Origin of the sequence: Phaeobacter gallaeciensis (assembly GCF_001678945.1) — a bacterium.
Taxonomy (GTDB): domain Bacteria; phylum Pseudomonadota; class Alphaproteobacteria; order Rhodobacterales; family Rhodobacteraceae; genus Phycobacter; species Phycobacter gallaeciensis_A.
The window spans coordinates 113,181-227,923 of the sequence record NZ_CP015124.1; the positions used below are offsets into that span (position 1 = coordinate 113,181).

The 114,743-nt window shown below is 60.2% G+C and carries 104 protein-coding genes and 3 tRNA genes (2 of these 107 cut by a window edge); 46 read left to right on the forward strand and 61 right to left on the reverse strand.

Annotation, left to right across the window (positions count from 1 at the left end; translation table 11 throughout):
* The 3 genes from JL2886_RS00530 to hflX form a co-directional block, all read left to right on the forward strand.
* Positions 1-86 carry the end of a TrkH family potassium uptake protein gene (locus JL2886_RS00530; RefSeq protein WP_065270228.1) on the forward strand. It extends 1,450 nt beyond the left edge of the window, so 86 of the gene's 1,536 nt are visible here — the last part of the coding sequence; its start codon lies off the left edge, out of view; the stop codon is at positions 84-86.
* Positions 87-218: 132 nt separating this feature from the next.
* Positions 219-458, forward strand: coding sequence for an RNA chaperone Hfq (gene hfq / locus JL2886_RS00535; RefSeq protein WP_008204623.1), 240 nt, complete (start codon positions 219-221; stop codon positions 456-458).
* Positions 458-1,729 carry a GTPase HflX gene (hflX, locus tag JL2886_RS00540; protein ID WP_065270229.1) on the forward strand — a complete coding sequence of 424 codons (1,272 nt, stop codon included), beginning with the start codon at positions 458-460 and terminating at the stop codon, positions 1,727-1,729. The genes hfq and hflX overlap by 1 nt, the downstream gene beginning before the upstream one ends.
* A 39-nt stretch (positions 1,730-1,768) precedes the next feature.
* On the opposite strand, the gene JL2886_RS00545 is transcribed toward hflX, so the two are convergent.
* Entirely contained in the window at positions 1,769-2,965 is a 1,197-nt protein-coding gene (locus JL2886_RS00545) for a cation:proton antiporter (RefSeq protein ID WP_065270230.1), read from the reverse strand.
* Positions 2,966-2,980: 15 nt separating this feature from the next.
* Positions 2,981-5,455: a penicillin acylase family protein gene (locus JL2886_RS00550; protein ID WP_065270231.1), complete on the reverse strand. Its 2,475-nt coding sequence runs from the start codon at positions 5,453-5,455 to the stop codon at positions 2,981-2,983.
* Between the two features lie 83 nt (positions 5,456-5,538).
* On the opposite strand from JL2886_RS00550, the gene JL2886_RS00555 reads away from it, so the two are divergent.
* Positions 5,539-6,441 carry an NAD(P)-dependent oxidoreductase gene (locus tag JL2886_RS00555; protein ID WP_274832266.1) on the forward strand — a complete coding sequence of 301 codons (903 nt, stop codon included), beginning with the start codon at positions 5,539-5,541 and terminating at the stop codon, positions 6,439-6,441.
* 99 nt (positions 6,442-6,540) lie between these two features.
* Here JL2886_RS00555 and JL2886_RS00560 read toward each other — a convergent pair whose 3' ends face one another.
* Both JL2886_RS00560 and hemB read right to left on the reverse strand, forming a co-directional pair.
* Positions 6,541-7,116: a YSC84-related protein gene (locus JL2886_RS00560; protein WP_065270233.1), complete on the reverse strand. Its 576-nt coding sequence runs from the start codon at positions 7,114-7,116 to the stop codon at positions 6,541-6,543.
* A 186-nt stretch (positions 7,117-7,302) separates the two neighbouring features.
* Complete coding sequence (gene hemB / locus JL2886_RS00565; protein ID WP_065270234.1) at positions 7,303-8,301, reverse strand: porphobilinogen synthase; 999 nt, start codon at positions 8,299-8,301, stop codon at positions 7,303-7,305.
* Positions 8,302-8,470: 169 nt separating this feature from the next.
* Between hemB and JL2886_RS00570 the strand changes: the two genes are divergently transcribed.
* The gene (locus JL2886_RS00570) at positions 8,471-8,995 is read left to right on the forward strand and encodes a component of SufBCD complex (protein WP_065270235.1); all 525 of its coding nucleotides are present in this window, start codon (positions 8,471-8,473) and stop codon (positions 8,993-8,995) included.
* A gap of 54 nt (positions 8,996-9,049) precedes the next feature.
* The gene (gene mfd, locus JL2886_RS00575; RefSeq protein WP_065270236.1) at positions 9,050-12,511 is read left to right on the forward strand and encodes a transcription-repair coupling factor; all 3,462 of its coding nucleotides are present in this window, start codon (positions 9,050-9,052) and stop codon (positions 12,509-12,511) included.
* Between the two features lie 27 nt (positions 12,512-12,538).
* On the opposite strand, the gene JL2886_RS00580 is transcribed toward mfd, so the two are convergent.
* The 5 genes from JL2886_RS00580 to JL2886_RS00600 all read right to left on the reverse strand — a co-directional run bounded on the left by JL2886_RS00580 (position 12,539) and on the right by JL2886_RS00600 (position 18,270).
* Entirely contained in the window at positions 12,539-14,209 is a 1,671-nt protein-coding gene (locus tag JL2886_RS00580) for a hypothetical protein (protein WP_065270237.1), read from the reverse strand.
* Between the two features lie 124 nt (positions 14,210-14,333).
* Entirely contained in the window at positions 14,334-15,557 is a 1,224-nt protein-coding gene (locus JL2886_RS00585) for an MFS transporter (RefSeq protein WP_065270238.1), read from the reverse strand.
* Positions 15,558-15,712: 155 nt separating this feature from the next.
* Positions 15,713-16,090 (reverse strand): potassium channel family protein, encoded by a 378-nt coding sequence (locus JL2886_RS00590; RefSeq protein ID WP_065270239.1) that lies wholly within the window; start codon positions 16,088-16,090, stop codon positions 15,713-15,715.
* The gene (locus tag JL2886_RS00595; RefSeq protein WP_065270240.1) at positions 16,090-16,758 is read right to left on the reverse strand and encodes a DsbA family oxidoreductase; all 669 of its coding nucleotides are present in this window, start codon (positions 16,756-16,758) and stop codon (positions 16,090-16,092) included. Before JL2886_RS00595 ends, JL2886_RS00590 begins: the two co-directional genes overlap by 1 nt.
* A gap of 3 nt (positions 16,759-16,761) precedes the next feature.
* The gene (locus JL2886_RS00600) at positions 16,762-18,270 is read right to left on the reverse strand and encodes a class I adenylate-forming enzyme family protein (protein ID WP_065270241.1); all 1,509 of its coding nucleotides are present in this window, start codon (positions 18,268-18,270) and stop codon (positions 16,762-16,764) included.
* 64 nt (positions 18,271-18,334) lie between these two features.
* Between JL2886_RS00600 and JL2886_RS00605 the strand changes: the two genes are divergently transcribed.
* Entirely contained in the window at positions 18,335-18,958 is a 624-nt protein-coding gene (locus JL2886_RS00605) for a helix-turn-helix domain-containing protein (RefSeq protein WP_065270242.1), read from the forward strand.
* A gap of 178 nt (positions 18,959-19,136) precedes the next feature.
* Here the strand turns inward: JL2886_RS00605 and JL2886_RS00610 are convergent, their stop codons facing one another.
* Positions 19,137-19,367, reverse strand: a complete 231-nt coding sequence (locus JL2886_RS00610) for a hypothetical protein (protein WP_065270243.1) — start codon at positions 19,365-19,367, stop codon at positions 19,137-19,139.
* A gap of 142 nt (positions 19,368-19,509) precedes the next feature.
* Entirely contained in the window at positions 19,510-21,327 is a 1,818-nt protein-coding gene (locus JL2886_RS00615; RefSeq protein WP_065270244.1) for an extracellular solute-binding protein, read from the reverse strand.
* 360 nt (positions 21,328-21,687) lie between these two features.
* Between JL2886_RS00615 and JL2886_RS00620 the strand changes: the two genes are divergently transcribed.
* Positions 21,688-22,461 (forward strand): 3-hydroxybutyrate dehydrogenase, encoded by a 774-nt coding sequence (locus JL2886_RS00620; protein ID WP_065270245.1) that lies wholly within the window; start codon positions 21,688-21,690, stop codon positions 22,459-22,461.
* A 90-nt stretch (positions 22,462-22,551) separates the two neighbouring features.
* Here JL2886_RS00620 and JL2886_RS00625 read toward each other — a convergent pair whose 3' ends face one another.
* From JL2886_RS00625 to JL2886_RS00640, 4 genes are all read right to left on the reverse strand, one after another.
* Positions 22,552-23,244 (reverse strand): DUF502 domain-containing protein, encoded by a 693-nt coding sequence (locus JL2886_RS00625; protein WP_065270246.1) that lies wholly within the window; start codon positions 23,242-23,244, stop codon positions 22,552-22,554.
* Positions 23,245-23,325: 81 nt separating this feature from the next.
* Positions 23,326-24,240, reverse strand: coding sequence for a pseudouridine-5'-phosphate glycosidase (locus tag JL2886_RS00630; RefSeq protein ID WP_065270247.1), 915 nt, complete (start codon positions 24,238-24,240; stop codon positions 23,326-23,328).
* Positions 24,237-25,163 (reverse strand): PfkB family carbohydrate kinase, encoded by a 927-nt coding sequence (locus JL2886_RS00635; RefSeq protein ID WP_065270248.1) that lies wholly within the window; start codon positions 25,161-25,163, stop codon positions 24,237-24,239. Before JL2886_RS00635 ends, JL2886_RS00630 begins: the two co-directional genes overlap by 4 nt.
* Positions 25,164-25,211: 48 nt before the next feature.
* Positions 25,212-26,012, reverse strand: a complete 801-nt coding sequence (locus JL2886_RS00640; protein ID WP_065270249.1) for a DUF4198 domain-containing protein — start codon at positions 26,010-26,012, stop codon at positions 25,212-25,214.
* Here JL2886_RS00640 and JL2886_RS00645 point away from each other — a divergent pair.
* Complete coding sequence (locus JL2886_RS00645; RefSeq protein ID WP_065270250.1) at positions 26,011-27,153, forward strand: HupE/UreJ family protein; 1,143 nt, start codon at positions 26,011-26,013, stop codon at positions 27,151-27,153. The genes JL2886_RS00640 and JL2886_RS00645 overlap by 2 nt on opposite strands.
* A gap of 66 nt (positions 27,154-27,219) precedes the next feature.
* Here JL2886_RS00645 and JL2886_RS00650 read toward each other — a convergent pair whose 3' ends face one another.
* On the reverse strand, positions 27,220-27,852 hold the full coding sequence (locus JL2886_RS00650; RefSeq protein ID WP_065270251.1) for a thiamine phosphate synthase: 633 nt from the start codon (positions 27,850-27,852) through the stop codon (positions 27,220-27,222).
* A 166-nt stretch (positions 27,853-28,018) separates the two neighbouring features.
* On the opposite strand from JL2886_RS00650, the gene JL2886_RS00655 reads away from it, so the two are divergent.
* From JL2886_RS00655 to JL2886_RS00665, 3 genes are all read left to right on the forward strand, one after another.
* Complete coding sequence (locus JL2886_RS00655; protein ID WP_065273454.1) at positions 28,019-28,771, forward strand: RNA methyltransferase; 753 nt, start codon at positions 28,019-28,021, stop codon at positions 28,769-28,771.
* Positions 28,772-28,836: 65 nt separating this feature from the next.
* Positions 28,837-29,985 (forward strand): heme A synthase, encoded by a 1,149-nt coding sequence (ctaA, locus tag JL2886_RS00660; protein ID WP_065270252.1) that lies wholly within the window; start codon positions 28,837-28,839, stop codon positions 29,983-29,985.
* A 4-nt stretch (positions 29,986-29,989) separates the two neighbouring features.
* Entirely contained in the window at positions 29,990-31,459 is a 1,470-nt protein-coding gene (locus JL2886_RS00665; RefSeq protein WP_065270253.1) for a carboxypeptidase M32, read from the forward strand.
* Positions 31,460-31,528: 69 nt separating this feature from the next.
* Here JL2886_RS00665 and JL2886_RS00670 read toward each other — a convergent pair whose 3' ends face one another.
* Positions 31,529-31,879 (reverse strand): DUF6614 family protein, encoded by a 351-nt coding sequence (locus JL2886_RS00670; protein WP_065270254.1) that lies wholly within the window; start codon positions 31,877-31,879, stop codon positions 31,529-31,531.
* Positions 31,880-32,005: 126 nt separating this feature from the next.
* A complete protein-coding gene (gyrA, locus tag JL2886_RS00675) occupies positions 32,006-34,759 on the reverse strand; it encodes a DNA gyrase subunit A (RefSeq protein WP_197492330.1) in 2,754 nt (917 codons plus the stop codon).
* Between the two features lie 196 nt (positions 34,760-34,955).
* Between gyrA and JL2886_RS00680 the strand changes: the two genes are divergently transcribed.
* Positions 34,956-35,225, forward strand: coding sequence for an usg protein (locus JL2886_RS00680; RefSeq protein ID WP_065270255.1), 270 nt, complete (start codon positions 34,956-34,958; stop codon positions 35,223-35,225).
* Positions 35,226-35,253: 28 nt separating this feature from the next.
* Here JL2886_RS00680 and JL2886_RS00685 read toward each other — a convergent pair whose 3' ends face one another.
* Positions 35,254-36,207, reverse strand: coding sequence for a radical SAM protein (locus JL2886_RS00685; protein WP_065270256.1), 954 nt, complete (start codon positions 36,205-36,207; stop codon positions 35,254-35,256).
* Between the two features lie 145 nt (positions 36,208-36,352).
* Between JL2886_RS00685 and zwf the strand changes: the two genes are divergently transcribed.
* Positions 36,353-37,828: a glucose-6-phosphate dehydrogenase gene (zwf, locus tag JL2886_RS00690; RefSeq protein WP_065270257.1), complete on the forward strand. Its 1,476-nt coding sequence runs from the start codon at positions 36,353-36,355 to the stop codon at positions 37,826-37,828.
* Positions 37,825-38,496 carry a 6-phosphogluconolactonase gene (gene pgl / locus JL2886_RS00695; protein WP_065270258.1) on the forward strand — a complete coding sequence of 224 codons (672 nt, stop codon included), beginning with the start codon at positions 37,825-37,827 and terminating at the stop codon, positions 38,494-38,496. Before zwf ends, pgl begins: the two co-directional genes overlap by 4 nt.
* A 9-nt stretch (positions 38,497-38,505) precedes the next feature.
* On the opposite strand, the gene JL2886_RS00700 is transcribed toward pgl, so the two are convergent.
* Together JL2886_RS00700 and JL2886_RS00705 are read right to left on the reverse strand one after the other, a co-directional pair.
* Positions 38,506-38,985, reverse strand: coding sequence for an acyl-CoA thioesterase (locus JL2886_RS00700; RefSeq protein ID WP_065270259.1), 480 nt, complete (start codon positions 38,983-38,985; stop codon positions 38,506-38,508).
* Positions 38,986-39,116: 131 nt separating this feature from the next.
* Positions 39,117-39,190: transfer RNA gene (locus JL2886_RS00705), tRNA-Gly, on the reverse strand.
* A 193-nt stretch (positions 39,191-39,383) separates the two neighbouring features.
* Between JL2886_RS00705 and JL2886_RS00710 the strand changes: the two genes are divergently transcribed.
* Positions 39,384-39,460 (forward strand) — tRNA-Arg (locus JL2886_RS00710).
* A gap of 217 nt (positions 39,461-39,677) precedes the next feature.
* Here JL2886_RS00710 and JL2886_RS00715 read toward each other — a convergent pair.
* Positions 39,678-40,247 carry a YcbK family protein gene (locus JL2886_RS00715; protein ID WP_065270260.1) on the reverse strand — a complete coding sequence of 190 codons (570 nt, stop codon included), beginning with the start codon at positions 40,245-40,247 and terminating at the stop codon, positions 39,678-39,680.
* 362 nt (positions 40,248-40,609) lie between these two features.
* On the opposite strand from JL2886_RS00715, the gene JL2886_RS00720 reads away from it, so the two are divergent.
* From JL2886_RS00720 to JL2886_RS00735, 4 genes are read left to right on the forward strand one after another with little or no spacing between them, the layout of a single operon-like run.
* Positions 40,610-42,235 carry a L,D-transpeptidase family protein gene (locus tag JL2886_RS00720; RefSeq protein ID WP_065270261.1) on the forward strand — a complete coding sequence of 542 codons (1,626 nt, stop codon included), beginning with the start codon at positions 40,610-40,612 and terminating at the stop codon, positions 42,233-42,235.
* Positions 42,236-42,277: 42 nt separating this feature from the next.
* Complete coding sequence (gene lpxD / locus JL2886_RS00725) at positions 42,278-43,351, forward strand: UDP-3-O-(3-hydroxymyristoyl)glucosamine N-acyltransferase (RefSeq protein WP_065270262.1); 1,074 nt, start codon at positions 42,278-42,280, stop codon at positions 43,349-43,351.
* 48 nt (positions 43,352-43,399) lie between these two features.
* Positions 43,400-43,657, forward strand: coding sequence for an acyl carrier protein (locus JL2886_RS00730; RefSeq protein WP_065270263.1), 258 nt, complete (start codon positions 43,400-43,402; stop codon positions 43,655-43,657).
* A 29-nt stretch (positions 43,658-43,686) separates the two neighbouring features.
* The gene (locus tag JL2886_RS00735; protein WP_065270264.1) at positions 43,687-44,895 is read left to right on the forward strand and encodes a beta-ketoacyl-[acyl-carrier-protein] synthase family protein; all 1,209 of its coding nucleotides are present in this window, start codon (positions 43,687-43,689) and stop codon (positions 44,893-44,895) included.
* A gap of 104 nt (positions 44,896-44,999) precedes the next feature.
* Here JL2886_RS00735 and JL2886_RS00740 read toward each other — a convergent pair whose 3' ends face one another.
* On the reverse strand, positions 45,000-45,614 hold the full coding sequence (locus JL2886_RS00740; RefSeq protein WP_065270265.1) for an invasion associated locus B family protein: 615 nt from the start codon (positions 45,612-45,614) through the stop codon (positions 45,000-45,002).
* A gap of 544 nt (positions 45,615-46,158) precedes the next feature.
* On the opposite strand from JL2886_RS00740, the gene JL2886_RS00745 reads away from it, so the two are divergent.
* On the forward strand, positions 46,159-47,706 hold the full coding sequence (locus JL2886_RS00745) for a helicase HerA-like domain-containing protein (protein WP_065270266.1): 1,548 nt from the start codon (positions 46,159-46,161) through the stop codon (positions 47,704-47,706).
* 81 nt (positions 47,707-47,787) lie between these two features.
* Here JL2886_RS00745 and JL2886_RS00750 read toward each other — a convergent pair whose 3' ends face one another.
* From JL2886_RS00750 to JL2886_RS00775, 6 genes are all read right to left on the reverse strand, one after another.
* Positions 47,788-49,113: a branched-chain amino acid ABC transporter permease gene (locus tag JL2886_RS00750; RefSeq protein WP_065270267.1), complete on the reverse strand. Its 1,326-nt coding sequence runs from the start codon at positions 49,111-49,113 to the stop codon at positions 47,788-47,790.
* Positions 49,110-50,120, reverse strand: coding sequence for a branched-chain amino acid ABC transporter permease (locus JL2886_RS00755; protein ID WP_065270268.1), 1,011 nt, complete (start codon positions 50,118-50,120; stop codon positions 49,110-49,112). The genes JL2886_RS00750 and JL2886_RS00755 overlap by 4 nt, the downstream gene beginning before the upstream one ends.
* A gap of 3 nt (positions 50,121-50,123) precedes the next feature.
* Positions 50,124-50,957, reverse strand: coding sequence for an ABC transporter ATP-binding protein (locus tag JL2886_RS00760; RefSeq protein WP_082995958.1), 834 nt, complete (start codon positions 50,955-50,957; stop codon positions 50,124-50,126).
* On the reverse strand, positions 50,954-51,742 hold the full coding sequence (locus tag JL2886_RS00765) for an ABC transporter ATP-binding protein (RefSeq protein ID WP_065270269.1): 789 nt from the start codon (positions 51,740-51,742) through the stop codon (positions 50,954-50,956). The genes JL2886_RS00760 and JL2886_RS00765 overlap by 4 nt, the downstream gene beginning before the upstream one ends.
* Positions 51,743-51,843: 101 nt before the next feature.
* Complete coding sequence (locus JL2886_RS00770) at positions 51,844-53,037, reverse strand: ABC transporter substrate-binding protein (protein WP_065270270.1); 1,194 nt, start codon at positions 53,035-53,037, stop codon at positions 51,844-51,846.
* A 290-nt stretch (positions 53,038-53,327) separates the two neighbouring features.
* Complete coding sequence (locus JL2886_RS00775) at positions 53,328-54,335, reverse strand: GlxA family transcriptional regulator (RefSeq protein WP_065270271.1); 1,008 nt, start codon at positions 54,333-54,335, stop codon at positions 53,328-53,330.
* Between the two features lie 184 nt (positions 54,336-54,519).
* Here JL2886_RS00775 and JL2886_RS00780 point away from each other — a divergent pair, with 184 nt between their 5' ends.
* Positions 54,520-55,902, forward strand: a complete 1,383-nt coding sequence (locus JL2886_RS00780; RefSeq protein ID WP_065270272.1) for a class II 3-deoxy-7-phosphoheptulonate synthase — start codon at positions 54,520-54,522, stop codon at positions 55,900-55,902.
* Between the two features lie 222 nt (positions 55,903-56,124).
* Here JL2886_RS00780 and JL2886_RS00785 read toward each other — a convergent pair whose 3' ends face one another.
* A complete protein-coding gene (locus tag JL2886_RS00785; protein ID WP_065270273.1) occupies positions 56,125-56,952 on the reverse strand; it encodes a PAS domain-containing protein in 828 nt (275 codons plus the stop codon).
* Between the two features lie 266 nt (positions 56,953-57,218).
* Here JL2886_RS00785 and JL2886_RS00790 point away from each other — a divergent pair, with 266 nt between their 5' ends.
* The 11 genes from JL2886_RS00790 to phoB all read left to right on the forward strand — a co-directional run bounded on the left by JL2886_RS00790 (position 57,219) and on the right by phoB (position 68,079).
* On the forward strand, positions 57,219-58,115 hold the full coding sequence (locus tag JL2886_RS00790) for a YicC/YloC family endoribonuclease (RefSeq protein ID WP_065270274.1): 897 nt from the start codon (positions 57,219-57,221) through the stop codon (positions 58,113-58,115).
* 31 nt (positions 58,116-58,146) lie between these two features.
* Positions 58,147-58,788 carry a guanylate kinase gene (gmk, locus tag JL2886_RS00795; RefSeq protein ID WP_065270275.1) on the forward strand — a complete coding sequence of 214 codons (642 nt, stop codon included), beginning with the start codon at positions 58,147-58,149 and terminating at the stop codon, positions 58,786-58,788.
* Positions 58,785-59,309, forward strand: a complete 525-nt coding sequence (locus tag JL2886_RS00800) for a gamma carbonic anhydrase family protein (RefSeq protein WP_065270276.1) — start codon at positions 58,785-58,787, stop codon at positions 59,307-59,309. The genes gmk and JL2886_RS00800 overlap by 4 nt, the downstream gene beginning before the upstream one ends.
* Positions 59,310-60,494 carry a trans-sulfuration enzyme family protein gene (locus JL2886_RS00805; protein ID WP_065270277.1) on the forward strand — a complete coding sequence of 395 codons (1,185 nt, stop codon included), beginning with the start codon at positions 59,310-59,312 and terminating at the stop codon, positions 60,492-60,494.
* Between the two features lie 62 nt (positions 60,495-60,556).
* Positions 60,557-61,597, forward strand: a complete 1,041-nt coding sequence (locus tag JL2886_RS00810; protein ID WP_065270278.1) for an ATP-binding protein — start codon at positions 60,557-60,559, stop codon at positions 61,595-61,597.
* Between the two features lie 247 nt (positions 61,598-61,844).
* On the forward strand, positions 61,845-62,900 hold the full coding sequence (locus JL2886_RS00815; RefSeq protein WP_065273457.1) for a substrate-binding domain-containing protein: 1,056 nt from the start codon (positions 61,845-61,847) through the stop codon (positions 62,898-62,900).
* Between the two features lie 103 nt (positions 62,901-63,003).
* A complete protein-coding gene (gene pstC / locus JL2886_RS00820; RefSeq protein WP_065270279.1) occupies positions 63,004-64,482 on the forward strand; it encodes a phosphate ABC transporter permease subunit PstC in 1,479 nt (492 codons plus the stop codon).
* Positions 64,482-65,846 carry a phosphate ABC transporter permease PstA gene (gene pstA / locus JL2886_RS00825; protein ID WP_065270280.1) on the forward strand — a complete coding sequence of 455 codons (1,365 nt, stop codon included), beginning with the start codon at positions 64,482-64,484 and terminating at the stop codon, positions 65,844-65,846. Before pstC ends, pstA begins: the two co-directional genes overlap by 1 nt.
* A gap of 11 nt (positions 65,847-65,857) precedes the next feature.
* Positions 65,858-66,652, forward strand: coding sequence for a phosphate ABC transporter ATP-binding protein PstB (gene pstB / locus JL2886_RS00830; protein WP_065270281.1), 795 nt, complete (start codon positions 65,858-65,860; stop codon positions 66,650-66,652).
* Positions 66,653-66,675: 23 nt separating this feature from the next.
* Positions 66,676-67,386 carry a phosphate signaling complex protein PhoU gene (phoU, locus tag JL2886_RS00835; RefSeq protein WP_065270282.1) on the forward strand — a complete coding sequence of 237 codons (711 nt, stop codon included), beginning with the start codon at positions 66,676-66,678 and terminating at the stop codon, positions 67,384-67,386.
* A 3-nt stretch (positions 67,387-67,389) separates the two neighbouring features.
* On the forward strand, positions 67,390-68,079 hold the full coding sequence (gene phoB / locus JL2886_RS00840) for a phosphate regulon transcriptional regulator PhoB (RefSeq protein WP_065270283.1): 690 nt from the start codon (positions 67,390-67,392) through the stop codon (positions 68,077-68,079).
* Positions 68,080-68,207: 128 nt separating this feature from the next.
* On the opposite strand, the gene JL2886_RS00845 is transcribed toward phoB, so the two are convergent.
* Positions 68,208-69,119, reverse strand: a complete 912-nt coding sequence (locus JL2886_RS00845; RefSeq protein WP_065270284.1) for a LysR family transcriptional regulator — start codon at positions 69,117-69,119, stop codon at positions 68,208-68,210.
* A 105-nt stretch (positions 69,120-69,224) separates the two neighbouring features.
* On the opposite strand from JL2886_RS00845, the gene JL2886_RS00850 reads away from it, so the two are divergent.
* Together JL2886_RS00850 and JL2886_RS00855 are read left to right on the forward strand one after the other, a co-directional pair.
* A complete protein-coding gene (locus tag JL2886_RS00850; RefSeq protein WP_065270285.1) occupies positions 69,225-70,445 on the forward strand; it encodes an acyl-CoA dehydrogenase in 1,221 nt (406 codons plus the stop codon).
* 766 nt (positions 70,446-71,211) lie between these two features.
* Positions 71,212-72,972, forward strand: a complete 1,761-nt coding sequence (locus tag JL2886_RS00855; protein WP_065270286.1) for a SulP family inorganic anion transporter — start codon at positions 71,212-71,214, stop codon at positions 72,970-72,972.
* Positions 72,973-73,064: 92 nt separating this feature from the next.
* Here JL2886_RS00855 and JL2886_RS00860 read toward each other — a convergent pair whose 3' ends face one another.
* The gene (locus JL2886_RS00860; protein WP_065270287.1) at positions 73,065-74,057 is read right to left on the reverse strand and encodes an IS30 family transposase; all 993 of its coding nucleotides are present in this window, start codon (positions 74,055-74,057) and stop codon (positions 73,065-73,067) included.
* 196 nt (positions 74,058-74,253) lie between these two features.
* Between JL2886_RS00860 and JL2886_RS00865 the strand changes: the two genes are divergently transcribed.
* Complete coding sequence (locus JL2886_RS00865) at positions 74,254-75,021, forward strand: SDR family oxidoreductase (RefSeq protein ID WP_065270288.1); 768 nt, start codon at positions 74,254-74,256, stop codon at positions 75,019-75,021.
* Positions 75,022-75,036: 15 nt separating this feature from the next.
* On the opposite strand, the gene JL2886_RS00870 is transcribed toward JL2886_RS00865, so the two are convergent.
* The 10 genes from JL2886_RS00870 to JL2886_RS00915 all read right to left on the reverse strand — a co-directional run bounded on the left by JL2886_RS00870 (position 75,037) and on the right by JL2886_RS00915 (position 86,003).
* Entirely contained in the window at positions 75,037-75,900 is an 864-nt protein-coding gene (locus tag JL2886_RS00870) for an acyl-CoA thioesterase (RefSeq protein WP_065270289.1), read from the reverse strand.
* 14 nt (positions 75,901-75,914) lie between these two features.
* Complete coding sequence (locus JL2886_RS00875; protein ID WP_065273458.1) at positions 75,915-77,876, reverse strand: acetoacetate--CoA ligase; 1,962 nt, start codon at positions 77,874-77,876, stop codon at positions 75,915-75,917.
* 8 nt (positions 77,877-77,884) lie between these two features.
* Positions 77,885-79,096, reverse strand: coding sequence for a serine hydrolase domain-containing protein (locus JL2886_RS00880; protein WP_420480633.1), 1,212 nt, complete (start codon positions 79,094-79,096; stop codon positions 77,885-77,887).
* Positions 79,097-79,135: 39 nt separating this feature from the next.
* Complete coding sequence (locus JL2886_RS00885; protein WP_065270290.1) at positions 79,136-79,906, reverse strand: enoyl-CoA hydratase/isomerase family protein; 771 nt, start codon at positions 79,904-79,906, stop codon at positions 79,136-79,138.
* A 233-nt stretch (positions 79,907-80,139) separates the two neighbouring features.
* On the reverse strand, positions 80,140-81,174 hold the full coding sequence (locus tag JL2886_RS00890) for a phosphotransferase family protein (protein WP_065270291.1): 1,035 nt from the start codon (positions 81,172-81,174) through the stop codon (positions 80,140-80,142).
* 11 nt (positions 81,175-81,185) lie between these two features.
* Complete coding sequence (locus tag JL2886_RS00895) at positions 81,186-81,836, reverse strand: histidine phosphatase family protein (RefSeq protein ID WP_065270292.1); 651 nt, start codon at positions 81,834-81,836, stop codon at positions 81,186-81,188.
* A 3-nt stretch (positions 81,837-81,839) separates the two neighbouring features.
* On the reverse strand, positions 81,840-82,850 hold the full coding sequence (locus JL2886_RS00900) for an NAD(P)H-dependent flavin oxidoreductase (protein ID WP_065270293.1): 1,011 nt from the start codon (positions 82,848-82,850) through the stop codon (positions 81,840-81,842).
* Positions 82,851-82,880: 30 nt separating this feature from the next.
* Entirely contained in the window at positions 82,881-83,696 is an 816-nt protein-coding gene (locus tag JL2886_RS00905) for an SDR family oxidoreductase (RefSeq protein ID WP_065270294.1), read from the reverse strand.
* A gap of 10 nt (positions 83,697-83,706) precedes the next feature.
* Complete coding sequence (locus tag JL2886_RS00910) at positions 83,707-84,822, reverse strand: acyl-CoA dehydrogenase family protein (protein WP_197492331.1); 1,116 nt, start codon at positions 84,820-84,822, stop codon at positions 83,707-83,709.
* Positions 84,823-84,827: 5 nt separating this feature from the next.
* Positions 84,828-86,003, reverse strand: coding sequence for an acyl-CoA dehydrogenase family protein (locus JL2886_RS00915; RefSeq protein ID WP_065270295.1), 1,176 nt, complete (start codon positions 86,001-86,003; stop codon positions 84,828-84,830).
* A gap of 140 nt (positions 86,004-86,143) precedes the next feature.
* Between JL2886_RS00915 and JL2886_RS00920 the strand changes: the two genes are divergently transcribed.
* From JL2886_RS00920 to JL2886_RS00930, 3 genes are all read left to right on the forward strand, one after another.
* The gene (locus JL2886_RS00920; RefSeq protein ID WP_065270296.1) at positions 86,144-87,139 is read left to right on the forward strand and encodes an NADPH:quinone oxidoreductase family protein; all 996 of its coding nucleotides are present in this window, start codon (positions 86,144-86,146) and stop codon (positions 87,137-87,139) included.
* A 167-nt stretch (positions 87,140-87,306) separates the two neighbouring features.
* Entirely contained in the window at positions 87,307-87,759 is a 453-nt protein-coding gene (gene aroQ, locus JL2886_RS00925) for a type II 3-dehydroquinate dehydratase (protein ID WP_065270297.1), read from the forward strand.
* A complete protein-coding gene (locus tag JL2886_RS00930; protein ID WP_065270298.1) occupies positions 87,756-88,511 on the forward strand; it encodes an autoinducer binding domain-containing protein in 756 nt (251 codons plus the stop codon). The genes aroQ and JL2886_RS00930 overlap by 4 nt, the downstream gene beginning before the upstream one ends.
* Before the next feature lie 446 nt (positions 88,512-88,957).
* On the opposite strand, the gene tsf is transcribed toward JL2886_RS00930, so the two are convergent.
* The 5 genes from tsf to JL2886_RS00955 all read right to left on the reverse strand — a co-directional run bounded on the left by tsf (position 88,958) and on the right by JL2886_RS00955 (position 92,728).
* Positions 88,958-89,833 carry a translation elongation factor Ts gene (gene tsf, locus JL2886_RS00935; RefSeq protein ID WP_065270299.1) on the reverse strand — a complete coding sequence of 292 codons (876 nt, stop codon included), beginning with the start codon at positions 89,831-89,833 and terminating at the stop codon, positions 88,958-88,960.
* A gap of 78 nt (positions 89,834-89,911) precedes the next feature.
* Positions 89,912-90,679 (reverse strand): 30S ribosomal protein S2, encoded by a 768-nt coding sequence (rpsB, locus tag JL2886_RS00940; RefSeq protein ID WP_065270300.1) that lies wholly within the window; start codon positions 90,677-90,679, stop codon positions 89,912-89,914.
* Positions 90,680-90,835: 156 nt separating this feature from the next.
* The gene (locus tag JL2886_RS00945) at positions 90,836-91,675 is read right to left on the reverse strand and encodes a lysophospholipid acyltransferase family protein (protein ID WP_065270301.1); all 840 of its coding nucleotides are present in this window, start codon (positions 91,673-91,675) and stop codon (positions 90,836-90,838) included.
* Positions 91,676-91,682: 7 nt separating this feature from the next.
* Entirely contained in the window at positions 91,683-92,441 is a 759-nt protein-coding gene (locus JL2886_RS00950) for a GNAT family N-acetyltransferase (RefSeq protein WP_065270302.1), read from the reverse strand.
* A gap of 104 nt (positions 92,442-92,545) precedes the next feature.
* The gene (locus tag JL2886_RS00955) at positions 92,546-92,728 is read right to left on the reverse strand and encodes a DUF3553 domain-containing protein (protein WP_065270303.1); all 183 of its coding nucleotides are present in this window, start codon (positions 92,726-92,728) and stop codon (positions 92,546-92,548) included.
* Between the two features lie 29 nt (positions 92,729-92,757).
* Here JL2886_RS00955 and JL2886_RS00960 point away from each other — a divergent pair, with 29 nt between their 5' ends.
* Positions 92,758-93,354: a histidine phosphotransferase family protein gene (locus JL2886_RS00960; RefSeq protein ID WP_065270304.1), complete on the forward strand. Its 597-nt coding sequence runs from the start codon at positions 92,758-92,760 to the stop codon at positions 93,352-93,354.
* A gap of 65 nt (positions 93,355-93,419) precedes the next feature.
* Here JL2886_RS00960 and JL2886_RS00965 read toward each other — a convergent pair whose 3' ends face one another.
* From JL2886_RS00965 to JL2886_RS00995, 7 genes are all read right to left on the reverse strand, one after another.
* Positions 93,420-94,685, reverse strand: a complete 1,266-nt coding sequence (locus JL2886_RS00965; protein WP_065270305.1) for a glutamate-5-semialdehyde dehydrogenase — start codon at positions 94,683-94,685, stop codon at positions 93,420-93,422.
* A gap of 73 nt (positions 94,686-94,758) precedes the next feature.
* Positions 94,759-95,865, reverse strand: coding sequence for a glutamate 5-kinase (gene proB, locus JL2886_RS00970; protein ID WP_065270306.1), 1,107 nt, complete (start codon positions 95,863-95,865; stop codon positions 94,759-94,761).
* A complete protein-coding gene (gene obgE / locus JL2886_RS00975; protein ID WP_065270307.1) occupies positions 95,853-96,887 on the reverse strand; it encodes a GTPase ObgE in 1,035 nt (344 codons plus the stop codon). Before obgE ends, proB begins: the two co-directional genes overlap by 13 nt.
* Positions 96,888-97,009: 122 nt before the next feature.
* A complete protein-coding gene (locus JL2886_RS00980; protein WP_065270308.1) occupies positions 97,010-97,546 on the reverse strand; it encodes a GNAT family N-acetyltransferase in 537 nt (178 codons plus the stop codon).
* A 256-nt stretch (positions 97,547-97,802) separates the two neighbouring features.
* Positions 97,803-98,072: a 50S ribosomal protein L27 gene (gene rpmA / locus JL2886_RS00985; RefSeq protein WP_065270309.1), complete on the reverse strand. Its 270-nt coding sequence runs from the start codon at positions 98,070-98,072 to the stop codon at positions 97,803-97,805.
* 11 nt (positions 98,073-98,083) lie between these two features.
* Positions 98,084-98,680: a 50S ribosomal protein L21 gene (locus tag JL2886_RS00990; RefSeq protein WP_065270310.1), complete on the reverse strand. Its 597-nt coding sequence runs from the start codon at positions 98,678-98,680 to the stop codon at positions 98,084-98,086.
* A gap of 263 nt (positions 98,681-98,943) precedes the next feature.
* On the reverse strand, positions 98,944-99,795 hold the full coding sequence (locus JL2886_RS00995; RefSeq protein WP_065270311.1) for a DUF2059 domain-containing protein: 852 nt from the start codon (positions 99,793-99,795) through the stop codon (positions 98,944-98,946).
* A gap of 120 nt (positions 99,796-99,915) precedes the next feature.
* Here JL2886_RS00995 and JL2886_RS01000 point away from each other — a divergent pair.
* From JL2886_RS01000 to JL2886_RS01025, 6 genes are all read left to right on the forward strand, one after another.
* A tRNA-Ser gene (locus JL2886_RS01000) sits at positions 99,916-100,005 on the forward strand.
* A gap of 325 nt (positions 100,006-100,330) precedes the next feature.
* Positions 100,331-102,607: a choice-of-anchor F family protein gene (locus tag JL2886_RS01005; protein ID WP_065270312.1), complete on the forward strand. Its 2,277-nt coding sequence runs from the start codon at positions 100,331-100,333 to the stop codon at positions 102,605-102,607.
* A gap of 614 nt (positions 102,608-103,221) precedes the next feature.
* Complete coding sequence (locus JL2886_RS01010; protein WP_065270313.1) at positions 103,222-104,781, forward strand: ABC transporter substrate-binding protein; 1,560 nt, start codon at positions 103,222-103,224, stop codon at positions 104,779-104,781.
* 50 nt (positions 104,782-104,831) lie between these two features.
* Complete coding sequence (locus tag JL2886_RS01015; RefSeq protein ID WP_065270314.1) at positions 104,832-105,800, forward strand: ABC transporter permease; 969 nt, start codon at positions 104,832-104,834, stop codon at positions 105,798-105,800.
* Entirely contained in the window at positions 105,800-106,735 is a 936-nt protein-coding gene (locus JL2886_RS01020; RefSeq protein ID WP_065270315.1) for an ABC transporter permease, read from the forward strand. The genes JL2886_RS01015 and JL2886_RS01020 overlap by 1 nt, the downstream gene beginning before the upstream one ends.
* Positions 106,732-108,444: a dipeptide ABC transporter ATP-binding protein gene (locus tag JL2886_RS01025; RefSeq protein WP_065270316.1), complete on the forward strand. Its 1,713-nt coding sequence runs from the start codon at positions 106,732-106,734 to the stop codon at positions 108,442-108,444. Before JL2886_RS01020 ends, JL2886_RS01025 begins: the two co-directional genes overlap by 4 nt.
* Before the next feature lie 47 nt (positions 108,445-108,491).
* Here JL2886_RS01025 and JL2886_RS01030 read toward each other — a convergent pair whose 3' ends face one another.
* The 7 genes from JL2886_RS01030 to sufB form a co-directional block, all read right to left on the reverse strand.
* Positions 108,492-109,712 carry a cysteine desulfurase gene (locus JL2886_RS01030; protein ID WP_065270317.1) on the reverse strand — a complete coding sequence of 407 codons (1,221 nt, stop codon included), beginning with the start codon at positions 109,710-109,712 and terminating at the stop codon, positions 108,492-108,494.
* Positions 109,705-110,289: a YIP1 family protein gene (locus JL2886_RS01035; protein WP_065270318.1), complete on the reverse strand. Its 585-nt coding sequence runs from the start codon at positions 110,287-110,289 to the stop codon at positions 109,705-109,707. Before JL2886_RS01035 ends, JL2886_RS01030 begins: the two co-directional genes overlap by 8 nt.
* Positions 110,286-110,771, reverse strand: coding sequence for a YIP1 family protein (locus JL2886_RS01040; protein WP_065270319.1), 486 nt, complete (start codon positions 110,769-110,771; stop codon positions 110,286-110,288). Before JL2886_RS01040 ends, JL2886_RS01035 begins: the two co-directional genes overlap by 4 nt.
* A complete protein-coding gene (locus JL2886_RS01045; protein WP_065270320.1) occupies positions 110,771-112,051 on the reverse strand; it encodes a SufB/SufD family protein in 1,281 nt (426 codons plus the stop codon). The genes JL2886_RS01040 and JL2886_RS01045 overlap by 1 nt, the downstream gene beginning before the upstream one ends.
* The gene (gene sufC, locus JL2886_RS01050; RefSeq protein ID WP_065270321.1) at positions 112,052-112,807 is read right to left on the reverse strand and encodes a Fe-S cluster assembly ATPase SufC; all 756 of its coding nucleotides are present in this window, start codon (positions 112,805-112,807) and stop codon (positions 112,052-112,054) included.
* A 14-nt stretch (positions 112,808-112,821) separates the two neighbouring features.
* Complete coding sequence (locus JL2886_RS01055) at positions 112,822-113,700, reverse strand: polysaccharide pyruvyl transferase family protein (protein ID WP_065270322.1); 879 nt, start codon at positions 113,698-113,700, stop codon at positions 112,822-112,824.
* A gap of 253 nt (positions 113,701-113,953) precedes the next feature.
* Positions 113,954-114,743, reverse strand: partial view of a Fe-S cluster assembly protein SufB gene (sufB, locus tag JL2886_RS01065; protein ID WP_065273461.1) — the 3' portion only. Its footprint extends 731 nt past the window's final position; only the last 790 of its 1,521 coding nucleotides appear in the window; the start codon falls outside the window, past its right edge; the stop codon is at positions 113,954-113,956.

Below are 114,743 nucleotides of genomic sequence, written 5' to 3' on the forward strand. Positions count from 1 at the left end.
TGGTGCTGTGCTTTGCGATGGTGCTCGGGCGGCTCGAAACTCTGGCGATCATCGCGCTTTTGTCGCCTAATCTCTGGCGCAGTTAAGAAAACCTCGTTACGCTGCTCTGGCATTTGATGTTTTTCGGGTGGAAACCCAATCGGTCTCCGTCCATAGTTGGTTGTAACGAGGCGCGTTGGTCCGCAGCGCGTAGCAAGAAAAAAGGCGAGATAATAATAATGGCTTCGGACAGACAGAATCTTCAGGATGCCTTCCTGAATCACGTTCGCAAAACCAAGGTTCCCGTTACAATTTTTCTGATCAACGGGGTCAAATTGCAGGGGGTTATTACCTGGTTTGATAATTTCTGTGTCCTGCTGCGCCGCGACGGACAGTCGCAGTTGGTCTACAAACACGCAATTTCCACGATCATGCCCGCACAGCCGATCAGCCTTTATGAAGGTGAAGACGCCTCTTGATGGAGCATGACCGGAAGCGCACCCGGGCCTGGGTGCTGCATCCCGAGATCAAGTCGGATCAACACCGGCGCGATCCCGAACCCGCCCTTGCAGAGGCTGTGGCGCTGGCTCAGGCGCTGCCTGATCTCGACGTTGTCGGATCGGATGTGGTGCGTTTGCCCAAGGCTCATGCGGGGATGTTGTTCGGCTCGGGTAAGATCGAAGAACTGGCGCAGAAGCTGAAATCCGAAGAGGTGGAACTGGTCCTCATTGACGGACCGGTGTCCCCCGTACAGCAGCGAAATCTGGAAAAGGCCTGGAAGGTCAAGATCCTCGACCGGACCGGGCTGATCCTCGAGATCTTCTCGGATCGGGCGCGCACCCGAGAAGGTGTGCTGCAGGTGGAGATGGCCGCGCTCAGCTATCAGCGGACCCGGCTGGTGCGGGCCTGGACCCACCTGGAACGGCAGCGGGGCGGATTGGGTTTCGTTGGCGGTCCCGGTGAAACCCAGATCGAGGCGGACCGTCGTGCAATTGACGATCAGCTGGTGCGCCTACGCCGCCAGCTCGACAAGGTGGTGAAAACCCGCACGCTGCATCGCGCCGCGCGGGCCAAGGTGCCTTATCCGATTGTCGCGCTTGTCGGCTATACCAACGCCGGTAAATCGACCCTGTTCAATCGTCTGACCGGGGCTGAGGTGATGGCGGAGGATATGCTGTTCGCCACTCTGGATCCGACCATGCGCCGGGTGCTGTTGCCTGATGGCCTGGAGGTGATCCTGTCGGACACGGTGGGCTTTATCTCGGATCTGCCGACCGAGTTGGTCGCGGCCTTCCGCGCGACGCTGGAAGAGGTGCTGGCCGCCGATGTGATCTTGCACGTGCGCGACATCAGCCACGATGAAACCGAGCATCAGGCCCGCGATGTGGCCGCGATCCTGACGTCGCTTGGGGTGGATGAAAACCGCACCCAGATCGAGGTCTGGAACAAGCTCGACAATCTCAGCGAGGAAGAAGCCGACGCCCGCCGCCAGCGCGCCGCCCGCGAGGAAGGGATCCACGCGATTTCAGCCCTGACCGGCGAAGGCATCGACGGGCTCTTGGCGGATATCGCGGAAAAACTGCAAGGCACAAAGCATCAAGAGGTGCTCAGCCTTGATTTTTCGCAAGGCAAGCAACGGGCCTGGCTGTTCGCGCAGGATGTTGTCGTCTCCGAAGAGCAGACCGAGAGCGGTTTTGATATCACCGTGCTTTGGACTGCGAAACAACGGGCGCAGTACGACGGGCTATGATCCGTCGTGCTGTACGTCCTTGAAACTCCGAAGTAGCTGCTAGTGAGAATCCGGCGGCGTTGCACCGCTACGCGGTCGTGATTGCAGCGTGAGCGTGGCTGCAGCGACGATTGGCCCGATCAGTTCAAACCCCACCGTGGTTCCAATCGCCAGCGCCATGATCGACGGAGCGAATTCGGGGAACCGCTCGGCCGCGACCAGCGCCATGCCGATTGCCACCCCGGCTTGCGGCAGCATCGCGGCGCCGTAATAGGGCCGTTCGGTCGCCGGGGCGTGGGCCAGCATACCGCCGATCCAACCCCCAAAGATGCGCCCCAACACCCGGAGAACCGAATAGCCAAGGCCCGCCATGCCCAGCGTCGCCAGCGCCTCGGGGTCCAGCGTTGCACCGGCGAGTACGAAAAAGATGATCATGAAAGGCCATTCGAAATTGTGGATCTCGTGAAAGGCCCGAGTGTGGTGGCGGGCTAGATTTACGATCACTGCGCCGGCTGTCATGCCTGCGATCAGATAAGACAGCTCCAGCATCAGCGACAGTCCGGCGGTCAGGAAGATCAGGCCGAGCGCCTCGATCCGCAGCGGCTCCCCATCTGACAGCCGTCCGGTCAGCAGCGCACCAGGAATGCCGATGGCGATCCCCAGTCCTATCGATCCGACAACCTCCTGCGTGGCGATGATCAGCGTATCAACACCGTCACCAATACCGCTGATGAGATCAATCATCAGCAATGCGAGGCTGAAGGCGAACAGCCCCCATGTATCATCAATGGCGACCAAGCCTTTGAGAGTCTGCGTAAATCCCGTGTCTTGTCCGGATTGATCGATGACGTCATAGGTGGCGGCGGGATCGGTGGCCGTGGCCAGTGCGCCCAGCAGGATGGCCAGCGTCAGCGGCAGGCCCATGGCCCAAAGCCCGGTTGTGACGGCGACCTGACTGACGATAACGATGGACAGTGACACGACGACAACCACGCGGCCATGCTGGCGCAGGTTGGACATGGACAAGGCGCTGCCCAAGAGAACCGCAACCGCACTGAGCGCCACCACAGCAATCACCGGGTACAGTTCGGTAATGCTGTCCGGCAGCAAACCAAACCCGGAGTGACCGATCAGCAAGCCGCAGCCCAGAAGCAGGGTTACACGGGGCAGGCGCAACCGTCGCCCGATCCGGTCGGCCGCCAACCCGGCAAAGAACAGAAGACCAAAGATGATCAAAGTGACGGCTTGATCTTCCATCCAGGGGCTCTCTGTCTAGTTCCGGGGCAGGATACGGGTCACCCCGACTGCCGCCGCGCGGGCAAGATCCTCGTCCAGAGACATCGGAATATATTCACCCCGGCGCCACAACTGGGCCATGTCGTCATAGTGGCGCGAGAGGAAGTGTCCAGACTGGCCGGTCGAGGTAATAAAGACCGAACTGTCCGGATCGGCGAAATCATAGACGCCGCGGAACCCGGCGGCGTGGACATTCTGAAACGGCATCGGGCCTTCGCCAGAGGTGCGCCCGCGCTGCAGGGTGTTGTCGCCGCCACTGGTGGACTGGCGGATGTTCACAAAGAACCGCAGCACCGGCACCTCGCCCAGAACCTCGTGATCGTGGGTGGCTTGGTGGGCATCGCCCCAACGCAGCGATTCCAGCGCGGTGCCATAGCGTTCCTCGATCCAGATCAGCGCATCGTCCAGCGCCAGCCGTGCCATGTCGGTACAGGTTTCCCGCGGCGCGCTTTGCCGGACATCGCACCAGGCGGCAGCACCATCGATGTCGCGGTAGACCCGTTCGATGAACAGCGGGTCCACGTGTTTGTACTCTTCCGTCAGCGGTCCCAGATCATCGGTGATCAGCCGCGCTTGCAGCGCCCGGAGCCAGGCCGCATAGATCAACGGCTCCGGCAGGTGCTCATTCATTTCGCCGTTCCATTCAGACAGCAGGGTCAGCGCGGTGTGACGCTGGCGTTCGCGGCTGCCTTCGGGGGCGGCCTCGCCCGTGAACCACAGGTCTGCCCCTATCAGCGGCAGCAGGGCCCGGGCAGAGTAGGATACCGTATCAAGCTGCGCCTCAATGAAGCTGTCGCGCGTATGCACTTCGCGGTTCTGCATCAAGCGGCGCCAGCGGTTGATCCGCTGGGTGTCGCCCCAGTCGAAGGAGACATGGTTGGGAAAGGGGCGGTCCAGCAGCTTGTTATTGGTATTGCCCAGGATCCCGCCACGGGGACTGATGAATTCCGGGTTGGCAGCATAGGGAGCGCGGCCTTTCCAAATGTTTTCCCGGCGCCAGCCCTGGCTTGGCAGGCGGCCCTTGCTTTGATGGCGTGCATCGCGCTGGGGAATGGCGCCGATGGTCTTGAGGGCAATCGTTTCCTTATCCGCCAGCGTCAGGTTCTGCGAAGGTGCAATATAATCTTCGGCGACACGGATCGCTTCCCGGGCCGAGGCGCTGCGCATCAAAGCGATGGCGGCGCTGACCGAGGTATCTTCGCCCGACAAAGCCGTCCAGCCAAGGCTGACCACGTGACCCGGCGGGGTGATGGTGGCCAGAGAGAACATGGACCCCGGAAGAACCGGCCCGTTTTCGGTCCAGCGCAGGGTCAGGGTGACTGGCGGCGCGTCCTTGATGTTGATGATGGACCGGCGGGTAACGAAAGGCGTGTAACCCGTTGGACTTAAATATTCTTCGGGATTTTCGGCATTGATCTTTTCGATGAAGAGATCCTGATCATCCATGTAGGAAGAGGTGATCCCCCAGCCCAAGTCGTTTGAGCGTCCGGTGAGCACGGCAGGCAGCCCTGGTATGGTTCCGCCAATCACGCCGCCGGTCGCCAACTCCATCCGCGCCAGATACCAGATCCCGGGCGCGCTGAGGCCCAGATGTGGATCATTGGCCAGTAGGGTGCCGCCCGTGGCGGATCGACTGGGATCGGCAGCCCAGGCATTGGACGCGCCGCCAAGGCCGCGCGGCGCGAGCGGAAACAGGCGACTTTCCGGTTCGGGCGAAGAGGCGGCGATGCGCGGTACATCTGGGAACAGGCTCGCATATTCCGGCAGCGCGGCCGTGCCGGATCCCGGCGCATCGGGCAGGATATCAAACAGGCGTTCCGGATCGGCGAGCGCCAGAGAGGTGCGTGCACGCAGGATTTCCTCGCGCATATGGCCTGACAGTTTCAGCGCCATCAGTTTCATGATCGCGATACTGTCGGCAGGCTGCCATGGGGCCAGCGGCATATTAAACAGGAACATCTCCGGCGCGCCGCGTCCCAGCGCCTCTTCGTTGATCTCCTGCAGGCGGGCATTCACACCAGCGGAATAGGCGGTCAACGCGGCCATGGCTTCGGGTGTCTGAACCGCGACCGATTGTTGTGCCAGCCGGTAAAGATCAAGCCGCCGCACGAAAGTATCGACCTCAATGGTGCGGGTACCAAAGATCTCGGACAGACGTCCCTGCGCGGTGCGCCGCATTACAGCCATCTGCCACAAGCGGTCCTGCGCATGGGCATAGCCGAGGCCGAAAAACACGTCCTCGTCACTGGCACCGATGCTGCTGAAGATATGCGGCACATTGGCGTTGTCGCGGACTATCTCGACCGGGGCCGTGGGGCCGGGCAGGGCAATCGTCTTGTCATAATCGGGCAGAGACTGGGAGGCGAAATAGTAGGCCAGGACAACCGCAGCGAGCGACAGCAGAATCAAGGTGGCGGTCAGTCGCATCAGCCAGCGGAACAGGAGTGCCATATAAAGGTTTTTCCCTTTGTTTTCTGTGTTCAGCGGCCTGGCACGATTGCACCCCGCGCCGCCAGTGCTAGGGTAGCGTCAACATATGCCAAGAAAGCACAGGGGAAAAGCACATGGCAAAAGCTGCATTTCTGGGGTTGGGAGTTATGGGCTATCCGATGGCCGGACACCTGCAATCGGCGGGTCACGAGGTGACGGTCTATAACCGCACCGCCGCCAAGGCCGAGGCCTGGGTCAAGGAGCACGGCGGTGCCAGCGCGCCAACTCCGCGCGAGGCGGCTGCGGGCGCGGAATTCGTGATGTCCTGCGTTGGCAACGATGATGACCTGCGCTCGGTCTGCCTGGGGCCGGATGGCGCGTTTGCCGGGATGGCCAAGGGCGGCGTTTTTGTCGATCACACCACGGTCTCTGCCAGCGTCACGCGGGAGCTTTTCGAGGCGGCTGCCGAGCTGGGCATTTCCTTTGTAGATGCGCCGATTTCTGGCGGTCAGGCGGGCGCCGAGAATGGGGTTCTATCGGTGATGTGCGGTGGTGAAGCGGAGGCCTATGCCCGCGCGGAGCCCATCATCGACGCCTATGCCCGTATCTGCCGCCGGATTGGCGACAGCGGCGCCGGCCAGATGACCAAGATGTGCAACCAGATCGCAATCGCCGGGTTGGTGCAGGGGCTCGCGGAATCGCTGCATTTTGCAGAAAAGGCGGGGCTGGATGGCCGCGCCGTGGTCGAGGTAATCAGCCAGGGGGCGGCAGGCAGCTGGCAGATGGCAAACCGTTATGAGACCATGCTGGACGATCATTTCGAACATGGCTTTGCGGTGGACTGGATGCGCAAGGATCTGGGGATCTGTCTGGATGCCGCAGACGAAACCGGAGCCAGCCTGCCGGTGACCGCGCTGGTCGATCAGTTCTACAAGGACGTGCAGAAGATGGGCGGCGGGCGCTGGGATACCTCGTCCCTGTTCAAACGCCTGAAGTCAGCAGGTTAAGAGGAGCCCGTAACTACTTGAAATAAAAGGCGCGCCCGGAATGTGGCGCGCCTTTTTTATCTGCGGCTTCAGCGGAGAAATCAGCTGAGCCGTGTCCGATCAGGGAATGATGCGGGTGTATTTGGTGCCTTCCAGGGTGGCGCCAACACGCAGACCGGCCTGCGCGAAAACGGCCGCCAGGATCGGAGAGGTCAGGGTATTGGTGTCCGCCGCGACAGAGTTGCCATCGTCTTTGATCACATATTCAAGATCAGCGCCGGCTGCCCAACCCGAAGAGCGTCGGAACCCGGCCAGGGCATCGTCCGTCATGAAGAACAGCACATGGGCGTATTGCTGGGCGCCGATCTGCAACCCGGCGTTGCCCTTGACCGTGGAATAGTAATCGACCGTTACGCCATTGATGCGCAGCGCGCCGCGCCCATAGGCGCCGCCAATCAGGAAACCAGCCTCGGTAACCAACGGCATCACCAGCATGCCGGTCGATTTCTCGGCCAGCGTGATGGTGTTGGGGTATCGGCTGTACATCTGGTTGAGGGTGGCATCGACGCGGGCGTCGATAGTGGCGGCATTGTTGTTGCCAACGCCATTGCCACAGGCCGCAACCGCTCCGGTCCCGGCAAGAATGCCAAGAGTGAAGCCGCGGCGCGTCAAGCGGGGGGAAATATGTCTGCTCATGTGAAGTGTTGCCTGTCACGTTGTGGATAAAGGCCGGTTGTTCGGCTCTGGGCAGGATCATAGGCGGAAAAAAGCCCGCTGTCATCTACGACAACAGCGCCGCAGCCCGCCTGAGCGGCTTCCCGCAGGGCGTTCGTGTGGGGCTGGCAGTGTCCGTCGCCGGAAGTGATCCCGGACAGCGGTGGATCAGCCGTTCAGGATCCGTGCGGTTTCAGGCGCGAAATAGGTCAGAATACCGTCACAGCCTGCGCGTTTGAACGCGAGAAGGCTTTCCAGCATGACCTGTTCGCCATTGATCCAGCCATTCTGGGCGGCAGCCTGGATCATCGCGTATTCGCCAGAAACCTGATAGGCGAAGGTGGGCGTGCCAAAGGTGGTTTTGACCCGGTGGCAGATGTCCAGGTAGGCAATGCCGGGTTTGACCATGACCATATCTGCGCCTTCCTGCAGGTCGCGTTCGACCAGCCGCAGCGCCTCGTCCGAGTTGCCGGGGTCCATCTGATAGGTCTTCTTGTCGCCTTTGAGTGCGCCAGAGGCACCGACCGCGTCGCGGAACGGGCCGTAAAAGCCAGAGGCGTATTTGGCCGAATAGGACAGGATCGATACGTTGCGGTGGCCGCCCTGTTCCAGGCCGCTGCGCATGGCGGCGATCCGACCGTCCATCATGTCCGACGGACCGATGATGTCCGCACCGGCCTCGGCTTGCGCGAGGGTCATCTTCACCAGTGCCTCGACAGTTTCATCGTTGAGGATCTCACCATCGACGACAAAACCATCGTGACCGTTGATGTTATAGGGATCGAGCGCCACGTCGGTCATCACTGCGATCTCCGGCGCGACCGCCTTGATCGCGCGGATAGCACGGTTGCACAGGTTGTCGGGGTTCCAGGCCTCAGCGCAGTCTTCGGTCTTGAGCGCCGGATCGGTATAGGGAAAGAGGCAGATCGCCGGAATGCCAAGGGCCTGCGCCTCGACTGCCGCTTCGGCGATCTTGTCGACCGAACGGCGCACCACGCCGGGCATGGAGACCACCGGCTCCACGATTCCTTCACCATCGCGCACGAAAACCGGCCAGATCAGATCATCCGTGGTCAGGGTGTTCTCGCGGACCAACCCGCGGATCGCAGGGCTAACACGGGTACGGCGCAGGCGGGCGGCGGGAAAGGGGGCGACGGTCGGCTTCATCGTGGTCTCTCATCTCTCTGTGGCACGCCTGTGGGTCGCATGGAACCGCGCCCTCATGCAAGTGGCACAATCGCCGCGCTTGTGCGGGCCGTGTCTGCGGGGCTTGTGCCGGGGGCTTTGGCGGTGGATATAAGGCGGCGAATGCGAACAGACGGAAGAGGGCACGGGATTGGATCTGTTTCAGACATTGACCGAAATGATCGACCTGCGGTCTTTTTCCAACCTGTGGTACTGGATCGCGCTGGCGGTGATGTGGTCCACGGCCAGCCATTGGATCCTTGGGGTGCCCTTTGACATGGTGCACCGGGCCCGCAAGAACGGCGGCCAGAGCGCCGAGGATCTGGAGGATCTGGTGCGGATCAACGTAAACCGCATGCTCTATGTGGTTCAAATGGCGGGACTTTGGATCCTTGCGATCGCTTGCTTCGTGCTGTCGTCCCTGGCGACCTTGGGCTTTGGTCTTGACGTGGAATTCGCGCAGGCGGTGTTCCTGCTGCTGTTCCCGATGGCAACGGTGGGTCTGGTCAATCTGGCGACGGCGCGGTCGATCCGCCTGAATGAGCCGCAGGGAGATGCGCTCTACCGCAGACTTGCCACCTGCCGCTTTGCGATCCAGATCATCGGCATGATCTCCATCTTCGTTACCGCGATGTGGGGCATGTACCAGAATCTGCGGCTGGGCGTCTTTGGCTGAGCATCACCAGGGACCCAGAGCTGAAGAAACACAATGAAGAGGGAGACGCGCAGCATGGCGCAGCCTGCGATAACCATGGGCGGCGCGCCGGAAGGGTTCGATGCCCGGCTGGTGCTGAAAGAGGTCGAGACGTCCGGCGGTCCGGTTCTTCATGTGGCCCGCGATGACAAGCGGATGGAGGCGATGCGCGCCGCGCTGGCCTTCTTTGCGCCGGACATGCCGGTCTTTGTCTTTCCCGGCTGGGATTGTCTGCCCTATGACCGCGTCTCGCCCAACGCCGATATCTCCGCCGCGCGGATGGCGACGCTGGCGGCGCTGGTCCACCAGATGCCATCGCAGTTCATCCTGCTGACCACGCTCAACGCTGCCAGCCAGCGGGTGCCCGCGCGTGAGGTCCTGCGCGAAGCAGCCTTCAGCGCCCGGGTCGACCACCGGATCGATGAAACCGCGCTGCGGCAGTTCCTCGTCCGTATGGGCTTCACGCAAAGCCCGACGGTGATGGAGCCGGGCGACTACGCGATCCGGGGCGGCATCATCGATATCTTCCCGCCGGGCGACACCGGGCCGGTGCGGCTGGATCTGTTCGGTGACGTGCTGGATGGAGCGCGCCGGTTTGATCCGGTGACCCAGCGGACCACCGAAAAACTTGACCTGATTGAGCTGGCGCCGGTCTCCGAAGTGATCCTGGACGAGGCCGCCGTGACCCGGTTCCGGCAGAACTACCGCATCGAATTCGGCGCTGCGGGCACTGACGATCCGCTGTACGAGGCGGTCAGCGCCGGCCGCAAGCATCAGGGTATCGAACATTGGCTGCCGTTCTTCCACGAGAAGCTGGAAACCCTGTTTGACTACCTGCCGCAGGCCTCGGTCACGCTGGACGATCAGGTCACCGCATCGCGGCTGGCGCGCTGGGACAGTATCGCGGACCAGTATGAAACCCGCAAACTGGCGATGGCACAAAAGGGACGGCTGGACACGGTTTACAAACCCACGCCGCCGGGGCTGCTCTATCTCGACGACAGCGCCTGGGAGGACGCAACCAGCGCCCATCGCACCATCCAACTGCACCCGCTGGCGCAGGCCTCTGGCCCCGGTGTGGTGGATGCAGGCGGGCGGATCGGGCGGGATTTCGCGCCCGAACGTCAGTTGGAAAACGTCAGTCTTTTTGGCGCCTTGGCCGCCCATATTCAAGAGCGGATGCAAAAAGGCCCGGTCGTGGTTGCCTCATACTCCGAAGGTGCGCGGGAACGTCTGACCGGGTTGATCGAAGACGAAGGTTTGGCCGAGGCGATCCCGGTCATGGACGGCACCCGGATCGGAAAATCCGGGCTGCATCTGGCGGTCTGGGCGCTGGAACACGGGTTCGAAGCGCCGGACATGACGGTGATCTCCGAGCAGGACGTGCTGGGCGACAGGCTGATCCGCTCGCCCAAGAAACGCCGCAAGGCCGAGAATTTCCTGACCGAGGCGCAATCGCTGTCGCCGGGGGATCTGGTGGTGCATGTCGACCACGGCATTGGTCGCTATCAGGGGATGGAGGTCATCACCGCCGCCGGTGCGGCCCACGAATGCCTGCTGCTGGAATATGCCGAAGAGGCCAAGCTGTACCTGCCGGTCGAGAATATCGAACTGCTGAGCAAATATGGCCATGATGAGGGGCTTCTTGACCGGCTGGGCGGCGGTGCTTGGCAGGCGAAGAAGGCCAAGCTGAAAGAGCGCATTCGGGAGATGGCCGACCGGCTGATCCGGATCGCGGCCGAACGGGCGCTGCGCAAGGCGCCGATCATGGATCCGCCGCCGCACGCTTGGGAGGAATTCTCGGCCCGTTTCCCCTATCAGGAAACCGACGATCAGCTGCGCGCCATCGAGGACGTGATGGCGGATATGACCTCGGGCCAGCCAATGGACCGGTTGATTTGCGGCGATGTCGGCTTTGGCAAGACCGAGGTCGCGATGCGCGCGGCCTTTGTCGCGGCGATGTCCGGCGTGCAGGTCGCGGTGATCGCGCCGACAACCCTGCTGGCGCGTCAGCACGCGGCCTCGTTCGCCGAACGGTTCCGGGGTTTCCCTTTGGAAGTCAGACAGTTGTCGCGCTTTGTTACGGCAAAGGATGCCGCCAAAACGCGCGAAGGGATGGCCAAGGGCACCGTTGATATCGTGATCGGCACCCACGCACTGTTGGCCAAGGGTATCAAGTTTCAAAACCTTGGCCTGCTGATCATCGACGAAGAGCAGCATTTCGGCGTCGGCCATAAGGAACGCCTGAAGCAGCTGCGCAGCGACATTCACGTGCTGACCCTGACCGCAACGCCGATCCCGCGGACCCTGCAGCTGAGCCTGACGGGCGTGCGGGATCTGTCGATCATCGGCACGCCGCCGGTGGACCGGCTGGCGATCCGCACCTATGTCAGCGAATTCGACGCTGTCACCATCCGCGAAGGGTTGCTGCGGGAACATTATCGCGGCGGACAAAGCTTTTACGTGGTACCGCGGATTTCAGACCTCGCCGAGGTCGAGGAATTCCTCAAGGAGCAACTGCCCGAGCTGACCTATGTGGTGGCGCATGGTCAGATGGCGGCCGGGGAACTGGATGACCGGATGAATGCCTTCTACGACGGCAAATTCGACATCCTTCTGGCGACAACCATCGTGGAATCGGGCCTCGACATTCCGACGGCAAACACCATGGTGGTGCACCGGGCCGATATGTTCGGTCTGGCGCAGCTTTATCAGATCCGGGGCCGGGTGGGCCGTTCGAAAACCCGTGCCTATGCTTACCTGACCACCAAGCCGCGCGTGCGCCTGACCGCGACGGCTGAAAAACGGCTCAAGGTGCTCGGTTCGCTCGACACTCTGGGCGCCGGATTTACCCTTGCCAGTCAGGATCTTGATATCCGCGGCGCTGGGAACCTGCTGGGCGAGGAACAATCGGGCCAGATGCGCGATGTGGGCTACGAGCTGTACCAATCCATGCTGGAAGAGGCGATTGCCAAGATCAAGGCCGGGGAGTTGGAGGGCCTTTCCGAGGGCGACGATCAGTGGGCGCCGCAGATCAATCTGGGCGTGCCGGTGCTGATCCCCGAGGACTACGTGCCCGACCTTGATGTGCGCCTTGGCCTCTATCGCCGCCTCTCGGGCCTCACGACCAAGGTCGAGCTGGAAGGGTTCGCGGCAGAACTGATCGACCGGTTCGGCAAACTGCCGAAAGAGGTCAACACCTTGATGCTGGTGGTGCGGATCAAGGCGATGTGCAAACGCGCGGGCATCGCCAAGCTGGACGCCGGTCCCAAGGGCGCAACCCTGCAGTTCCACAATGACAAATTCGCCTCCCCTCAGGGGCTGGTCGAATTCATCGAGGATCAGAAGGGCCTGGCCAAGGTCAAGGACAACAAGATCGTCGTGCGTCGCGACTGGAAGAAGGACAGCGACAAGATCAAGGGCGCCTTTGCCATCGCCCGCGACCTGGCCGAAAAGGTGGTCGCGGAGAAGAAAAAAGCCAAGGCAAAGCAGGGCTAGGCCTTCAGCGCGCAGGGATGGTGCGGGTCAGGCGCAACAGTCCTGCGGCGCCATCGCCACCTGCGCGCAGCCGCAGGAGGCCATGATCCCGTCCGAACGCGCCTGCGCCAGATCCAGCTTCTGGCGAATGTGGTCGATTTCCACGGTTTCCCCACGCGCCGCGAGGCAGTCGTGCAACCCTTTGAGGCTCCAGACGTTGTCGGGATGGATCGACGCCCGCGACAGGGTGCCATCCAGTCCCAGATCGGCGCGATAGACGGCCTCTGCCTCCGCCACATGGCCTTGCTCTAGCAGCAGCGCCCCCAGCGCGTGGCGGGTCGGCTGCATCCAGCCCCAGGGTTCATCATAGGGCAGGTTGTCATCCAGATCGACCGAGCAGCGCAGGTGGCCATAGGCGATATCAAAGTTGCCCTTGCGGTATTCAATCTCACCGCGCAGCATTTCCCGCGCGATTTCAAGAAGATCGACAACGCGGTTGTTGTGCATCAGACGGGTCTCCGGCACCCGGTCCTTGGCCACAAGGAACAGCGCTTCCTCGGCCTCAGCCTCAGCCACGCGGCCCGTCGCAGCATAGCCAAGGGCACGGGCATAATGGGTAGTGGCTGTCAGAGTACGGAACAACTCCTGGTCCTCTGGCAGTTCCAGCGCGATCGCCTCGTCCCAACGGCCGAACCGGATCAGGATATGAGGATGCATGGCCATGTAGCTTTCGAAGTAATCCGCCATTGGCGGGCTTTCGATCCGTAGCATTTCAATCGGCGTGGTGTCCCACAGCCCCTGATTTGCACGTAGGGCTGGCTCGATTTGTCCAAGGAAAAGAGCACCATAGATCACGAAGTGATAATCGTGCTGCCGATAGCCGGTGTAGATATTATAGGCGCCTTCGCGTTCGTAGTATTTTAGGTCTGCTTCGATCGCCTTCTGGTTCCAATAGACCACATCCTGATAATTGCCGCAGAGCACGTCGATATGGGTGGGCATATGCACCAGATGCCCGGCATCGGGCACCAGATCGCGCAGCACATCACCCGCCTTCAGCGCCTTTTCCGGGGTCGGCGACATTTCCATCAGGTGCACATAAAGATGCAGCAGGCCGGGATGGGTCATGGCTCCGGGCAGGCTATCAAAGGCGTCTTCCAGAACCTGTTGCGCTTCTTTCGTTGCCGCGCCTTCTGCCGGAAGGCCGGTTTTCAGATCCCACATCTTCCAGGGCGTGAGGTTCAAGAGGCTTTCGACATAGACGCAGCGCAGGTCCAGATTGTCCGGCACCTCGGCAAAGGCCGCGCGCATGCTGTTGGCAAAATCATGGTCCCATGCGTGCATGTCATCAACGGGTGTGCGCTGCGGATAGCGGGCGGTCAGGGCGTTGATCAGGGCGCACTCGGCCGGGGTGCAGCCCTTTGCGTGGGCCAGAGCGGACTGCGTCGCATCATAGGCGGTCGCCAGCGCTTCAGCCCGGGTGGCGGGGTCGTGCAGCTCCCACGGCATGTTATAGTTGGGGCCGGATGCATAGGCGAGGCCCCAATGCGCCATGGCGCAACCCGGATCCTCGGCCAGCGCGCGGCGAAAACAGGTGGCTGCCTCCTGATGGTTATAGCCATAGGTCCAGATCAGACCGCGATCAAACCACAGCTGCGCCTTGGCGCTGCCGGTGGTCACGGGACAGGAATAGGTCCCGAGATCATAATAGAAATCCATGAAAACACCCCTTCAAGCTTATGAAGAGGTTAGGGTTTTCAGGCTTGCCGGGCAAGCGGCGTGTCCCCGGCGCGACGCGGCAGCAGTGCAGTTGCGCAATCTGCTGGCAGGCGGTGGTGCGGGGTTAAACCGCAGGCAGGCGTGCTTCTACTCGCGCCATATGCAGCATGACGAGAAACCCGAGGAAAGCCATGATCAGAATGCCTGCGGTCAGCGGAAGCAGCGATCCGTCGAACAACAGCCCGACCGGTGCGGCGATGGCTGCGGCAACTACTGTGGAGATTGCCCCCATGACCGAGGCAGCCATACCCGCGATATGGCCCATCGGCTCCATCCCCATGGCGTTGAGATTGCCAAGGGTAACGCCGGCCATGAAGAACACGCTGGTCTGCCAGATCACAAACAGGCCAAAGGCAACGGAGTTGTCCAGCGGCATGCTTTCCAAGACCAGCATGGCCGATGCCAGACCGATCTGGGAGGCCAGCGCCCAGGTCACCATGCGGCGCATCCCCAGACGCACCACCAGTACAGCATTCAGGAGGCTGCCCGTCCCGGCCACCAGCGCAACGCCGAAGAACCAGTAAGGGAAGCTTTCGGCGCGGTCAAAGACCACGTCATAGGCCGGTTGAACCAGGGTGATCATGGTAAACAGCATGCCAAGGCACAGGCATTGGGCGATGATCGACAGGCGGACGGTGGGGTGGGTCACCATCTCCTTCAGTGCTGCAGCCATCAGCGCCGGGCGCACCGGGCGGCGGTCTTGCCGCTCCAGCGTTTCGGGCAGGCGCACGCCCATCCAAAGTGCGATGATGAGAGCAAAGGCCGCAAAGGCAGCAAAGATGCCGCGCCAGCTGGAAAAGGCAATGATGACGGAGCCCAGCATCGGCGCAACCGCCGGAACGAGGGTGAAGATCATCATGGCGATGGAGACAACCCGCGCCATCTCACGGCCCGAATAGAGATCCCGCACCACGGCCATGGCGACAACGCGCGGTCCGGCTGCGCCAAGCCCCATGGTGACCCGCGCCAAAAGCGCCAGTTCCAGGGATTGCGCGGCCCAGGCCGCAGCCGCCGAGATGATGTAGAGAATGACGCCGCCAAAAATGACGGGCTTGCGGCCAAAGGCGTCAGAGATCGGGCCAGTAAAGAAGGTGCCGATACCCATGCCCAGAACAAAAGAGGTGATGATCAGCTGCGCCCGATTTATGTTGTCGGGGCTGAGCGTTGCGCCAATTTCCGGCAGTGCCGGCAGCATGGCGTCGATGGAAAAGGCGATGGTAGCAAACATCATCGCGATCAAGGCGATAAATTCACCTTTCGACATCGGGTTTGAAACGGATTTTGACATAGATAACCTCATGCGGCGCTTCAGAAGGAACCGGAAATCGGATCCAATCCGGGCGCCGCTGAAAGGCCGCTACCATGATTTTAAAAAAGGCACCAGTAGATCGCCTGCACAGGACTCTGTGCATCAATGCGATGGTCAGAATTGCGGCAGGGTCGTCACTGTCGCGCAGGCGACGTGGGCGGATCGGGACACTCATCCTCGTTGGCCGCAGTGGTCGGATCTTCGCGGTGGTGGCGACCGAAATGGGCGATCAGCCACTCGCTGTGTTCTTCGCGTTTTTGGATCTGGTAGAGCGCGAACTCCCGGATCGCCAGGGCAAAGACCCCAAGGCCGCTGAAGATCAGGATGATCGTGCCAATCTTCCCGGCCGCCGTCACGGGAACAAAGTTCCCGTAACCCACGGTGGAAATGGTCACGACCGTAAAGAACAGGCTGTCCAGCCAGTTCCACCCCTCGGCGTAATGAAAAAACACTGTACTGAAAACGACGATACCGATGAGGGTGGCAAAGATACTGGACCGCTTAATCTGCATTATTCATCCTTTGGTCCGGCTTCCAACTGGGACATGATGTCGGCGATCACCTGCTTCCACAGTTCGGGCGGCTGGGCACCGGGCACGGCGTGCTGGTTGGCCACCACGAAGGTCGGGACCGAGTTCACGCCCATCTTGCGCGAATGCGCATCGCGGGACTGGATCGCCTCGATGTCGTTCTCGGTCTCCAGCAGTTTCAGCATGACATCGCGTTCCATGCCAATCTCTTGGGCAATGTCAGCCAGGATTTCGGGATCACCAATATCGAGGCCTTTGACGAAATAGGCTTCGAACAGGGTATCCACGGCGGCGGTTTGTTTACCTTCGGTGCCTGCCCAATGGATCAGCCGATGCGCGTTGAGCGTATTGGGCGTGCGCTTCATGCCTTCGAAATCGATCGACAGTCCGGCCTGTTCAGCATGTTCCACGATGGGGGCATAGGCCCGCACCGCGCCTTCCTTGCCGCCAAACTTCGCCTCAAGATAGGCGCGCCGGTCCATACCTTCGCGGGGCATGTCGGGGTTCAGCTGGAAGGGGTGCCATTCGATCACAAAAGGATGGTCGGGAATCTCGGCCAAGGCTTTGTCCAGATGCGTCTTACCGATATAGCACCAGGGGCAGATCGGGTCCGAAAGAATGTCGAGCTTGACCGAAGGAAGGCTGGTCATGGGTTATCCTTTGAAATAGGCCGGCAGCGCGCGCCTCAGTAGTTTTCCGTTTGCGCCAGTCGGCAGGGCCTCAAGATACACATAGGCGCGCGGTTGTTTGTAACGCGCCAGGCAGTCCGTGGCAAAATCCCGCAGGTCGGCTTCGGGGATCTCTTGCGGGCCGGTGTAGAAGGCCACGATAATATGTGTGTCTTCCTTGACTTCAACCGATGTCACCCCGACTTGCACAATCCCGTGATGAGCGGCAAGCGTGGTCTCGACCTCGATGGGCGAGACGCGGAAACCACCAGCGTTCATCATGTCATCGGCGCGCCCCAGATAGGTGATCTGGCCGTCGGCCGCCATGGCGCCCTGATCGCCGGTCAGGAACCAGTCTCCCTGCATGCGCGCCTCGGTTTCATCGGGGGCGTTCAGATAGCCCAGCATCAGACCGGGGTCCGACCGGTGCACGGCGATGGTACCTTCGGCGCCGCGCGGTACTGGCCCGTCTGGACCAAGGATCGCAACCCGGCGTCCTTCCTGCGGCTGGCCAAGCGCATCGCCGCGCGCCGGGTGTGCCGGGCTGGAAGAAATGAAGGTCGAACATTCGGACATGCCGTAGGCCTCAAAAAGGGCCCGGCCGGTTCGATCGCTCCAAAGCTCGGAGAGGTGGCGCGAGAGCTTTTCACCGGCACAAAGGCCATGGCGCAGATCCGGCAGGTCAAGAGTGCAATTTGAGTTAAGGATTTTTCGATAAACGCCGGGTGCAGCAGCAAAAATGCTGGCGTGGTGGTCGCGCAGAAGTGCCGGGATTGCCTCGGGCGGTGTGTCGGGATCAGGGATCAGCGCGGTTGCGCCAATGCTCCACGGATCCATCAATCCGGTGCCCAAGGTGAAGGTCCAGTTGAAGGCGCCGGCGTGCAGCAGGCGGTCGTGTTCTGAAAGGTCGTACCAGTCCCGCACCATCATTTGCCGCGCCCATATCGCGCGGGGGGCATGAGCGACGGCGCGGGGTGATCCGCTGGTGCCGGAGGTATAGACCACATAGGCCAGACGGTCGGGATCCCCCATGTCATACTCGCAGGGAGGAAGGTCGCGCATCGCGGTCAGTTCAGGCAGGATGATTTCGCGCGGGTGATCGGCGCAGGCGACCGACGGGTCGCGCAGAACTGCGGCCACGTCGAGTTCCGCAATCATCTTGGCGGTTTCCGGTGCGGTTAGCTGCGAGGAGGTCGGGACGGGTACCAGACCAGCCGCAATCGCGCCAAGATAGGCCAGCGGGAAATCGACCGTATTGCCAAGCCGCATCATCACAATGTCGCCAGGGCGCAGACCCGCCGCCAACAGCCCCGTGCCAGTGCCGCGCACCGCGGCCTCCAGCTGGGCATAGGTCCATTTCTGGCTTTGATCGCGGCCAAGGACCTCCAACGCAGGTTTTTGAGGGCGGTCGGGTGCGAAACGCAGTACATGGGCGGCCATGTTGAAAGGCGCCGGGCAGGGGGCAAACGGCCCATTGTCGAAAACTGATATCATGGATCTTCGCTAGCGTGACACGTCCCGCGTTGCAAGCTGCCGTGCTGCGGCCTATAGAAACAGCATGACTGGCCGCGACCCCAAAACCCTTATCACCATTGCCCGCTCTGGCGGCGAAGACACGCAGGCAGAACCGCTGGACCTTGGCGCCCGCGTGCGGGAATTGCGCAAGGCGCGGGACTGGACGCTGGAACACGCGGCCAATCAAGCGGGGCTGGCCCGTTCGACCCTGTCAAAGATCGAAAACGGCCAGATGTCCCCGACTTATGACGCCCTGAAAAAGCTGGCCGTCGGGCTGGAAATTTCAGTACCGCAGCTGTTCACCCCGCCGCAGCGCGATCAGGTGAACGGGCGGATGACAGTGACAAAATCCGGTGAAGGATCGCATCAGGCGACGGCCACCTATGAGCACGAACTGCTCGCCGATGGTTTGACCCGCAAGCAGATGCTGCCGTACCGGGCCCGGGTCCGGGCGCGCTCGATGGATGAGTTTGACGGCTGGGTACGGCACGACGGCGAGGAATTCCTCTATGTGCTGACCGGGGTGATCATGCTTTATACCGAGTTTTACGAGCCGGTTGAAATGCGCCGGGGCGACAGCGCCTATTACGATGGTGCCATGGGGCACAACGTGATCTCGCTCAGTCCGGATGATGCGACCATTCTGTGGGTCACGTCCCTGGTCTGAAGGCCGCAGTGAAGTACTGCTGGCAACGCCCTGAATTTTTACGATTTTATTTTTTGAGGGATGGCGCCCAGGAATTTTCGCGCATCACCGTATGACCCGCGCTACGGGCATTTCAGCCCACAGCGGTCACAGCGGCTGTAGTCCCCACCCCAATGCGATGACCAAAGGAACACGGCGCTCAGATCGCATCGCGTTCCAACTCTTCATGCAGCTTTTCCCAAAACAGGAAGTCGTCGGCCTCTTCCTGCGCCTCGGTGAGCGTCAGGTGATGCGACTGGGCCAGGTAAGCAACGAACCCGTCCTTGTCGCCGATCGGACAGGGAGCATACCGGCGTTGAAGATACGGAAACCGCTGTTTGGCGCGGGGAAAGCGGACCGCCCAGCTGGCCGAAGCAGAGAAACATGACATTTCGAGTACCCCGTGAAAACAACAACAATACGGTATTATGGTAGCAAATATGTCAAAAAAGAAAACAATTGGATCATGAAGATCTTCACGATCACGCGAAACCGCTGTGATCAACGCCTAGTGGTTGCGGCGCCGTGCCCAATTACTCTGGTTGATACCACCAAACGTCGGGGAAGAAGCCGGTGCGATCACCATATATTGGAAGGCTCTCGGGATGGGCCAGTTGCCGCTTATGGGCAATGCGCCCTTTGTCGTATTGCCAGATTGGGATCACATAGCGTCCCGCCGTCAGTACACGGTCCAGTGCCCGTACCGCAGCGGTGAAGTCATCCGTGCTCTTTGAGGTCAGCAGCCGGTCAATCATCGCTTCGGCGGCGGGGCTGTCGATGCCCATCAGGTTGCGGCTGCCCGGTTGGTTGACCCCGGCGCGCCCCCAATAGAGTTTCTGTTCGTTGCCGGGACTGAGCGACAGATCGCGGCGGAACCGGGTCAGGTCGAAATCGAACTCGGACTGGCGCGCCACATATTGCGCATTATCAACAAGCTCTGGCGTGATAGTGATGCCCAGACGATCCAGCGCGCGGGCGTAGATCTCGACAATGGTCTTCATCTCTGCATCACCCTGGCGCAGCAGCACCGACAAGGTCAGCACCTGACCGTCGGCATTCTTTAACACGCCGTCCTGCACCGTCCATCCAGCCTCGGCCAGAAGTCCAACCGCGCGGCGCAGGTTCCTGCGGTTGCGTTTGGTGCCATCGCTGGTGGGCAGGGCATAGCCTTCCAACGTGCCGGGCAGCAGGCTGTCGGCATAGGGCTGGAGCAGTGCGCGCACCTCATCAGGCGCGGGACCGTCCCGCATGCCAAGGGTGGAGTTGGAGAAATAAGAGGTGATCCGCGGCTGGATACCGCCGGTGACGGTGCCGTTGATATATTCGAAATTGAAGGCAAGGATCAGCGCCTCTCGCACGCGCCAGTCACCCAGCGGTGCGCGGCGTGTGTTCATCGCCAGTCCGGTCATGCCGGATGGGCGCTGATGCGGGATCTCGCTTTTGACCACGTCGCCGTCGGTCACAGCCGGGAAGTCATAGGCGCTATTCCATTTGTCGGCGTTGAATTCGCGATAGGCGCTCAGCTCTCCGGCCTTGAAGGCCTCGAACAGCACCGTCTGATCGCCAAAGAAATCTATGCGGAGCTCGTCAAAGTTATGCATGCCCCGGCGCAGCGGTAGATCCGCGCCCCAGTAGTCGGGATTGCGGGAAAGGGTTACAAACCGGCCCGGCTCGAAATCGGACACCACATAGGCACCGGTGCCTATGGGCGCCTCGCTGAGGCCAGAGGCCGCGAAATCCTTGCCTTCCCATTGCGCCTTTTTAAGGATCGGGCGCATACCGGCGATCAGCGCCAGCTCCCGGTCTTCGGTATTGAAGGTAATCTTCAGGCTGCGTGGGCCGGTCTGTTCAATCCCCGCCACCTTGGACCAGAATCCGCGATAGCGCAGGTGACCTTCGGTGCCGAGCGTTTCATAGGACCAAAGCACATCCTCGACCGTGACAGGGCTGCCATCGGAAAACCGCGCCTCGGGGCGCAGGGTGAACTCCACCCAGGAGCGATCCTCGGGTACGTTGATCGATTCGGCCAGCAAGCCATAAAGGGTAAAGGGTTCATCCCAGGAGCGGCCCATCAGGCTTTCGTATCCCCAGAACCGCAGTTGCCAGGGCGGGGTGCCTTTTTGCGCAAATGGATTGAGCGTATCAAAGCCGCCGGTGTTGCCGACAACCAGCTTGCCGCCCTTCGGCGCCTCGGGGTTGGCATAGGGCAGCGCCGTGAAGCCAGCGTCCAGCGTTGGTTCGCCATACATTGCAATGCCATGGGCTGATTCTGCGGCTGCAAAACTGGCACTGAGAGAAAGCCCGATTCCCATCACAAGGGATCTGGCGGCGGAGAAATATTCTGACCTCACTTTGTCAACAATCCCATTCTGCCCTTATTTTCTTGAGCCTTCACGGTAGAGGCGCGTCTTTGTCTTTTCAAACTTTTAGCTTGGATGAAAGCACGAAATTGCGTATAAAGGGGTCACTGCTCGATAGGTTTCTTGCCTGTATGAAACCTGCCTCAATAACTTAACGCCCGCTTCGTGCGGGCGTTTTTTTTGGTGAAATCGTGTGGTTTTCGATGGCAAATAGCTTGGGAGAGTACGGCGGAAGCGCTGTGTATTTCGGCCGTCCTGGATGAACAAGTCAGTAGTCCTACGCGTTTTCTTTGCCCCGGTCACGTGGCAGAATGCCGCGCAACTCAACTCAGCTCAAAGGACACCTGAGATATGACACTGAAGGGCAAAACGGCGGTGATTACCGGATCAAATTCGGGCATCGGCCTTGGCGTTGCGCGCGAGATGGCGCGCGCCGGTGCGGATGTGGTTCTGAACTCGTTCACCGACAGGGACGAAGACCACGCGCTGGCCGAAGAGATCGCCAAGGAGTTCTCGGTCAATGCCCGCTACATTCAGGCGGATATGTCCAAAGGCGAAGACTGCCGCGGCCTGATCGACAAGGCGGGTAGCTGCGATATTCTGATCAACAATGCCGGGATCCAGCACGTCGCCCCGATTGATGAGTTCCCGCTGGACAAATGGGATGCGATCATCGCGATCAACCTCAACTCGGCCTTTCACACCACCGCAGCGGCGCTGCCCAAGATGCGCGCAGCGGGCTGGGGCCGGGTGGTCAATATCGCCTCTGCCCATGGTCTGACCGCCTCGCCCTATAAATCGGCCTATGTGGCGGCCAAGCACGGCGTGGTCGGTATGACCAAGACTGTGGCGCTGGAAACCGCTGAAGAGCCGATCACCGCCAATGCGATCTGCCCGGGGTACGTGCTGACACCGCTGGTCGAGGCGCAGATCCCGGACACCATGGAGAAATACAACATGGGCCGCGAGGAGGTGATCAAGAAGGTCATGCTGGAGCGTCAGCCCTCGCGCGAATTCGCCACGGTTGAGCAACTTGGCGGTACGGCTGTCTTCCTGTGCTCGGATGCGGCTGCGCAGATCACCGGCACCACGATCAGCGTCGATGGTGGCTGGACCGCTCTGTAAGCGGTATGGGAAAAGGAATGGAGTGGCAGCGAGATAGCTGCCGCTCTTAATGCCGACATTGCAGGCTAAAGCACGAAAAAGCCTAAGTCGTCAGCCTTTGGCCCCGTCGGCGGGCGGCTGCGTCGGATCCTTGGGGTTCGGGTAGACCAGTCCGGCGGAAATCACCAGTTTCGCTGCATCCTCGACCGACATGTCGAGAACGGTCACATCCTCTTCTGGCACAAACAACAGGAACCCGGAGGTCGGGTTGGGTGTTGTCGGGATGAAGACGCTCATCAAACCGCCGGATGTTTCGGCCCGCTGGGCAATCTCACCCTTCGCCTTGGTCGAGACAAAAGCGATCGCCCAAACGCCCTTGCGCGGATACTGGATCAGACAGGCGGTATCAAAGCTGCTTTCGGACTGAGCGAATACGGTTTCCGAGATCTGCTTGATTCCGGAATAAACCGAGCGGATCACCGGCATCCGGTCCACCAGGTTCTCCGCGAACCCGATCAGCGAACGGCCGATGATGCCTTTTGCAATCCAGCCGACGATGATGGTGAACAACAGGAAGATAATCAGCCCGACGCCGCGCAGGTTGATGCCGATATATTGCTCGGGCCGCATGGTATGCGGCACCAGGGGCAGAACCACTCCGTCAATCCAGCCCATCACGGTCCAGAGCAGCCAGAGTGTCAGCCCCACCGGCGCGATCACGACGATACCGGTCAGAAAGGAAGAGCGCAGTCGCGCGAACAGGCCGGGACGGCGGTGGGGTTCTTGATCAAATGGAGTGGTCATGGGCGCATTCACGATGACAGATGCGGGGAACCTAGGCACTGTTCAGCAGAACGGCAATGGCCGCGCTGCCGAATTACCATATCAGCCCGCGATTGCGTTCAATTCCTGAGCAATAGCCGCGGCAAGACGGGCGTTGTTGCGCACAAGCGCGATATTGGCCACCAGCGAGCGTCCTTCGGTCAGATCAAAGATGCGCTGCAGCAGGAAGGGTGTCACCCCCTTGCCGGAAATACCCTGTGCATCGGCCTCGGATTGGGCCTGTGCGATGATCGGAGCCAGTTCCTCGGCCGGGATCTGTGCCTCGGTCGGGATCGGGTTCGCTACCAACTGCCCGCCGTTGAGCCCCATGGCCTGGCGCATGGCATGGGCGCTGGCGATCTCCTTGGCTGTGTCCATACGGAGCGGGGCATTGAGATCGGATTGCCCCGACCAGAAGGCGGGGAAGCTGTCCTGACCATAAGAAATCACCGGAACCCCTTGGGTTTCCAGAACTTCCAGCGTTTTCGGTATGTCCAGAATCGCCTTGGCGCCAGCCGCAACGACAGTCACCGGGGTTTGCGCCAGCTCCATCAGGTCGGCGGAGATGTCAAAACTGGTTTCGGCGCCCTTGTGGACACCACCGATGCCGCCGGTGGCAAAGACGGAAATCCCCGCCAGCCGGGCAGCGATCATGGTGGCGGCCACGGTGGTCGCTCCGGTGCCGCCACTGGCGGTGCAGGCAGCGATATCCGCGCGCGACACCTTCGCGACGTCTTTCGCCTGACCCAGTGCCTGCAGCTCATCCGCTTCTAGGCCTACGTACAGCTTGCCGTTCATCACCGCCATGGTCGCCGGAACCGCGCCCGCATCGCGAATGTCCTGTTCGACCTGTGCGGCGGTTTCCACGTTTTGCGGATAAGGCATGCCGTGGGTGATGATGGTGCTTTCAAGCGCAACAATGGCGCGACCGGCAGCGCGGGCCTCGGTCACTTCTTGGGAATACTTGATGGGAATCACAGCGGAGGCTCTCCTGAAACATATGTGGCTGCGGCGGCCAAGGCCGATGTCAGCGCCTTTTCGGGCGGCTCGCCGCGGGTCTCGGCGGCGATATGCGCCGCCATGAAAGTGTCGCCAGCGCCGGTGACGCGGGCCACGGTGACCTGCGGCGGCTCCAGCGTAAAGGTATTGTGTGCGTCCGCTTTGGTGGCCGATCGGCTGCCGTCGGTGACAAGAATCCGCGCGGCGCCGCGCTCCAGCAGGGCGGCTGCGGCGGTTTCGCTATCTGCAAAGGTGGCCTGGCAGAGCAAACCGGCCTCTTCGAGGTTGACGTAAAGCGTGCCCCGGCTGCGCATGAGGAAAGGCCGCAACCGTTCTGCCTTGCCCGGAGAGGCAGGCGCCACCCGCAGGTCGGCATTGGCAAAGGCGGGGCTGGCGGCGATGTCGTCCAGCAGGGACAGGGTCAGGTTGCCATCCAGCGCAACCGACCCGGCATAGGGCGCGGTTTCCGAGCCAAGGGTGCCATCCAGTAGCGGGCGCAGGATCTTATCCCCTGCGGCCTCAAGCGAATGAGCATCGGCAATCGCCGCGATCAGCCCGTTGGCGCCTTCGACCGCCATATACTGGTCGGTCGGTAGATCTTCGGAGCGGTAGACATGCGCTGTATCAAGCCCGAGGTGACCACAGGCGGCGATCAGCTCATCCCCTTCGGCATCCTTGCCAATCGCGCTCAGCAGCGCGGGGTTCAGGCCAAAGCGGGCGAGGGTCATGGCGATATTCATCGCAACGCCGCCGGGCAGGCGGGTGATCCGCCCCGGCATGTCAGATCCGCGCTGCATGTCAGAGGAGCAGCGGCCAATCACGTCCCACAGCACCGATCCGATGCAGAGAATCTGGGCAGGAGCAGGTTGGGCCATGGGGGTATCGGAACGGGGCGATGTCATGGCTCTCTCTTGCCGCCTTTCACGCGCCCCCGCAAGCGGCTTTGCAACCTATGGCACCGCAAAGGTCAGCGCAGCCCAAAGCGTTTCCCATATCGCGCCGGTTTCCGGATCGGACGGGCGCAGCACAACAGCGTCCAGAAGATAGGTATGGCCGGGCTTTACCGGGATATCGGCGCGTCCCTCTGTATCTGTCTGGGTCAGGGTGATGGACACGCTGTCATCCGGCGCGCGTTCGAAGATTTCGACCTGCGCGGCTGCGCGCGGTTTTTGCTGATAGAACAGCTGAACCGGTAGTGTGTCACCCTTGAACGTATAGGGGTTTTCCAGTGCAACAAACTCCGTCTCCAAGCCACTTTCCCGGTCCGATCCGGCGCCGCTGCCGACGGCAATCAGGGATTTCGCGTGCCTGCTGTAGCGTTCGGTGAAACCATCCACCGGCAGGCCGCGCCCCTCGTGCCGGGCGCGGATATCGGCAAATCCCTTATGCTCGGCGAAGGCGTCGAATTTTTCCCATGTTTCATAGGTCAACGTCTCAGGCATCGTTTCATGCACCAGCGTCAGCAGACCGTCCCGTTCGGCGGTCACTGTCAGGGCCGGTAAATCGCCCATGCGCCCCTCGTAAGGGGTGGCGGTGTCACCGGTGATTACCTCGGAGCGTTTGGTGCGAGTTTTGAAATAGGGCAGCCGAAAGCCCTTGAACTCTTGCCCGTTCAGCAATTGTGCTGGGAGTTCCTCTCCGGATTCAACTTGATAATTCTGCGGTTCGATCCAAAACTCATGGGACAGGGCCGGTTCCGCCAGCCTGAAAGAGAATGCAAAAACGAGTAGACAGGCCAGGTGATTTTTCATGACGAATTCTTTGTTGCTGCGTGGGATGAAGGTGGCATGCCTCTGCCTGCTGTCAAGTCTGGGCTTTTGGGGCGCCGAGCGCGCCCTAGCCCATGAGGTGACACCGGCCATTGGTGATTTCACAATTGAGGACAACACGTTACATCTATCTCTTCGCCTGAATGCAGAAGCATTTGTCGCCGGTATTGATCTGGACACACATCAGGACACCGAAACGGCGGACCAGGCGGGCGACTACGATCTGTTGCGCGCCATGCCACCTGGGGAACTGGGGCCGATGCTGCGGCTGTTTGCAGAGGACTGGCTGAAAACCCTTGAAGTCGAGGCAGGTCGCCCGGTGCCGCTGCTGGTGGATGAGGTACGCGTTGCACCGGCTGGTGACGTCGAACTGCCCCGCGAGAGTGTGCTGTCCCTTTCGGGGGAGCTACCGCCGCTTGCCTCGGCGCTGACGATCCGCTGGCCAGAAGGGGCAGGCGCCGTGGTGCTGCGCCAGAACGGGGTCGAGGAGCCGTTTACCGGATATATTCAGGGTGGTGAGAGTACCGGACCCATCGCCATCAGCGGCGGATCGGCCCTATCCCCGGCCGAAGCCTTTACCAGCTATATCCCGGTAGGTTTTGACCATATCCTGCCAAAAGGTTTGGATCACATCCTGTTTGTCCTGGGGCTATTCTTCCTCAGCACGCGTCTTAAGCCGCTTTTGTGGCAGGTCAGCGCCTTTACCGTCGCCCACACCATCACGCTGGCTTGCGGCGCGCTGGGGCTGGTGACTGTGAACCCGGCGGTGGTGGAGCCGCTGATTGCGGCCTCGATCGTCTTTGTCGCGGTTGAGAACATCTTTGCCCGGCGGCTGCACAGCTGGCGCACGGTGGTGATCTTTGGTTTTGGCCTGTTGCACGGGCTGGGCTTTGCCAGCGTACTGGGGGAATTTGGCCTGCCGCAGGCGCAGTTCATTCCGGCGCTGATCGGGTTCAATGTCGGGGTTGAACTGGGGCAGCTGACGGTGATCGCGCTGGCCTATCTGCTGGTCGGCTACTGGTTTGGCGGCCATCCGAAATACCGCGGCCGCGTCGCCATTCCAGCCTCCGTCACGATTGCGCTGATCGGCAGCTACTGGTTCGTGGAACGTGTCTGGCTCTGATCGTGTTTCCATCGCCCCGCAGCTATAACATCGGGGCGATGGCGTACCTTCTGGGAGAGCAGAGGCTCAGCCCATTGCCTTGATAAATGTCTGAAGCGCGGCGACGGGATCTTCGCTGCGCCAGATTTCCTCGCCAATGCCAAAGAAATCCGTGTAAGGAAAAAGGCTTCTGACCAATTCCTCAGTCAAACCACCTTCGGCCACGACCGGCACTTCCACCACTTCGGACCACCACTGGAACAGCTCCTGCTCGGCCACCGCGCCATCACCCAGACCCGATGTGCCGACGGGGCCAAAGCTGATGTAATCGGCGCCGGCTTCGCCTGCAGTCAGCCCGTCGTGGCGGGAAGCTCCGCAAAAGCTGCCGACAATGGCATCGGCGCCAAGCGCCTTGCGGGCGCTGCGCACGGATTTGGAGGCATCGGTCAGGTGCACGCCATCAAGGCCAAGCCGCTCGGCCAGGATCTGATGATCGGAAATCACGATTGCCACATCGCGGGCCAGGCAAACCTCGCGCAGGGCGTCACCGGCCCGGCTCAGCGTGTCTTCATCGCGGCTTGCCAGATCCAGGCGCACGCAGGCGATCTCGGTGCTGTCGAGCACCTTGGCCAGCTGGTCGGGAAACCGGCCCAGTTCGAAACTGGGCGGCGAAATCAGATAGATCTGGGGCTTTTCCACTGTGTCCGCGGCGGTATCCATCAAGGGCGCTCCTGTTGCTTGCTGGCTGGTGTTTAACGCATCTGCCACAGGACGCAAGGATCCTGCGCCGCTCTGCGACGCCTGGACCAGCGGGTGAGGCTCTTGCCGTTCGCAGCCCCTGCGATTACAGCAGGGGAAATGCCCTTTGGGCGCTATGGAGACAGACATGCCCAGCGATATGCCACAGCCCGCCTTTGTTCTGGTGCGCCCCCAGATGGGCGAAAACATCGGCGCTGCCGCCCGTGCGATGTGGAACTTCGGGCTGGACCGAATGCGTATCGTCGCGCCGCGCGACGGCTGGCCGAACCCAAAATCGGTGGCCATGGCCTCGGGTGCGGGGCGGCTGCTGGACGAGGCATTGCTGGCCCCCGATGTGCCTGGTGCGCTGGAGGACTGTTCCTTTGTCTTTGCCACCACGGCGCGTCCGCGTGAGCTGACCAAACCGGTGTACAGCCCCGAAGCCGCAATGAAGCTGGCGATTGAGAAAATCCGTGGCGGCGAGAAGGTCGCGGTGATGTTCGGCCCGGAACGCGCTGGCCTTGAGAATGACGATATCGCCCGTGCCAATGCTATCATCACGGTGCCGGTCAATCCGGAGTTTGCCTCGCTCAATCTTGGTCAATGCGTGCTGCTGGCTGCCTATGAGTGGCGCCGTCAGGCGGCGGAGGTCGAGCATGAGGTCTTCGAGATCGGCAAATCCGACTGGGCAACCGGCGTTGAGGTTGAGGCACTGGTGACCCATTACGAAGACCGGCTTGAGGAAGCCGGCTATTTCTTCCCGCCGGAAAAGGCGCCGGGGATGAAAGTAGTCTTCCGCAACCTGTTCAGCCGCATGCGCCTGACGCGGGCCGATGTGCAGATGCTGCATGGGGTGATGCGGCAGATGGTCCGCTGGAAGAAAATGTCGGACGATAGCTGAGCGTTAGCACTGGACGATCCGGACCGCCAACCCTAGCTTCACCGCGAAACCGAAGAGGGACGAGCATGAGCAGCAAGCGCAGTATCTTCCAAGAGGTCAGTGAACCCGAGGCCAAGCCGCAGACCGCCACAACCGGCATGATCGACCGGGGCCGGGGCGGCGCCCGCAAGGCGATCCGGGCCTGGCTCTTTGTGCTGTTTGCGCTGGTGGTGGCGATGATCGTGGTCGGCGGGTTGACCCGTCTGACCGATTCCGGCCTGTCGATCACCGAATGGCGCCCCGTCACCGGGGCCATTCCGCCGATGAACGAGGTGGAATGGCAGCAGGAGTTCGACAAATACAAGCAGATCGACCAGTGGCAGATCCATAATCAGTGGATGGAGCTTGCTGACTTCAAATCGATTTACTGGTGGGAATGGGGCCATCGCCAACTGGGCCGGGTCATCGGGCTGGTCTGGGCGGTTGGCTTTTTTGGCTTTCTGCTGGCCCGCAAGATCCCGACCGGCTGGACCGGGCGGCTGATCCTGCCGGGGGCTTTGGGCGGGGCTCAGGGTGCAATCGGCTGGTGGATGGTCTCTTCGGGCGTGACCCAGGGCGAGGGCATGACCTCGGTTGCCTCCTATCGGCTGGCGACGCACCTTGGCCTGGCCTTTGTCATCCTCGGGCTGATCGCCTGGTATGGCTTCCTTCTGGGGCGGCAGGAACGGGACCTGATGCAGGCGCGCCGGGCCAAGGAAGCAAAGATCTTCGGCCTCTCGACCGGGCTCTTGCACTTTGCGTTCCTGCAAATCCTGCTGGGCGCACTGGTGGCAGGCATTGACGCTGGGCGGTCCTATACCGATTGGCCGCTGATGGGCGGGCAGGTGATCCCGCCCAATCCGTTGATGATCGAGCCGATCTGGAAGAACTTCTTTGAAAACCCAGGCTTGGTGCAGTTTGTTCACCGGATCTGTGGCTATCTTCTGCTTGGCTTTGGGGTGGTTGTCTGGCTGCGCGGCCGCGCCAGTGCCCATGGCGCGACCCGGTTCGCCTTCAACGCCGTCTTTGCAGGTTTGATCGTACAGATTGCCCTTGGTGTGATCACCGTTCTTTACGCTGCGCCCTGGCAGGCAGCGATCCTGCACCAGCTGATGGCTGTGGTTCTGTGGGTCCTGATCCTGCGCGCCCGCTTCCTGGCCAGCTATCCGATTGCAACTTCCATCAAGGACCATTGAGAATATGACCGCATTTGAACAGCTGATGGCCTATGAGCGTGACACGCAGGCTTTGGGGCAGATCGCTGGCCGTCTGGGCTGGGACCAGGAAACCATGATGCCGCGCGGGGCCACCGGACAGCGCGGCGCGGAGATGGCCGCGATCGAATCCGTGTTGCACGCCCGCCGCAGCGCGCCGCAGGTGGCGGAATGGCTGGAGCAGGCCGAAGCCCCGGATGAGGTCGGCGCTGCGCATCTGCGCGAAATCCGCCGCAGCTACGACCGTACCATCAAGGTGCCCGCGGATCTGGCCAAGAAACTGGCGCAGGTCACCTCAGAAGCGCAGGGAAAATGGGCCGAGGCCCGGGCCAATGAAGACGTGGCGGCCTTCCTGCCTGTGCTGGAGGAAGTGGTGGCGCTGAAGCGTGAGGAAGGTCAGGCACTGGCGGCGGGTGGTGATCTGTATGATGCGCTGGTTGCGGATTACGAACACGGCACAACCTCTTCTGAAATCGCAAAAATCTTTGATGCGATGCGTCCCGGTCTGGTGGATCTGCGGGCGCGGGTTCTCGACAAGCCAGCGCCGCAGGGCCTGTCGGGGCGGTTTGATGAGAAAACCCAGATGCAACTGGCCCGCACGTTGGCGCGCACCTTTGGTTATGACATGGCGCATGGGCGGGTCGACAAGGCGGTGCACCCGTTCAGCTCTGGCTCAGGGCTGGATGTGCGGATTACCACCCGGACCAGCGAAACAGATCCGTTCAACTGCTTCTATTCGACCATTCACGAGGTTGGCCACGGTGCCTATGAGCAGAACATCAGCCGCGATTACTTGCTGACGCCGCTGGGGCGCGGGGTGTCGATGGGCGTGCACGAAAGCCAGAGCCGGATTTATGAAAACCAGATCGGCCGCAGCCGCGCCTTTACTGGATGGTTGTTCGAACAGATGCGGGACAGCTTTGGCGACATTGGCGTGTCCGATGCCGATGCCTTCTACGCGGCGGTCAACAAGGTTCATAACGGTTATATCCGGACCGAAGCAGATGAGCTGCAATATAACCTGCACATCATGCTCCGTTTCGATCTGGAACGGGCATTGATGCAAGGCGATCTGGAGGTTGCGGACCTAGAGGCGGCCTGGAATGATCGGTTTGAGGCCGATTTTGGCTATGCCGTCGACAAGCCTTCAAACGGCTGTCTGCAGGACGTGCATTGGTCGGTTGGTCTCTTCGGGTATTTCCCGACCTATTCGCTGGGCAATGTCTACGCCGGCTGCCTGCACGAGGCGCTGCGCCGGGATGTGCCAAAGCTGGATACGGATCTGGCGCAAGGCGATACTTCGGCCGCAACCGGCTGGCTGGGCGAGAAGTTGCAGCAGCACGGTGGCTTGCGCAGCCCGCGGGATACCATCGCCCATGCGGCGGAAATGGAGCCGGACCACGCGCCGCTCATGGACTATCTCGAACAGAAATTCGGCGCGCTCTACGATCTGTAAGCCGCCTGGCGGGAACAACAGAAAAGGCCGGGCACTATGCCCGGCCTTTTTGCATAAACTACAGCGGAATCAGACCAGAGCCATGCGCTCCGCCCGTTCCGGATCCGGAAATGGCCGGTAGAGCCCAAAGTCGGAATTTGCGATCAACGCAGAGACATTCGCGTAGAGCTTTTCAATCTCTTCGTCTTTTTCACCCAACACACGAAAGGCCTGGTCCAGCTGGGTCATGTTCTCGAATTCGATCTCAAGCAGGAAATCACGGCAGGAATCGCTGGCAAGGTTCAGCTTGCGACGCAGCAGGCGCCAGCCGTTGATCACCTTGCGTTCTTGCAGGTAGGACATCCATTGATCGACGGCGCTGGAAAACGCGAGCGCTTTGGCTTCGTGATGAAGGTCGATGTAGCAGTGGTACATGTTCATCGGGTGGCTCCTCCCACGCAAATGTTTCCCATCAGCATGGCAGAAATTGTTTACCCATCGGTAAAAACGAAACGCCGCCCCGGGCCGGGACGGCGTCTTTTGTTGCTTTGGTTTGGGGAGTGGGCGTCAGGCTTCGCCGCCCTCAACCTCAGCCTCATCATCGTCACCGCTGTCGGCAATCCAGGCGACCGAAACCACCTCTTCACCCTTGCCAGTGTTGAAGACACGGACGCCGCCGGCCGAGCGAGACCGGAAGGAAATTCCATCCACCGGCACCCGGATCGATTGACCCTTGGAGGTTGCCAGCATGATCTGGTCTTCAACCTCGACCGGGAAGGACGCCACAAGTTCGCCGCCGCGCATCGCCTTGTCCATGGCGGTGACGCCCATACCGCCACGGCCCCGAACCGGGTAATCGTGGCTGGAGCTCAGCTTACCCTGACCGCCCTTGGTAATGGTGAGGATCAGGTTTTCGGCCGCTGACATTTCTGCATAAAGCTCGGTCGAGAAGTTGGGATCTGCCACGCTATCCTCATCCGAGGGTTCCGCATCGTCTGCGATCCCGGCCATGGCCCGGCGCATTTTGAGATACGCCGTCCGCTGTTCGGGCGTGTATTTCGAGTGGCGGATCACCGACATCGATACGACCTCGTCGCCTTCATTCAGCTTGATCCCGCGTACACCAACGGAATTGCGGCTGTTGAACACCCGGACCTCGGTCGAGGGGAAGCGGATCGCGCGGCCGGTGTTGGTGACCAGCATGATGTCGTCATCCTCGGAGCAGATCCGAGCATTGATCAGTTTGGTGTCCGCGTGATCGTCCTCGAACTTCATCGCAATCTTACCGTTGCGCATGACATTTGTGAAATCTGACAAACGGTTACGGCGCACAGTTCCAGCAGATGTCGCGAACATGATCTGCAGATCGTCCCATTCATCCTCGGCCCGGTCGACCGGCATGATGGCCGCGATCGACACGCCCGTGGGGATCGGCAGGATGTTGACGATCGCCTTACCTTTCGAGGTGCGTCCGCCCTGCGGCAAGCGCCAAGTCTTCAGCTTGTAGACCATGCCATCAGTGGTGAAGAACAACAGCTGTGTATGGGTATTCGCAACAAAGAGGGTGGTGACAACATCCTCTTCCTTGGTCTGCATCCCCGACAACCCCTTGCCGCCGCGTTTCTGAGCGCGGAAATCGACCAGCGGGGTGCGTTTGATGTAGCCGCCAGAGGTCACAGTGACCACCATGTCCTCGCGCTCGATCAGGTCCTCATCGTCCATATCACCGGACCAATCAACGATTTCGGTGCGGCGCGGCACGGCGAAATTCTCGCGAACCTCGCGCAGCTCGTCAGCGATGATGCCCATGATCCGGTCGCGCGAGCCCAGAATCTCAAGGTATTCCTTGATCTTGGAGGCCAGTTCTTCCAACTCGTCGGTGACTTCCTTGACGCCGATCTGGGTCAGGCGCTGCAGGCGCAGTTCCAGAATGGCGCGGGCCTGAGTTTCTGACAGGTTGTAGGTCCCGTCTTCGTTCGCGGTATGGGTCGGATCATCGATCAGCGCGATATATTCCAGGATCGGCTGCGCCGGCCAGCGGCGGGTCATCAGCTTTTCACGCGCTTCGGCCGCATCCGCGGATTGGCGGATCGTCGTGACGATCTCGTCGATATTGGTAACGGCAACCGCCAGACCACAAAGGATATGGCTGCGCTCGCGTGCCTTGCGCAGCAGGTATGCGGTGCGCCGCGCGACCACATCTTCGCGGAAATCGATAAAGGAGGTCAGGAACCGGCGCAGGGTCAGCTGCTCGGGTCTGCCACCGTTCAGCGCCAGCATGTTGCAGCCGAAATGCGTCTGCATCGGCGTGAACCGATAAAGCTGGTTGAGCACCACCTCGGCAGTGGCGTCACGCTTCAGTTCGACCACCACGCGCACACCGTTGCGGTCGGATTCATCCTGAACGTGGGAAACGCCTTCGATCTTTTTGTCGCGCACCTGTTCGGCGATCTTTTCGATCATCGAGGCCTTGTTCACCTGATAGGGAATTTCGTCCACGATGATGGCGTAGCGATCCTTGCGGATCTCCTCGACCCGGGTCTTGGCGCGGATGATGACGCTTCCGCGTCCCTCAAGATAGGCCTTGCGCGCGCCGGAGCGGCCCAGCAACACGCCGCCAGTCGGGAAGTCGGGGCCGGGCACATATTCGATCAGCTGCTCGCTGGTCAGATCCGGCTCGTCGATCAGGGCCAGGGTCGCATCAACAACTTCGCCCAGATTGTGCGGCGGGATATTGGTGGCCATGCCGACCGCGATACCGCCAGCGCCGTTGACCAGCATATTCGGGAAACGCGCGGGCAGAACCGTCGGTTCCTGGTCCTTGCCATCGTAGTTGTCCTGGAAATCGACGGTATCCTTGTCGATATCCGCCAGCATAAAGGCCGAAGGCTTGTCCATCCGCACTTCGGTGTAACGCATCGCGGCGGGGTTATCGCCGTCCATCGAGCCAAAGTTGCCCTGACCATCCAAAAGCGGCAGCGACATCGAGAAGTCCTGCGCCATGCGCACCAAAGCGTCATAGATCGCGCTGTCGCCGTGCGGGTGGTATTTACCCATAACGTCGCCGACCGGACGGGCCGATTTGCGATAGGATTTATCATGGGTATTGCCGGTCTCATGCATCGCATAAAGAATCCGGCGGTGAACGGGTTTCAGCCCGTCGCGCAGGTCGGGAATGGCCCGGCTGACGATGACCGACATGGCATAGTCCAGATAGGACGTGCGCATCTCGGATTCGATTGAGACCGTCGGCCCCTCGTATACCGGCCCTTGGGGCGGTGTTTCGTCCATGTTTTCAGGAGTATCCGGCGTATCGCTCACGTTTGCTGCCCGTTCTGTATTATGGGTCTCTATTGTGTCAGGACACCCTATCAGACACCCCATATGGGGCGCAAGCTGGCTGATGGGCAGACCGGCACGCCGCCCGACCGCGCGCGGAGCAGGCAGCGTGGTTTCGAAACTGTTAACCAATCCGTGGCTAGGATTTCACGGGGGGCTTCGTTGCAGGAGACCACATATGGAGATCAGCGAAACGGAACTGATGCTCAAAGGCTATGGGCTGACCACGGCCGAATTCATCTATCACATGCCGGACCATCCTCATGTTCTGAATACATTTCTGTGGCAGGAGTACGATCTGGCGCCAGACCACGACCGGATGTTTCAGTTCATCGAATTCTGGCAGCGCGAGATCGAGGGACCGCTGCATTCGGTCCGCTTTACCCACCGCAAGATGATTGGCGCCGGGGAATGGCGGCACGTGAAGGGCGAATTCAAGATCCACTAAACAGCAGGTGCCGGGCCATGAATGGAGGTCAGGCCGAACAGCTGGCCCCGCCCAATACGCAGAATTTGGCGCAGTGGGGATGGTTTAGCGCCACAGGCTTCTCTGCCTCGGCCAAGGTTGTGCCGAGCTCAAATTCCGGCGCATAGGGGAGCAGGGTGCAGGCCAGAACCGCCGGTTTTTCGGCACCCTTGCGTTTGACCACCATACGAGAGGAGGCGCACATCACATCCTCTGGCGCCTTGTTCAGGATGCCCCAGCAAGCGGTTGTAATTTCGGGCACTTCCACCGCCTCGTCCATCTCAGGGAACAGCACCGTCTGACCGGGGTTGGCGGAATCGATATCAAACCCCTGCGCGGCAAACAGATTGGCGAAACCTTGGCGCGCTTCCGACTCGCTTTCGGCAAAGGTGATGCGGCCAGCAACCGCCATCTGGAACCCGTTGTCCCGCAGCCAGGCCATACCTTCCAGCGTTTTGGCGTAGCTGCCTTCGCCGCGCTCGGTGTCGTGAATATCTGCGGAGTGGTGGTCCAGCGAGATGCGCAGCGTCATCTTGCCCGGGTGTTTTTCATTCAGCACCAGCAGATCCTGCCGCACGGTCTTGCGCATCATTGGCCGCATGGCGTTGGTGAGGATCAGCACTTCATACCCCCGCTCCAGCGCGGCGTCGGCCATGGCGCACATCTCCGGATTCATGAAGGGCTCGCCGCCGGTAAAGGCGATTTCACGTACCCGCCAGTTCCGCTCTTCGAGTTGATCCAGATAGTCCTCGACCTCGGCTGCGGTGAGGTAGACAAGAGCATCATTGCGGGGCGAGCTGAGGATATAGCAGTTCGCGCATTCAATATTGCAAAGCGTTCCGGTGTTGAACCACAGGGTTTCCGGGTTCGACAAGGCCACGGACGCCCGGGTGCTGCCGTCGGCTGTCACCAGGCTGTCTTGAAATTTACCTAGGTTTGCGTTGGGGTTAGGCAGATCTTTCACGGGGATGTCCTCATGGGCCGTTCCTTTCCGACAAGGCTACCCTATACTGCCCCCAAAGTGAAAGCCGCCGGAGGCCGCCTGACAGGGATGTGAAGTGATTTCGCCTCTGCCTTGGGCATCCGGTCACAGCGAAATGGAATGAACAATGGCTCCACGCGTGATACCGGTCGATCCCTTCGATCTGGTGATCTTTGGCGGTACAGGTGATCTGGCGCAGCGCAAAATCCTGCCGGCGCTTTACCGGCGGTTTTGTGGTGGCCATTTCCCCGAGGAAGTCCGCATCATCGGCGCCGCCCGGGCCGATATCAGCACCGAAGACTACCGGCAGATGGTGGCGGAGGGGGTTAAGGCAACGCTGAATGAACACGGGCCGGGGGCTGCGGGAATCCCGGAGTTTCTGCGCCGTGTCACTTATGTGTCGCTGGACGCCCGCGAGGATCGCGGTTGGGAGCCGCTGGCCGCGCAACTGGCCGAAGTTGAGCCACGGCCGATCCGAGTCTTCTACTTCTCGGTGGGGCCGGGCCTGTTCGGACCGCTGGCCGAACGTCTGCACCGGCACGGATTGTCGGATGAAGACAGCCGGATCGTGGTGGAAAAACCCTTTGGACACGATCTGCAGTCTGCCAAGGCGCTGAACGCGACACTGGCCGCGCATTTCACCGAGAACCAGATTTACCGGATCGATCATTATCTGGGCAAGGAAACGGTGCAGAACCTGATGGCGATCCGGTTCGGCAATATGCTGTTCGAACCCCTATGGAACAGCCAATACGTCGATCATATCCAGATCACGGTTGCGGAAACCGTCGGGGTCGCGGGGCGTGAGGAGTATTACGACCGTGCCGGCGCAATGCGCGACATGATGCAGAACCACCTGATGCAGCTTCTTTGCCTGATCGCGATGGAACCGCCGGCAAAATTTGACCCCGATGCGGTGCGCGATGAAAAGGTGAAAGTGATCCGGGCGCTGGATCCGGTGGAGCCTTACCACATCGTCCGGGGGCAGTATAACGCGGCTGCCGGGGGTAAAGGACCCGACCTAACCTACCGGGAAACCGTCGGAAACCCGCGCTCCAGCACCGAAAGCTATATCGCGCTCAAGACCCATATAAGCAATTGGCGATGGGCGGGCACACCGTTTTACCTTCGCACCGGGAAACGGCTGGTGGCACGGTCTTCGGTGATCAACGTGCTGTTCAAGGACGCGCCGCACTCGATATTCGGCGAGGAGGCCGGCCGTCACGCCAACCATCTCAAGATCCGCTTGCAACCCAACGAAGGCATCACGCTGAGCGTGACCATCAAGGAGCCGGGTCCGGGCGGCATGCGTCTGGTTGACGTTCCGCTGGATATGAGTTTTGCAACGGCCCTCGGGGCGGATGGCAAAAATCCCCCGGACGCATACGAGCGTCTGATCACCGATATGATCCGGGGTAACCAGACGTTGTTCATGCGCGGGGACGAGGTGGCCGCCGCCTGGGCTTGGACCGATCCGATCATCGCGGGCTGGCAGGCGCGCGGGGATGTACCAAAACCCTATGATATGGGCAGCACCGGGCCCGGCGATGCGGACTTGCTGATGCGCCGTGATGGACGTGAATGGAGAGGAATAAACCCATGAAATTCAATGAATATCCAGATCAGGAAATGCTGGCGATAGAGGTTGCGCAGCGCATTGCCGGGGATCTGGAAACACATCTTCTACATCACGACACCGCCTCGCTTGCGGTGGCAGGCGGCAGCACGCCCGCGCCTATCTTTGATGATCTCTGCGCAGCTTCAATCGATTGGGAACGGGTCCGGGTGATGGCGACGGATGAACGCTGGGTGCCCTCCGACAGTGACCGCTCCAATGCGCGAATGATCCGCGAGCGGCTGATGACAGGCCCCGCCGCCGCCGCGCGTTTTCTGCCGTTCTACGTGCCCGACCGCGCCCCCGAAGATGTGTTGGCCGAGGTCGAATCCCTAGTTTCCCCGGAATTGCCGATTTCAGTGGCGCTTCTGGGGATGGGCGAAGACATGCACACGGCCTCCTTGTTTCCGGGGGTGAAGGGGCTTGAGGCAGCGCTGGCCGGCTCGGCGCCGACTTTGGCAGTGATGCGCCCGGACAGCCAGCCGGAAGGCCGCATCAGTCTGACAGCGCCGGTGTTAAACGGAGCGATGGCGAAACATCTGGTGATCTTTGGTGAGGCCAAACGCAAGGCGCTGGATCGGGCGATATCGCTGCCGCCCGAAGAAGCCCCGGTTCAGGCCATTTTGTCAGGCACTCAAGTGCATTGGGCACCTTAAGCCTCAGCCTTATTGGCTGAGGTCGGTGGCGCCATCGAGGTCCAGAAATTGCTGTTTCAAACTGTCCGGAATCGGCTGTCCCGCGCTGCCATCGGCGGTACGCAGAACCATCACGGCTTCCAGCCGGGTGCGCAGGTCGCCAGACCAGATCTGCTGCTCCATCACATATGACGTGTTGCGGAAGGACAGCACCCGGGCGGTGGAGATGTAGCTTTCGCCAAGCAGCATTTCCTTGAGGTAGTGCACGTTGGAGTTACGCATCACCGTGCGCGGCATCGGCCCGCCGGAGAAATGCCTGGCGCAATGTGTATCGAAATAGGTGACGCGGGTGGATTCGAACCAGCCCAGGTAGGCCTTGTTGTTCACGTGGTTCAAAAGGTCGAGTTCGGAAAAGCGAACCTTATCGGCAATGGCAACGGGGCAGGGGTGGTCGATCCCCTGAGCCAACTGAGTCTCTGCATCGAGCGGGGTAAGGTAAAGGAGTTTCATCCCGTTGGACTAAGGCGCGGTATTTGAAGTTTCAACAAAAACCCTCCGGCACATCGTCTTGACCGCGACAGCCGCGAAAACATGAGTCCAAGCGTCGCGAGGCGGTGGCATTCAAAATGGGAAGGGAGATTTGGAGCGGGTGAAGGGAATCGAACCCTCGTCACTTGCTTGGGAAGCAAATGCTCTACCATTGAGCTACACCCGCAGTGGGATTTGGGTAGCACCGCGCCGTGGGCGCTTCAAGTTGATTTCGCTGTGGATGGCGGATTTTGCAAATCCAGCGCCGAGCGGGACCGCAGTACTCCCGGCACAGGGCTGGCGGTCCGCAAACAAAAGAATCCAGAGGCAATTTTGCCATTGCAGCGTCATGGAACGGCAGGTATACGGCTCCACATCAGGCACCTGTAGCTCAGCTGGATAGAGCGCTGCCCTCCGAAGGCAGAGGCCATAGGTTCGAATCCTATCAGGTGCGCCATTTCTCCCCGAACTAATCTCCCGAACCAGCGTCCGGACCAATTCGGATTTGGGCTGTATTGTAAATTCGACGCCAATTCCAGCTGCAGCAGAAGCAAAAATCCGGCGCACCCATCGGGGCACACCGGACATTAGTGGTTCGTATTGGTGTAATGCAGAACGCCTGGATGACGACCTGCGGACCGGGCTTCCGTAGAACGCCTGGTCGGGTTTCCGTATCAGCCGCGCCAGTCACGGACGACGCCGCAGTCCATGTGAACAAAGTTGGAGCGATAATAGGTGCCAACACCGCCGGCACGGCAAGCCTTGGCCGCTTTCGCCATTTGCGTAACAGAGCGAGACGCAAGGCGCAGGTCTGCGGCCTGTCCGCGCATGTGAAGAGAGTTCTTGGCGACGCCACGCGAACGGCTGCGCAGCATGGCGTTGGTCTTCGGGCTGCGATATCCCGAAAGCATCATATACGGTTCGTTTACTTCCAGCAGGTTATGGGAGGCGGCCATGATATCGATTGTGCGCAGGTCGATCTCTTTTACGTCGTCGGTGCGCCAGTCGCGCATGAAGTGATTGATCTCGCGCACTGCGTCTTTGATGTACTTGCCTTCGATCCAATAGACCATGTCCAGCCGTTCACCGGTGCGGCCCGAGTACATGCGGATGCGGCGGATATCGCCGCCACCACGCAAAAAGCCTGCTGCATTGGAGAATGTTGGGGCTGCGGTTACTGCTGTTGCCGCAAATGCACCCAGAAGGGCCCGACGGGTGAGCCCCGAGTTCGATGTTTCTGCCATGTTTACCGCACCATCCCGAACGATTTGTGTGTCCTGCCGATGCCCGATGTTACGGGCCTGCCGTATTTCCCGGCACGTGACTTCTATGACACAGGGGGAATCACGATCCAAGTTTCGATTGGTCTCATCCCTGTTTTCTTCGGATTTTCGGCAATTTTTTGCGCAAAAGGGGACGTTCCGTTAAGATTTTCCCATCAAAAAGCACCAAAATCACTGGTCACAAGTTCGAGAACCGCCGAAAATAGGCTCTCAACTATTGGTTTACGATGTGTAAATGGGGGCTGCGCCTTGCTTCTTTTTACTAAAGATTCATGTAGTAGAGGGAAGATTTAATGGCATCGTCATCAGGGGGTCGCGCGTCAATGAAAACAGCACTTTATAGCAGCGTTCTGCCGCAGGTCCGGTCCGGCGTTTTCGCTCTGGCCCTATTCGGTGCCACAGTCGCCTTTGCACCCAGTGGTGCCTCGGCTCAGGTCACGGCCTTCAAGCAATCGGTTGCTGAATTCGCAGCGGGCGAAGGCGCAGTTGCCAAATTCTACCGCGAATCCGCTTACACCCCGATTTGGACGGCGCCGGGCGAAGAATCGATGCAGCGCCGGGCCGCGCTACTGCGGGCGCTGGAAGAGGCCTCGGCCCACGGGTTGCCGGACCAGTCTGCCCTGGCGGCGTCGCTGATGGAGCAGATGCGCAATGCACGGTCGGCCCGCGATTTGGGGCAGATCGAAGCGGCGCTGAGCACGGCTTACGTGAATTATGCCACGGACCTGCAGACCGGCCTTCTTGATCCCGGCTCGATCGACGACGGGATCGTTCGCAAGAAACATACCACCGATCCGGTGACCTATCTGGAAGGCATCCGGGACAATCAGCCGATGGCCTATATGCGCTCGCTGGTGCCCGCCTCGCCGCAATACCGCGCCTTGCTGCGGGAGAAATTCCGTCTTGAGCAGCTGGTCGCCAAAGGCGGCTGGGGCACCACGGTTCCGAAGGGCAAGCTTGAGCCGGGTGACACCGGACCTGCTGTAATCGCGCTGCGCGACCGGCTGGTAACAATGGGATATCTGCCCCGCAGCGCCACCGCCGCGTTTGACATGGAGGTGGAACAGGCGGTGCAGAAGTTCCAGTCGGACCACGGGCTGGAGGTCGACGGCGTTGCCGGGGACGGCACCATTGCCGAGCTCAACAAGCCGGTTACCGAACGGCTGAAATCCGTGGTGGTGGCGATGGAGCGGGAGCGCTGGCTGTCACCCGAACGCGGTGAGCGTCATATCCTGGTGAACCAAACTGATTTCACGGCCAAGATTGTCGACCGTGGCGACGTGACCTTTGAAACCCGGTCCGTGATCGGCAAGAACCAGCACGACCGCAGGTCGCCGGAATTCTCGGATGTCATGGAACACATGATCATCAACCCGAGCTGGCACGTGCCGCGCTCGATCATTACCAAGGAATACCTGCCGAAACTGCGCAACAACCCTAATGCAGTCCGTCACATTCTGATTACCGATCGTCAGGGCCGTGTCGTCGACCGCAACTCAGCGGACTTCTCTCAGTACACCAGAAGCAACTTTCCATACTCGATGCGCCAGCCGCCGAGCCGCAGCAATGCGCTGGGGCTGGTGAAGTTCATGTTCCCGAACAAATACAACATCTACCTGCACGACACGCCGCAAAAGAGCCTGTTCAGCCGCGAAGTCCGGGCCTTCTCCCACGGCTGTATCCGCCTGGCGCAGCCCTTTGAGTTTGCCTATGCGCTGCTGGCGCGGCAGACCGAAGATCCCAAGGCATTCTTTCAGCGGATCCTAAGCTCCGGAAAAGAAACCAAAGTGGAGCTGGAACAGAAGGTGCCTGTTCACATTATCTACCGGACGGCTTATGTCTCGGGCAAAGGACGGGCCGAGTTCCGGCGGGATGTCTATGGACGCGACGCCAAGGTATGGGACGCCTTGCAGCGGGCAGGGGTCGCCTTGCCGGGCGTGCAGGGCTGATCTCCGGGGCCCGTCTTCAACAGACGTGAGGAAGGGCCCCATATGTATACTGTCCGTCAGATTGCTGATGCATTAGGTGCTGCCTGCGAAGGCGATGTTTCTATCGAAGTGGCGCGTACGGCCGAACCGCAAGACGCAGGTCCCGGCGATCTGGCGCTTGCAACCTCCCCGAAATATGCCGAGGCGCTGGCCGAGGGCGCAGCCCAGGTTGCCATGCTCTGGGAAGGTGCCGACTGGCAGTCCATGGGCCTGAAGGCGGCTATTTTCGCAGCCCGGCCGCGTATGGCCATGGCCGGTCTCACCAGTATGATGGATCCGGGCCAGGGCTTTGGCTCCGGCATTCACCCCTCAGCCGTCATTGATCCCAGCGCGGAGCTGGGAGAGGGTGTCAGCGTCGGCCCCTTCTGTGTGATTGGTGCGAGGGCGAAAATCGGAGACAATTCCATCATCGGTCCGCAGTGCCATATCGGCGTGGATGTCACGATGGGGAACGGCGCACAACTGCGCGAGATGGTCTCCATCGGCGCCCGCGTCACCATTGGGGAGCGGTTCCGGGCCCAGCCCGGCGCGCGCATCGGTGGCGATGGGTTTTCCTATGTAACACCTGAGGTGTCAGGCGCGGAAACCGTGCGCAAGACGCTGGGTGATCAGGGCGATGCCAAACCCCAAAGCTGGCTGCGCATTCATTCCCTCGGTTCGGTCACCATCGGCGACGATGTAGAAGTGGGCGCCAATTGCACCGTCGACAACGGCACCATCCGCGACACGGTGATCGGCGACGGCACAAAGCTCGACAACCTTGTACACGTTGGCCACAACACCCGGGTTGGGCGTGATTGCCTCCTTTGCGGACAGACCGGCACCTCCGGCTCGGTTGATATCGGCAACAACGTGGTTCTTGGCGGGCAATGCGGCGTGGTCGATAATATCTTTATCGGTGACGGAGTGATTGCCGGCGGCGGCACAAAGATCCTTTCGAACGTGCCCGCAGGCCGTGTAATGATGGGCTATCCCGCTGTCAAAATGGAGACACATACCGAAGTCTATAAGGCACAACGCAGGCTGCCCCGACTGATGCGCGATATCGAAGCGCTGAAAAAGGCAGTTTTAAAATAGCGGCACAGAGATTACATCTGCGCCAGCCTTAAGGATCAAGGACCCGGTATGAGCATCAAGGACAAGGTAATCGAAATCATCGCAGAGCAGGCAGTGCTGGAACCGTCGGATGTGACACTCGACAGCACGCTTGAGGATCTGGGTATCGATAGTCTCGGCCTCGTGGAGAGCATCTTTGCTATCGAGGAAGAGTTCGACATCACCATTCCGTTCAATGCCAATGCGCCGGAAGAGAGTGATTTCGACATTACCAATGTCGCGGCGATCATCGCGGGCATCGAAAAGCTGACGGCTGCAAAGCAGTGAGGCCTGCCTCGGGGTCAAGGATGATCTGAATGAGACGCGTAGTAATCACCGGCGCCGGCACCATCAACGCTCTTGGCCATTCTGTATCCGCCACCATGGAGGCAATGCGCGAGGGGCGCTGTGGCATCGGCGCGCTGGAGTTTCGCGATGTGGAGCGTCTGTCGATTCAGATCGGTGGCCAGGTCAGGGGCTTTGAGGCCGAGGGCCGCTTTAACCGGCAACAGATGAGCCTTTATGACCGGTTCACCCAGTTCACTCTGACCGCCGCCAAAGAGGCGATTGCCCAGTCCGGAATCGAATTCCACGGCGATCTCTCCGCGAAATCCGGTGTGGTTCTGGGCACCGCCGGTGGCGGCGTATCAACCTGGGATGACAATTACCGCTCGGTCTATGAGGACGGTAAGAACCGCGTCCATCCCTTCGTGGTGCCGAAGCTGATGAACAACGCAGCCGCCAGCCATGTGTCAATGGAATTCAACCTCAAAGGGCCGAGTTTCACCGTTTCCACCGCCTGCGCCTCCTCCAATCATGCGATGGCCCAGGCGTTTCAGTTGGTGCGCAGCGGCATGGCGCCTGCGATGGTCACGGGCGGATCGGAATCGATGCTGTGCTTTGGCGGGGTCAAGGCCTGGGAAGGGTTGCGGGTCATGTCCCGCGATGCCTGCCGCCCGTTCAGTGCCAACCGCAACGGCATGGTGCAGGGTGAAGGTGCCGGCGTGTTTGTCTTTGAAGACTACGAACACGCCCGCGCCCGCGGTGCGGAGATCCTCTGCGAGGTAGTGGGCTACGCCATGTCCTCGGACGCGGCGGATATCGTCATGCCGAGCAAACAGGGCGCGGCCCGCGCAATCGCTGGCGCCCTGCAGGATGCCGGAGTGGCGCCTGAAAGCGTTGGCTATATCAATGCCCATGGGACCGGCACTGCAGCGAATGACAAAACCGAATGCGCCGCGGTGGCGGATGTCTTTGGTCCGCACGCGGACCGGCTGATGATCTCCTCGACGAAATCCATGCATGGTCACCTGATCGGCGGCACCGGTGCGGTGGAGCTGTTGGCCTGTATCATGGCCGTGCGCGATGGGGTGATTGCCCCCACCATCGGCTATGAGGAACCAGACCCGGAATGCGCTCTGGATGTGGTGCCCAATGAGGCGCGTGAGGCAAAGGTAGATGTGGCGCTGAGCAACGCCTTTGCCTTTGGCGGGCTGAACGCGGTTCTGGCGCTGAAAAAGATCTGAACGGAGCGCTGCTCGAAAAGAAAAGCCACCGTCAGCAGTCGCTGCGGTGGCTTTTATCGTTGTCTGATCACGCCCGCCTGGTGGCGGGAGCGTGAGTTCTCATCTTATTGGGAGACCACGTCGACGACATTGTAGCCGGCGGTGAACCCTTTCAGCGACATTTTCAGTTCGATCAGCTGATCCGGCGCCGGGGCAGGGCGCAGGGACAGGGTGGCTTCGGTACCCTTCTTGAATGCATCGATGTCGCCTTGGGTAAAGCCGATCTGCGCCACGCAGCCCAGTGGGTTGCAGAAGGAATAGTTGTAGCGCTTGCTCGGGGCGCCATCGACCGAAATGGTCAGGGCCGCAGGCAGCAGCGTTTCCAGCGGTACGATTACGGTTGCTCCAGCAACAGCCTGTCCGCCTGTCTGATCGATGCGGAACAGCGAAACCTCGGCCATCGGGTTGCCATCAGGCGCAGTCAGGATCTGCAACAGCGAACAGGGGTCGGTTTCTGTTTCGGTCTTGATGCAAGCCAGATCCCAGTCGCCGTGGGTTTCTTTTGCATAGCGATCCCCAATCGCCGGAGTGCCGTCATCGACGGGCTGCCCCAGGTCCAGCATTTGATCCGCAGAGGGAGCAACAGCCTCGCCACCCGAATTCTGCGTTTCCTGCGCATGCAAAGGCGCAGTTGTTGCGATCATCGCGGCCAGGGCGATCGGTGTCAGGGACTTGATCATGAGTGCCTCTTTTATGTCAGGACGTCCGATACGGGATCTAGCACGATGCACATGTGGTGTCAGGTCATTATCGGCCTATCGGCGGGGAAATGCACGGCAGGATGATCAGAGCGAAGATTTTGGAAACAAAGAAAAAAGGGAACCTAACGGGTTCCCTTTTGTTTTTTTCTCCCCGTCGGACTGGCCGACTTAGTTATTGGTAGGGACGTTACGAAAGCCCCGGCCTGTGGTCAACATGGAATGACAAAAAAATTACAGCAAGGTACCCCTGAAAGGGGTTTGACCGATTTACGAACTTTTAACCATGATTTTGAGGGTATCCATCACCTGTCGGTGCACAAAAAAAGGCCGTGCTCGGTGGCACGGCCAGTCTGACAGGGAGGAAATGACCGCCCTCACATCCGTATTTGCGTGGGCGGGCAGTTCTAAGTATTCAGTATAAAGGTTAATTAACTGTGTGGGCGTTCGGATGACGATCAGCGGGGCCGGAACATCGGGGTTCGCAGCCACCGCATCCTCGAACGCAGGCGAGTAGGAAACAGGCATGAGCGACAAGATCTTCCTGGGCGGCGGCGGCGAGGGTTATGGCATCCCGCAGGAGATGGCCCTGAAATACGCCAACCGACACGGGCTGATCGCGGGCGCCACTGGCACTGGCAAGACCGTGACGCTGCAGATCCTGGCCGAGAGTTTTTCCAACGCAGGCGTTCCCGTCATCCTTGCGGATGTCAAAGGCGACCTTTCGGGCCTCGCCAATAGCGGAACGGTGAGCCACAAACTGCACGAGGCCTTTACCAGCCGGGCGCAGACCATCGGATTTGACACCTATCACTATCACGCCTGCCCGGTGACCTTCTGGGACCTTTATGGCCAGCAGGGCCACCCGGTCCGCACCACGGTCGCCGAAATGGGACCCTTGCTGCTATCGCGCCTGCTGGAGCTCAGCGAAGCACAGGAAGGTATCCTGAACATCGCCTTTCGTCTGGCGGATGAAGAAGGCCTGCCGCTGCTGGATCTGAAGGACCTTCAGGCGCTGCTGGTCTGGACGGGGGAGAACCGGGCCGATCTGTCCTTGCGCTATGGCAATGTCTCGACCGCCTCAATCGGCGCCATTCAGCGGCGATTGCTGGTACTGGAAAATCAGGGCGGTGGGCAGTTCTTTGGCGAACCGGCGCTGGAGCTCTCGGACCTGATGCGCTGTGATGCAGAGGGGCGCGGCATGATCAATATTCTGGCCGCGGACAAGCTGATGGCTGCTCCGGGGCTTTATGCCACTTTCCTGTTGTGGCTGCTGAGCGAACTCTTCGAGGAGCTGCCCGAGGTGGGCGATCCCGACAAACCACGGCTGGTGTTCTTCTTTGATGAGGCGCACCTGCTGTTCGACGATGCCCCCAAGGCGCTGATCGACAAGGTAGAGCAGGTGGCGCGCCTCATCCGGTCCAAGGGCGTCGGGATCTATTTCATCACCCAGAACCCGGCGGATGTGCCCGAGGATATCCTTGGTCAGCTCGGTAACCGGATCCAGCACGCCCTGCGCGCCTTTACCGCGCGGGATCGCAAGAACCTGAAACTGGCGGCTGAAACCTACCGGGAAAACCCGCGCTTTTCGACCGAGGATGCAATTCGCGAGGTCGGCGTCGGGGAGGCGGTGACATCCATGCTGCAAAAGAAGGGCGTGCCCGGCGTGGTGGAACGCACCCTGATCCGGCCGCCCTCGTCCCAACTGGGACCAATCACCGATGAGGAGCGCAAGGCCGCCCTGCAAGCGTCGGGAATGGCCGGGAAATACGACCAGACGCTGGATCGGCATTCAGCCTATGAAATCCTGGCGCAGCGGGCATCTCAGGCCGCCACCGAAGCCGAGGTGGCCGAGGAGCAGGCCGAAGCGGCGCCAGAGCCGATGGCGCGCGAGTTCAACGCCGCGCGGCGCTATTCGGGCAGCCGCGTCAGCCGATCAACCTCGCGTAGCTATGGCAGGCCCAAGGATACCTTTGGTTCGGCCCTCTCCGAAGCAGTGATCAAAGAGTTGAAAGGTACCACCGGCCGCCGCATCGTGCGCGGGATCCTGGGCGGGCTGTTCAAAGGACGCTAATCCAGCTGGTGCGCCAGAAGAGACTTTTCCAATTGAAGACGCCGCCCCGGATCTTCGGGGCGGCGCTTTTTGTTTTCAGGCTTATTTCTCAGGTATCAATCCGCGTGGACTGAACCTCAGCACCAGCAGCAGGATCAACCCCATGGTGAAGAGCCGCATGTGCGATGCGCTTTCCATCAGGTGGTCCTTCAGCCAGCTACCATCCGCCATACCGGCGGTGACCAGCTTGATCAGCTCGATACCCATCGGCTCAACCTTGATCCAGAAGAACCAGATCAGCATACCGCCCAGCACGGCGCCAAAGTTGTTGCCGGAGCCGCCAACGATCACCATCACCCAGATCAGGAAGGTAAAGCGCAGCGGGTTATAGGTGCCTGGCGTAAGCTGACTGTCGAGCGTCGTCATCATCGCGCCGGCGATGCCGCAGATGGCCGAGCCAAGTACAAAGATCTGCAAGTGTCGGCGGGTGACGTCCTTGCCCATCGCTTCGGCTGCGACCTCATTGTCACGGATCGCCCGCATCATTCGGCCCCACGGGCTTTTGAGCGCCATCTGCGCCATCCACAATAGCACCAGCAGCACCACGGCAAAGAGTACGGAATACCCCAGCTTCACGAAGATCGTGGACCCTTCGACGGCATCCATTCCCCAGCTTGCCGCCCGTTCTACAAAGGCGGGATCGTTCTGCAGATCCACTTCATAAGGCACCGGACGGGGCAGGCCGACGACGTTCTTGACGCCGCGCGACAGCCAGTCTTCGTTCTTCAGGACCGCGATGATGATTTCCGCAATGCCAAGCGTGGCAATCGCCAGATAGTCAGAGCGCAGACCCAGGGCCGTCTTACCAATCAGCCAGGCCGCCCCGGCGGCCAGCAGGCCACCGGCAGGCCAGGCCAGCAGCACCGGCAGGCCAAGACCACCGATATTGCCTTCCAGCGCGGGGTTGATCGCCTCGACCGCCTCGACCGAGGGGTCAAACAGCGCGCGGTAGACGAAGAATCCGACGATCAGCACTGCCAGCAGGGTCAGGGTGCGGGCGATGCCCGGCGCCATGAACCGGTAGACGGCAACCGCGCCGACGACTGTCAGCGCGCCCATCACCAGCGCCATCAGGATGCCCATGCCACCAGCGGTGAAGGCACCCGGTGTGGGCGCGGTAGAGACCAGCACCACAGCCAGACCACCAAGCGCGGTAAAGCCCATGATGCCGACGTTGAAGAGACCGGCAAAACCCCATTGCAGGTTCACGCCCAGCGCCATGATGGCCGAGATCAGCCCCATGTTGAGGATCACAAGGGCAGAGTTCCACGAGCCGGAGAAGACGTTGAGGAAGGTGGTAGAGCCTTCCAGCAGGATCAGAACGCCGACAAAGACGAACAGCAGCGTGTGTTTCACTGTATCGCTCATACCGATTTTCCTTTGAAGATGCCCGTGGGTTTGAACAACAGGACGATGATCAGGATCGCGAAGGAAACCGCGAATTTGTAATCCGTGCTGAGAAGCTGCATCAGCCCGTCAGGCGCCATGCTTTCCGGCAGCACGTAGGTTGCGACCTTCTTCCATGCATAGGTGATCGTCACCTCGGAGAAGGCGATGATGAACCCACCCGCGATGGCACCGATCGGGCTGCCCAGACCACCGACGATGGCAGAGGCAAAGATCGGCAGCAGCAATTGGAAATAGGTGAAGGGTTTGAATGACTTATCAAGGCCATAAAGAACCCCGGCAATGGTCGCGAGCGTTGCCACGATCAGCCAAGTGTACATCACCACCCGCTCCGGGTTGATGCCCGACAGCAGCGCCAGATCCTCGTTATCGGAATAGGCGCGCATGCTTTTGCCGGTTCGTGTCTTGTTGAGGAACCAGAACAGCAGCGCCACGACGATCACGGCGGTGATCACGGTGATGCCTTGGCTGGTCTTGATGGCGAGTCCCTCGTCTAGACCGGTCATCTTCTTAAAGGCACGTGCCTTGATGATGAAACGCTCCCCATCGGCGAACCGCTGGTCGCCGGGGCCGATGATGAAGCGGACGATGCCGTTCATCATGAACATGACACCAAGCGAGACCATGACGAAGACCACGGGTTTCGCCTTCTGCTCCCGATAGAAGCGATAGACGGTACGGTCAGTGACCAGCATCAGCCCCATGGTCAGCACGATGCCAAAGGGCAGCGCGAGCAGGGCAGTGGGCAGCGGGCCAAAGCTGATGCCCATCGACTGGAACCACCAGGTGAACAGGATCGTCACCATGGTGCCGAATGCCATGGTATCGCCATGTGCAAAGTTCGAGAACCGCAGGACGGAGTAAACCAGCGTCACCCCCAGCGCGCCAATGGCGAGCTGGCTGCCATAGGCGATGGCGGGCACGCCAACGAAGTTCGTGAATGCCACAAGGGCGTTGAGAAGTTCCATGCCTCAGCCCCCCAGGAAAGATTTGCGCACTTCGGGGTCGGCCAGCAGTTCCTGACCGGTGCCCGTATAGGCGTTGCGGCCCTGGACCAGGACATAACCTTTGTCCGCGATCTCAAGGGCTTGTTTGGCGTTCTGTTCCACCATCAGGATCGGCAACCCGGTGCGGGCAACCTCGATGATGCGGTCGAACAGCTCGTCCATGACGATGGGCGACACGCCAGCGGTGGGCTCGTCCAGCATCAGAACCTTGGGCTGCGTCATCAGCGCGCGGCCTACGGCCACCTGCTGACGCTGACCGCCCGACAATTCGCCCGCAGGCTGGTTGCGTTTTTCCTTCAGGATCGGGAAGAGGTGATAGACCTGCTCCATTGTGTCACTGAAATCATCGGTACGGATGAAGGCGCCCATTTCCAGGTTTTCCTCCACCGTCATCGAGGTGAAGATATTGCTGGTCTGGGGCACGAACCCCATCCCCTTGACCACGCGGTCCTGCGGCGAGAGCTGGGTGATATCCTCACCATCCAGACGCACCGCGCCAGAACGCACGTTCAGCATGCCGAACACGGCCTTCATCGCGGTGGATTTGCCGGCGCCATTGGGGCCAACGATGACGGCGATCTCGCCCGGGTTCACGGCGATGGTGCAGTCATGCAGGATGTCCGGTCCCTTGCCGTATCCGCCGGTCATGCAATCGCCGATCAGGAAGGGGCTGTCGCCCTCAACCTTGGTGGTGGGGCCGCTCTTGCGGTGGGCAGGCTGCATCGTGCCCGCGCCATGAGTGTTGGTGATCGTGGAATCCTTGTTGCCACGATCGTCCTGATACGGGTTGCCGCTCATGCGTCTGCCCCTATTTTGTCTTTGTTTTTCAGACCGGTGCCCAGGTAAGCTTCGATCACCTGTTCGTTGGCCTTGATCTCGTCCAACGTACCTTCGGCAAGTTTCTTGCCCTCGGCCATGCAGATCACCGGATCGCAGAGGCGGCCGATGAACTCCATGTCGTGTTCGATCACGACGAAGGTATAGCCGCGTTCCTCATTCAGGCGCTTGATCGCATCGGCGATGGTGTAAAGCAGGGTCCGGTTCACGCCGGCGCCGACCTCGTCGAGGAAGACGATCTTGGCGTCCACCATCATGGTGCGGCCCAGTTCCAGCAGCTTCTTCTGCCCGCCGGAGACCTCGCCCGCCTTTAGATCGGCGATATGGCTGATCGTCAGAAACTCCAACACCTCGTCCGCCTTTGCACGCAGGGCGCGTTCCTCGTTGGCGATGCGCTTGCGGCCAAACCAGGTGTTCCACAGGCTCTCACCCGACTGGCTGCCCGGGACCATCATAAGGTTCTCGCGGCAGGTCATCGAGGAAAACTCATGCGCGATCTGGAAAGTGCGCAGCAATCCCTTATGGAACAGCTCATGTGGGGGCAGGCCGGTGATGTCCTCACCATCCATGGTGACCCGCCCGGAGGTAGGTTCAAGAACGCCCGCAATCACGTTGAAAAGAGTGGTTTTTCCCGCGCCATTTGGCCCGATCAAACCGGTTATGGAGCCCTTTGCGATTTCAAGCGAAGCGCCATCAACCGCGTGGAACCCGCCGAAGTGCTTGTGCAAGTCCTCGACGACGATCATGTCATTTCATCCCCTAACTGCTTGTTTTTTTGCAGTCTTTAAATTTGGAACAGCCCGGACGATGCCGGGCTGATCTCTCGTTTGCGTTATCCTGTTCAGGATTAACGGAATTTCACGGTGGTGTTTGCACCGTCCTTGACTTCGATCTCACGGTAGGAGCCTGCGCTCTCACCGGGGCCGATCAGCTCAACGCCGGTCGCACCCTGGAAGTCGACGTCGCCGCCAGCGGCCAGGATTTCCAGCGCCTTGCCCAGTTCACCGGGGTTGATCGGCTCACCGGGAGCGTTCGCAACTTCCATGATCTTGGGACCGTATTCCGCCGGATCGGTGGAGCCTGCAGCCTGCATGGCCAGCAGGAACAGCGCCGCTGCGTCATAGGATTCCGGTGCATAGGCCGATGTGCCGTCAAAGCCTTCCGCCTTGGCCATTTCGGCAAAGACTTCCGCGCCTTTGGAGTCGGAACCGGCGATCTGGCCAAAGGAGCCATCAAGGTCGGAACCCACGTTCTTGGGCAGGCTGTCACCGATCATGCCACCGGGCAGACCGAAGGTGTCATAGGCGCCGCTGTCCAGCGCCGACTGGATGATGCCCAGGCCGCCTTGGTCCAGATACCCGGCAACCACCAGGATGTCGCCGCCGGCAGAAGCCAGCGAGGCAACCTCGGCGGAATAGTCGCCTTTGCCGTCTTCGTGGGCTGCCACGATGGTGACTTCACCGCCGACCTTTTCAAACGAGGTCTTGATCGCGTCCGCCAGACCCTTGCCGTAGTCGTTGTTGGTATAGGTCAGGGCGATCGAGCTGATGTCACGCTCCTGCAGGATCTCGGCCATCACTTCGCCTTCACGGGCGTCGGAGGGCGAGGTGCGGAAGAACAGGTCGTTGTCTTCCATGGTGGTCAGCCCGGGCGAGGTCGCCGAAGGGGAGATCATCACCATGCCGTTCGGAATCGCAACGTTCTGCAGGATCGCGCCGGTCACGCCCGAGCAGTCACCGCCGATGATGCCGTTGACGCCTTCAGCGACCAGTTTTTCACCGTTGGCAACAGCCAGACCGTTGTCGATGCAGCCGGTATCTGCGCGTACAGAGGTCACCGAAGCGCCGTCCAGCAGTTTGCCGGATGCGGTGGCTTCTGCCATTGCCATTTCGGCGCCGGCACCCATGGCTGCGGTCAGCGATTCAATCGGGCCGGTAAAGCCAAGCAGAACGCCCAGTTTCACTTCCTTGGCGTGGCCACCAGCAAATGCGGTGCCCGCGGTCAGTGCAACGGCCGTTGTGGCCAGCAGTAGTTTTTTCATTTGAAAACTCCCTTGTTGGAACAAATCTGTTCACATTGGACCCTAGGCAAGGCGTTTGAAAAAAGAAAGTCCATTTGGACCTCGCTTCGCACTCGGCTTGCTTTGGGGCCGATTCCTCCATCATCAGGCACGGTTTTTATCTATAAACCCGACTGGGACGTGCCTTTACAGCGTTCCTCCGTAAAGGAAAAGAACACAATCACGCGACTGCGTCGCCAAAATTGGCCGCCAAATGCTCTCCGTGAGAGTGATCCGGGATCGGCCGATCAGGGCCACGTGCAACGACGCACTCAGCGCGGGGCGGCCTGTGTCGATTTACTGCCGCGTTCACGATAAGGTGTGGTGTCATAATGCGCTCGGTAGCATTTCGAAAAATGCGAAGGTGAGGCAAAGCCACAAGCCAGCGCCACGTTGATGACACTCATGTCGGTCTGCATCAGCAGATTACGCGCCTTCTGCAGACGGAGCTCCATATAATACCGCTTGGGGCTGCGGTTCAGATAGCGGCGAAACAGGCGCTCCAGCTGGCGCGTCGACATGCCGACATCCTGCGCCAGGATCGATGGGCTGATCGGCTCTTCGATATTGCTTTCCATCATCTGGATGACCATCGACAGTTTCGGATGGCGCACGCCGATCCGGGTCGGGATCGAAAGGCGCTGGGTGTCCTGATCGGTCCGGATCGACGAATAGATCAGCTGATCGGCCACCGCATTGGCCAGTTCTTCACCGTGGTCATTGGCAATGAGTTTCAGCATCAAATCAATCGAAGAGGTCCCGCCAGCCGTAGACAGCCGGTTCCCATCGATGACGAACACCGACTTTGTCAGCTCAACCTCTTCAAACTCCTCGGAAAAACTATCCGCATTTTCCCAGTGAATGGTTGCGCGTTTTCCGTCCAGAAGCCCGGCCTTGGCCAGTGCGTAGGATGCTGTACACAGCCCTCCCACCTTCAATCCCTTGCGGGCCTCGCGCCGCAGCCAGGACAGCAGCTTCTTGCTTGTGGCGCCCTGAACATCGATCCCAGCGCACAAAAGGATGGTGTCATCGCGCTGCAGTTCGCTGAGGTCACCATCAAGCTGAAAGGTGGTTCCGGCTGAGCAGGTAACCGTCTCTCCGCCTTCTGCGAGCAGCGACCATGAATAAAGCTCGCGCCCACTCATCCGATTGGCAATGCGCAAACATTCAACGGCTGAGGCAAAGGAAAGCATGGAGAACCGTTCGAGCAATACAAAAACGAACCGTTTGGTCGGACCGACGGATTCGGAAAGTTCAACTCGTTTGCGTTGGTTCTGCATGGTGCGGGCCCCTGACTGTTGTGGATAATGCGCAGAGAGTCGGGCTCGTTCTGGCTGTCTTTGACCGTGCTCACAGGAATGCCGCCGGGTCAAGATGTTCAAATTCTGAACTGGCCAGTGGCCACGGGGTTTTGTATACGTGGGGCCCGAAAATACCCAAAGACCTCTTGAGCGGAGAAAAGCTATGAGTGAGTGGCAAAAATCGACCTGGCGCCAGAAACCGCGGGTTCAGATGCCCGACTATACCGACGCGGCGGCCCTTGCGGCCGTCGAGGCGCAGCTTTCCAAGTATCCGCCGCTGGTTTTTGCGGGCGAAGCACGGCGTCTGAAACAGCACCTGGCAGCCGCCGGTCGCGGCGAGGCCTTCCTGCTTCAGGGTGGCGATTGCGCCGAAAGCTTTGAACAGTTCAGCGCCGATGCAATCCGCGACACCTTCAAGGTGATGCTGCAAATGGCGATGGTTCTGACCTACGGCGCCAAAGTGCCGGTGGTGAAGGTGGGCCGGATGGCCGGGCAATTCGCCAAACCGCGCAGTGCCCCGACCGAAGTGGTGGATGGTGTTGAGCTGCCCAGCTACCGCGGTGATATCATCAACGATCTGGCCTTCAACGAGTCCTCGCGGGTGCCAGATCCGAACCGGATGCTGCAGGCCTATACTCAGGCGGCCGCGACTCTGAACCTGCTGCGGGCGTTTTCGACCGGCGGCTACGCGGATGTGAATCAGGTCCACGCCTGGACGCTCGGTTTTACCGAAAGCGAGAAGGCAGAGACCTATCGCGAGATGGCGAACCGGATCACCGACACGCTGGACTTCATGAAAGCAGCCGGGGTCAACAACGACACCGCGCATACGCTGCAGACGGTTGAGTTCTACACCAGCCACGAAGGTCTGCTGCTGGAATATGAAGAGGCGCTGACCCGTCTTGATTCGACCTCCGGCAAATGGCTGGCCGGTTCCGGCCACATGATCTGGATCGGTGACCGCACCCGCCAGCCCGACGGCGCGCATGTGGAGTTCTGCCGCGGTGTTCTGAACCCGATCGGATTGAAGTGCGGCCCGACCACCACCGCCGACGACCTCAAGGAGTTGATGGCCAAGCTGAATCCCGAGAACGAAGAGGGCCGTCTGACGCTGATCGCCCGCTTCGGCGCCGGGAAGGCTGCGGATCATCTGCCGCGCCTTATCAAAGCGGTGAAGGAAGAGGGCGCCAATGTCACATGGGTCTGCGACCCGATGCATGGCAATACCATCAAGTCCACCAGCGGTTACAAGACCCGGCCCTTTGACAGCGTTCTGCGCGAGGTGCGCGATTTCTTCGCAGTTCACACCAGCGAGGGCACCATTCCCGGCGGCGTGCATTTCGAGATGACCGGTCAGGATGTCACCGAATGCACCGGCGGCGTACGGGCTGTCACCGATGAGAACCTCAGCGACCGCTACCATACGGCCTGTGATCCGCGCCTTAACGCTAGCCAATCGCTGGAACTGGCGTTCCTGGTGGCTGAAGAGCTGTCCACCCTGCGCGGTCAACGCGGTGGCGCCGCTGCGACAGCCGAGGCTGGCTGAAGCTAGGGGTGCTTACCTTAGGGACTGCGCCTAGGGGGCTGATAACAAAAGAAAAGCCGCTCCATTCGGGGCGGCTTTTTGCTGTGAGCGGCATAGCGGACTTGAAAACGGTGAAGCTTGACAGAAAAGGGAACGCCCCGGGAGTTCTTCCGCGGGGCGTATTTTCCGGTGCTATGACCTTGGACCGGAATCTCGGCCGGAGTGCTCCGGCTATGTCTGTGCTTAGTCGCGGCTGACCACCAGGCGCAGATGTGATCCACGTTTGGGCGCCTTTTGGCTGGCACCGCCGTCTGCGGTTTCACCCGGTTTTTCTGCATCCGGCGTGGACTTCAGGGTGCCGCGGTCGGCAAGGGCGCGCGCCTCGTCCAGAATGGACTTTTCGGTCGTGAACCGCTCCTGTGTTTCTGCAAAGCCGGGGTTCGGCGTATTGATATCTTGCTTCTCTTCGCGCGGCTTGGCCTTGAATTCGCCATCGGTGCTGCCCTGAGAGATGGTCCGCATCTCGATCGAGGACACCGTGAACCGCTGCGATGTTCCCGTCGGGTTGCCTTCCGAGACGAAAACGCCAAGCGCACGGCTGACATCGCCAAGATCACTGCGCAGCGGCAGCAGCAACATCCGTGCCTCACGTCGTCCCCGCAGACGCGAGGGTTCGGTTTGCAGCTCCAGCTCAACGATAGCGGGGGCTTCGAACATGTGCTCCAATGCGGCGCTCAGCTGTTTGCGGGCATCGGGGGTGAAGAACGCCGTGATCGGCATTCCACGCACTTCCATGCCAGCCATTTCGTTGACCTTCTGACCCGCAAGGCGGAACCGGGCGATCCCGGGAGCCACACGTTCAAGAATGAAGGTCTGGGACAGGATGTTTTCCAGGCCACGCGGGTCAATCTGCGAGCGGCTGGGAATATCGTCGCCCCGACGCAGGGCTGTCCAGTAGGCTTCTGCCTGGCGCATCGCCGACACGGGCGTGTGGCTGCGGAAGTTGTCCATCGGAACCACCTTGTCGTGACCCTTGTTCTGTCCAGAGCTTTTGCGACCGCCGAAAAACATGTCCGTGTCCTTTTGCTTGCCGGGAGAATCCCGACTGTCTGCGGCGGCAGGTTAAGCTTTCTTAAGACTGCTTAACAATATCCGCCCAAATCCTTACTGCTTCATTAATATGGCACAATATGATTCAAATTATGACTATTTCTTCAAGCAATGGTTAACGGGATCCGGATAGGCCTTCTATACCAAAGAATAAGGCCCGCATCCGTTGTGCTTATCGGCGCCTTTGTGGCAATGTCGCGCGCAGAAAACGACGAAGGGCTGAGTGTATGACTGTGAACAGCATGACAGGATTCGCATCCGCGCAAGGGGGCCTTGATGCGCATAGCTGGGGCTGGGAAATCCGGTCGGTCAACGCCAAGGGGCTGGACCTGCGCCTGCGCATTCCTGATTGGCTGGAAGGTCTGGAACCCTTTGTCAGATCAACACTTTCCAAATCTCTATCGCGCGGGAATATCTCGCTGACCCTGCGTTTGACGCGCCGGGAAGAGGGGGGCGGACCACTGCAACTGAACCCGGCGGCACTGACGTCGGTGTTGGAGGCACTGGCGCAGACCGAAGCAGCCGCGCAGGCGGCGGGAGTGGATCTGAAACCATCGTCGGCATCGGACATTCTAGCCCTGCGCGGGGTGATGGAACACGCGGTAACAGAGGACGACCCGGCGCCGCTGGTGGCCGCGCTGAAGGACGAATTCTTAACCCTTTTGGCGGGCCTCACCGAAATGCGGCGGACCGAAGGCGCCCAATTGCTTAATGTATTGAAGCGTCAACTGGACCAAGTGGAGGCCCTCAGCGCTTCGGCGGCGGCTCTGGCAGAAGAGCGCAAGCCCAGAATCGCGGAAACTCTTAAGACCAATCTTGAACGGGTTCTGGCGAATTCCGATGGCATGGACCCCGACCGTCTGGCGCAGGAACTAGCGCTGATCGCGGTCAAGGCAGACGTGACCGAGGAAATCGACCGTCTTGCTGCCCATGTGCGTGCGGCGCGTGAGCTGTTAGAGGCCGGTGGCCCGATAGGGCGCAAGCTGGATTTCCTGATGCAGGAGTTCAACCGCGAGGCCAATACCCTGTGCTCCAAGGCGCAAAGCAGCGATCTGACCGCTGTCGGGCTTGAGCTGAAGGCGATAATAGATCAGATGCGCGAGCAAGTGCAGAACATCGAATGACCCAGACCATAGAATTTGAGGAGAGCAGCTGATGGCTGATCGGCGAGGCCTATTGATCATCCTGTCGTCGCCATCCGGCGCAGGCAAATCCACTTTGGCGAAACGGCTGCGGAGCTGGGACGACAGCATCCGGTTCTCGGTCTCTGCCACCACCCGTGCCCCGCGCGAGGGCGAGGTCGACGGTCAGGATTACCACTTCAGCACGGTGGATGAATTCAAAGCCGCCGTCACCGAAGGCGAGATGCTGGAACACGCGCATGTCTTCGGCAACTTCTACGGCTCTCCCAAGGGGCCGGTGCGGGCGGCGATCAACGCGGGTCAGGATGTGCTGTTTGACATCGACTGGCAGGGTGCGCAGCAGATCCGCAATTCGGACCTTGGCCAGCACACGCTGTCGATCTTTCTCTTGCCGCCCTCGATCCACGAGCTGCGCCGCCGACTGGAAAGCCGCGGTCAGGACGATGCCGACACCATCAAGCGGCGGATGGAGAAAAGCTGGGACGAAATCAGCCACTGGGGCAGCTATGACCATGTGCTGATCAACGACGATCTGGACACCACCGAGCAAGCGCTGCGCACCATCATTACCGCGACTCGTCTGCGCCGGATTCAGCAACCGCATCTGGTGGATCACGTGCGCGGTCTGCAAGCAGAGTTTGAGGAAATGTCATGACCCTTTACGCCCTTGGAGCAGACAAGCCCGAGATCCACGAAGATACCTGGGTTGCCCCCGATGCCAACCTGGTCGGCAAGGTGGTGATGGAGGCCGGATCTTCGGTCTGGTTCGGCTGCACCATCCGCGCCGACCACGAAGAGATCCGCATCGGCGAAGGATCAAATGTGCAGGAGAACGTCGTCATGCATATTGACGCTGGGTTCCCATTGAGCATCGGCAAGAATTGCACCATCGGTCACAAGGTAATGCTGCATGGCTGCACCATCGGCGAAAACTCCCTGATCGGGATGGGCGCGACCGTGTTGAACGGCGCCAAGATCGGCAAGAACTGCCTGATCGGGGCAGGTGCGCTGATCACCGAGAACAAGGAAATTCCCGATGGCTCCCTGGTCATGGGCGCTCCGGGCAAGGTTGTGCGTCAGGTAGATGAGGCAACAATCGAAAAGCTGAAGTGGAGCGCGCTCCATTACCAGGACAACATGCGCCGCTTTCGTGAAGAACTGCAAAAGGTCGACTAAATGAGAAATTCCAAAGGCTCGCTGATGCGGCCCGATCCGCTTCCCCATAGTGCCAGCCATCCGGTCGTGACGCCGCTCAGCCCCTCGGTGGTTTACGCCAGCGAAACCCCTGATGCGCTGGATGACCAGTATGAAGGCCGCGTGCACGGCTATACCTATTCCCGTGAAGGACATCCGAACGCGGATGTGGTGGCCAAACGTCTGGATGCGATGGAAGGCATGTCGGGCGGGGTTGTCACCGGTTCGGGCATGGCAGCGGTTTCTGCGGTTCTGCTGGGGCTGACAAAGACCGGCGATCACGTGATCGGCGGCAACCAGCTTTATGGCCGCTCGCTGCGCCTGATGAAGGAAGACCTGCCGCGTCTGGGGATCGAAACCAGCCTTGCCGATCCGGCGGATATTGCGGCCGTGCGTGCTGCGATCCGTCCGGAAACCAAGATGATCCTGGTCGAAACCGTGTCGAACCCGACGCTGGCGGTCGCGGATATCGACGGGCTGTCCGCCCTGTGCAAGGAAACCGGGATTCTGCTGGTGGTGGACAATACCTTTACCACGCCGCGCGGGTTTCAGCCGTTCGACCACGGCGCTGATATCGTCATCCATTCGATCACCAAACTGCTGGCGGGCCATTCGGATGTGATGCTGGGCTATGTGGTGGCACGCGATCCGGCGCTGAATGAACGGCTCAGCGTGTTTTCCGTCACCACCGGCATGACTCCCAGCCCGTTTGATTGCTGGCTGGCCGAGCGCGGCATGCTGTCCTTTGAGCTGCGGTTCGAGCGCAGCCAGGCCACGGCGGCGGCGCTGGCCGATCATCTGGCCGGGATGCCGGGTGTTAAGCGCGTGATCTACCCGACGCGTAAGGATCACCCGGATCATGACCGCGCCATGGATCTGCTTAAGGGGCAGGGCTGCAATATGGTCAGCTTTGAACTCGAAGGCGGCCGGGCCGCGGCCAACGCATTTACCCGCGCGGCGGACGGGCTGAACTTTGCCCCGACGCTGGGTGATGTGGGCACCACACTGTCGCATCCGGCCTCCTCGTCGCACCGGGCCCTGACGCCAGAAGAACGCGCGGGCCTCGGCCTCAGCGAAGGGTTCTTCCGGGTGTCGGTTGGTCTGGAGGATCCGGCGGCGCTGCTGGCGGTGTTCTCCGAGGCGGTCGCGGCGGCAGCGGCGTCATAATAAAACCGTTACATTGGAAAGGTACACGGGCCGAACCGCCATCCAAAAGGGGCCAAAGTGCCATGACGCAAGAGCTGATCGAAGGGTTTCTCGAAGCCATCCCGCTGCCTGCGGTGCTGGTAGATCAGACCGAACGCTTCATCGGTGCCAATGCGGCCGGTACCACCCTTTTGGGGCAGCAACTGAAGGGGCGGCACTTCGCCACCATCCTGCGCCAGCCCGGCGTCACCGCTGCAATCGAAGCCTGTCTGCAGGACAAATCTGCGCGCACCGCCCGACATCTGTCCAATGACGGCGCGCAGGACACCACATTCGAGGTGAGCCTGCGCTACGTCCCCGGCATCGGCGCCGTCAATGGCGGCGCCGTACTGTTGTGTTTCACCGACGTGACCGAGCGCGAACAGGCTGGCCAGATGCGCCGCGATTTCGTCGCCAACGTCAGCCATGAATTACGCACGCCGTTGACCGCGCTGATGGGGTTTATCGAAACCCTGCGCGGCGCCGCCCGCGACGATCCGGCGGCCCGTGATCGCTTCCTCGCGATCATGGAAGGGGAAGCCAGCCGGATGAACCGTCTGGTCGGCGATCTTCTGTCCCTTAACCGCGTCGAGAGCGCGGAGCGGGTGCGGCCAAAAGAAAAACTGGACCTTACGGCGCATCTGACATCCACCCTGAAATCCATGCAGCCGCTGGCTGAGGCCGGCAATGTCGCCCTGTCGCTTGAGGCGCCCGACGAGCCGGTGCATGTCACCGGCGATTCCGATCAGCTGCAACAGGTCTTCACCAACCTGATTGAAAACGCCATCAAATACGGTGGCGATCAGGTGCGCGTGGTGCTGACGCCGATGGAGCGGGATCCGGCCCTGCGCGCCCCGGCGGCCCGCATCCAGGTGATCGACAATGGTCCGGGTATCGATCCGGTGCATCTGCCACGCCTGACCGAGCGTTTCTACCGCGCCGACAGCCATCGCTCGCGGGAGCTGGGCGGTACCGGTCTGGGTCTGGCAATCGTCAAACACATCATCAACCGGCACCGGGGCCGACTGAGGGTCGAAAGCGATCTTGGGGCAGGGGCATCCTTTACAGTGATCCTGCCGCAGTAACCTTTCTGCGCCACTATCCGCTTCCGAAAAACGAAGGGTATGAACGCCTCCTTGCGGATTGCACAGGGGGCGTATGGGCGCCGTGAACCAGTAGGATAAGGTTTTTGTCACAATTTCCGTCACAATCCGGCGATTGTCATATGCCTGTTACATACCTGTCACAAAAGCCACATGACCGCCCTTTAGCAGGAGGCCAAGATCATCGTGGGGGTGATCGTGAACCTTCTAACACCTCATGGAGACTGAAATGTCCTTTGTGAAACTTTCCGCATCCGCCCTGGCAATCGCTGCCGTTTCGGCCACCGCTGCCGCCGCACGTGATCAGGTGCAGGTTGCCGGCTCCTCGACCGTGCTGCCCTATGCCTCGATCGTTGCCGAAGCCTTTGGCGAAAACTTCGACTTCCCGACACCGGTTGTTGAATCCGGCGGTTCTTCGGCCGGTCTCAAGCGTTTCTGCGAAGGTGTTGGCGAAAACACCATCGACGTTGCAAACGCATCGCGCAAAATCAAAGACAAAGAAATCAAGGCCTGTGCCGAAGCTGGTGTCACCGACATCATCGAAGTGCGTATCGGTTATGACGGCATCGTCTTTGCCTCTGACATCAACGGCAACGGTTTCGAATTCACCCCGACCGACTGGTACCTGGCTCTGTCCGACGAAATCATGGTCGACGGCAAAATGGTTGCCAACCCGAACAAAACCTGGGCCGACGTGAACCCGGCCTTCCCGGCGCAGCCGATCCAGGCCTTCATCCCCGGCACCAAGCACGGCACCCGTGAAGTCTTCGAAGACAAGGTGATCCTGGCAGGCTGCGAAGCCACCGGCGCATTCGAGCACATCTTGGTCGGCGCCGAAGGCGACAGCGACAAAGCCAAGAAGAAAGCAGCCGAGAAAGCCTGTATCTCCCTGCGCACCGATGGCGTCTCCGTGGACATCGACGGTGACTACACCGAGACTCTGGCCCGCATCGAGAGCAACAAAGACGGTATCGGCGTCTTTGGTCTGGCCTTCTACGAGAACAACACCGACAAACTGCAGGTCGCAACCATGTCCGGTATCGTTCCCTCGACCGAAAGCATCGCAACCGGCGAATACCCGGTCTCGCGCCCGCTGTTCTTCTACGTGAAGAAAGCCCACATCGGCGTGATCCCCGGCCTGAAAGAATATGCTGAATTCTTCATCGCAGACGAAGTTGCAGGCCCCGACGGCCCGCTGGCCGAATACGGTCTGGTTGCAGACCCGGAACTGGCGAAAACCCAGGAAGCGGTTGCAAACGAAGACGTAATGGGCGGAAACTCCTAATCATTCCCCCGCTGATCTGATTTGGCCGGGGGACGTTCCCCCGGCCATTTCTCTGTCCAATCGGACACCCTGAATTTTAATCCGCCACCAAACGGAGCCTTTGATGCCGACGTTCTGGCTTGTTGTTCTACTCTGTGTCATCGCGGCCGCCGGATATGTTCTGGGCCGTCGCCGCGCGCTTGCTTCGGCCGGTGGTGACCCGCGCCTGCTGCATTCCCTGCCGAGCTACTACGGCTCTCATGTGGGGTTGAGCGCACTGATCCCCTCTTTGGCGGCTCTGGTGATCTGGCTATTGGCGCAGCCGATGCTGATCGAAAACCGGGTGTCCTCCATGATCCCTGCGGATCTGGTGCCGGAAAATGCTTCGCTCAGCCTCGTGATGAGTGATGTGCGCCGGGTGGCCGAAGGGCTGGATCTGGCGGTTGAGCAGGGCGCGCTGAGCGCCCGTGAAGTGCGCGAATTTGACAGCGAGACCGGCGACCTGAGGGGCATTCTGGGGGAGGTTGGCGTCGCGCTTGGCGCTGATGTGCGTCCCGAAGTTCTGGACGCCGCGCGCGCCTACCGGGGGCTGTCGCACACAGGCCGCACGGCAATGACCGTCGCGGTCCTCCTGCTGGCGCTTGGCGGCTTTGGGCTGGCATATCGCAAGTCGGACAAGGATTTCCGCGCCCGCAACGTGGTGGAGCGGGTTGTCATGGCGCTGCTGATCCTGGCAGCCTCTCTGGCGATCCTGACCACGATCGGCATCGTTCTGTCGATGCTGTTTGAAACCAAGAATTTCTTTGGGCTGCATTCCTGGACCGATTTCTTCTTTGGGACCACCTGGGCGCCGAATTTTCGCGGTGACAGCGAATTGTCGATCCTGCCGCTTCTGTGGGGCACGCTTTACATTTCTTTCATCGCGCTGCTGGTGGCAGTGCCGGTGGGGTTGTTCGCAGCGATCTACCTGTCGGAATACGCCGGCCCAGCAGTGCGCGCCTTTGCCAAGCCGCTCCTGGAGATCCTCGCAGGTATCCCGACCATTGTTTATGGTCTCTTCGCCCTGTTGACTGTCGGCCCCTTGCTGGTGCGCTTCTTCGGTCAGGGCGAAAACGGCGTGCTGGGTGTCGAATGGATGAGCGGTGCCACCTCGGTTCTGACGGCTGGGTTGGTCATGGGCATCATGCTGATCCCCTTTGTCTCGTCACTGTCCGATGACATCATCAACGCGGTGCCGCAATCGATGCGCGATGGCTCGCTTGGCCTTGGCGCCACCAAATCTGAAACCGTGCGCCAGGTGGTTCTGCCGGCCGCATTGCCGGGCATCGTCGGCGCCGTGCTGCTGGCGGCCTCGCGCGCGATCGGAGAAACCATGATCGTGGTCATGGGGGCAGGGGCGATTGCCAAATTCTCGCTCAACCCGCTGGAATCAATGACCACCATCACCACCCGCATCGTCAGCCAGCTGACCGGCGACACCGATTTCGCTAGCCCGGAAACGCTGGTCGCCTTCGCTCTGGGCCTGACCCTCTTTGTTCTGACGCTGGGGCTCAATGTTCTGGCCCTTTATATCGTGCGCAAATACCGGGAGCAGTACGACTAATGACCGATATCAGTCACACCTCCGGCGGCTCTGGCGGGCCGCAGGCGACCAAGGGCGGATCGCTCCTGTCGCAAAGCCCCCGCACCCGCAAACGCAACGCCGCTGAGACCCGGTTCAAGGCCTATGGCATTGCGGCCATCCTTGTGGGCCTGATGATGCTGGCCGTCCTGGTCACCACCATCGTGGGCCGCGGCGCGGGCGCCTTTCAGCAGACCTTTGTCACGCTGAACGTGGAACTGTTGGAAAGCAAACTCGACAAGAAGGGCAACCGCAATATCGAGGACATCAAGAAGGTCACCACCTTTGGCTATGCCCCGCTGGTCAAGGGCGCGATGCAGGACATGATCGACGCGCGCGGCATCGAAACCGGGCTCAAGTCCAAGGACATGGCCGGCCTTCTGTCTAAGAACGCCGTCGCCCAGCTGCGGGCCTTTGTGATCGAAAACCCCGATCAGATCGGACAGACGGTCGAGTTCCGCTTCCTCGCGCAAAGCCGCGTTGATGGTTACCTAAAAGGGCGCGTCAGCCGTGACAGTATTGAGAACGACAAGAACATCTCGGCTGTGCAGCTGGATCTGGTCGATGCGCTGGTCGCCGAAGGCGTGATCAAGAAGACCTTCAACATCGATTTCATCATCGGGGCGGATGCCTCGGACCAACGCCCGGAGGCCGCCGGCATCGGCGTGTCGATGATGGGCTCCCTGTTCATGATGCTGGTGGTGCTGGCGCTGGCGCTGCCCATTGGGGTTGCCGCCTCGATCTACCTTGAGGAATTCGCACCCAAGAACTGGCTGACCGATGTGATCGAGGTGAATATCTCGAACCTCGCCGCTGTGCCGTCCATTGTGTTCGGTATCCTGGGCCTCGCGGTGTTCATCAACTACATGCACCTGCCGATGTCGGCGCCGCTGGTGGGTGGTTTGGTGCTGACGCTGATGACCCTGCCAACCATCATCATCTCGACCCGCGCGGCGTTGAAGGCGGTGCCGCCGTCGATCCGCGATGCGGCGCTGGGTGTGGGCGCTTCGAAAATGCAGGCAGTGTTCCACCACGTGCTGCCGCTGGCCGCGCCCGGCATCCTGACCGGCACCATCATCGGCCTGGCGCAGGCACTGGGTGAAACCGCGCCGCTCTTGCTGATCGGCATGGTGGGCTTCATTGCCTCCAACGCGCCGGAAACCCTGGCCGATGGTCTGCTGGCGCCGAACTCGGCCATGCCCGCGCAGATCTATGAATGGGCCAAACGCGCCGACCCGGCCTTTTACGAGAGGGCCTGGGGCGGCATCATTATCCTTTTGGTTTTCCTCGTAACCATGAATACGGTGGCCGTGATCCTGCGCCGCCGCTTTGAACGCCGCTGGTAGGGGGCACCGATATGAACGACATGAGTAGACTGGATAAGACTGTGACCAACACGATCAAAATCTCGGCCAGCGACGTCAACGTCTATTACGGCGACACCCACGCGATCAAAGACGTCAATGTCGAGATCGAAGACAATACCGTGACCGCCTTTATCGGTCCTTCGGGCTGTGGCAAGTCGACCTTCCTGCGTTGCCTGAACCGGATGAATGACACCATCGACATCTGCCGCGTCACCGGCAAGATCCTGCTGGACGGCGAAGACATCTATGACAAGCGGGTCGATCCGGTGCAGCTGCGCGCCAAGGTTGGCATGGTTTTCCAGAAACCGAACCCCTTCCCGAAATCGATCTATGACAACGTGGCCTATGGCCCGCGCATTCACGGGCTGGCCCGAAGCAAGGCCGAACTGGATGAGATCGTCGAAAAATCCCTGCGCCGCGGCGCCATATGGGATGAGGTGAAGGACCGCCTGCACGCGCCGGGCACCGGCCTGTCCGGTGGTCAGCAGCAGCGCTTGTGCATCGCCCGCGCCGTGGCGACCGAACCTGAAGTCCTGCTGATGGACGAGCCCTGTTCGGCGCTGGACCCGATCGCGACCGCCCAGGTCGAAGAGCTGATCGACGAGCTGCGCGCGAGCTATTCGGTGGTGATCGTCACCCACTCGATGCAGCAAGCGGCCCGCGTCAGCCAGAAAACCGCCTTCTTCCACCTCGGTAACCTGGTTGAGTTCGGCAACACCGGTCAGATCTTCACCAACCCCGAAGATCCGCGGACCGAAAGCTACATTACCGGCCGTATCGGCTGATCCCTCATTGCAAGGACTGAGACATGGAAGAGCAACATATCGCATCCGCATTTGACCGGGATCTGGAGGCGATCCAGGCCCGGATCATGAAAATGGGCGGGCTGGTCGAAGCCGCCATCATGGAATCTGCGCGCGCGCTGGAAACCCGCGACGAGGAACTGGCCCAGAAGGTGCGCGCCGACGACAAGGCCATCGATGGGCTTGAAGAGCTGATCAACGAGGAAGCTGCTCGGGTGATCGCCATCCGCGCCCCGGCTGCGGTGGATCTGCGCGTGGTGCTGTCGGTGATGAAAATCGCCGGCAATCTGGAACGCATCGGTGATTACGCCAAGAATATCGCCAAACGCACCGGGGTCCTGATCCAGGGCCATGATGCGCTGGACAGCGCCGCCGCCCTGCGCCGGATGGCGCGTGAGGTTGAACTGATGCTGAAGGATGCGCTGGACGCCTATATCCAGCGCGATGTCGAACTGGCGGGCGATGTGATCACCCGCGACCGCGACGTCGACCAGATGTATAATGCGCTATTCCGCGAATTCCTGACCCATATGATGGAAGATCCGCGCAACATCACGCCCTGTATGCATCTGCATTTCATCGCCAAGAACATCGAACGCATGGGCGATCACGTGACATCGATCTGCGAAGAGCTGATCTACTTGGTTACCGGCAGCCGTCCCGAGGACGACCGGCCCAAGGCCGATACCACCTCAACCACTCCGCAGGAGGTCTAAGACATGGCTGCCGATCAGCCCACTGTTCTGGTCGTCGAGGACGAATTGGCCCAACGTGAAGTGCTGGCCTACAACCTCGAAGCAGACGGGTTCCGTGTGATCCGCGCCGAAAACGGCGAAGAGGCGCTGCTTTTGGTCGAGGAGGACACGCCGGACATCATCGTTCTGGACTGGATGATGCCGAACCTCAGCGGAATCGAAGTCTGCCGCCGCCTGAAGACGCGGCCCGAGACCCGCGGCATTCCGATCATCATGCTCTCGGCCCGCTCCGAAGAGGTGGACAAGGTGCGCGGTCTGGAAACCGGCGCTGACGATTACGTGGTGAAACCCTATTCGGTGATCGAGCTGATGGCGCGGGTGCGGACCCAGTTGCGCCGGGTGCGTCCGTCCACCGTTGGCGTGCGGCTGGAGTTTGACGACATCATTCTGGATGCGGAGACCCACAAGGTCAGCCGTTCGGACCAGCCCCTGAAACTGGGGCCGACCGAATTCCGCCTGCTGTCGACCTTCATGGAAAAGCCGGGCCGGGTCTGGAGTCGGGAACAGCTGCTGGACAGAGTCTGGGGCCGCGACATCTACGTCGACACCCGCACCGTGGATGTCCATATCGGGCGACTGCGCAAGGCGCTGACCCAGCATGGCGGCGACGATCCTGTGCGCACGGTGCGCGGCGCGGGCTACGCGCTCGGCTAATTTTTCCCAATTTGCGTGCTCCGCTTGGTCCCATGGATTGGGCCACAGCGGCGCACGCAGGGTGCACGATTGGTGTGCGGTGGGGTACGGACGCCCCCCCTTTGTTTTGCCTAGTGGTTGGGCGTGGTTCAACGCGGCAGCGGATCTTCGGGCTGCGCCTTGGTGGCCAGCCAGTCGCGGAATTTGCGCAGCGCGGGCGCGTTGGATTTGCTGGTCGGCCAGACCAGATAATAGGCGCCGCGCGTTTCTGTCGGGGCAGGGTGCAGCGCCACCAACCGCCCGGTCGCCAGGTCTTGCTCCACCAGATAATCCGGCATCAAGGCGACCCCCAACCCGTGCATTGCGGCCTGAGTAATGGTTGCAAATTGATCATACATGGTACCACTAACGGTCTCTGGTGCCTCCACGCCTTGTGCGGCAAACCAATCCGACCAGGCCTCGGGGCGGGTCTGAATATGCAAGAGTGGAAGGTTCAGAATGTCCTTGGGGCCGCGCAAGGCCGTGCCGACCACCAGATCCGGCGCGCAGACCGGTAAAAGCTGTTCATGTTTCAACAACAGGGCGTCGGTGCCCGGCCATTCTGCGCGGCCAAAATGGATCGCCGCATCAAAGGGTTCGCTGGCAAAGCTGAAAGGTTCCAGCCGCGTCGTCATATTGATGGTGACATCCGGATGCAGCCGGGCAAATTCCGGTAGGCGCGGCATCAGCCAGCGCATGCCAAAGGCCGGAAGGATCGCGAGATTCAGCGTTCCAGCCAGGGGCGCAGTCTGAAGGCGCAGCGTCGACTGGGCGATCTGGTTCAGCGCAGCGCGGATTTCCGATGCGTATTCCTGCGCCTCGGGTGACAGTGTCAGTTTTTTCTTGTCCCGATGCACCAGGTCCAACCCAAGCTGCCGTTCGAGCGCCTGCAGTTGGCGGCTCACCGCGCCCTGCGTAAGCGACAATTCGGCCGCCGCCGCCGATGCACTGCCCAAACGATCCAGTGCCTCCAGCGCGCGCAGGGCAGAAATGGACGGGAGAAAACGACGTGGTGCACTCATGTATGTTGTTTACTCATATATGCTTGCAAAAGTCTCGCTGTTTTTTTCCTTAACCCACCGTTAGGGTCGCCGCAGGTTTCAACATCAACGACAAAGGGGCAAGACATGACCGATGCACCTAAACTGCGGGCCAAGGATGCGCCCGATCTGAGCGGCTTCAACTGGGAAGATCCGCTGCGTCTGGACGATCAGCTGAACGAAGATGAGCGCATGATCGCTGCTTCGGCCCGTGCCTATGCGCAGGAAAAGCTGCAGCCGCGCGTTACCGAAGCATATGAAAACGAACACACCGATCCCGCCATCTTCCGCGAGATGGGCGAGATGGGCCTGCTGGGCACCACCATCCCCGAGGAATACGGCGGGTTGGGCGCAGGCTATGTGTCTTACGGCCTGGTTGCGCGCGAAGTTGAGCGCGTCGACAGCGGTTATCGCTCGATGATGTCGGTGCAAAGCTCGCTGGTGATGTACCCGATCTACGCCTATGGCAGCGAAGAGCAGCGCAAGAAGTACCTGCCGAAACTGGCATCTGGTGAATGGATCGGCTGCTTTGGTCTGACCGAGCCCGACGCAGGTTCCGACCCCGCGGGCATGAAAACCCGGGCCGAGAAGACCGCAACCGGCTACAAGTTGACCGGCTCCAAGATGTGGATTTCGAACGCGCCGATCGCCGATGTCTTTGTCGTCTGGGCTAAATCCGAAGAGCATGGTGGCAAGATCCGCGGCTTCGTGCTGGAAAAAGGCATGAAGGGGCTCTCCGCGCCGAAAATCCAGAACAAGGCGTCGCTGCGTGCCTCCATCACCGGTGAAATCGTCATGGATGGCGTCGAAGTCGGTGAAGACGCGCTGCTGCCGCACGTGCAAGGCCTCAAAGGTCCGTTCGGCTGTCTGAACCGCGCACGTTACGGCATCAGCTGGGGCGCGATGGGCGCCGCCGAAGCCTGCTGGCACGCCGCACGTCAGTATGGTCTGGACCGCGCCCAGTTCGGACGTCCGCTTGCCAACACCCAGCTGTTCCAGCTGAAACTGGCCAATATGCAGACCGAAATCACCCTTGGCCTGCAGGCCTCGCTGCGTGTTGGTCGCCTGATGGACGCCGCCAATGCCGCGCCCGAGATGATCTCGATCGTCAAGCGGAACAACTGTGGCAAGGCGCTGGATATCGCTCGTATGGCCCGCGACATGCACGGCGGCAATGGCATCAGCCTGGAATTCCAGGTCATTCGCCACATGGTGAACCTGGAAACGGTCAACACCTATGAGGGCACACACGACGTTCACGCACTGATCCTGGGCCGCGCTCAGACCGGTCTGCAGGCGTTCTTTTAACGAATAGCGCCAAAATCCGGGGCCAGATCGTTAATTTCCGCGGTCTGGCCCCGATTGACTGACATCAGTCTCGAAACCGCAAGTGCCCACCGGCCTTGCGGTTTTGCATTTCAGGCCTGCAATAATGCAGATAGCCCTCGTCCTCACATCACTGCAAAGACAAAGGCACAGGATTTTCGCTCGGCTCCCTGCAAAGTGGATCCAAAACGGTAAAGGCAGAGGTTAACGCTGGAGCAGAAGCAAGGGATGCTTCAAATTGCACGTGCTTATTCTTAGCAACCTCCTGCGCGGTCAGCCGCCGTCCATCCACCATTTACCGAGGTTAACTGCCAGGGGACGCCATCAGCACCTGAGCATGGCGTTGAGGCCAAGTTGTCAAGCAAAGGCGTAAATACGCAAATGGCCCTGAAGTCCGAAGGTTCGATGTGAACCCATAGAAAATCGCAAAGGGTAGGGAGGGGCGCATTCCCCTTCTTGTGCGGCTAAGCGCCGGACCTGCGTTTCTGCAAGTCGCAACATGCAAAATTGCCCCGGTGTTTTTCCAATAACACCGGCAGAAATTGAAGGGCCGCTTTGCAGTATCCTTCGTACTTAATTCTTTTTTAACAGTGTTTTACGAGGGCGTACAGGGGCGTGCGGTAACAATTTTAACGAAAGGGCTTTCCTCCCTCTCATCGAATATATATATGCTTTTACGAATATGTATTGAGCGCGTTGACACCTGATCGGGTGCGCGGCGCGATCCATTCTCAGGAAAGCCTCCGCAATGTCTTCGCCACTGTCCCGCATCGACTTGAAATCCCTGTTTCCAATTTTGGACTGGGGACGACGGTATGACCGCCCTGATTTCACCGGGGATATGACAGCGGCAGTGATCGTCACGATCATGCTTATCCCGCAGTCACTGGCCTATGCCTTGCTCGCCGGGCTACCTGCCGAGGTCGGGCTTTACGCGTCGATCCTGCCTTTGGTGGCCTATGCAATCTTCGGCACCTCGCGTGCCCTGGCCGTGGGGCCGGTCGCCGTGGTGTCGTTGATGAGCGCATCTGCGCTGGCGCCGCTGGGTCTGGACACTGTTGCAGAGTTCACTGCCGCAGCCGCCGTGCTGGCGCTGCTGTCCGGGTTGATGCTGGCAACGATGGGGGCCTTGCGTCTGGGTGTGGTGGCCAACCTGCTGTCGCATCCCGTGATCGCTGGGTTCATTACGGCCTCGGGGCTGCTGATCGCAGTTAGCCAGATGAAGCATCTGTTGGGCATTCCGGCGCATGGTCACAATCTGCCGGAAATTCTGCTGTCGCTGGGGCAGGGGCTTGGTCAGGTCAATTTCTGGACCCTGGGGGTCGGCGCGCTGGCCCTCGGCTTTTTGATCTGGGTGCGCCGACATATGGCGAACGTGCTGCACCAAAAGGTCGGCCTGTCAAAAGGCGCCGCCGGAACCGCAGCCCGGGTTGGCCCGGTCTTTGCCGTCATCGGAACGATCGTACTGTCCTGGGCGCTGAACCTGCCAGAGATGGGGGTTTCCGTGGTTGGCGAGGTGCCGACCGGTCTGCCGCCTATTGGCCTGCCGATGATCGATTGGGCGCTGGTTCCGGCCCTGATTGGTCCTGCCGCGCTGATCACCATTATCGGCTATGTTGAAAGTGTCTCGGTCGCGCAGACCTTGGCTGCCAAGCGCCGTCAGAAAATTGACCCAAACCAAGAGCTTAAAGCCCTTGGCGCTGCGAACTTGGCCTCTGCCTTGTCTGGTGGCTATTCGGTGACAGGCGGTTTTGCACGATCGGTCGTCAACTTTGACGCCGGTGCGCGCACCCCGGCTGCGGGCGCCTTTACCGCCGTTGGGCTGACCTTTGCTGCGATGTTCCTGACGCCGCTGCTGTATTTTCTTCCCAAGGCAACACTGGCAGCGACCATCATCATTGCGGTCCTTTCACTGGTTGATTTGAAGATTCTCAAAACTGCCTGGACCTATTCCAAAGCCGATTTCGCCGCGGTTCTGACCACGATCCTGCTGACGCTGTTGGTTGGTGTGGAAACCGGTGTCGCTGCTGGTGTGCTGGTCTCGCTTTTGTTGTTCGTCTGGAAGACCTCGCGCCCGCACGTGGCCGAGGTGGGGCAGGTGCCGGGAACCGAGCATTTCCGCAACATTCACCGCCATAACGTGGTGACCGATCCTTCGCTGGTCACACTCCGGATCGACGAAAGCCTGTACTTCGCCAACGCGCGGCGTATGGAGGACCTGATCCTGGCGCGCGTGCACGAAGGCCGTGATGAGATCAAACACGTCGTGCTGATGTGCTCTGCGGTGAACGAAATCGATCTGAGTGCGCTTGAATCGCTTGAGGAAATGAACCAGCGGCTGTCTGACATGGGGATCCAGCTGCATATGTCCGAGGTTAAAGGGCCAGTCATGGATCGTCTGAAACGCAGCCATTTCCTGGATGCGCTCAGCGGCCAGATCTTCCTGTCCCAAAATGAAGCCTTTGAAACGCTGAGCGCAGCACAGCCGCGTGACAAGATCAGCGCATAGGCGCGCAATGCAGCAACCTGATTGATTGTCGACAGGGCGCATCATAGTGGCGTCCTGTTGTGATGGCTCAAGGGTCGTTGCGACAGTATCCGCTATCTCAGTTTCATCATCTCTTCTCTGAACGCCTCGAGTGGGGTGCGCCATCCAAGGCACTTTCTAGGCGTGCCGTTCAGGCGGTCACAAATCGCCTTCATATTGCGATTTGAGAGCGCCGCGAGTTGGGTGTCCCGTGGCAAGTATCGCCTGGCCCGTTTGTTCAGATTCTCGACTGAACCCTTCTGCCAAGGTGCTTGGGGATCGCAGAACCAACTATCCGTGCCGATGCCTGATTTGAGCTTGCGCCACGCGCGGAACTCGAAGCCACGGTCGAAGGTGATCGACCTCCGGGCTGGCTGGGGCAGGGGCTCCATCACATCCATCAGCTTGTTGATGAAGTGGGTAGAGCTGCGGTCGTTATTGCGGAACAGGACAGCAAACCGGGTCTTCCGTTCGACCAGCGAGGCAACATTCATTGTGCCTTGAGCTCGCTCGAAGATCATCAGATCGCCTTCCCATTCGCCGAAAGTCTCACGCGTCTTCACGTAGTCAGGACGTTCATGGATGGACCGGTCCGGCGGAAAAACCTGGCCTCTTGGCCGTCTGGCATGGCGCGGTTGCCGCTTCTTGCGACGGCTGGGGAGATGGCGAGCCAGTTGTTCGGACTGTCCTTCGGGGCTGTAGACGTAAGCATAGATCGTCTCATGACTGACGCGCACAGGCTGGCCGTCATATCCCAGACGTCCCGCAATCTGTTCCGGCGTCCATCCAATCTTCAACTGAGCGATGACATGAGCGCGCAGATCCTTCAGTCGGATCAGTTTGCGACGCCGTGCGCGTCGATCTGATGCGTATTTCTGTGCGTTCATCCCGTAGTAGCCGTTCAGATAAGGCAGCTCGTCATCGGAAAAAGAGTTCCGCTTGATCTCGCGATAGACGGTCGAGCGATGCCTGCCGATTTCGGCTGCTATCTTGCTCACAGGCACTTTTGCATTCAGCATGTCTTCGATCGCGCGTCTTTCACGCAAATCCAACTCTGTGTGGGCCATGTCCGTTCTCCTTGCTTTTCAGCAAGATAGGGGATGTGTCGCAACCCAGTTTAGAATGTGCCCTTGCTACCACCTAACAATCGCATAATTGGTATTATGTTATATAAATGGAATTCCGTTCCGTCACACGGGATTGGCAGCTCCTCTTGCTCCGGCTAGCGTGAATTCGGGTCAAATATGGAGCGCAAGATCAATCATGCAAATCAAAAACAGCTGTGTTGTCGTCACCGGCGCTGCCCATGGGATTGGCAAAGGACTAGCCGAGAAATTTGCGCATATGGGCGCCGCGCATGTGATCTGCGCCGATATCGATCTTGCCGGAGCTGAGGCAACGGCGATCGAGATCGGCGGCACTGCCAAGCATGTGGACGTCGCATCCGAGGACAGCATCGCTGCGTTGGTCGATTGTGTGGAAACCGAGATCGCACCGATTACCCTGTTCTGCGCCAACGCTGGTATCCTGACCCGCGGCGGTTTTGAGGTCAGCAATGACGACTGGCAGAGGATCTGGGACATCAACGTAATGTCCCACGTCTGGACTGCGCGGCATCTGGTGCCACGCATGCTGGATCGCGGCGGCGGATACATCCTGAACACGGCCTCGGCCGCAGGTCTGCTCAACCAGATCGGCGCCGCGCCCTACGGCGTAACCAAGCACGCGGCCGTTGGCTTTTCTGAATGGCTGGCAATCACTTATGGCGATCAGGGCATCGGAGTTTCGGTCCTGTGTCCGCAGGCCGTACGGTCAGAAATGACCCGTGGATTGGAAAACAGTGTCGCCAGTGTCGACGGGCTTCTGGAGCCCGAAGATGTGGCCACCGCCTGCGCCGAAGCGATTGAGGCTGGCAAGTTCCTGGTGCTGCCACACCCCAAGGTCGAAAGCTACATGCGGGCCAAGACGGCCGATTATGACCGCTGGATCACCGGCATGCAGAAACTGCGCGATCGCTTTGATAACACGTGATTTTTGAAGACGCGCTCAGCTGCTGATCGGTCGCATCAGCCCTTCCTGTGCAACGCTGGCCACCAGTTGGCCATCCTGCGTGTAGATCGAGCCGCGGTTAAAGCCGCGGCCATTCCCGGCAAAGGGTGAATCCATCGTATAAAGGTGCCAGTTTTCAAACCTCACCGGCGCATGGAACCACATGGCATGGTCCAGGCTCGCGGTCATCGCTTCGGGCTTGTACCAGGTCAGCCCGTGTGGACGCAGCGCTGACCCCAAGAGACCAAAGTCCGATGCATAGGCCATCAGCACATGCTGCAGCTCTGGCCCAGCGTCCTTGGCAGATTCCATTTTGATCCACATGTGATTGATATCGCTGCAAACCTGGGGGTCCAGCGGATCGCGCGGCTCAATATCGCGGATTTCAAACGGGCGCTGACGGGTGAATTCCTCGCGCATGTCCTTGGAAATCCGGTGGGCATGCAGCTCGTGCAGCTCATCCCGGCTCTGCAACCCATCCGGCGGTGGGACATCCGGCATTGTATGCTGATGGCTCCAGCCCGGTTCTTCCTTGTGGAAAGATGCGGCAAGGTTGAGGATCTGCTTGCCGTTTTGAATGGCGATGACGCGCCGGGTAGTGAAACTCCCGCCATCGCGGGCCGGATCGACCTCATAAATGACTGGGCTTGCGGGATCGCCTGGCCGAATGAAATAGGCATGCAGCGAATGGCACAACCGCCCAGACACGGTGGCATAGGCTGCCGTCAGTGCCTGGGCGATAACCTGCCCGCCATAAATCCGCATGGGGGTTTCACCACCGGAGCCAATGCCACGATACAGGTTCGTATCCAGCCGCTCCAGATCCAGAAGATTGAGCAAAACCTTCCCAACATCATTCATTTATGGCGCCTTCCTCAACCAGCCTCCCGCGTCTTTGCATAGGCGATGAACAGATCGAAACTGTCAGGGTTGGCCATCGAGTCACGGTTCACGACTTTTGCGGGGTCCCCTCCAAGTAGCAGCTTTTTCACGGGCACTTCCAGCTTCTTTCCCGAAAGCGTGCGCGGGACTTCGGGGACGCTGATTATTTCATCGGGCACGAACCGCGCCGACACGCCGCTGCGGATCGCACTTCGGATCTTGTCGCGCATGGCGTCATCCAGCTCTTGCCCCTCGGCCAGTACCACGAACAGCGGCATGAAACTGTCGCGCCCGAGGAATTCCAAATCAACGACAAGGCTGTCCAGCACGTCCTCAAGACCTTCGACGGCCTGATAGATTTCCGAAGAGCCAAGCCGCAGCCCGCGCCGGTTGATCGTCGCGTCCGAGCGGCCATAGATCACCGATCCGCCCTCGGGGGTGATTTCGATCCAGTCGCCATGGCGCCAGATACCGGGATAGGTATCGAAATAGCTGTCATGCAGGCGCGATCCATCTTCATCACCCCAGAAAAACAACGGCATAGACGGCAAAGGTTCGGTGCAGACCAGCTCTCCGACGCTGCCGATCACTTCCTGTCCGGTCTCATCAAAGGCACGTACCGCATTGCCAAGCGCGCGGCACTGCATTTCGCCCGCGCGCACCGGCAGCATGACGTTGCCGCAGACGAAGGCGCCGCACAGATCGGTACCGCCGGAGATCGGCGCAAGCCAGATGTCGGCCTTTACCTCGGAATACACCCAATCATAGCCATCCGAGGTCAGCGGCGATCCAGTGGTGCCAAGCGAGACCAGCGCCGACAGATCAAGATCATGCCCGGGTCTGATGCCGGATTTCACGCAGGCGGTGATATAAGCGGCGCCGACGCCCAGATAGGTGATCCGCTCATCCGCGCAGCACCGCCACAGGTCCAGCATATCGGGGTGGTTCGGCGCCCGGTCATAAAGCAGTGTCGTTGCGCCCTGCCCCAAGGCCACGAATTGCGCGTTCCACATCACCCAGCCCGACGACGTCAGCCAGCAAAACCGGCTGTCGGAACTCAGATCCTGATGCAGTGATTGCTTGACGCCTTCGAACAGAATGCCACCGTGCCCGTGCACGATGGGTTTCGGATTTCCGGTGGTGCCAGAGGAATAGACCACCCACAGCGGATGATCGAAAGGAACCGGCGTAAACTCTAGCGGGGCGTGAACATCCCCGATCATATCATGCCAATGGGTTGCGCCATCGGGCAGATCACCGACCACCGGCAGTACCACGCGGTGGGTCACGCTTGGCAGGCCGTCGGCAATGGTGGTCAGCACTTCGCGCCGGTCCATGGTCTTGCCCGCATGCACATATCCGTCCTGATAGATAAGGACCTTGGGCTCGATCTGGCGGAAGCGGTCCAGAATGGCAACATGGCCCATATCTGGTGCGCAAAGCGACCAGATGCCGCCAAGGCTGGCGGTGGCCAGACAGGCGATAATCGCGGCCTCGGTATTGGGCAAAACGGCGGTGACCCTGTCGCCCTGCCCGACGCCCATGGCCCGCAGGCTTGCAGCTACGCTGGCCACCTGAGCTGCGAGTTCGGCCCAGGTCAGCTCGGATCCGCCAAAGGTTTCAGAATGAACGACAAGCGCCTGTTCCTGCGGGGTTTTGTCGACCTGCCGCAGAATGTGCCCGGCCCAGTTCAACTCTCCGCCCGGGCACCATTCTGCGCCAGGCATGCTGCGATTTCCCAGAATCCGGCTCGGCGGTGTGGTGAATTCCAGGTCAAAGAACTCGGCCAAAGCGCCCCAGAACCCTTCAAGGTCGGAAACGCTCCACTCCCACAGGCCATTGTAATCGTCGAAGGTTTTTCCCTTCTCCGCAGCCAGCCAGCGCTCGAATGCCGCCATGCGGCTCGCCTCGGCGCGCTCCGCGCTTGGGGTCCACAGGATCTTACGGTCGGGCATATCGCTCATCAGATCACTGCCCCATGTACCAGCGCCTTCAACTCAGCCCGCGAGGGATAGGAACTGCTGGGCGACAGCTGGGTAAAGAACACGACCGACAGATCCAACACCGGGTCCATCCAGAAGAAGGTCGAAGCCATGCCGCCCCAGCTAAAGTCACCTACGGACCCGGGGCAGCGCGCCCGGCCGGGATCCATCACCACGGCGCCGCCCAGGCCAAAGCCCATGCCTTCCATCGGCTGTTCGGCAAAACTTTGCGGCCCCATGGAGGCGATATCCCCAGGCAAATGGTTCCGCATCATGAAATCAGCGGTTTTCGGGCTGATCAGATAGCCATCCTTATGGGCGCCGCGGCGCCGCAGCATTTCGGAAAACTTCATGTAGTCATCAATGGTTCCGACCAACCCGCCGCCACCAGACATCATCTCAGTCGTTTCAAACGGAGAGCCCCCGTGCAGATCCGTCAGGCGCAGGGTTTCACCGCCGGTCTTTGCCGAATTCAGCGCCATCGCATCCCCAGCGAGCGGGGTATAGAGCGAGGCAAAGCGATCACCGGTGCCACGCGGGACCCGGAACGCTGTCTCACTCATGCCGAGCGGAGCAAAGATTTCGGTTTCAAAAAAATCGCCAAGTGTCTTGCCCGAAACAACTTCGACGACGCGGCCCAGAACATCGATACTGACCGAGTATTCCCAGCGTGTGCCGGGTTGAAAGGCGAGCGGATAGGCAGCCAGTTCCGCCGCCATCTTTTCCAATTTACCCTGCCCCGGTTTGAACATCAGCTGCTGCTCTTCCATGGCTGCGGGCAAAACGCCGGGGTTGAAAGGATAGCTAAGGCCGCTGGTATGGGTCAGCAGTTCATGCAGCGTTGGCGCCCGGCTGGGTTCGACCTGATCAATTGCCGTTGCCCCTCGGACCAGTGCCTGCATGTCGGTGAATTCGGGAATGAAATCCGACACCGGCGCATCCAGGTGAAACAGCCCCTTTTCCAGCAGCATCATGATAGCAAGGGAGGTCACCGGTTTGGTCATCGAGTAGATCCGTACCAGCGTATCGCGGGTAAAAGGCAGACCTTCCTCGATATTTCTCAGACCCGTTGCGTAAAAGAACGCTTCCTGCCCACCTTCGTTGATCAAGACCGAACTGCCGGCATATTTCCTTTGATCCACATAGCGTTGCTGCCATGCCTTCACGCGGTCCAGCCGGTCGTGGTCCAGCATTGATTTCCTCCCTGTCTGTCTTGGTGCGGGCCGGTGTGCCTACTCGCCCCGGCCGCTGATCATCTTTTCCATCGCGGCCTTGGTTTCGGAATTGAACCAGCCACCCTCTGGTGCGTTGCCGCCTGCGGCGATCCCCGCCTTGATGCGGTCGATCACCTCGCCGCGCAGCTGCATCTTGACCGAGGCAAAGGTCTGCGGCGGCAGTTCCGCCAGCTTGCGGGCCTCGCGCAGCGCGTAGATCTCAAGATCCTCCATATCCTCGGCAATGATATCGACGAGGCCATAGTTCCGGGCCGCGATCGGTCCGATGGATTGTCCGGTCAGCATCAGGCGCCGCTGCGTGTTGCTGTCGAGCGTAGCTTTGGCGATTTCCAGCGGCCCTATCGGGAAGTCCGCGCCGACGCGCACCTCGGCCAGTCCATAGGCGGATCTGGAGTGGCCCACCCGCACGTCGCTGGCCAGAACGAAAAACAACCCACCGGCAATTGCAGCGCCGCCAACAGCAGCCACTACCGGTTTCGGGCAGCTGTAAAGCGCCAGGAAGCCTTCGTTCAGGCCGCGCACAATGGCGTGCTGCTGCTCAAGATCGAACTCCTGCGCTTCTTTCAGATCCAGCCCAGCGGAAAAGACTTTGAACGGGCTTTTCAACACGATGGCGCTGACCGCCGGATCCTGTCCCATCTCGTCAATCTTGGCTGCGAACTCCATCAGGAAATCCGCGCTCAGCGCGTTGACCGGCGCCCGGCCCAGTTGCAGTTCTACGATTCCGTCACCAAGGTCCCTGGTGTTCAGCCAGCCAGCCTCTGTCATTGACGTGTTCCTCCCAATTGGCCGCGGCGAACCACGAGCCATGTTTCAGTCCATAATGCGCAGCCTTTGGCTACGGGTCGAGTGTTAAGAGATACGTAAAACCACGCAAGTCGTTGGCCCGCCGCGTGTAAAAATCAGAAATTCTTGAAAAACGGCCGCCAAGACTGGCGACCGTTATAAAACCGCAAAGCAGCGGGCAGCGGCAAGTGACCCGCCCTGCCCGGCGTGTCGCCTTACTTGGTGCTGCTCAGTGCGTTGAGTCCACTTTGCGCGAAGATGGGAACAAAATCCCCCAGCTTGCGGGCGCGTTCCGGGTTCGATGCGTTGCCATCCAGCGCGCGTTTCAGGACCCCCTGAAGGATTCCCGCCATCCGGAAAAAACTGAAGGATAGGTAGAAGCCGAAATTATCGATCTCCGGCAGGCCACGACGGCGGCAATAGGCTTCGATGAACTCCTCATCCGACGGCAGGCCGAGTACCTTGCGATCCAGACCGGCCAATCCGCGCCCCTCTTGTCCCGGTGGCATCTGCCACTGCATGATCACACCCGCCAGATCGGCATAGGGATGTCCGATGGTCGAAAGCTCCCAATCCAGCACCGCAAGGCAGCGCGGCTCATCGGCGCTGAAGATCATATTGTCGATGCGGTAATCGCCATGGACCAGACCGCGCTGACCGTCATCGGCGGGCATCTGTTCCTCAAGGGACTTCATCAGTTCGTCCATCTCCGGGATGGTCCGGGTTTCCGAGGCCTTGTATTGCTTGGTCCAACGGCCCAGCTGACGTTCGAAATAGTTGCCGGGCGGCCCATAGTCCGAAAGCCCCACCGCGTCGACATCGACGTCATGCAGCGCCGCGAGCACCCGGTTCATATCGTCGATCACCGCGCCGCGGGTTGCGGGATCGGTATCGCCCATCACCGGATCGGTGAAATTGCGCCCCGCAACGTGGTCCATGATGTAAAAGGCCGAGCCAATCACGCTGTCGTCCTCGCACAGAAGATGCATCCGGGCCACCGGTACCTCGGTATCAGCCAGCGCCTTTTGCACCCGGAATTCACGGTCCACCGCATGGGCAGATTTCAGCAGCACCCCCGGCGGCTTGCGCCGCAGCACGTATTGCCCTGCTGGCGTTTTAATCAGGAAGGTCGGGTTCGACTGTCCGGTTGCGAATTTCTGCACCTCGACCGCGCCGTCAAAGCCGGGAAGACGTCCATCGAGAAAAGTCCGGATTGCATCAATGTCCAGGGTCTGGGTATCGCTGCTCATCTCTTGCTCCTTCAGCTATAGCTCATCAGCTTTGCGCGATCTGAATCATGAAAGTGCGGTACTGAGTTGAATTCATGCAGGAAAAACTTTCCCCTTCCGGAAATGAACCGGGTCAGGGAGGTGTTCTTGACCTGCAGGTTCAGGGCAATCATCTGGCTGTCCGGAACCTGCAACGTTGCAGCGACAAGCCGGGCAATCACCCCACCGGAACTGACCACCAAAACACGTTCGGCCTCTGTCTCTGCCGCATGTTGACGCGCGGCCTCAACCCGGGCGATGAACTCTGCCCAACTTTCCGAGGCACCGGACACGCCGCCCTGCTGCCATTCGGCAAGGGTTTCGCGCAACGCGCGAAAATGGGTTTTGCGGTCCTGGATCACCTCGGATGGGGCCTGCCCGCCGAACCGGCTGTGCAGCAGATCGTGGAAATCATATTCATTCCAGCCTGCATGCTCTTCCGGGGGGACGTCAAATCCCATTTCCTGCAACGTCTGTTTCTGCCGCGCCAGAGAGCCGGTGATGGCGCGATCCGGGGTCCAGCCCATCGCCCGCAGGGTATCGCCCAACAGGCGCCCCTGATTGCGGCCCTTTTCGCTCAGCTCATCGTAATTGTCCGCGCCAAAAGAGGCCTGCCCGTGCCGGACCACAAGAATTTCTGCCATGGTTCAGCCTGTAAACTCTGCCGCCAGCCGCGCCCCTGCGGCGCGGTATTCGCGGTCAAACCGGTCCACCAGATCGGCGGTCGAGCAAACCTCGGTCACCGCGCCGATGCCCTGCCCGGACCCCCAGATTTCTTTCCACGCCTTTGGTTTGGACGACCCGCTGCCAAAGTTCATCGAGGAAGCATCCGCCGTCGGCAGGTTGTCCGGGTCCATACCTGCACGGGACACGGATTTCTTCAGATAGTTCCCCCAAACTCCGGTAAACAATGAGGAATAGACAATATCCTCGGCGCCGGATTCGACGATCATGTCCTTGTATTCGCTTTGGGCGTTTGCCTCATGCGTAGCGATAAAGGGTGAGCCGGCATAGCCGAAGTCGGCGCCCATGGCACGCGCGGCCAGCAGGGATTCGCCGGTTGCAATGGCGCCCGACAAGGCCAGCGGACCATCGAACCAGCTGCGGATCTCGCGGATCAGGGCGAAGGGCGATTGCTGCCCGGCGTGCCCGCCGGCACCGGCGGCCACGGCCACCAGACCGTCGGCGCCTTTTTCGATCGCCTTCTTTGCAAAGCGGTTGTTGATCACATCGTGCAGCACTACGCCGCCGCAGGAATGTGCTGCCTCGTTCACCTCGGGGCGCGCGCCAAGCGAGGTGATCCAGACCGGTACTTTCCAGCGGGTGCAAATCTCAAGATCCCGTTCCAACCGGGTGTTGGACCGGTGCACGATCTGATTGACGGCAAAGGGCGCTGCCGGACGGTCCGGGTTTTCCTGATTGTGGCGGTCCAGCTCTTCGGTGATCTGCTTCAGCCAGGCCTCCAGTAATGGCGGCTCGCCCTCAGTTTCGCGTGCGTTCAGCGCCGGAAAGGCCCCGATGATCCCAGCCTTGCACTGGGCGATCACCAGCTCCGGCACCGAAATGATAAACAGCGGCGATGCGATCAGCGGGATCCGCAATCCACGCAGGGCGGCAGGCAGGTGATCCTCATTCCGGGACCAGGTGGCGTCAGTCATCTTATAACCTCAAGTCTTTGTATTTATGTGTTAGTCGAGCGCGCTTTGGAACAGGTTGTGCCCCGACATCACATTGATACCGCCGGATACGGGGATCACTGCGCCGGTGACGTAGGACCCACCGCGCCCGGCCAGAAACAGCACGCAGCCGGCGATGTCATCCTCCCGCCCGACGCGGCCCAGCGGCACATCATTGCCGACCTTTTCACGCTTCTCCTCATCGCCAGTGGCAAAGGCGGTCATCCGCGACACAAACGGCCCCGGTGCCAGCGCATTGACGGTGACGTGCTGATGGGCCAGCTCCTTGGCCAGGATTTTGGACATATGGATCACCGCGGCCTTTGACGCGGCATAGCTGTAGGCGCCATCACCCATCGGGATTTCTCCCATGACCGAACCGACGTTGATCACCCGTGCCGGATCATCCGCATCCGAGGAGGCAATCAGCAGCGGCAGCAGTTTTTGTGTCAGATCGAAGACCCCTGCGACGTTGACCGACATCACCTTTTCCCAGGCCTGATGGGGAAACTGCCCCAGTGGCGCGCCCCAGGTCACCCCGGAATTGTTCATCAGAATATGCAGCGCAGGTGCGCGGGTCTTGATTTCCTCAACCAGCGCATCGATCCCTTCGACCGTGCCGATATCGGCGGCAAAACCTTCAGCCGATCCCGGCGCATCCATCGCGTTCAATTCTTCTGCGACCGCGACGCAGGCGTCGCCTTTACGCGATGCGATCAGCACCCGCGCCCCGGCCCGCACCATCGCTTCGGCTGCCATCCGACCAATACCTGTGGCGCCGCCGGTGATCAGGGCGGTTTTGCCCTCCAGTGAAAACAGATCCATCATATCGTATCCTTTAAAATCCGCGCAGCTGCGCCACCTGGGCGGCGTGGTAGCCGTAATCGCCCAGCCACTCTGCCGCGACGCGGGCGCGTTTCATATAGAATCCCATGTCGTAGGCATCGGTCATCCCGATCCCGCCGTGCATCTGAACCCCTTCGCGCGCGGCGAGTTGCGCCGTATCAATCGCCCGCGCCTTGGCCACTGAAACCGCCAACGTGGCGGCATCCGGATCAGCGTCCAGAATCCGGCCTGCCTGCAGCACGGCTGAGGTTGTCATCTCGATCTCGCACCACAGATGCGCGGCGCGGTGTTGCAAGGCTTGAAAACTGGCGATGGTGACACCGAACTGCTTGCGCTCTTTCAGGTATTCGGTGGTGATGGCAAAGGCCGCCTGCGCCAGACCGGTGCTTTCGGCGGCAAGCGCAGCCTGCCCAGCCTCCAGCCCATAACGCAACAGCGCCCTGCCATCCCCGGCAGCGCCGAGCAATTCGTCGCCCGAAACGGCAACATCATCAAACTCCAGCCGCGCCGCGTCGCGGCTGTCGATCATCGCAGATACATTGCGCCTCAGCCCCGCGCGATCAGCAGGCAGATCAAACAGGCACGGGCCGTCCTTGCTTTGCGCCAGAACCAGCACGTGATCGGCATTTCCTCCATCCACGACAAAGCGCTTTTCACCCTTCAGGACGTAGCCGTTGCCGCGCTTTTCTGCCATGAGTTCAATGCGCTCCGGATTGAACTTGGAGCCTTCATCAACAGCAATGGCATAGGTCCGCGCGCCGCTGGCAATCTGCGCCAGCGCAGCCTGACATCGTGGATCATCAAGCCGCCGCAACACCGTCGCCGCCATGACGGCTGTGCTCAGGAACGGGCTGACGGCCAGCGTCCGGCCCATTTCACGCGCCAGCACATGGGCGGCGGTGTGCCCCATATCGGCGCCGCCTGCGCTTTCCGGGACCAGGATCCCGGCCCAGCCCGCATCGACCATTTCCTGCCATAGGGCATCGTCGCGGGTCTGGTTGGCGTCGCGCAACTCCCGCAGGCGCGAGACTGGAGCGGATCTGTCCAAAAGCCCCCGGGCGGCTTCCTGCAGCATGATTTCTTCTTCAGTTTGAATGAGTTTCAGCATCAGTCTTACCCCGGAAGCCCCAGAATGCGGCGGGAAATGATCGATAGCATCACCTCGGAGGTGCCGCCCTCGATCGAGTTCGCCTTGGTGCGCAGCCAGGAGGGCGCACGCCCGTCATCCCAGTCCAGCGCATCGCTGCCGCCTGCGGCCATCACCAGTTCCAGTCGGCGTTTGTTGAGCTCGGTTCCGGCATATTTCAGCATCGCAGAGGCATCACCGACGCCCTGCCCGCCTTCGGCCTGATCCTTGTAGCGTTCCAGCGTCATCTCCATCGCCAATGCGTCGACTTCCGTGCGCATCGCGTCGGCGCGCAGCACCGGATCGCTTTGGCCGGTTTCCGCATCGGCCAGAACCGCTCCCAGCGCCCGGCCCGCGCCCATGGTCTGCCCGCCGGCGCTGATCATCTCGCGTTCGTGAGTCAGCAGGTATTTGGCCACGTCCCAGCCCCGATTCACGTCCCCGACCACCTGAGATTTCGGCACCTCAACGTCATCAAAGAAGGTTTCGCAAAATGGCGAGGCGCCGGAAATCAGCCGGATCGGGCGGGTCGAAACCCCTTTTGAACTCATATCCATCAGAATAAAGGAAATTCCCTTATGCTTGGGCGCGTCGCGGTCGGTGCGCAGCAGTGCGAAGATCCAATCGGCCTTGTCCGCATAAGAGGTCCAGATCTTCTGCCCATTGACCAGCCAGTGATCGCCTCGATCCTCGGCCCGTGACTGAACCCCAGCAAGATCAGAACCCGCGCCCGGCTCAGAATAGCCCTGACACCAACGGATTTCACCGCGCGCAATGGGCGGCAGGTAGGTTTGCTTCTGCTCTTCGCTGCCGAACTTCAAAAGGGCCGGACCAAGCATCCAGATTCCGAAGCTATCAAGGGGTGAGCGCGCGCCTAGCTCGGCAATCTCCTCTTTCAGGATCTTGTCCTGCGCTCGGGACAGGCCTGCGCCGCCATAGGCACGCGGCCAGGTTGGAACCGTCAGTCCGGCAGCACCGCAGCGATCCAGCCAGAGTTTCTGCGCGGGAGAGGAAAACTCCCAAGTCTTGCCGCCCCAGCAGATGGCACCTTCGCCACTGGCGCCATCGCGCATGTCCTCGGGGCAATTCTCCTCCAGCCATGCCCGGATTTGCTTGCGAAACTCAGGTGTATCCGCAAACTCCGGCTGTGTACTCGTGGTCATGATCTCCCCCCATGGTTCCACTCGGCTCGTGATGTTTCACATAGCAGAATTGCATTTCGCTATTCCATTGACAACGCTCCAGACAGCCCCAAGACTTTACGTAATTTTGGCATCTGACACTGGTGGGAAGAGGAAAAAACATGAAAGCAATGCTCAGCATCGAGCCCGGCGGACCCGAGAGTCTGACATGGACAGAGCTACCGGACCCGGCGCCCGCCAAGGGGGAATTGTTGGTAGAAATCCGTGCCGCCGGTGTCAATTTTCCCGACACGCTGATCATTCAGGACCTCTATCAGATGAAGCCCCCGCGCCCCTTTGCGCCCGGCGGTGAAATCGCCGGAGTGGTCGCCGCCATTGGTGAGGGTGTCGAAGGCTACGCCATTGGGGATAGGGTTCTGGCACTGACAGGCCATGGTGGATTTGCCACCCATCGCTGCATCGACGCAGCGCAGGCGATCCGTATTCCCGACGCGATGCCGTTTGAGGACGCCGCCTGTTTCGTTTTTACCTATGGCACATCCTATCACGCGCTGAAGGACCGCGCGCATATGAAACCGGGCGAAAGCCTTTTGATCCTGGGGGCTGCCGGCGGTGTCGGCGTGGCTGCCATCGAACTGGGCAAGGCGATGGGCGCCAAGGTGATCGCGGCAGTGTCTTCGGACGACAAGGCTGCCTTCTGCCGCGAGGTTGGAGCGGATGAAACGCTGGTCTACGGCCGCAGCCTCGACAAGGGGCAGCAGAAAGATTTTTCGTCCCAGATCAAATCCTTGTCGGGAAAAGATGGTGTCGATGTGGTCTATGACTCCGTGGGCGGCGCCTATTCGGAACCAGCCTTGCGGGCGATGGCCTGGGAAGGCCGGTTTCTGGTCGTTGGCTTCCCGGCCGGCATCGCGCAAATCCCTATGAATCTGCCGCTTCTCAAAGGTTGTGATATCGTAGGCGTGTTCTGGGGGGCCTCTGTCTATCGTGACCCCAAGGGCCATGCAGAAAACATGGCTGAATTGTTCGCCCTTTACGAGCAGGGCAAGATCAAACCACGTATCAGCGAAACGCTGAAGATGCAGGATGCTGCCACTGCGCTGAACCTTGTTCAGGACCGCAAGGCGCTGGGCAAAATCGTCCTGACCAACGATTAACATTTGGGGTGCAGCACCACAGGAGGCCGGATGATGGCGCTGCACCTTCCCCCAAGTAAACTCTCTGTAACAAAGTAGGAACACGTTCAAAAAGGCGCATATACGCCGTCGCTTTTAATAAAGTTCTCCTGTAGTTTCCGGGACATGAACTGCACAAGGATGATGCGATGCGCAGTATTCTGATCCTCAATGGTCCGAATCTTAATCTTCTGGGGACGCGCCAGCCGGAAGTCTACGGACGGGAAACTCTGGAAATGGCCGAAGCAGCCTGCGTTGCCCATGCCAGAGCGCAGGGCCTTGAGGCTGTCTGCCTGCAATCCAATCACGAAGGTGTGTTGCTGGATGCCATTCATGCGGCGCGCGGCACCCATTCCGGGATCATCCTGAACGCTGGCGCGCACACGCATACGTCAATTGCACTAATGGACGCTCTCTTTTCGGTTGAAATTCCGGCCGTGGAGGTCCACCTATCCAACATCCACGCCCGCGAAGAGTTTCGCCACAGGTCATTTATCTCGCGTGCCGTCATCGGCCAGATTTGCGGTTTTGGAACACAGGGGTATTTGTTTGCCATCGATGCCCTGGCCAAGCATTTTGAACGAGAGGCGGAGCCTGAATGAACCTTTCTGACTATCTGCATTTCGTGTGCGGGGCCAAGACGCTCGAAGAGCTGTGGCATGGGCACGTGGATCAGATGGCAAAGTTCGAATTTGACAGGCTGATTTACGGATACACTCGCTACAAGACAGAAACCTCTCTGGGGGATCCGGAAGATTTTGTCGTGCTGTCCAACCATTCGCCGGAGTATCTGAACGGGTTCCTGCACCGGGGCCTTTATTCCAGCGCGCCGATGCTGCGCTGGGCACTGGAAAACGAAGGCGCCGGCAGCTGGCATCTGATTCAGAAGATGATCGAGAATGGTCAGCTTGGCCCAGATGGCGAACGGGTGCTGGAGTTCAACAGAAAGATGAAGATGAACGCGGGCTATACGGTCAGCTTTCATTCCAATTCGGCGCGTTTCAAAGGTGCGATCTCGCTGGCTGCGCGCAGTGAGCTGTCGCAGGACGAGGTCGATGCGATCTGGGGTGACCACGGCAGCGATATCATCCTTATGAACAACGTGGCGCATCTGAAGATCCTCACCCTGCCCTATAGCCCTCCGAACCGGGCCCTCACCAAACGGCAACGGGAAGCGCTGCAATGGGTCGGAGATGGCAAGACGACGCAGGACATCGCGATCCTCATGGGCCTGACCCCGGCCACGGTCGAAAAGCACCTGCGCCTGGCCCGGGACGCGCTGGCAGTGGAAACAACGGCCCAGGCCGTACTCAAGGCAGCCTTGCACAACCAGATGTATGTGATGGAATCGTGACGGCATCCCCCTAACCGGCCCGCCTAATGTGAGTTTCCGCTAGGGAGGTTTAAGCCTGCCAGACGCTAAAGAGCGTCAAATAGGTAAGGAATACACTACTACCGATTTCGTACAAAAAAACGCAGTCTGTAAATGTTCCGTGAGTGGTGGCTTTAGCCTAGGAACTTTGGGAAACGACCCTTGTAATACCAAGGCTCTCCGACCTGTGTGGTTGCCGACGCTTATACTCAGCGTCGGTGATCATGTTTTTGGGGTCCCATCCATCCCTATCAGTGGGGCCCCATATTCCCCGATCATATCCCCTATTCGCCCTGCCTGTTCGCCCTGGGCTGGCTCAGACGTTCCTCGAGCCGAGACACGATCCTCTAACCCATCAAAGTGCTCTAGAAACGCAAAAAAGGCCGGTAGGTTTCCCCACCGGCCCCTTAATAGTCTGTCTAGGCAGATTAGCCCTGAGCCGCTTTTGCGACTTCAGCTGCGAAATCTTCTTTTTCGACTTCGATGCCTTCACCAACCTCAACACGGATGAAACCGGTCACGGTGGCGCCAGCTTCCTTGGCAGCGGCTTCGACGGTCAGGTCGGGATTCACGACGAACTGCTGGTTCAGCAGTGTCGATTCCGCAACGAATTTCTTCATGCGGCCAACGATCATCTTCTCGATAACCTGCTCCGGCTTGCCGGATTCACGGGCGATGTCCATCTGAACCTGCTTCTCTTTCTCGACAACCGCCGGGTCCATATCAGCTTCGCTCAGGGCAGCGGGGTTAACCGCGGCGATGTGCATTGCAACCTGCTTGCCAAAGGCTTCGTCGCCACCGGTCATTGCAACCAGGACACCGATTTTGCCCATGCCGTCAGCGGCAGCGTTGTGCACGTAGGACACAACAGTTTCGCCTTCGATCTTGGCCATCCGGCGCAGGGTCATGTTTTCGCCGATGGTGGCGATCTTGTCGGTCAGGGTGTCAGCAACGGATTTACCACCCAGATCGGCCGCGTTCAGACCGTCGACGTCATCAACGTTCAGAGCTGCCTTGGCGATGCCGGCAACCATTTCCTGGAATTCGCCGTTCTTCGCAACGAAGTCGGTTTCCGAGTTCACTTCAACGGCGACGCCCTTGCCACCTTCGACGACGACAGCGACCAGGCCTTCGGCTGCGGTGCGGCCGGATTTCTTGGCGGCTTTGGCGAGACCTTTGGTGCGCAGCCAGTCGACGGCCGCTTCCATGTCGCCATTGGTTTCGGTCAGCGCTTTTTTGGCGTCCATCATGCCGGCGCCGGTCGAGTCGCGCAGTTCTTTCACGAGTGCTGCTGTGATTGCCATGTTAGGCTCTCCTCAAATCGAAACGGAATTGGGGCAGGAAATACCCTGCCCCTGATGTCAAATCTGTGACAGGCAGGATCAGGCCTGAGCTTCCTCGGAAACAGCTTCCTCTTCGGGAGCTTCTTCCAGGGCGCCGAGGTCAACACCAGCTGCACCCAGCTGTGCGGACATGCCGTCCAGCGCAGCGCGGGCAACCAGATCGCAGTACAGAGCGATGGCGCGGGATGCGTCGTCGTTGCCGGGGATGATGTAGTCAACGCCATCGGGCGAGCAGTTGGTATCGACGATTGCCACAACCGGGATACCCAGTTTCTTGGCTTCGGCGATGGCCAGCGCTTCTTTTTTCACGTCGATGACGAACAGCAGGTCCGGCACGCCGCCCATTTCGCGGATCCCGCCGAGCGAAGCCTGCAGTTTGGTCTGGTCACGTTCCATGCCCAGGCGCTCTTTCTTGGTGAGGCCTTCAGCACCGGTTTCCATCTTCTCGTCGATTTCCTTCAGACGGTTGATCGACTGGGAAACGGTTTTCCAGTTGGTGAGCGTGCCGCCCAGCCAACGGTGGTTCATGTAGTACTGAGCCGACTTCTCTGCCGCGTCTGCAATCGGCTGAGCCGCCTGACGCTTGGTGCCGACGAACAGGATACGGCCGCCTTTTGCAACGGTGTCACGAACAACCTGCAGAGCCTGGTCCAGCATCGGAACGGTCTGGGTGAGGTCCATGATGTGGATGCCGTTGCGCGCGCCATAGATGAAGGGCGACATGCGCGGGTTCCAGCGCTGAGTCTGGTGGCCGAAGTGAACGCCAGCTTCGAGCAGCTGACGCATGGTGAACTCGGGAAGAGCCATGCTATCTTTTCCTTTTCCGGTTTAATCCTCGGCGGGGGTCTCAGAGCGGATGCTCCAACCGGCGGGCCGTTGGGGATGTCTCCCCCAAATCGGCCCAAACCCCGCCTGCGGGTTCGATGGCGCTCGTATAAGTCACCTTTGACAGGGGCGCAAGGCTTATTTCGCTGCCTCTTCCCGCAACTGCTCATGGCCTGCGCGCACTTGGGCCTCGCAGGCCGCCGCCAGATCTTTGCGATTTGAAAAATCAGCAACGCGTAGCGGCGGGTGGTACATCAGCTCAACTCGGCCTTGTCGGGTTGCGGCGAGGGTCTTCAGCAGATGCGGCCCAAACTCCATATCACCCCACCAGCCATAGAACCGGTCCGGCGCACCGCTGGGGGCGAAGAACACCACCGATACCGGCTGAACATGCATGAAATCGCGCAGGTGGTCACTAAAGAACGCGGCGAAGAGTGTTGTTTTGAATGTCAAAACCCTGAGGCCATCGGTCGAGGTGCCTTCAGGAAAGAACAACAGCTTGTGCCCGGCCTTCAGGCGCTCTTCGAACAGCAGGGTTTGCTCTTTGGCTTTCTTGGGGTTGCGGTCGATGAACACGGTTCCGGTCGCCCGCGCCAGCCAACCGATGCCGGGCCACCCTGCGACCTCGGCCTTGGAGACGAAATAAATCCGCTTGCGCGCGTTGAGCGCAAAAATATCCAGCCAGGACGTATGGTTGGCCACGACGGCCCCGCGCTGCTGCATCAGGGCGCCGGTGGTGGAAAACCCCATACCCAGTACCCGGAAGGCATTGCGGCAGACGAATTGGGTAATGAAAGGCGTCACGGGTCGGTGCAGCCCACACAGCGGATATTCGATCAGCCGTACCAACAGCAGAACAAGTAGCCCACCAAATACCAGCGTTCCAAGCACCAAGACCCTGACGCAGACCAGCATCCACCCGAGCGGACCGATCCGCACCGGATCAGGCGCCTCATCACTGTGCCAGACCGGGCTCATCGCAGGCTCACGCGCCCCCGCCGCCGGTATAGATCCGTTTCTGACGCGCGTTCATCCGCTCGGTATCCAGAACCAGACAGACGTCCGTGGTGTTGAATGTGTGGTCAACAAATGCGCCGTCGCCGACAAAACCGCCCAGACGCAGGTATGCCTTGATCAGCGCTGGCATATCCACCATCGCCTTGCGCCGGTCCAGTTGCTGCGGATTAATCAGATCCATTGGCTGGTAAACGCGCGAACGCACCCGCAGATCCGGCGGCGCAAGATGGTTGTGATGCAGCATCGTCAAAGGGGCAGCCAGTTCCTGCGCGTCGGTACCGGGGAAGCTGGCGACGCCAAACAGAACCTCTATCTCATGCTCGGCAACGTATTGCGCAAGACCGTTCCACAGGTGGAACATCCCCGCGCCGCCGCGATACTCTGGGTGCAGGCAGGACCGGCCCAGTTCCAGCAACCTGCGGCCCGAGGATTTGAGCGGTGTCAGATCATATTCATCCTCGGAATAGAACTGCCCAACCTCAGCTGCGCGATCACTGGTCAGCAGGCGGTAAACGCCCACCACCTGATCACTGTTGGTATCAGTTAGCAGCATATGATCGAAAAACGGATCGAACCGGTCGCGTTCAAGCCCGGCCGCGTGATCGACAAGCTCCCCATCTCCGCCCAGTTCGGTCACAAAAACCTGGTACCTCAGTGCCTGCGCCGCGCGCAGATCTTCTTCGGTCCGGGCCAGGCGCACAGAGAAGTCGGAAGGGGTGTCAGGCATCGGAATTCTCGGTGGTCGAAGCTGCTCTGCAGATAGCGTATCTGCTTTGAAACAGGCAAGAGTTTAACAAAACCGAAATGGGTTTATTAACTGGCCGTAAACCATTATGGCTCAAACACTGGAACAAGGGCCACTTGGCGTCCATCGAACACGAGCTTGCCCTGGTCCCGAAAATTGACGGTGATTTTGCCTGCGGCATTGGACTGTACCTGCCCGAGCCCCCATTCCGGGTGTTCCGGATGTTTCACGTACATGCCCGGCGAAAGGATTGCATTGAGGTCAGTCATTTGAATTGGCCCAATTCGGAGGATATTACATGGCTGTAGATAATGAAGATCTGCCTGCATTGATAGGGTCGCGGATCTGCCACGATCTTATCAGCCCTATCGGCGCCATCAACAACGGCCTTGAACTGCTTGGAATGTCTGGCGAAGTGTCCGGTCCCGAGATGGAGCTGATTTCCGACAGCGTGACCAATGCCAATGCCCGCATCCGGTTTTTCCGCATTGCCTTTGGCGCCGCAGGTGATCAGCAGATGGGCCGCGCCGAGGTTGTTTCGGTTCTGGATGACGTCAGCAAGGGCGGGCGGCTCAGCTACCAATGGGCCCCTCTCGAAGGATCCAGCCGCAGTGAGGTCCGCATGGCCTTCCTTGCCGCGCTCTGCCTGGAAAGCGCCCTGCCCTATGGCGGTACCATCACCGTGCTTTGCGCGGATGGGCACTGGACCGTCATCGGCGAAGGTCCGAAACTGAATGTGGATGATGCGCTCTGGGCGCGCCTCAGCGATGACAACGCAGAGGTGAAGATCTCCCCCGCGCAGGTCCAGTTCGCGATGCTGCCCTACGCCGCAAAGCAGGCAGAGCGCGACCTGAAGGTCGAGCAGGCGCTGGAAAAGATTTCGATCTTCTTCTGATTTAAACGATTTTTAGAATAGAAAACGCCACCCCAGCGGGTGGCGTTTTGCGTTTCATTTGAACCTCAGGCGCGCGTGGTTCCGTCGCCGCGGACCAGATATTTGAAACTGGTCAACTGCGCCGCGCCCACCGGGCCACGGGCGTGCATCTTGCCGGTTGCGATACCGATTTCCGCGCCCATGCCGAACTCACCACCATCGGCAAACTGGGTCGAGGCATTGTGCATCAGGATGGCACTGTCGAGTTCGGCAAAGAACTGATCCACAGCCGCCTCATCCTCGGTCAGGATGCAATCGGTATGCTGGGAATGATGCGTCCGGATATAGGCGATTGCCTCGTCGATATCGGCGACCTGACGGGCCGAGATGATGGCGTCCAGATGCTCCTTACCCCAATCATCGGCCGTGGCGACAACCATGTTCCCGGGGCCAGGCAGACCTTCCTCAGCGTGGATTTCGACGCCAGCTGTAGCCAAGGCAGTCAGGACATCCTTGCCGACGGTTTCGGCGATGTCCTGATGGATCAGCAGACATTCGGCGGCGCCGCAGATCCCGGTGCGCCGGGTTTTCGCGTTCAGCACCACGTCCAGCGCCTTTTGCGGGTCGGCGGATTTGTCGAGATAGATATGCACGATGCCTTCGAGATGGGCAAAGACCGGCACCCGCGCTTCGCGCTGCACCAGCCCAACCAGCCCTTTGCCGCCGCGGGGCACGATCACGTCGACATAATCGGTCATGGTCAGCAATTCCTGCACCGCCGCGCGGTCACGGGTCGGCACCAACTGCACCGCGGTTTCCGGCAGATCCGCCGCCTTCAACCCTTCGGCAAGGCAGGCATGGATGGCGCGCGCCGAATGGAAGCTTTCAGAGCCGCCGCGCAGGATCACCGCGTTGCCGGATTTCAGGCATAGCGCGCCGGCATCCGCGGTCACATTGGGACGGCTTTCATAGATCACTCCGATCACGCCCAGAGGCGTCCGGACCCGCTGAATCCGAAGGCCCGAGGGTTGCGTCCATTCCTCCAGCACCTCACCCACCGGATCACTCTGACCTGCCACGGCGCGCAGACCGTCGACGATGCCCTGAATACGCGCCTCATCCAGCATCAGCCGGTCCATCATGGCCGACGATAACCCTTTGGAGCGCCCGAACTCCATATCCTTTTCATTGGCGGCAATGATCTGGTCACGCTGCTGCCAGACCGCATCTGCTGCGGCCAGAAGCGCCTTTTCCTTGCGTTCGGCACTGGCTGTGGCCAGTTTTTCCGCAGCTTTCCTTGCATTTTTGCCAAGCTCAGCCATCAGAGCCTGAATATCATCGGTGTCTTTCATCGGTATCATGCCTTTGACGTCCTCGGGTCACAGACTACTGCGAACCGCGAGGGAAATTCCACATAGAAGAAGATCAGAAGGCGATGTCGTCCCGGTGGATCAATGCAGCCCGGCCCGGATAGCCCAGCGTCGCTTCGATCTCGGCCGACTGGCGCCCCTGAATGGCGCGGGCCTCGTCACCGGTATAACGCGACAAGCCCTGCCCCAGTTTGCGCCCGTCTGGGCCGAGGATGGCCAGCGGTTCCCCGCGGCCAAAATCCCCCTCTACATAGCGCACCCCGGCAGGCAGCAGGCTGTTGCCGTTCATCAGGGCGTTGGCGGCCCCTTCGTCGATCGTGATCACGCCGCGCGTCTTCATCGCTGCGATCCAGCGTTTGCGCGCGGCTTGCGGATCGCCCTGCGCCACGAACCAGGTGCAGGGAACACCGTCTTCCAGCGCTTTCAGCGGGTTAAGGGCCGAACCTTCAGTGATCACCATGGCGCAACCGGCCGCCGTGGCCATCTTGGCCGCCATCAATTTGGTTATCATGCCACCTTTGGACAGGCCCGACACCCCGTCGCCGGCCATGGCTTCGATCTCGGGTGTGATCTCTTCGATCCGGTCGAACCGGCGGGCCTCGGGATCGATCGCGGGGTTGGCGCTGTAGAACCCATCGACATCCGACAACAGGACCAGCGTATCGGCCCCCACGGTTACAGCGACCTGCGCCGCCAGCCTGTCGTTGTCGCCATAACGGATCTCGTCGGTGGCGATGGTGTCATTCTCGTTGACGATGGGCACCGCGCCCAGACCAATCAGGGTTTCCAGCGTCGCCCGGGAATTCAGGTACCTGCGCCGGTCCGAACTGTCCTCCAGCGTGACCAGCACCTGCGCGGTGGTGATCCCATGCGGTGCCAGCGCTTCCTCATAGGCACGAGCAAGGCGGATCTGGCCCACCGCAGCAGCAGCCTGCGATTGCTCCAGCGGCAATTCGCGGCGCGGCAGATCAAGCACCCCGCGCCCCAGCGCGATCGAGCCGGAGGAAACGATCACCACATCCTTGCCCAGCGATTTCAGCCAGGCCACGTCATTGGCAAGGGAATGCAGCCAGCCAGAGCGCAGCTGACCGCTGGCTCGGTCTACCAACAGCGCCGAGCCGATCTTGATGACGATGCGCCGGGCGTCGCTCAGGGCTGCCACGTCTCTTCCTCTTCCTCGGGTTTCAGACGCAGGCGATCCTCTTTGATCTGGCTGCGAAGGGTGCGCAGCACGTCGGTCAACCCGTGGCGGCTGACGCCAGACATCAGATGCACCGGCCCGCCGACTGCCGCCTCGAGGGCGGCATGCGCCTCCGCGCGCTCCTCGTCATCCAGCGCGTCCACCTTGTTCAGCGCAGTGATCCGGGGCTTTTCCGCCAACTCGCCGCCATAGGCTTCGAGCTCTCCAACGATGGTATGGTAATCCTCAACCAGCGTTTCCGAGGTGCCGTCCACCAGATGCAGCAGCACCGCGCAGCGTTCCACATGGCCCAGGAACCGGTCACCGATCCCGCGTCCCTCATGGGCGCCTTCGATCAGGCCCGGAATATCGGCAACCACGAACTCAGCGTTATCAACGCCAACCACGCCAAGGTTCGGATGCAGGGTGGTAAAGGGATAATCGGCAATCTTGGGCCGCGCGTTGGAGGTCGCCGACAGGAAGGTCGATTTTCCCGCATTCGGCAAACCCAGCAGGCCGGCATCCGCGATCAGTTTCAGTCGCAGCCAGATGGTGCGCTCGACGCCTTCCTGACCGGGATTGGCACGGCGCGGCGCCTGGTTCACCGAGGTTTTGAAATGCAGGTTGCCAAAGCCGCCATTGCCGCCCTTGGCCAGTAGCACACGTTGACCGAGTTCGGTCATATCCGCCAGTACGGTTTCTTCATCCTCATCCAGGATTTCGGTGCCGACCGGCACCCGCAGGATGATATCATCGCCATCCTTGCCGGTGCGCTGACGCCCCATACCGGACTGGCCGTTCTTGGCAAAGAAGTGTTGCTGATAGCGAAAATCGATCAGGGTGTTGAGCCCGTCTACGGCCTCAACCCAGACCGAACCGCCCTTGCCACCGTCGCCGCCATCGGGGCCACCGTGTTCGATGTATTTCTCACGCCGGAAGCTGATACACCCGTTCCCGCCTGCGCCGGAGCGAATATAGACCTTTGCCAGATCGAGGAATTTCATGTCAGCTCCTTCGTGCAGATCGCCAGGCGGCGGCTCTGCAGCTTTCGATTGTGGACAGGGGCATTGAGCACCCCATGCCATGGTTTTGCGATTGGCTTATCCCATTGGGGAAGAGCCGCCAATCACTGTTTTCGGCTGTAGGTCCAGGTCGGCACGGTCGAGTCCCGGGCCACGCAGAAAGTCTCTGCATCACCAAGATATTCGAACCCGCAATGGATCAGGACCCGGGCCGAGGCCGGATTGTCCTGAAACACCGAGGCAAACATCGCTGCATTGCCCAAGGGATTGGCCTGCACCAGCGCCTCAAGGGCTTCGGAGGCCAAGCCAGTGTTCCAGAACGCCGGTGCGATCCAGAAGCCAACTTCGGACTGGTTGCGGTCCATCCGCTTCAGCCCAATCACACCCTTCAGCTCATCTCCGCCCGACGGGGTGCCGTCGATGGCCCAGATGTCCTCCTCGCGGTCCGGCGCCATGGCGCGGGCCACATAGGCCTCGACAGCGCCGGGGGGCAACGGATGCGGGATCGAGGTGGTCATCCGCGCCACCCGTTCATCCCCCGCGTAATGCGCGATCAGACCCGCGTCCGATTTGCGCAGCGGACGCAGCAAAAACCGCTCTGTCTCGATGACCGGTTGCTGGTCTGTCTGATCCAAACTCATTGCCTTGCTCCTCCTCAAAAGACCAATCGTCGATCGGCGACCGGTACGGCCTTTCCGGGAAAGCACCAAGATAGGTGCTGATCTGCCTGACGCCAGCCCCGGGCTGCAAATTCGTCCGGTTGGGAGCGTTTCCTTCCGGGACCACCCCGGAGCACCCTGCCCGTCGGACATCATTTGCGGATTACTGGTTAAAACGAAAAAGGGGACCGGCTCTATCACCGATCCCCTCAATATTTTTTGCCACTTCGGGTTCGGCTTACTCAGCGGCCTCCGCCACTGGGAGAACCGAAATAAAGGTACGGCCTTTAAGGCCCTTGTGGAAGGTCACAGCACCGTCGGTGGTTGCAAAGATGGTGTGATCTTTGCCCAGACCAACGCCTTCGCCCGGCCAAAACTTGGTGCCGCGCTGACGTACGATGATGTTGCCTGCGATGGCCGCCTGGCCACCATACAGTTTCACGCCAAGGCGGCGACCGGCTGAGTCGCGGCCGTTACGGGAGGAACCGCCAGCTTTCTTATGTGCCATTGTCTATCTCCTTAGCCTTTAGCCAGATCTTTGGCTTGCTCAACCCATTCGGGTTTCACTTTGATGGCGTCGATAGCAGCAATATCGTCTGCCGACAAGGCTGCGATCTGTGCGAAGCTGGTCAGACCAGCGTCGTTCAGCTTGGTAGCGGCGGCAGGGCCGACACCGGTCAGCTTGGTCAGATCGTCGGAACCGGCAGCAGCGGGTGCTGCGGCTTTCTTGGCAGCCGGAGCAGCAGCGGCAGGTGCGGTTGCGCCTTTACCGGTTGCAGCTTTTACGCCGGATTTGTCCGCGCCCGACGCCAGGATGTCGGTGATCTTGACCAGAGTCAGCTTCTGACGGTGGCCTTTGGTGCGCTTGGACGAGTGCTTACGACGACGCTTCACGAAATGGATCAGCTTTTCGCCTTTGATCTGATCGATCACTTCGGCCTGAACCGCAGCGCCGTCAACAAAGGGAGCGCCGACCACGGGGGCGTCGCCACCGAGCATCAGAACATCGTTGAACTGGATTTTTTCGCCAGCATCTGCAGCAAGTTTCTCAACGCGGAGCACGTCGCCCGCCTGAACCTTGTACTGCTTGCCGCCAGTCTTGAGGACCGCAAACATGTGCGTCTTTCCTTTTTCAACCGCGTCCTTCGGCCCCTGGACCCCAGGTGTTTCGGCATTTGGTGTTTAAACCTTTGCCGCCTCGAACAGCGCGACCCTTGTACGGGCCGTACTACAAATAGACCCGGCACAGAGATTCCGGGCCGGGATGGGCGCTTTTTATCCAGAAAGTGGCTCATGTCAACCACTGATTGCCGCCCCGATACATGTCGTGCGCCGGGCCGGAGGGAAAAGGGTGACAGGGCCGCCCGGAACTGGTGCGCCTAGATGTCTTCGCCCTGCCCCAACCCCTTCATCTGGTAGGCCAGCGCCTCGAACCGGTTGGCAGTGATCTCATACTGTACTGCATTCAGCAACTCATAGACCTCTTGCATCAGCGGCGTCTCCAGCGCCCGTACATAAGAACGGACCTCTTCATCGGAAAAATCCTGATAGGCATAGGCGGATGAAGCCATGCTGGAGGCCCTAAGCGCCATCCGCATGCCCGGCGCCTGCTCCTGCTGCCAGGCCCGCAAACCGTCGGCATCCAATTGCAGATCAATCACCCCGGCGGCACTGGCCGCCATCAGGAACCGGAACTGGATCTGCTGGATTGCTTTGACACCGGTATCTGCGGCATCAACCGCCTTGGTCATGCGCTGAAGGAGCGCCAGCCTGTCAGCCCCGTCCTGAACCAAATCAGCTATGATACGCTGCCCGGCGATTTGCTTGGTCTCGTCATCCTCAACCATATGGGCGGCATTTTCGGCTGCGACCAACCGTTGCCCCAGATCGCTGGCGTAAAAGGCTGCCGCGTGATCCAGCGCCGCGTCGTCCAGCGTTTCAACAAGAATATCCAGCGCCAGCGCCCGCATCCGGTCTGTATCAAAAACACGGGCGGCCAGACGGGTCCACTCCTGTCCAAAATCCCCGGCCTCAAGCCCGAGCATCTCGGGTGCGCTTTCGGCGGAGAGCGCAATACTGTCCAGCGCCACGTCAAATCCGGTAACCTCAAGAAAAGCTGTCACTTCAGCACGGTCAGCGGCCCTGGCCGGAGACAGAAGCCCGGATGCGAAGACGCCAATGAACAGCGCAGCACAAAGCGACGCCAGCGGTTTTAGAAGAGAATGTGTCATACCCACGAATCTATGGGAAATTGTCTGACAGACAATGAAAAATCGACTTTCCCTCAAGAAGTTGAAAATCCCCCCTTGCGCCCATCAGAATTCAACATTAAACCGCCGCTCACCCCCCGCGGAGAGGTGCCGGAGTGGTCGAACGGGGCGGTCTCGAAAACCGTTGTTCCTTCACGGGAACCCAGGGTTCGAATCCCTGTCTCTCCGCCATTAATCCCCTGATTTGCGACTATAGCACGAAATAGCCAGGGATTGATGATGACCCCTGGCAATAAGTTTCCATTTCCAAAAGCTGTCATACGCTGACCGTATCCGCGCATACCAGACAGGCTACTACCTGTTCTAAAACACTTCAGTGGCCACAACACCCCGGGCCAGAGCATAACCATTTGGGGGCATCACCATTGTTGTGATGTAGCAACGTTCGCGCGGTCGTACTGGCCGCCCGGTTGACACATATCAATATTCGAATTCATTGTTCGTGCCAGTTGTTACACTGAAGTTTTCATACTTCAAAAATTAGAATCGACGGGGCATGCTCAAAATGAGATCCATCAATAATTTCTGGAAGCTGGGGACGGTTGCTCCTGCGGCGTTGCTGATACTGACTGCAGGTGCGGCGACCGCCGATTTACTGCCTGATGATCCTCTCATCGCAACCAGCGGCGACGGCCTGATCTTCGCGGATCCGGATGAGGGTATCGACCCTCCCGGGGTGAAGGCGGTGACCTTTACCCGCACGCGGGTGCCGGATGGATCTGGCGGGTTCACCTACGTGGATCCATTCGAGCAAATCATCACGGACTTCTCCAACTTGACCTCTCGGGGAGATGTGACCAACTGTCTGATGGCCAGCCAGGACGGCGTCTATTGCGACTCCGCAGGCGGTTCGGGCAAACGTGTCAAAACGCAGCTGACCGGTCCTTCGCCTTTCGACATGCGCATCCGGACCGTTGCCAGCGCGACGTACCCGACCGTAGATTACTTCACTTTCGGTAAGACCTCCAACTTCACCGGCGCCCGGATGACCGGCTTCTCTCTTCAACTCTTGGATGCCAATGGCAATGCGATGGGCACCCTTGCCCCGTCGGACGCTGTTCTGTTCAATCTCAACGCGACGGATATCGGCATTGGCGCACGGCTGCCAGACGGGCTGTTCGGGGCCGGCGGGCAAGAAGGCGAAATCGGCTTTTTCTCAAGCAGCCGGGCATCCCTGGCCTCGACCACTAGCGTTGACGCACTGACCTTCGGCGCCTTGAGCAACACAGAATATTTGGCCAATTTCGGCGACTCCTTCATCGACAACACGATGACGCCGGACGGGCTGTTCTGGGACGATAACAATGATCCGACCGACGAGTCGGCTCTGGTGGCATGGAACGATCTCTCCAACGGCGGCTGGACGTATGGCACGCTGGATACCGCTGCCAACATCGACGCGCGCCTGACTGAACTGGCGACAGCACTGGGCGTCAGCGTGGCAGACCTCGGCTACGTTGACGGTGGTCTGGTGCCCGCGGACATCGTCGCCGCGGCGCAGGCCAATGGTCTGTTTGCGGTGGACGAAATCGAAGATCTGCGCAACGCAAACCTGAATTTCACGGTAACGGTGGGCAGCATCGATGACGGTGAATTCACATTGCGCATTGCACCTCAATTCGCGCCGATCGTTGCCAATGCCACCTCGGCCTACGAGTTCAAGCTTGCCGGATATCTGGATGGGGCCGCCAATGTGCCCTACCTGGATCTGGGCAATGCTGCGACCTATCAGACGGCGATTGCCGACATGCTGGCCATGACCGCCGCTCAGCGCAGCATTGCGCTGACCAGCACCGGCTACAGCTTTGCGCCCGCTTTCGCCAACCTTGGCTTTGAAGTATCCCGCGGGCAGGTCGATGCGATCTTTGCCATTCCGTCGCAAAGCGTGACCGGCGCCGAGGGCGGCGTCACCCGCAACAGCAGCTTTGACACTTGGCACATGGGAGAGGGCTGGACCGGGTTGTTCTCGCTGAACGGCAGTCAGTCCACTTATGATCCCACAGCAACCTCGGTCGGCTATGATGTGGATATTGCATCGCTGTCGATCGGCCTTGAAAAACAACTGAACGCAAACACCGCCTGGGGTGCTGTCCTGGGGGTCGCCGACGGCAGCGCAGACGCGCAGAACGGCCTGGGCGGGGTGGACTCCAGCAGTGTTTCGTTGACGGCCTATGGTCGCTTCGGGTTCGGCAATGGCGGCATGATCAAGGCCCTGGTCGGCTATCAGGACAGCTCCTACGACTCGAGCCGCAATGTGCTTGGGCAGACAGCAACGGGCAGCACCGATGGCACGCAGGTCTTTGGCGCCTTGCAAGCTGAGTACATGCAGGAGGTTGGTGCGTTGCGTTGGGGGCCGCTGGCCTCGGTGGAATACTATGACATGTCCGTTGACGCCTTCAACGAAACCGGCGCCGGCGCCTGGAACCTGAACGTGGATGGCCTGTCCAGCGACATCGTTCTCGGGTCGGTCGGCTTCCGCGGTGAATACGATCTTGCCGGGTCCCAGGGGCTCACCACGCTCACCGGTGGCCTGGAATACACCTTTGCATCGGGCAGTGACTTCGCCGTACGCAGCGGGTTTATCGGCCTGCCGGGTGCCACACTGCCGGTCCAGGGGCTTGATGACGACTGGGTTGACGTCAAGCTGGGCTTTGAAACGCAGCTGGCGTCCAGCGCATCCAGCGGGTCTGTTTTCTATGGCGGCTACACTGGGTCGATTGGTAGTGACTACGAGAGCCACAGACTGCAAGTCGGCCTGAACTACGAATTCTAAACGTCGCCCTTTGGGCAAAGCGCGGGCCTGACGCCTTTCCGGTGTCAGGCCCGTTTTCATTGATGTTTCTGGCCTGAAGGCATGCTGTTGCACCCCGGGCGGCGTGGGCTGCAGTAGCTCCCCAAAATTAGGCAGTCAGTCCGCTGTCACATCACCGCCAGTGACCACGCTACGCCCCTCCCGGAGTGAAAAAGACAGACTGGCGCGGTCAGCCGCCACGTCGATCCCCAGTCGAATCCCCCGGGTTACTGCCCCCTTTCCTCCACCTCAGGAGAGGGTGACCAGCCATTTCTGCGGCCACTACCGCGGGACACACCTCCCTGTTTCCGGGCGTCGACCACGCACGCATGCTGCGCCTCAACACCTTGCAACCTCAGCTTAAGTATGGGCAGCATACCTTTGTATTCATTCAATAATAAACTGCTCAATGTTTGGGCTCTCCCGCCTCAACCTCGCCGCGTTGGGCCCAAAACACGCAACAGGCTTGATCGGTGAAGCATTAGCCGCCAACATGATCCGAAATGCATTCCAAAAGGAGAATACCGCTACGTATGACAGTTTGAGCTCACCGCCGGGACAGGTCGGGAGTTCGGTAATGCAACAGGGAGATCAAAATGAAATTCACAAGACTATTTACCGTCTCGCTTCTGGCGATGACGGCGGCAAGCCCCGCGCTGGCCGAGAATGTCCTGCGTTGGACAAGCCAGGGCGACGCTCTGACCATGGACCCCCATTCGCAAAACGAAGGCCCCACAATCGCGATGAACGGGCAGATCTATGAATCGCTCGTTACCCGCGATGCAGACCTTACCCTGCAACCTGAACTCGCCGAAAGCTGGGAAGCCGGGTCCGACGGCTGGACCTTCAAACTGCGCCAGGGCGTCAAATTCCACGATGGTGCCGATTTCACCGCCGAAGACGTAGTCTTCTCCTTTGAACGCGCCAATCACGAAGCCTCCGACTACAAAGAGCAGGCCAAAAACGTAACCTCGGTCGAGGTTATTGACGATTACACCGTCAAACTGATGACCGATGGCCCGAACCCGATCCTGCCGAACCAGCTGACCTCGATCTACATGATGGACAAGGGCTGGTCAGAGGCGAACAACGTCACCGCCCCGCAGGATTTCAAGGCCAAGGAAGAAACCTACGCGGTGCGCAATGCCAATGGCACCGGCCCGTTTTCGCTGGTCAGCCGCGCCCCGGATGAGCTGACAGTACTGGAGCGCAACGCCGCCTGGTGGGGCAATGACATGTTCCCCGGCAATATCGACAAGATCGAATATCGCCCGATTTCCAATGCCGCGACTCGCGTTGCTGCGCTGCTGTCGGGTGAGGTCGACTTCGTGCTGGATCCGCCCTTGCAGGATCTCAAACGTATCGAGGCCGCCGATGGGCTCGGCGTCAAAACCGTGGCCCAGATCCGCTCGATCTTCTTCGGCATGGATCAGGGTGTCGACAAGCTGCGCAGCTCGGATGTGGATGGAAATCCGTTCAAGGACAAGCGGGTACGCGAAGCCTTTAACCTGGCCATCGACAAGGCTGCGATCCAGCGCGTCGTCATGGAAGGCCTGTCCTTCCCGACCGGTATGATCACCCCGCCGGGTGTTCTGGGCAATACGCCGGACAACGACGCTTCCTACGGCTTTGATCCGGAAAAAGCGAAATCCCTGCTAACCGAGGCTGGCTATCCCGATGGCTTCTCGATCCAGCTGGACTGCCCCAACAACCGCTACAACAACGACGAGAAGATCTGTCAGGCGGCGGTGGCGATGCTGGCCAAGATTGGCGTGAAGGTGAACCTAGACGCGATTCCGAAGGCGCAGCACTTTCCCAAGATCCAGAAGCGTGAATCGGATTTCTACATGCTGGGCTGGGGTGTTCCGACGCTCGACAGCCACTATGTCTTCTCCTACCTGCTGGATGGCGAAGGGTCCTGGAACGCGACCGGCTATGACAACGCTCGGGTGAACGAGATCACTGATGCGATCACCACCGAGATCGACATCGACAAGCGCACCGCGCTGATCGATGAGGCCTGGGATTTGGTGAAGGCCGACATTCCCTATGTGCCGATCCACCACCAGGTTCTGGCATGGGGCATCTCGGACAAGGTCGATATCGCGATCGCGGCGGATGATGCCTTCCGCCCCCGTTTCGCGGTCATGAAGTAAATTGAGTCACGGGGCGGGCCTGGCGTCCGCCCCTATGCTCCGGGGGCTCAATGACATTCTTTATCCTCAAACGGCTGGCGCAGTCCTTGCTTGTCATGGCTGTCGTCTCGGCCATCAGTTTTTCCCTGTTCAACTTCGTCGGCGATCCGGTCAACAATATGGTCGGACAGGATGCCACGCGCGAACAGCGGATCGAAATCCGTCAGCAACTGGGGCTCGATGACCCCATCCTGACGCAATACACTCGCTTCATGGGGAATATCCTCAGCGGCGATTTCGGGCTCAGCTACCGGATCAAGCGCCCCGTGGATGAGTTGATCCTGGAGCGGTTACCCGCGACGCTAGAGCTGGTTTTTGTCAGTGCGATCATAGCCTTGGCGGTTGGAATTACACTGGGTGTCTATACCGGTATCCGGCGCAAATCCTGGGTCAGCCGGGTCATCCTGTCGACATCGCTGATCGGGGTCAGCCTGCCAACCTTCATCATTGGCATCGCGCTGATCTATGTCTTTGCCGTGCATCTGCGCTGGCTGCCGTCCTCGGGGCGCAGCGGTACAGTGGACCTTGGCTGGTGGAAGACATCACTGCTGACCAGCGATGGCTGGCGCGCCATCGTCCTGCCCGCGATTACCCTGTCGCTGTTTCAGCTGACGTTGATCCTGCGTCTGGTGCGGGCCGAGATGATGGAGGTCATGCGCACCGATTTCATCAAGTTCGCCCGCGCCCGTGGCCTGTCTGAACGGGCGGTGAACTTTCGTCACGCGCTGCGCAACACGCTGGTTCCGGTGATCACCATCATCGGCCTAAATATCGGCGGGCTGATCGCCTTTTCGGTGATCACCGAGACCGTGTTTCAATGGCCCGGCACTGGCCTGATGTTCATCCAGGCCGTCGATTTCGTCGATGTCCCGATCATGGCCGCTTACCTTGTCTTCGTGGCGTTGCTGTTCGTCCTGATTAATCTGATCGTCGACATTCTATATTTCGTCGTCGATCCACGTATCCGTCTGGGGTCCTGATGAGCCTTCCAACCGATCGCCCGGCCACCCGCTGGGAGCGTTTCAAGGACAATGACATCGTCTGGTCCTTTTTCCATTCACCGGGGGCGGTGATTGCCGCCGTGATCACGGTTCTGATGATCTTGGCCTGCGTTTTTGCCCCTGTTCTCGCGCCATTTGATCCCTTTGATCCGGCGCAAATCTCGCTCTGGGATGGGAAGCTACCCCCCGCCTGGGCCGAAGGCGGGCAACCGCAATACCTGCTGGGCACCGACAACCAAGGCCGCGACATGCTGTCGACGATCCTATACGGTGGGCGCCTGTCGATCATCGTGGGGCTGGCTGCCGTTTGCCTTGGGATGGTGTTGGGCGTCACGCTGGGGGTGATTTCCGGCTACGTCGGCGGCGTCACCGATGCGGTGATCATGCGCATCGCCGATGTGCAGCTGACCATCCCGGGCATTCTGCTGGCGATCCTGATCAATGGCATCGGCCGTGCCGTACTGCCACTGGAGCTGCGCGACGAATTCGCCATCTACGTGGTGATTATCGCCATTGGCCTGACCGACTGGCCGCAATTCGCCCGCGTCGCCCGCGGCGCCACATTGGTCGAGGCGAACAAGGAATACGTTCAGGCGGCGCGCATCATCGGCCTGCCCCGCTGGCTGATCATGATCCGTCACATCTTTCCCAACACCCTGCGCCCGGTTCTGGTGATCGCGACCATTGGTCTTGCCCTCGCCATCATCTCCGAGGCGACCCTGTCCTTCCTTGGACAGGGCATCCCGCCCACCACGCCGTCGCTTGGCACCCTGATCCGGGTTGGCAACGAATACCTATTCTCCGGTCTGTGGTGGATCACCTTCTTTCCCGCAATCGCTCTGGTCGTTCTGGTTTTCGCAGTGAACCTGCTTGGCGACTGGATGCGTGATGCCCTCAATCCGAAACTGAGATGACTGAACTTTTGAAAATCGAAGGGCTCGATGTCGAGTTCCCCACCCGCCGCGGCACGGTCAAGGCGGCGCGCAATGTATCGCTGACCGTGAAGCCGGGGGAAGTTGTCGGTCTGGTCGGGGAATCCGGCGCCGGGAAATCCACCATTGGCAACGCGATCATTGACCTCTTGGAGGCGCCGGGGCGCGTTGCGGGCGGCTCGATCCTGTTTCAGGGCGAAGAGCTGCGTGGGCGCGACGAGGACGAGATGCGCCGGATCCGGGGCGACCGGATCGGGATGATCTTCCAGGACCCGCAAACCTCGCTCAATCCCCTGATGACCATCGGCGCGCAGCTGGTTGAAACGATTGAAAAAACCACGGGATTGAAGGATGCCAAGGCCGAAGCCCGTGCGGTGGAACTGCTGGAACAGGTCGGCATCACCGAGGCCAAGGCACGGCTGCGCGCCTATCCGCACCAGTTCTCGGGCGGCATGCGTCAGCGGGTGGTCATCGCCCTTGCTCTTGCCGGCGATCCCGATCTGATCATCGCGGATGAGCCGACAACCGCGCTTGATGTCTCGATCCAGGCGCAGATCCTTGATCTGCTGAAACGGCTGTGCCGGGAGCGCAATCTGGGCGTCATCATCGTAACGCATGACATTGGTGTCATTGCCAATATCGCCGACCGGGTGGTGGTGATGTACCGCGGCGAAGTCGTGGAAACCGGTGATGTCGCGCAGATCCTTGGCGCCCCCAATCACGAATACACCCGATCCCTGATCGCCGCCGTTCCCCGCGCCGACCGCAAGCTGGAGCGGTTCACCTCGGTCGATTATATCGAGGGCGACACCAAACCCTTTAGCCGGATCGACATTCAGAACCACTGGCTGGGACAGGCTCGCAGTGACCGTCAGGAAAGCGCCGCCGTGGAGGTGCAAAACCTCAACCTGTCGTTCGTGCTACAAAAATCGCTGTTCAAACGGAACCGGCGCATGCTGAGGGCTGTGAATGAGGCGACATTCTCGGTCGCCGAAGGGGAAACCTTTGGCATCGTTGGGGAATCCGGCTCAGGAAAGTCAACCATTGCGCGGCTGATCGCGGGGCTTTATCGCCCGGATTCCGGTGCCATTCGGGTGCTGGGCCAAGATGTCAGTTCGCGTCCCAACAGCGCCCCGGCGCAGCAGGCCCGCCGGGCGCTGCAAATGATATTCCAGGACCCCTATTCCTCGCTCAATGCGCGGATGCGGGTGTTCGATATCGTGGCCGAGCCAATCCGTTATCACCGGATGACCGACAATGAAAAGGAAACCCGCAGGGTGGTTGGCGATCTTCTGGATCATGTCGGGCTGGGCGCCGCCGCCGGGCTGCGCTATCCGCATGAGTTTTCCGGTGGCCAGCGGCAGCGTATATCAATCGCGCGGGCGTTGGCGTCGCGACCACGAATCCTGATCTGTGACGAGCCGACATCGGCACTGGATGTCTCGGTGCAGGCAACAATCCTGAACCTTCTCAAAGACTTGCAAGAGGAACTGGGGCTGACGATGATCTTCATCAGCCACGACCTGCCGGTTATTCGTCAGATGTGCGACAGGATTGCGGTGATGCGGAACGGCCAAATCTGCGAAATCGCGGAGGCAGAAACTCTGTTCGAAGCCCCCGCGCATGAGTATTCGCGTCATTTGCTAGATCTGATGCCCCGCATGGATCTGCTGGGCGGCGCGACGGCATAAGTCGGCTCCGTTCCCGGCCCCGATCAACCGGGGCCGGGAACGATGTTTTATGAGAACAACTCGTGCGCCAGTTCCAGCGCATCGACCAGCGTGTCGACCTCTTCCCTTGTGTTATACATCCCAAAGGAGGCACGGCAGGTCGCCGCCACACCAAGGTGATCCATCAGCGGCGCCGCGCAATGCTGCCCGGCACGGACTGCCACACCTTTCTTGTCGAGAATGGTCGAAATATCATGGGGATGCGCGGCATTGTTCATGGTCAAACTGAAGATCGCCGCTTTGCCCGGTGCCTGCCCCTGAACACTGATCCAGTTGAGACCGTTCAGACGTTCGGAGGCGTAATTGCACAGATCGCGTTCATGGGCGGCGATGTTCTCCATGCCGATACCCATCATGTATTCCAGCGCAACACCCAACCCGATGGTCTGCACGATACCCGGCGTGCCGGCCTCGAACTTCATCGGCGGATCGTTGTAGGTGACCGTATCGCGCGTGACTTCGCGGATCATGTCACCCCCACCAATAAAGGGACGCATTTCCGCCATCCGTTCGGGGCGGATATAGATCGCCCCAGACCCCGACGGTCCATAAAGCTTGTGTCCGGTGATGGCATAGAAATCGCAGCCGATATCCTGCACATCGACTGGCATGTGCACGGCGCCTTGTGAGCCATCGACCAGAACCGGAACACCCTTGGCGTGGGCGCCTTCGGTCACCGCTTTAACATCCACCACGGTGCCCAGCACGTTGGAACATTGAGTGATGGCAACCAGTTTGGTTTTCGGACCGATGGCATCGATCACCGCCTGCGGATCAAGGCTGCCGTCGGGCGCGGTATCCACCCATTTCAGAACGGCGCCTTGCCGTTCGCGCAGGAAATGCCAGGGCACGATATTGGCGTGATGCTCCATCACCGACAGAACGATCTCATCCCCCGGTTCAAACCGCGGCATCGCCCAGCTGTATGCCACCAGATTGATCCCCTCGGTGGTGCCAGAGTTCAGCACGATTGTGTTCTCATCACCTGCGTTCAGGAACCGGGAGATGACACCCCGCACGGATTCATACTTCTCGGTCGCCAAGTTAGACAGGAAGTGCAAGCCTCTGTGAACATTGGCGTATTCTTCCGAGTACGCCCGTGTGATCGCATCGATCACCACCTGCGGCTTTTGCGCCGAGGCGCCGTTGTCCAGATAGGTCAACGGCTTGCCGTTCACCTGCCGGGACAGGATCGGGAAATCGGATCTAATCGTGTTGACGTCATACATAAGCGGGCAGTCCCAGTTTGGCTGGGCCAAGAAGACCCAAAACGAATGTCAGAGTAAAGAGGGCCAGAAGGCTCGCCATCACCAGCACGCCAAAGGCGCGCCACAGGGAATTGAACCTATGCGCCTCGTTCACGAAATGCAGGAGCACGTAAATCAAAAACACGTTAACCAGCAGGCTCAGCAAGGCGCCGATACCGGCCGAGAGCAGCGTCACCACGATCACCACGGCCTGAATGCCAACACGGACCAGTTGCAGCCAGACCATCACCGGAAGAACTTGGGCAAAGCCACCCTGCCCACCGATCAGCCGACCACAAAAGGTCACCGCCACGGAAAAGACCACGAGAAGCCCGGCAGAAAGCCCCACCAGCGCTGTCGGTGACATATTGAGAAACGCCAGTTCCTGCGCCACCGGAAACAACCACAGCATCAGCGCATGGGTCAGCGCATTCAGCACGGCCACCAGCAAGAGACCGGTCCAGACCGCCTCGCCCCGCCACTGCTGGGCAAGAACGATCTCGGCCGCTTTGGCCGGGCTGCGCAGGGTCAGCAGTGCAAGGTTCAACAACGGGGTCATGTGCGGGTCCAATAGGCTTCGATCATGCCGGATAGCCAGAACCACAGCACAACCGCCAGCCAGAGCAATCCAACACTGTTGAGCGCCGGACCAGGTCCGATGAACCCGCCAACCAATCCGTTCAGCAGCAAAAGCGGGCTGGAGGCCAGAAGCGTCCAGAACAGGACCAGACGAGAGCGATAAGCCTCACCCTGCCCGCCCAGCACACGCGCCAGAAGATGCAGCACGAAAGACATGGCATAAAGCGCCAGTGGCGCCATGAAGACCAGTCCCAGAAGTGCGCCGCCCAGCAGCATGTTCAACTCTTGCCCCGTCAGATGCGCCTCACGCGCAAGCCGGGGCATCTGCGCCACGAATGCGATGGCGCAGCCAAACATCACAAAGGCCAGCAACCGGTCTTCGCGGTGGCCCATAGACAGGAGCCGCGCAATTACACGGCGCGGCCCCCGGTATGTGGCGACAATGTCAGTTGTCACAGCCATCAGCGGCGCCGCGACAACCAGCCTTCGAGACGCGCGACGATTGCCTCGGCGATAGTGTCGTCCTCGATTTCGTCGACGGCCTCGGCCAGGAACGCAAGCGTCAACAGGTCGGTCGCATCACCTTCCGGCACCCCACGCGAACGCAGATAGAACAGCGCATCCTCGTCAATCGCGCCAGACGTGGAGCCGTGCGAGCAGGCCACGTCATCGGCGTAGATCTCCAGCTCGGGCTTGGCGAGGAACTGGCTGTCGTCATCCAGCAGCAGCGATTGGCTGATCTGGTAGCCATCGGTTTTCTGCGCGCCTTCCTTGACCAGGATCTTGCCCTGGAACACACCGGTTGCCCCGTTGCGCAGAACCTTCTTGAAGACCTGACGGCTTTCGCAATTCACCGCGTCATGGGTGATGAACACGGTGTCATCGTGATGGAAGTCGCCATCACCGGCGCAGGCGCCCGCGATATGCGCAATCGCATCGTCGCCGGTCAGCTCGATCACCGCCTCATTACGGGTCAGCACGCCGTTCACGGTCAGGGTAAAGGCCTTGAACTGCGATTCCGTGCCGAGCCGCGCAAACAGATGCGTGGCCGCGCGGCGTTCGTGATCACGGCCCTGCGAACGCACCAGATGCAGCTTGCCGGTGTCGGCAATGTCGATCTCCATGCATTTGTTGAACCGTGCCGCCGCCGGACCGTTTTCCAGGATCGTGGCTTCGGCGCCCGCGTCAACAAGAACGACATGGTGCAGGATTGCATCCGAACCGGTCTCGGTGTGGCGATAGACCATGTTGATCGGCTTGGAAGGGGTGCCGGTCACGTGGATTGCCAGACCATCCTGGGCAAAGGCCGTATTCAGCGCCGCAAGCGGGCGAGCAACCGGGGATTGGCCGCGTGCCTCAAGAACACCGTACAAGTCCTTGGCCCAGTGTATATCTTTTCCACAGATATCGGCGATCCGGTCGATTTGAACGCCTTCGAGCGACAGATCATCCGAGGCCTCGGCGTCAAAGACGCCATCGACAAAGACCACCTTCAGGCTGTCGAATTCATCGAACATCGGCGGCTCGCCCGCGTCAAAGACGGCGGCAGGCGTCACCTCGGCCGAGGTCAGCGTCTCGGGCCGGGTGTATTTCCAGTACTCATCGCGGCGACCGGGCAGACCCAGCGTTTGCACGCGGGACAGCGCAGCGCGGCGTGCCGGTTCCAGGCAGCCGCCCTCGGGCAGCGTCAGCGCGGCGAGCCGCGCGTCCGTAGCTGTTTGTTTTACATCGGGAAGCGCCATTTACGCCACCTCTGCCAGGATGTCGGCATAACCGTTGTTTTCCACCTCAAGCGCCAGCTCGGGGCCGCCGGTTTTGATGATGCGGCCATTGGCCATGATGTGCACCACATCCGGTTTGATGTGATCCAGCAGGCGCTGGTAGTGGGTGATCACCAGGAAGCCACGGCCTTCGTCACGCAGCGCGTTGACGCCATCAGCCACCAGCTTCATCGCATCGACGTCGAGCCCGGAGTCAGTTTCATCGAGAATGCACATCTTGGGGCCCAGCATCGCCATCTGCAGGATCTCGTTGCGCTTCTTCTCACCGCCGGAGAAACCGACGTTGACCGGACGTTTCAGCATGTCGGCGTCGATCTTCAGATCCTTGGCCTTGGCGCGGACTTCTTTCAGGAAATCAGCCGCGGAGAGTTCGTCCTCGCCGCGCGCTTTGCGCTGCGCGTTCACGGCGGTGCGCAGGAAGGTCATGTTGCCGACGCCGGGAATTTCGACCGGATACTGGAACGCCAGGAACAGGCCAGCTGCCGCGCGCTCTTCCGGCTCCAGATCCAGCAGATCTTCACCTTCCAGCGTCGCCGTGCCGCCCGTTACCTCATAGCCGTCCTTGCCGGACAGAACATAGGACAGGGTCGATTTACCCGACCCGTTCGGTCCCATGATCGCGTGTACCTTGCCAGCCTCGACCGTCAGGTCCACACCTTTGAGGATCTGCTTATCCTCTTCTTCAAGTTTGACTTGCAGGTTTTTGATTTCCAGCATGATTTCCTCGTTTCTTATCCTGAATGCACGGCCGTGGCCGCGCCTGTATTCGTTTTCTTTGTCGGATCCACCGCCAGAGCCTGGTGGCTCCGCAACGCGGCGGGAAATGTGTCATAAAGCGCGGCCTGAGCCGCAGCGATGCCATCGGCATGGGGCAGCGACCCGTCGTCGTGGTGCAGGCCCCGCGCAAGACCGGGAATATCTTCCCATGCCTCTGGCGCGATCATCGCCCGCCCAACCGAGGCAGCGTAGTCGTGGTATTTCAGATATCCCTGATCACCGGGCCAAACCCATGTGGAGGGCACGCCATAGGAGTCCGCCGTGATCAGCCCATGCAGCGACGACGCAAAGACATGGCGGCAGGCGCCGATCTGTTGGCACACCACCTCGGGCGCCCTGCGGGGATCGATCAGATCGAAGGCAGGATCAGAGGCCGCAACGGCCCGGACCATCGGATCGTCGATCTGGCTGTGATGCGGTACCAATCCGATACGGTCGCCCCGCGTCGGCTTGTCGCCAAGCGCATCCGCGATCAATAGCCCCGGATCCCCGAACCGGTTTGCCTGCAATCCCAGCAAGGCCGCTGTTACCGGACCGCGCAGCAGGGCTACCTGAACATTTTCAAGGAACCCATTGGGAATATAATGCAAAACACCGCTCCCCCAGATCCACGGTACGTTGTCTTTCGGTGTGGATTTATCCGAAAAATTCCGGCGCACGATCTGCAGGATCGACCCCACCGCAAACAGATCCGCCTCCGCCGGACGGCTGTGCTGTACCGCACGCCCGGAGACATAGGCCGTCACGATCCGCGACAGGGCATCACCGAAGTTCGGCGTGCCTTTCCACCAGAACAGCCGCAACGGCCCGTTATGCAGGCTTACGGAAGTCATTTCAAACCATCCCGCGAAGCTTGCCGACGGCGGGACAGCCAGAAGCCAATGCACCAGAATCCCACTGCGCCGACCGCACCGACTGCATAAACGCCAAGCCCATCCGTGATCCAGCCACCCACAACGGCGCCCGTGCAAAACCCGGCCAGCAGCACCGCTGCGCTGCCGGTTCCCTGCCGGTGGAGACGGTGGTGATCCCACGCGCCCCGGGCCGGTTTGGAGAGGTTTTGATCAGGCGTCCGCCGCATCGGTATCAGCCCACCGAACCTTCAAGGCTGATCGCAACCAGCTGCTGTGCTTCCATGGCGAATTCCATCGGCAGGGCCTGCAGCACGTCCTTGCAGAAGCCATTCACCACCAGGGCGACCGCCTCTTCTTCGTCCATGCCACGCTGGCGGCAGTAGAACAGTTGTTCATCGTCCACCTTGGATGTGGTCGCCTCATGCTCCACCCGCGAGGAGTTGTTCTTTACTTCGATGTAGGGAACCGTGTGGGCGCCGCATTTGTCGCCGATCAGCAAGCTGTCACACTGGGTGTAGTTGCGGCTTTCCTTGGCTTTAGGGTGCATGGACACCAGCCCACGATAGGTGTTCTGCGCCTTGCCGGCCGAAATCCCCTTGGACACGATGCGCGATTTTGTGCGCTTACCCAGGTGCACCATCTTGGTGCCGGTGTCGGCCTGCTGCATGTTGTTGGCGATGGCGATCGAGTAGAACTCACCTTGGCTATCGTCGCCGCGCAGGATGCAGGACGGGTATTTCCAGGTCACGGCAGAGCCGGTTTCCACCTGGGTCCACATCACCTTGGCTCGGTCACCGCGGCAATCGGCGCGTTTGGTGACAAAGTTGTAGATGCCGCCCTTGCCGTTTTCGTCACCGGGATACCAGTTCTGAACGGTGGAGTATTTCACCTCGGCGTCTTCTTCGATGATGATCTCGACCACGGCTGCGTGCAGCTGGGCCACGTCACGCTGCGGCGCGGTGCAGCCTTCGAGGTAAGAAACGTAAGAACCCTTGTCCGCGATGATCAGAGTCCGCTCGAAC

Bases quoted from the DNA above. Each gene is read 5' to 3' on its own strand.
- hfq (WP_008204623.1), top strand. From the start codon at position 219: ATGGCTTCGGACAGACAGAATCTTCAGGATGCCTTCCTGAATCACGTT.
- hflX (WP_065270229.1), top strand. From the start codon at position 458: ATGGAGCATGACCGGAAGCGCACCCGGGCCTGGGTGCTGCATCCCGAG.
- JL2886_RS00545 (WP_065270230.1), bottom strand. From the start codon at position 2,965: ATGGAAGATCAAGCCGTCACTTTGATCATCTTTGGTCTTCTGTTCTTT.
- JL2886_RS00550 (WP_065270231.1), bottom strand. From the start codon at position 5,455: ATGGCACTCCTGTTCCGCTGGCTGATGCGACTGACCGCCACCTTGATT.
- JL2886_RS00560 (WP_065270233.1), bottom strand. From the start codon at position 7,116: ATGAGCAGACATATTTCCCCCCGCTTGACGCGCCGCGGCTTCACTCTT.
- hemB (WP_065270234.1), bottom strand. From the start codon at position 8,301: ATGAAGCCGACCGTCGCCCCCTTTCCCGCCGCCCGCCTGCGCCGTACC.
- mfd (WP_065270236.1), top strand. From the start codon at position 9,050: ATGGCGCAGCCTGCGATAACCATGGGCGGCGCGCCGGAAGGGTTCGAT.
- JL2886_RS00580 (WP_065270237.1), bottom strand. From the start codon at position 14,209: ATGGATTTCTATTATGATCTCGGGACCTATTCCTGTCCCGTGACCACC.
- JL2886_RS00585 (WP_065270238.1), bottom strand. From the start codon at position 15,557: ATGTCAAAATCCGTTTCAAACCCGATGTCGAAAGGTGAATTTATCGCC.
- JL2886_RS00590 (WP_065270239.1), bottom strand. From the start codon at position 16,090: ATGCAGATTAAGCGGTCCAGTATCTTTGCCACCCTCATCGGTATCGTC.
- JL2886_RS00595 (WP_065270240.1), bottom strand. From the start codon at position 16,758: ATGACCAGCCTTCCTTCGGTCAAGCTCGACATTCTTTCGGACCCGATC.
- JL2886_RS00600 (WP_065270241.1), bottom strand. From the start codon at position 18,270: ATGATATCAGTTTTCGACAATGGGCCGTTTGCCCCCTGCCCGGCGCCT.
- JL2886_RS00605 (WP_065270242.1), top strand. From the start codon at position 18,335: ATGACTGGCCGCGACCCCAAAACCCTTATCACCATTGCCCGCTCTGGC.
- JL2886_RS00610 (WP_065270243.1), bottom strand. From the start codon at position 19,367: ATGTCATGTTTCTCTGCTTCGGCCAGCTGGGCGGTCCGCTTTCCCCGC.
- JL2886_RS00620 (WP_065270245.1), top strand. From the start codon at position 21,688: ATGACACTGAAGGGCAAAACGGCGGTGATTACCGGATCAAATTCGGGC.
- JL2886_RS00625 (WP_065270246.1), bottom strand. From the start codon at position 23,244: ATGACCACTCCATTTGATCAAGAACCCCACCGCCGTCCCGGCCTGTTC.
- JL2886_RS00635 (WP_065270248.1), bottom strand. From the start codon at position 25,163: ATGACATCGCCCCGTTCCGATACCCCCATGGCCCAACCTGCTCCTGCC.
- JL2886_RS00645 (WP_065270250.1), top strand. From the start codon at position 26,011: ATGACGAATTCTTTGTTGCTGCGTGGGATGAAGGTGGCATGCCTCTGC.
- JL2886_RS00640 (WP_065270249.1), bottom strand. From the start codon at position 26,012: ATGAAAAATCACCTGGCCTGTCTACTCGTTTTTGCATTCTCTTTCAGG.
- JL2886_RS00650 (WP_065270251.1), bottom strand. From the start codon at position 27,852: ATGGATACCGCCGCGGACACAGTGGAAAAGCCCCAGATCTATCTGATT.
- JL2886_RS00655 (WP_065273454.1), top strand. From the start codon at position 28,019: ATGCCCAGCGATATGCCACAGCCCGCCTTTGTTCTGGTGCGCCCCCAG.
- ctaA (WP_065270252.1), top strand. From the start codon at position 28,837: ATGAGCAGCAAGCGCAGTATCTTCCAAGAGGTCAGTGAACCCGAGGCC.
- JL2886_RS00665 (WP_065270253.1), top strand. From the start codon at position 29,990: ATGACCGCATTTGAACAGCTGATGGCCTATGAGCGTGACACGCAGGCT.
- JL2886_RS00670 (WP_065270254.1), bottom strand. From the start codon at position 31,879: ATGAACATGTACCACTGCTACATCGACCTTCATCACGAAGCCAAAGCG.
- JL2886_RS00680 (WP_065270255.1), top strand. From the start codon at position 34,956: ATGGAGATCAGCGAAACGGAACTGATGCTCAAAGGCTATGGGCTGACC.
- zwf (WP_065270257.1), top strand. From the start codon at position 36,353: ATGGCTCCACGCGTGATACCGGTCGATCCCTTCGATCTGGTGATCTTT.
- pgl (WP_065270258.1), top strand. From the start codon at position 37,825: ATGAAATTCAATGAATATCCAGATCAGGAAATGCTGGCGATAGAGGTT.
- JL2886_RS00700 (WP_065270259.1), bottom strand. From the start codon at position 38,985: ATGAAACTCCTTTACCTTACCCCGCTCGATGCAGAGACTCAGTTGGCT.
- JL2886_RS00715 (WP_065270260.1), bottom strand. From the start codon at position 40,247: ATGGCAGAAACATCGAACTCGGGGCTCACCCGTCGGGCCCTTCTGGGT.
- JL2886_RS00720 (WP_065270261.1), top strand. From the start codon at position 40,610: ATGAAAACAGCACTTTATAGCAGCGTTCTGCCGCAGGTCCGGTCCGGC.
- lpxD (WP_065270262.1), top strand. From the start codon at position 42,278: ATGTATACTGTCCGTCAGATTGCTGATGCATTAGGTGCTGCCTGCGAA.
- JL2886_RS00730 (WP_065270263.1), top strand. From the start codon at position 43,400: ATGAGCATCAAGGACAAGGTAATCGAAATCATCGCAGAGCAGGCAGTG.
- JL2886_RS00735 (WP_065270264.1), top strand. From the start codon at position 43,687: ATGAGACGCGTAGTAATCACCGGCGCCGGCACCATCAACGCTCTTGGC.
- JL2886_RS00740 (WP_065270265.1), bottom strand. From the start codon at position 45,614: ATGATCAAGTCCCTGACACCGATCGCCCTGGCCGCGATGATCGCAACA.
- JL2886_RS00745 (WP_065270266.1), top strand. From the start codon at position 46,159: ATGAGCGACAAGATCTTCCTGGGCGGCGGCGGCGAGGGTTATGGCATC.
- JL2886_RS00750 (WP_065270267.1), bottom strand. From the start codon at position 49,113: ATGAGCGATACAGTGAAACACACGCTGCTGTTCGTCTTTGTCGGCGTT.
- JL2886_RS00755 (WP_065270268.1), bottom strand. From the start codon at position 50,120: ATGGAACTTCTCAACGCCCTTGTGGCATTCACGAACTTCGTTGGCGTG.
- JL2886_RS00760 (WP_082995958.1), bottom strand. From the start codon at position 50,957: ATGAGCGGCAACCCGTATCAGGACGATCGTGGCAACAAGGATTCCACG.
- JL2886_RS00765 (WP_065270269.1), bottom strand. From the start codon at position 51,742: ATGATCGTCGTCGAGGACTTGCACAAGCACTTCGGCGGGTTCCACGCG.
- JL2886_RS00770 (WP_065270270.1), bottom strand. From the start codon at position 53,037: ATGAAAAAACTACTGCTGGCCACAACGGCCGTTGCACTGACCGCGGGC.
- JL2886_RS00775 (WP_065270271.1), bottom strand. From the start codon at position 54,335: ATGCAGAACCAACGCAAACGAGTTGAACTTTCCGAATCCGTCGGTCCG.
- JL2886_RS00780 (WP_065270272.1), top strand. From the start codon at position 54,520: ATGAGTGAGTGGCAAAAATCGACCTGGCGCCAGAAACCGCGGGTTCAG.
- JL2886_RS00785 (WP_065270273.1), bottom strand. From the start codon at position 56,952: ATGTTTTTCGGCGGTCGCAAAAGCTCTGGACAGAACAAGGGTCACGAC.
- JL2886_RS00790 (WP_065270274.1), top strand. From the start codon at position 57,219: ATGACTGTGAACAGCATGACAGGATTCGCATCCGCGCAAGGGGGCCTT.
- gmk (WP_065270275.1), top strand. From the start codon at position 58,147: ATGGCTGATCGGCGAGGCCTATTGATCATCCTGTCGTCGCCATCCGGC.
- JL2886_RS00800 (WP_065270276.1), top strand. From the start codon at position 58,785: ATGACCCTTTACGCCCTTGGAGCAGACAAGCCCGAGATCCACGAAGAT.
- JL2886_RS00805 (WP_065270277.1), top strand. From the start codon at position 59,310: ATGAGAAATTCCAAAGGCTCGCTGATGCGGCCCGATCCGCTTCCCCAT.
- JL2886_RS00810 (WP_065270278.1), top strand. From the start codon at position 60,557: ATGACGCAAGAGCTGATCGAAGGGTTTCTCGAAGCCATCCCGCTGCCT.
- JL2886_RS00815 (WP_065273457.1), top strand. From the start codon at position 61,845: ATGTCCTTTGTGAAACTTTCCGCATCCGCCCTGGCAATCGCTGCCGTT.
- pstC (WP_065270279.1), top strand. From the start codon at position 63,004: ATGCCGACGTTCTGGCTTGTTGTTCTACTCTGTGTCATCGCGGCCGCC.
- pstA (WP_065270280.1), top strand. From the start codon at position 64,482: ATGACCGATATCAGTCACACCTCCGGCGGCTCTGGCGGGCCGCAGGCG.
- pstB (WP_065270281.1), top strand. From the start codon at position 65,858: ATGAACGACATGAGTAGACTGGATAAGACTGTGACCAACACGATCAAA.
- phoU (WP_065270282.1), top strand. From the start codon at position 66,676: ATGGAAGAGCAACATATCGCATCCGCATTTGACCGGGATCTGGAGGCG.
- phoB (WP_065270283.1), top strand. From the start codon at position 67,390: ATGGCTGCCGATCAGCCCACTGTTCTGGTCGTCGAGGACGAATTGGCC.
- JL2886_RS00845 (WP_065270284.1), bottom strand. From the start codon at position 69,119: ATGAGTGCACCACGTCGTTTTCTCCCGTCCATTTCTGCCCTGCGCGCG.
- JL2886_RS00850 (WP_065270285.1), top strand. From the start codon at position 69,225: ATGACCGATGCACCTAAACTGCGGGCCAAGGATGCGCCCGATCTGAGC.
- JL2886_RS00855 (WP_065270286.1), top strand. From the start codon at position 71,212: ATGTCTTCGCCACTGTCCCGCATCGACTTGAAATCCCTGTTTCCAATT.
- JL2886_RS00860 (WP_065270287.1), bottom strand. From the start codon at position 74,057: ATGGCCCACACAGAGTTGGATTTGCGTGAAAGACGCGCGATCGAAGAC.
- JL2886_RS00865 (WP_065270288.1), top strand. From the start codon at position 74,254: ATGCAAATCAAAAACAGCTGTGTTGTCGTCACCGGCGCTGCCCATGGG.
- JL2886_RS00870 (WP_065270289.1), bottom strand. From the start codon at position 75,900: ATGAATGATGTTGGGAAGGTTTTGCTCAATCTTCTGGATCTGGAGCGG.
- JL2886_RS00875 (WP_065273458.1), bottom strand. From the start codon at position 77,876: ATGCCCGACCGTAAGATCCTGTGGACCCCAAGCGCGGAGCGCGCCGAG.
- JL2886_RS00880 (WP_420480633.1), bottom strand. From the start codon at position 79,096: ATGCTGGACCACGACCGGCTGGACCGCGTGAAGGCATGGCAGCAACGC.
- JL2886_RS00885 (WP_065270290.1), bottom strand. From the start codon at position 79,906: ATGACAGAGGCTGGCTGGCTGAACACCAGGGACCTTGGTGACGGAATC.
- JL2886_RS00890 (WP_065270291.1), bottom strand. From the start codon at position 81,174: ATGAGCAGCGATACCCAGACCCTGGACATTGATGCAATCCGGACTTTT.
- JL2886_RS00895 (WP_065270292.1), bottom strand. From the start codon at position 81,836: ATGGCAGAAATTCTTGTGGTCCGGCACGGGCAGGCCTCTTTTGGCGCG.
- JL2886_RS00900 (WP_065270293.1), bottom strand. From the start codon at position 82,850: ATGACTGACGCCACCTGGTCCCGGAATGAGGATCACCTGCCTGCCGCC.
- JL2886_RS00905 (WP_065270294.1), bottom strand. From the start codon at position 83,696: ATGATGGATCTGTTTTCACTGGAGGGCAAAACCGCCCTGATCACCGGC.
- JL2886_RS00910 (WP_197492331.1), bottom strand. From the start codon at position 84,822: ATGCTGAAACTCATTCAAACTGAAGAAGAAATCATGCTGCAGGAAGCC.
- JL2886_RS00915 (WP_065270295.1), bottom strand. From the start codon at position 86,003: ATGACCACGAGTACACAGCCGGAGTTTGCGGATACACCTGAGTTTCGC.
- JL2886_RS00920 (WP_065270296.1), top strand. From the start codon at position 86,144: ATGAAAGCAATGCTCAGCATCGAGCCCGGCGGACCCGAGAGTCTGACA.
- aroQ (WP_065270297.1), top strand. From the start codon at position 87,307: ATGCGCAGTATTCTGATCCTCAATGGTCCGAATCTTAATCTTCTGGGG.
- JL2886_RS00930 (WP_065270298.1), top strand. From the start codon at position 87,756: ATGAACCTTTCTGACTATCTGCATTTCGTGTGCGGGGCCAAGACGCTC.
- tsf (WP_065270299.1), bottom strand. From the start codon at position 89,833: ATGGCAATCACAGCAGCACTCGTGAAAGAACTGCGCGACTCGACCGGC.
- rpsB (WP_065270300.1), bottom strand. From the start codon at position 90,679: ATGGCTCTTCCCGAGTTCACCATGCGTCAGCTGCTCGAAGCTGGCGTT.
- JL2886_RS00945 (WP_065270301.1), bottom strand. From the start codon at position 91,675: ATGAGCCCGGTCTGGCACAGTGATGAGGCGCCTGATCCGGTGCGGATC.
- JL2886_RS00950 (WP_065270302.1), bottom strand. From the start codon at position 92,441: ATGCCTGACACCCCTTCCGACTTCTCTGTGCGCCTGGCCCGGACCGAA.
- JL2886_RS00955 (WP_065270303.1), bottom strand. From the start codon at position 92,728: ATGACTGACCTCAATGCAATCCTTTCGCCGGGCATGTACGTGAAACAT.
- JL2886_RS00960 (WP_065270304.1), top strand. From the start codon at position 92,758: ATGGCTGTAGATAATGAAGATCTGCCTGCATTGATAGGGTCGCGGATC.
- JL2886_RS00965 (WP_065270305.1), bottom strand. From the start codon at position 94,685: ATGAAAGACACCGATGATATTCAGGCTCTGATGGCTGAGCTTGGCAAA.
- obgE (WP_065270307.1), bottom strand. From the start codon at position 96,887: ATGAAATTCCTCGATCTGGCAAAGGTCTATATTCGCTCCGGCGCAGGC.
- JL2886_RS00980 (WP_065270308.1), bottom strand. From the start codon at position 97,546: ATGAGTTTGGATCAGACAGACCAGCAACCGGTCATCGAGACAGAGCGG.
- rpmA (WP_065270309.1), bottom strand. From the start codon at position 98,072: ATGGCACATAAGAAAGCTGGCGGTTCCTCCCGTAACGGCCGCGACTCA.
- JL2886_RS00990 (WP_065270310.1), bottom strand. From the start codon at position 98,680: ATGTTTGCGGTCCTCAAGACTGGCGGCAAGCAGTACAAGGTTCAGGCG.
- JL2886_RS00995 (WP_065270311.1), bottom strand. From the start codon at position 99,795: ATGACACATTCTCTTCTAAAACCGCTGGCGTCGCTTTGTGCTGCGCTG.
- JL2886_RS01005 (WP_065270312.1), top strand. From the start codon at position 100,331: ATGCTCAAAATGAGATCCATCAATAATTTCTGGAAGCTGGGGACGGTT.
- JL2886_RS01010 (WP_065270313.1), top strand. From the start codon at position 103,222: ATGAAATTCACAAGACTATTTACCGTCTCGCTTCTGGCGATGACGGCG.
- JL2886_RS01015 (WP_065270314.1), top strand. From the start codon at position 104,832: ATGACATTCTTTATCCTCAAACGGCTGGCGCAGTCCTTGCTTGTCATG.
- JL2886_RS01020 (WP_065270315.1), top strand. From the start codon at position 105,800: ATGAGCCTTCCAACCGATCGCCCGGCCACCCGCTGGGAGCGTTTCAAG.
- JL2886_RS01025 (WP_065270316.1), top strand. From the start codon at position 106,732: ATGACTGAACTTTTGAAAATCGAAGGGCTCGATGTCGAGTTCCCCACC.
- JL2886_RS01030 (WP_065270317.1), bottom strand. From the start codon at position 109,712: ATGTATGACGTCAACACGATTAGATCCGATTTCCCGATCCTGTCCCGG.
- JL2886_RS01035 (WP_065270318.1), bottom strand. From the start codon at position 110,289: ATGACCCCGTTGTTGAACCTTGCACTGCTGACCCTGCGCAGCCCGGCC.
- JL2886_RS01040 (WP_065270319.1), bottom strand. From the start codon at position 110,771: ATGGCTGTGACAACTGACATTGTCGCCACATACCGGGGGCCGCGCCGT.
- JL2886_RS01045 (WP_065270320.1), bottom strand. From the start codon at position 112,051: ATGGCGCTTCCCGATGTAAAACAAACAGCTACGGACGCGCGGCTCGCC.
- sufC (WP_065270321.1), bottom strand. From the start codon at position 112,807: ATGCTGGAAATCAAAAACCTGCAAGTCAAACTTGAAGAAGAGGATAAG.
- JL2886_RS01055 (WP_065270322.1), bottom strand. From the start codon at position 113,700: ATGACTTCCGTAAGCCTGCATAACGGGCCGTTGCGGCTGTTCTGGTGG.